The organism is Nonomuraea sp. NPDC050310 (assembly GCF_040655795.1).
Lineage (GTDB): Bacteria > Actinomycetota > Actinomycetes > Streptosporangiales > Streptosporangiaceae > Nonomuraea.
In genome coordinates, this window is sequence record NZ_JBFAKP010000017.1 from 1 (window position 1) to 112,177 (window position 112,177).

Annotated in this window: 110 protein-coding genes, 1 tRNA gene and 1 pseudogene (1 of these 112 cut by a window edge); 50 read left to right on the forward strand and 62 right to left on the reverse strand. The window is 71.8% G+C overall.

The genetic code is table 11. From position 1 onward, the window contains the following. Positions 1-371: 371 nt before the first annotated feature. The 5 genes from AB0I67_RS30655 to AB0I67_RS30675 all read left to right on the forward strand — a co-directional run bounded on the left by AB0I67_RS30655 (position 372) and on the right by AB0I67_RS30675 (position 2,744). Positions 372-770 carry a hypothetical protein gene (locus AB0I67_RS30655; RefSeq protein WP_357930413.1) on the forward strand — a complete coding sequence of 133 codons (399 nt, stop codon included), beginning with the start codon at positions 372-374 and terminating at the stop codon, positions 768-770. Positions 771-884: 114 nt separating this feature from the next. After that, complete coding sequence (locus AB0I67_RS30660) at positions 885-1,052, forward strand: hypothetical protein (protein WP_357930416.1); 168 nt, start codon at positions 885-887, stop codon at positions 1,050-1,052. Continuing rightward, entirely contained in the window at positions 1,049-1,291 is a 243-nt protein-coding gene (locus tag AB0I67_RS30665) for a hypothetical protein (protein ID WP_357930419.1), read from the forward strand. Before AB0I67_RS30660 ends, AB0I67_RS30665 begins: the two co-directional genes overlap by 4 nt. A gap of 25 nt (positions 1,292-1,316) precedes the next feature. Continuing rightward, positions 1,317-1,952 (forward strand): phosphotransferase, encoded by a 636-nt coding sequence (locus tag AB0I67_RS30670; protein ID WP_357930421.1) that lies wholly within the window; start codon positions 1,317-1,319, stop codon positions 1,950-1,952. A 12-nt stretch (positions 1,953-1,964) separates the two neighbouring features. Then, entirely contained in the window at positions 1,965-2,744 is a 780-nt protein-coding gene (locus AB0I67_RS30675) for a GNAT family N-acetyltransferase (RefSeq protein ID WP_357930424.1), read from the forward strand. A 9-nt stretch (positions 2,745-2,753) separates the two neighbouring features. Here the strand turns inward: AB0I67_RS30675 and AB0I67_RS30680 are convergent, their stop codons facing one another. Continuing rightward, on the reverse strand, positions 2,754-2,900 hold the full coding sequence (locus AB0I67_RS30680; protein ID WP_357930426.1) for a hypothetical protein: 147 nt from the start codon (positions 2,898-2,900) through the stop codon (positions 2,754-2,756). A 58-nt stretch (positions 2,901-2,958) separates the two neighbouring features. Between AB0I67_RS30680 and AB0I67_RS30685 the strand changes: the two genes are divergently transcribed. Further along, the gene (locus tag AB0I67_RS30685) at positions 2,959-4,842 is read left to right on the forward strand and encodes a serine/threonine-protein kinase (RefSeq protein ID WP_357930429.1); all 1,884 of its coding nucleotides are present in this window, start codon (positions 2,959-2,961) and stop codon (positions 4,840-4,842) included. 75 nt (positions 4,843-4,917) lie between these two features. Here the strand turns inward: AB0I67_RS30685 and AB0I67_RS30690 are convergent. From AB0I67_RS30690 to AB0I67_RS30710, 5 genes are all read right to left on the reverse strand, one after another. Further along, positions 4,918-4,991 (reverse strand) — tRNA-Met (locus AB0I67_RS30690). A 58-nt stretch (positions 4,992-5,049) separates the two neighbouring features. Next, positions 5,050-7,968 carry a UPF0182 family protein gene (locus AB0I67_RS30695; RefSeq protein ID WP_357930432.1) on the reverse strand — a complete coding sequence of 973 codons (2,919 nt, stop codon included), beginning with the start codon at positions 7,966-7,968 and terminating at the stop codon, positions 5,050-5,052. A gap of 129 nt (positions 7,969-8,097) precedes the next feature. Next, the gene (locus AB0I67_RS30700) at positions 8,098-9,147 is read right to left on the reverse strand and encodes a PDZ domain-containing protein (protein ID WP_357930434.1); all 1,050 of its coding nucleotides are present in this window, start codon (positions 9,145-9,147) and stop codon (positions 8,098-8,100) included. A gap of 10 nt (positions 9,148-9,157) precedes the next feature. After that, positions 9,158-9,583: a molybdenum cofactor biosynthesis protein MoaE gene (locus AB0I67_RS30705; RefSeq protein ID WP_357930437.1), complete on the reverse strand. Its 426-nt coding sequence runs from the start codon at positions 9,581-9,583 to the stop codon at positions 9,158-9,160. Positions 9,584-9,646: 63 nt separating this feature from the next. Continuing rightward, positions 9,647-10,720, reverse strand: coding sequence for an NAD-dependent epimerase/dehydratase family protein (locus tag AB0I67_RS30710; RefSeq protein ID WP_357930829.1), 1,074 nt, complete (start codon positions 10,718-10,720; stop codon positions 9,647-9,649). 130 nt (positions 10,721-10,850) lie between these two features. Here AB0I67_RS30710 and AB0I67_RS30715 point away from each other — a divergent pair, with 130 nt between their 5' ends. From AB0I67_RS30715 to AB0I67_RS30725, 3 genes are read left to right on the forward strand one after another with little or no spacing between them, the layout of a single operon-like run. Beyond that, positions 10,851-12,050 carry a zinc-dependent metalloprotease gene (locus AB0I67_RS30715; RefSeq protein WP_357930439.1) on the forward strand — a complete coding sequence of 400 codons (1,200 nt, stop codon included), beginning with the start codon at positions 10,851-10,853 and terminating at the stop codon, positions 12,048-12,050. Beyond that, positions 12,047-12,589 (forward strand): NUDIX domain-containing protein, encoded by a 543-nt coding sequence (locus AB0I67_RS30720; RefSeq protein WP_357930442.1) that lies wholly within the window; start codon positions 12,047-12,049, stop codon positions 12,587-12,589. The genes AB0I67_RS30715 and AB0I67_RS30720 overlap by 4 nt, the downstream gene beginning before the upstream one ends. Further along, positions 12,589-13,563, forward strand: coding sequence for an endonuclease/exonuclease/phosphatase family protein (locus tag AB0I67_RS30725; RefSeq protein WP_357930445.1), 975 nt, complete (start codon positions 12,589-12,591; stop codon positions 13,561-13,563). Before AB0I67_RS30720 ends, AB0I67_RS30725 begins: the two co-directional genes overlap by 1 nt. Here AB0I67_RS30725 and AB0I67_RS30730 read toward each other — a convergent pair. The 3 genes from AB0I67_RS30730 to AB0I67_RS30740 form a co-directional block, all read right to left on the reverse strand. Continuing rightward, positions 13,552-14,112, reverse strand: a complete 561-nt coding sequence (locus tag AB0I67_RS30730) for a DUF2064 domain-containing protein (RefSeq protein WP_357930448.1) — start codon at positions 14,110-14,112, stop codon at positions 13,552-13,554. The two genes, AB0I67_RS30725 and AB0I67_RS30730, sit on opposite strands and share 12 nt — an antisense overlap. Further along, a complete protein-coding gene (locus tag AB0I67_RS30735) occupies positions 14,109-14,534 on the reverse strand; it encodes a M48 family metallopeptidase (RefSeq protein WP_357930449.1) in 426 nt (141 codons plus the stop codon). Before AB0I67_RS30735 ends, AB0I67_RS30730 begins: the two co-directional genes overlap by 4 nt. Before the next feature lie 157 nt (positions 14,535-14,691). Continuing rightward, positions 14,692-15,474 (reverse strand): enoyl-CoA hydratase-related protein, encoded by a 783-nt coding sequence (locus AB0I67_RS30740; RefSeq protein WP_357930451.1) that lies wholly within the window; start codon positions 15,472-15,474, stop codon positions 14,692-14,694. Positions 15,475-15,585: 111 nt separating this feature from the next. Between AB0I67_RS30740 and AB0I67_RS30745 the strand changes: the two genes are divergently transcribed. Together AB0I67_RS30745 and AB0I67_RS30750 are read left to right on the forward strand one after the other, a co-directional pair. Next, a complete protein-coding gene (locus AB0I67_RS30745; protein WP_357930454.1) occupies positions 15,586-16,683 on the forward strand; it encodes a thiamine biosynthesis protein ThiF in 1,098 nt (365 codons plus the stop codon). A 505-nt stretch (positions 16,684-17,188) separates the two neighbouring features. Then, positions 17,189-18,490: an AarF/ABC1/UbiB kinase family protein gene (locus AB0I67_RS30750; RefSeq protein WP_357930456.1), complete on the forward strand. Its 1,302-nt coding sequence runs from the start codon at positions 17,189-17,191 to the stop codon at positions 18,488-18,490. Positions 18,491-19,453: 963 nt separating this feature from the next. Here the strand turns inward: AB0I67_RS30750 and AB0I67_RS30755 are convergent. The 6 genes from AB0I67_RS30755 to AB0I67_RS30780 all read right to left on the reverse strand — a co-directional run bounded on the left by AB0I67_RS30755 (position 19,454) and on the right by AB0I67_RS30780 (position 25,293). Beyond that, positions 19,454-20,164, reverse strand: a complete 711-nt coding sequence (locus tag AB0I67_RS30755; RefSeq protein ID WP_357930459.1) for a phosphotransferase — start codon at positions 20,162-20,164, stop codon at positions 19,454-19,456. A gap of 584 nt (positions 20,165-20,748) precedes the next feature. Then, on the reverse strand, positions 20,749-20,913 hold the full coding sequence (locus AB0I67_RS30760; RefSeq protein ID WP_357930461.1) for a hypothetical protein: 165 nt from the start codon (positions 20,911-20,913) through the stop codon (positions 20,749-20,751). 282 nt (positions 20,914-21,195) lie between these two features. Continuing rightward, positions 21,196-21,384 (reverse strand): hypothetical protein, encoded by a 189-nt coding sequence (locus tag AB0I67_RS30765; protein WP_357930464.1) that lies wholly within the window; start codon positions 21,382-21,384, stop codon positions 21,196-21,198. 61 nt (positions 21,385-21,445) lie between these two features. Beyond that, positions 21,446-21,715 carry a WhiB family transcriptional regulator gene (locus AB0I67_RS30770; RefSeq protein ID WP_357930467.1) on the reverse strand — a complete coding sequence of 90 codons (270 nt, stop codon included), beginning with the start codon at positions 21,713-21,715 and terminating at the stop codon, positions 21,446-21,448. Between the two features lie 482 nt (positions 21,716-22,197). After that, positions 22,198-23,070, reverse strand: coding sequence for an acyl-CoA thioesterase II (locus AB0I67_RS30775; RefSeq protein WP_357930469.1), 873 nt, complete (start codon positions 23,068-23,070; stop codon positions 22,198-22,200). Between the two features lie 105 nt (positions 23,071-23,175). Beyond that, a complete protein-coding gene (locus AB0I67_RS30780) occupies positions 23,176-25,293 on the reverse strand; it encodes an ATP-dependent DNA helicase UvrD2 (RefSeq protein WP_357930472.1) in 2,118 nt (705 codons plus the stop codon). Positions 25,294-25,504: 211 nt separating this feature from the next. Between AB0I67_RS30780 and AB0I67_RS30785 the strand changes: the two genes are divergently transcribed. Both AB0I67_RS30785 and AB0I67_RS30790 read left to right on the forward strand, forming a co-directional pair. Next, positions 25,505-26,365, forward strand: coding sequence for an alpha/beta hydrolase (locus AB0I67_RS30785; RefSeq protein ID WP_357930475.1), 861 nt, complete (start codon positions 25,505-25,507; stop codon positions 26,363-26,365). A gap of 70 nt (positions 26,366-26,435) precedes the next feature. Further along, positions 26,436-26,684, forward strand: coding sequence for a glutaredoxin domain-containing protein (locus tag AB0I67_RS30790; RefSeq protein ID WP_357930478.1), 249 nt, complete (start codon positions 26,436-26,438; stop codon positions 26,682-26,684). A gap of 21 nt (positions 26,685-26,705) precedes the next feature. Here AB0I67_RS30790 and nudC read toward each other — a convergent pair whose 3' ends face one another. After that, entirely contained in the window at positions 26,706-27,659 is a 954-nt protein-coding gene (gene nudC, locus AB0I67_RS30795) for an NAD(+) diphosphatase (protein WP_357930481.1), read from the reverse strand. Between the two features lie 113 nt (positions 27,660-27,772). Between nudC and AB0I67_RS30800 the strand changes: the two genes are divergently transcribed. The 5 genes from AB0I67_RS30800 to AB0I67_RS30820 are packed head-to-tail and all read left to right on the forward strand — an operon-like array spanning position 27,773 to position 33,400. Continuing rightward, positions 27,773-28,897, forward strand: coding sequence for a siderophore biosynthesis protein (locus AB0I67_RS30800; protein ID WP_357930483.1), 1,125 nt, complete (start codon positions 27,773-27,775; stop codon positions 28,895-28,897). Continuing rightward, the gene (locus AB0I67_RS30805; protein WP_357930486.1) at positions 28,894-30,375 is read left to right on the forward strand and encodes an IucA/IucC family protein; all 1,482 of its coding nucleotides are present in this window, start codon (positions 28,894-28,896) and stop codon (positions 30,373-30,375) included. The genes AB0I67_RS30800 and AB0I67_RS30805 overlap by 4 nt, the downstream gene beginning before the upstream one ends. Continuing rightward, positions 30,350-31,882, forward strand: coding sequence for an IucA/IucC family protein (locus AB0I67_RS30810; protein ID WP_357930489.1), 1,533 nt, complete (start codon positions 30,350-30,352; stop codon positions 31,880-31,882). The genes AB0I67_RS30805 and AB0I67_RS30810 overlap by 26 nt, the downstream gene beginning before the upstream one ends. Continuing rightward, complete coding sequence (locus AB0I67_RS30815; protein WP_357930492.1) at positions 31,879-32,964, forward strand: alanine racemase; 1,086 nt, start codon at positions 31,879-31,881, stop codon at positions 32,962-32,964. Before AB0I67_RS30810 ends, AB0I67_RS30815 begins: the two co-directional genes overlap by 4 nt. A 22-nt stretch (positions 32,965-32,986) precedes the next feature. Further along, complete coding sequence (locus AB0I67_RS30820) at positions 32,987-33,400, forward strand: hypothetical protein (RefSeq protein ID WP_357930494.1); 414 nt, start codon at positions 32,987-32,989, stop codon at positions 33,398-33,400. Positions 33,401-33,408: 8 nt separating this feature from the next. On the opposite strand, the gene AB0I67_RS30825 is transcribed toward AB0I67_RS30820, so the two are convergent. From AB0I67_RS30825 to AB0I67_RS30870, 10 genes are all read right to left on the reverse strand, one after another. After that, positions 33,409-36,684: an ATP-dependent DNA helicase gene (locus AB0I67_RS30825; protein WP_357930497.1), complete on the reverse strand. Its 3,276-nt coding sequence runs from the start codon at positions 36,682-36,684 to the stop codon at positions 33,409-33,411. Continuing rightward, positions 36,678-39,899, reverse strand: a complete 3,222-nt coding sequence (locus AB0I67_RS30830) for an ATP-dependent DNA helicase (protein WP_357930499.1) — start codon at positions 39,897-39,899, stop codon at positions 36,678-36,680. The genes AB0I67_RS30825 and AB0I67_RS30830 overlap by 7 nt, the downstream gene beginning before the upstream one ends. Before the next feature lie 262 nt (positions 39,900-40,161). Further along, positions 40,162-42,939 carry a CDP-glycerol glycerophosphotransferase family protein gene (locus tag AB0I67_RS30835; protein WP_357930502.1) on the reverse strand — a complete coding sequence of 926 codons (2,778 nt, stop codon included), beginning with the start codon at positions 42,937-42,939 and terminating at the stop codon, positions 40,162-40,164. Positions 42,940-43,126: 187 nt separating this feature from the next. Next, entirely contained in the window at positions 43,127-43,456 is a 330-nt protein-coding gene (locus AB0I67_RS30840; RefSeq protein ID WP_357930505.1) for an MGMT family protein, read from the reverse strand. Between the two features lie 43 nt (positions 43,457-43,499). Further along, the gene (locus AB0I67_RS30845; RefSeq protein ID WP_357930507.1) at positions 43,500-44,654 is read right to left on the reverse strand and encodes a S8 family serine peptidase; all 1,155 of its coding nucleotides are present in this window, start codon (positions 44,652-44,654) and stop codon (positions 43,500-43,502) included. Further along, entirely contained in the window at positions 44,648-45,514 is an 867-nt protein-coding gene (locus AB0I67_RS30850) for a hypothetical protein (protein ID WP_357930510.1), read from the reverse strand. Before AB0I67_RS30850 ends, AB0I67_RS30845 begins: the two co-directional genes overlap by 7 nt. A gap of 73 nt (positions 45,515-45,587) precedes the next feature. Continuing rightward, positions 45,588-46,808: a S8 family serine peptidase gene (locus AB0I67_RS30855; RefSeq protein WP_357930511.1), complete on the reverse strand. Its 1,221-nt coding sequence runs from the start codon at positions 46,806-46,808 to the stop codon at positions 45,588-45,590. After that, positions 46,802-47,518 carry a hypothetical protein gene (locus tag AB0I67_RS30860; RefSeq protein ID WP_357930514.1) on the reverse strand — a complete coding sequence of 239 codons (717 nt, stop codon included), beginning with the start codon at positions 47,516-47,518 and terminating at the stop codon, positions 46,802-46,804. Before AB0I67_RS30860 ends, AB0I67_RS30855 begins: the two co-directional genes overlap by 7 nt. 66 nt (positions 47,519-47,584) lie before the next feature. Then, positions 47,585-48,766 (reverse strand): adenylyltransferase/sulfurtransferase MoeZ, encoded by a 1,182-nt coding sequence (gene moeZ / locus AB0I67_RS30865; RefSeq protein WP_357930516.1) that lies wholly within the window; start codon positions 48,764-48,766, stop codon positions 47,585-47,587. 41 nt (positions 48,767-48,807) lie between these two features. Then, on the reverse strand, positions 48,808-49,695 hold the full coding sequence (locus tag AB0I67_RS30870) for an alpha/beta hydrolase (protein ID WP_357930517.1): 888 nt from the start codon (positions 49,693-49,695) through the stop codon (positions 48,808-48,810). Between the two features lie 120 nt (positions 49,696-49,815). Here AB0I67_RS30870 and AB0I67_RS30875 point away from each other — a divergent pair, with 120 nt between their 5' ends. Both AB0I67_RS30875 and AB0I67_RS30880 read left to right on the forward strand, forming a co-directional pair. Continuing rightward, the gene (locus AB0I67_RS30875) at positions 49,816-50,100 is read left to right on the forward strand and encodes a hypothetical protein (protein WP_357930520.1); all 285 of its coding nucleotides are present in this window, start codon (positions 49,816-49,818) and stop codon (positions 50,098-50,100) included. A 351-nt stretch (positions 50,101-50,451) separates the two neighbouring features. Beyond that, positions 50,452-50,679: a hypothetical protein gene (locus AB0I67_RS30880; RefSeq protein ID WP_357930523.1), complete on the forward strand. Its 228-nt coding sequence runs from the start codon at positions 50,452-50,454 to the stop codon at positions 50,677-50,679. A gap of 181 nt (positions 50,680-50,860) precedes the next feature. Here AB0I67_RS30880 and AB0I67_RS30885 read toward each other — a convergent pair whose 3' ends face one another. After that, complete coding sequence (locus AB0I67_RS30885; protein WP_357930525.1) at positions 50,861-51,733, reverse strand: Ku protein; 873 nt, start codon at positions 51,731-51,733, stop codon at positions 50,861-50,863. A gap of 61 nt (positions 51,734-51,794) precedes the next feature. Between AB0I67_RS30885 and ligD (AB0I67_RS30890) the strand changes: the two genes are divergently transcribed. The 5 genes from ligD (AB0I67_RS30890) (at position 51,795) to AB0I67_RS30910 (ending at position 54,819) form a co-directional block, all read left to right on the forward strand. After that, positions 51,795-52,703 carry a non-homologous end-joining DNA ligase gene (ligD, locus tag AB0I67_RS30890; RefSeq protein ID WP_357930527.1) on the forward strand — a complete coding sequence of 303 codons (909 nt, stop codon included), beginning with the start codon at positions 51,795-51,797 and terminating at the stop codon, positions 52,701-52,703. Continuing rightward, positions 52,700-53,575, forward strand: coding sequence for a non-homologous end-joining DNA ligase (gene ligD / locus AB0I67_RS30895; RefSeq protein ID WP_357930529.1), 876 nt, complete (start codon positions 52,700-52,702; stop codon positions 53,573-53,575). Before ligD (AB0I67_RS30890) ends, ligD (AB0I67_RS30895) begins: the two co-directional genes overlap by 4 nt. A gap of 41 nt (positions 53,576-53,616) precedes the next feature. After that, complete coding sequence (locus AB0I67_RS30900; protein WP_357930532.1) at positions 53,617-53,820, forward strand: hypothetical protein; 204 nt, start codon at positions 53,617-53,619, stop codon at positions 53,818-53,820. 62 nt (positions 53,821-53,882) lie between these two features. Further along, positions 53,883-54,503 carry a helix-turn-helix domain-containing protein gene (locus AB0I67_RS30905; RefSeq protein ID WP_357930535.1) on the forward strand — a complete coding sequence of 207 codons (621 nt, stop codon included), beginning with the start codon at positions 53,883-53,885 and terminating at the stop codon, positions 54,501-54,503. Positions 54,504-54,588: 85 nt separating this feature from the next. Beyond that, the gene (locus AB0I67_RS30910) at positions 54,589-54,819 is read left to right on the forward strand and encodes a DUF3107 domain-containing protein (RefSeq protein WP_357930538.1); all 231 of its coding nucleotides are present in this window, start codon (positions 54,589-54,591) and stop codon (positions 54,817-54,819) included. Positions 54,820-55,191: 372 nt separating this feature from the next. On the opposite strand, the gene AB0I67_RS30915 is transcribed toward AB0I67_RS30910, so the two are convergent. Further along, positions 55,192-55,824: a ferritin-like fold-containing protein gene (locus tag AB0I67_RS30915; RefSeq protein ID WP_357930541.1), complete on the reverse strand. Its 633-nt coding sequence runs from the start codon at positions 55,822-55,824 to the stop codon at positions 55,192-55,194. Between the two features lie 212 nt (positions 55,825-56,036). Between AB0I67_RS30915 and AB0I67_RS30920 the strand changes: the two genes are divergently transcribed. The 3 genes from AB0I67_RS30920 (at position 56,037) to AB0I67_RS30930 (ending at position 60,050) form a co-directional block, all read left to right on the forward strand. Continuing rightward, positions 56,037-57,932, forward strand: a complete 1,896-nt coding sequence (locus AB0I67_RS30920; RefSeq protein ID WP_357930832.1) for a DEAD/DEAH box helicase — start codon at positions 56,037-56,039, stop codon at positions 57,930-57,932. A gap of 346 nt (positions 57,933-58,278) precedes the next feature. Further along, positions 58,279-59,154, forward strand: coding sequence for an alpha/beta hydrolase (locus AB0I67_RS30925; protein WP_357930544.1), 876 nt, complete (start codon positions 58,279-58,281; stop codon positions 59,152-59,154). Continuing rightward, entirely contained in the window at positions 59,151-60,050 is a 900-nt protein-coding gene (locus AB0I67_RS30930; RefSeq protein WP_357930547.1) for an oxygenase MpaB family protein, read from the forward strand. The genes AB0I67_RS30925 and AB0I67_RS30930 overlap by 4 nt, the downstream gene beginning before the upstream one ends. 13 nt (positions 60,051-60,063) lie before the next feature. On the opposite strand, the gene AB0I67_RS30935 is transcribed toward AB0I67_RS30930, so the two are convergent. From AB0I67_RS30935 to AB0I67_RS30950, 4 genes are all read right to left on the reverse strand, one after another. Further along, entirely contained in the window at positions 60,064-60,891 is an 828-nt protein-coding gene (locus AB0I67_RS30935; protein ID WP_357930550.1) for a PD-(D/E)XK nuclease family protein, read from the reverse strand. A 1-nt stretch (position 60,892) separates the two neighbouring features. Beyond that, positions 60,893-61,600 (reverse strand): MBL fold metallo-hydrolase, encoded by a 708-nt coding sequence (locus tag AB0I67_RS30940; protein WP_357930552.1) that lies wholly within the window; start codon positions 61,598-61,600, stop codon positions 60,893-60,895. A gap of 28 nt (positions 61,601-61,628) precedes the next feature. Beyond that, positions 61,629-62,237 carry a MarC family protein gene (locus tag AB0I67_RS30945; protein ID WP_357930555.1) on the reverse strand — a complete coding sequence of 203 codons (609 nt, stop codon included), beginning with the start codon at positions 62,235-62,237 and terminating at the stop codon, positions 61,629-61,631. Positions 62,238-62,305: 68 nt separating this feature from the next. Then, on the reverse strand, positions 62,306-62,935 hold the full coding sequence (locus AB0I67_RS30950; RefSeq protein WP_357930558.1) for a DUF6758 family protein: 630 nt from the start codon (positions 62,933-62,935) through the stop codon (positions 62,306-62,308). A gap of 63 nt (positions 62,936-62,998) precedes the next feature. Here AB0I67_RS30950 and AB0I67_RS30955 point away from each other — a divergent pair, with 63 nt between their 5' ends. Continuing rightward, complete coding sequence (locus AB0I67_RS30955; RefSeq protein WP_357930560.1) at positions 62,999-63,412, forward strand: NUDIX hydrolase; 414 nt, start codon at positions 62,999-63,001, stop codon at positions 63,410-63,412. On the opposite strand, the gene AB0I67_RS30960 is transcribed toward AB0I67_RS30955, so the two are convergent. Further along, positions 63,378-66,533, reverse strand: coding sequence for a hypothetical protein (locus tag AB0I67_RS30960; RefSeq protein WP_357930562.1), 3,156 nt, complete (start codon positions 66,531-66,533; stop codon positions 63,378-63,380). The two genes, AB0I67_RS30955 and AB0I67_RS30960, sit on opposite strands and share 35 nt — an antisense overlap. A 550-nt stretch (positions 66,534-67,083) precedes the next feature. Further along, positions 67,084-68,190, reverse strand: coding sequence for a CPBP family glutamic-type intramembrane protease (locus tag AB0I67_RS30965; protein ID WP_357930565.1), 1,107 nt, complete (start codon positions 68,188-68,190; stop codon positions 67,084-67,086). A gap of 98 nt (positions 68,191-68,288) precedes the next feature. Here AB0I67_RS30965 and AB0I67_RS30970 point away from each other — a divergent pair, with 98 nt between their 5' ends. Beyond that, complete coding sequence (locus AB0I67_RS30970; RefSeq protein WP_357930567.1) at positions 68,289-68,984, forward strand: hypothetical protein; 696 nt, start codon at positions 68,289-68,291, stop codon at positions 68,982-68,984. Then, complete coding sequence (locus AB0I67_RS30975) at positions 68,981-69,526, forward strand: DUF6529 family protein (protein ID WP_357930570.1); 546 nt, start codon at positions 68,981-68,983, stop codon at positions 69,524-69,526. Before AB0I67_RS30970 ends, AB0I67_RS30975 begins: the two co-directional genes overlap by 4 nt. On the opposite strand, the gene AB0I67_RS30980 is transcribed toward AB0I67_RS30975, so the two are convergent. After that, positions 69,507-70,448 (reverse strand): CoA ester lyase, encoded by a 942-nt coding sequence (locus AB0I67_RS30980; RefSeq protein WP_357930573.1) that lies wholly within the window; start codon positions 70,446-70,448, stop codon positions 69,507-69,509. The genes AB0I67_RS30975 and AB0I67_RS30980 overlap by 20 nt on opposite strands. Before the next feature lie 80 nt (positions 70,449-70,528). Here AB0I67_RS30980 and AB0I67_RS30985 point away from each other — a divergent pair, with 80 nt between their 5' ends. Next, entirely contained in the window at positions 70,529-70,936 is a 408-nt protein-coding gene (locus AB0I67_RS30985; protein WP_357930576.1) for a PPOX class F420-dependent oxidoreductase, read from the forward strand. On the opposite strand, the gene AB0I67_RS30990 is transcribed toward AB0I67_RS30985, so the two are convergent. Continuing rightward, the gene (locus AB0I67_RS30990) at positions 70,933-71,817 is read right to left on the reverse strand and encodes a helix-turn-helix domain-containing GNAT family N-acetyltransferase (RefSeq protein WP_357930578.1); all 885 of its coding nucleotides are present in this window, start codon (positions 71,815-71,817) and stop codon (positions 70,933-70,935) included. The genes AB0I67_RS30985 and AB0I67_RS30990 overlap by 4 nt on opposite strands. A 48-nt stretch (positions 71,818-71,865) precedes the next feature. Here AB0I67_RS30990 and AB0I67_RS30995 point away from each other — a divergent pair, with 48 nt between their 5' ends. Both AB0I67_RS30995 and AB0I67_RS31000 read left to right on the forward strand, forming a co-directional pair. Next, positions 71,866-72,345, forward strand: a complete 480-nt coding sequence (locus AB0I67_RS30995; RefSeq protein WP_357930581.1) for a GNAT family N-acetyltransferase — start codon at positions 71,866-71,868, stop codon at positions 72,343-72,345. Next, positions 72,342-72,701, forward strand: coding sequence for a hypothetical protein (locus AB0I67_RS31000; RefSeq protein WP_357930584.1), 360 nt, complete (start codon positions 72,342-72,344; stop codon positions 72,699-72,701). The genes AB0I67_RS30995 and AB0I67_RS31000 overlap by 4 nt, the downstream gene beginning before the upstream one ends. Here AB0I67_RS31000 and AB0I67_RS31005 read toward each other — a convergent pair. Together AB0I67_RS31005 and AB0I67_RS31010 are read right to left on the reverse strand one after the other, a co-directional pair. Then, positions 72,691-73,632, reverse strand: a complete 942-nt coding sequence (locus AB0I67_RS31005; RefSeq protein WP_357930587.1) for an EamA family transporter — start codon at positions 73,630-73,632, stop codon at positions 72,691-72,693. The two genes, AB0I67_RS31000 and AB0I67_RS31005, sit on opposite strands and share 11 nt — an antisense overlap. A gap of 63 nt (positions 73,633-73,695) precedes the next feature. Next, on the reverse strand, positions 73,696-74,130 hold the full coding sequence (locus AB0I67_RS31010) for a MarR family transcriptional regulator (RefSeq protein ID WP_357930590.1): 435 nt from the start codon (positions 74,128-74,130) through the stop codon (positions 73,696-73,698). A gap of 76 nt (positions 74,131-74,206) precedes the next feature. Between AB0I67_RS31010 and AB0I67_RS31015 the strand changes: the two genes are divergently transcribed. Further along, a complete protein-coding gene (locus AB0I67_RS31015) occupies positions 74,207-75,346 on the forward strand; it encodes an Mrp/NBP35 family ATP-binding protein (protein ID WP_357930593.1) in 1,140 nt (379 codons plus the stop codon). Positions 75,347-75,405: 59 nt separating this feature from the next. Here the strand turns inward: AB0I67_RS31015 and AB0I67_RS31020 are convergent, their stop codons facing one another. From AB0I67_RS31020 to sigE, 6 genes and pseudogenes are all read right to left on the reverse strand, one after another. Beyond that, a complete protein-coding gene (locus AB0I67_RS31020; protein ID WP_357930596.1) occupies positions 75,406-76,020 on the reverse strand; it encodes a maleylpyruvate isomerase N-terminal domain-containing protein in 615 nt (204 codons plus the stop codon). 73 nt (positions 76,021-76,093) lie between these two features. Continuing rightward, on the reverse strand, positions 76,094-76,450 hold the full coding sequence (locus AB0I67_RS31025) for a sec-independent translocase (RefSeq protein ID WP_357930598.1): 357 nt from the start codon (positions 76,448-76,450) through the stop codon (positions 76,094-76,096). A gap of 41 nt (positions 76,451-76,491) precedes the next feature. Beyond that, positions 76,492-78,267 (reverse strand): trypsin-like peptidase domain-containing protein, encoded by a 1,776-nt coding sequence (locus AB0I67_RS31030; RefSeq protein ID WP_357930601.1) that lies wholly within the window; start codon positions 78,265-78,267, stop codon positions 76,492-76,494. Between the two features lie 120 nt (positions 78,268-78,387). Then, positions 78,388-78,744 carry a hypothetical protein gene (locus tag AB0I67_RS31035; RefSeq protein WP_357930841.1) on the reverse strand — a complete coding sequence of 119 codons (357 nt, stop codon included), beginning with the start codon at positions 78,742-78,744 and terminating at the stop codon, positions 78,388-78,390. A gap of 27 nt (positions 78,745-78,771) precedes the next feature. Next, positions 78,772-78,864: pseudogene (locus AB0I67_RS31040) on the reverse strand (zf-HC2 domain-containing protein); the annotation flags it as partial. Position 78,865: 1 nt separating this feature from the next. Next, positions 78,866-79,492, reverse strand: coding sequence for an RNA polymerase sigma factor SigE (gene sigE, locus AB0I67_RS31045; protein ID WP_357930604.1), 627 nt, complete (start codon positions 79,490-79,492; stop codon positions 78,866-78,868). A gap of 160 nt (positions 79,493-79,652) precedes the next feature. Between sigE and AB0I67_RS31050 the strand changes: the two genes are divergently transcribed. Next, positions 79,653-80,291 (forward strand): O-methyltransferase, encoded by a 639-nt coding sequence (locus tag AB0I67_RS31050; protein ID WP_357930607.1) that lies wholly within the window; start codon positions 79,653-79,655, stop codon positions 80,289-80,291. Between the two features lie 107 nt (positions 80,292-80,398). Here AB0I67_RS31050 and AB0I67_RS31055 read toward each other — a convergent pair whose 3' ends face one another. Next, complete coding sequence (locus AB0I67_RS31055; protein ID WP_357930610.1) at positions 80,399-81,796, reverse strand: leucyl aminopeptidase; 1,398 nt, start codon at positions 81,794-81,796, stop codon at positions 80,399-80,401. A 13-nt stretch (positions 81,797-81,809) separates the two neighbouring features. Then, positions 81,810-81,977, reverse strand: coding sequence for a DUF3117 domain-containing protein (locus AB0I67_RS31060; RefSeq protein ID WP_101788278.1), 168 nt, complete (start codon positions 81,975-81,977; stop codon positions 81,810-81,812). Positions 81,978-82,093: 116 nt separating this feature from the next. On the opposite strand from AB0I67_RS31060, the gene AB0I67_RS31065 reads away from it, so the two are divergent. Together AB0I67_RS31065 and AB0I67_RS31070 are read left to right on the forward strand one after the other, a co-directional pair. Beyond that, positions 82,094-82,927, forward strand: coding sequence for a PaaX family transcriptional regulator C-terminal domain-containing protein (locus AB0I67_RS31065; protein ID WP_357930613.1), 834 nt, complete (start codon positions 82,094-82,096; stop codon positions 82,925-82,927). Next, the gene (locus tag AB0I67_RS31070; RefSeq protein ID WP_357930616.1) at positions 82,924-83,700 is read left to right on the forward strand and encodes an enoyl-CoA hydratase-related protein; all 777 of its coding nucleotides are present in this window, start codon (positions 82,924-82,926) and stop codon (positions 83,698-83,700) included. The genes AB0I67_RS31065 and AB0I67_RS31070 overlap by 4 nt, the downstream gene beginning before the upstream one ends. On the opposite strand, the gene AB0I67_RS31075 is transcribed toward AB0I67_RS31070, so the two are convergent. Genes AB0I67_RS31075 through AB0I67_RS31100 form a run of 6 tightly spaced genes read right to left on the reverse strand, consistent with a single transcriptional unit; the run spans position 83,687 to position 91,076 of the window. Continuing rightward, positions 83,687-84,859, reverse strand: coding sequence for a Gfo/Idh/MocA family oxidoreductase (locus AB0I67_RS31075; protein ID WP_357930619.1), 1,173 nt, complete (start codon positions 84,857-84,859; stop codon positions 83,687-83,689). The genes AB0I67_RS31070 and AB0I67_RS31075 overlap by 14 nt on opposite strands. Continuing rightward, positions 84,856-86,082, reverse strand: coding sequence for an alpha-L-fucosidase (locus tag AB0I67_RS31080; protein WP_357930835.1), 1,227 nt, complete (start codon positions 86,080-86,082; stop codon positions 84,856-84,858). Before AB0I67_RS31080 ends, AB0I67_RS31075 begins: the two co-directional genes overlap by 4 nt. A gap of 7 nt (positions 86,083-86,089) precedes the next feature. Next, positions 86,090-87,502 carry a M1 family metallopeptidase gene (locus AB0I67_RS31085; protein ID WP_357930622.1) on the reverse strand — a complete coding sequence of 471 codons (1,413 nt, stop codon included), beginning with the start codon at positions 87,500-87,502 and terminating at the stop codon, positions 86,090-86,092. Between the two features lie 34 nt (positions 87,503-87,536). Beyond that, a complete protein-coding gene (locus tag AB0I67_RS31090; protein WP_357930625.1) occupies positions 87,537-89,198 on the reverse strand; it encodes an extracellular solute-binding protein in 1,662 nt (553 codons plus the stop codon). A gap of 14 nt (positions 89,199-89,212) precedes the next feature. After that, positions 89,213-90,100 (reverse strand): carbohydrate ABC transporter permease, encoded by an 888-nt coding sequence (locus AB0I67_RS31095; RefSeq protein WP_357930628.1) that lies wholly within the window; start codon positions 90,098-90,100, stop codon positions 89,213-89,215. Continuing rightward, positions 90,087-91,076 (reverse strand): ABC transporter permease subunit, encoded by a 990-nt coding sequence (locus AB0I67_RS31100; protein WP_357930630.1) that lies wholly within the window; start codon positions 91,074-91,076, stop codon positions 90,087-90,089. The genes AB0I67_RS31095 and AB0I67_RS31100 overlap by 14 nt, the downstream gene beginning before the upstream one ends. Before the next feature lie 168 nt (positions 91,077-91,244). Here AB0I67_RS31100 and AB0I67_RS31105 point away from each other — a divergent pair, with 168 nt between their 5' ends. From AB0I67_RS31105 to AB0I67_RS31130, 6 genes are all read left to right on the forward strand, one after another. Continuing rightward, positions 91,245-92,285 carry a hydroxyacid dehydrogenase gene (locus AB0I67_RS31105; RefSeq protein ID WP_357930633.1) on the forward strand — a complete coding sequence of 347 codons (1,041 nt, stop codon included), beginning with the start codon at positions 91,245-91,247 and terminating at the stop codon, positions 92,283-92,285. Positions 92,286-92,314: 29 nt separating this feature from the next. Continuing rightward, positions 92,315-93,394: a LacI family DNA-binding transcriptional regulator gene (locus tag AB0I67_RS31110; protein ID WP_357930636.1), complete on the forward strand. Its 1,080-nt coding sequence runs from the start codon at positions 92,315-92,317 to the stop codon at positions 93,392-93,394. Positions 93,395-93,528: 134 nt separating this feature from the next. After that, positions 93,529-94,845: a M60 family metallopeptidase gene (locus AB0I67_RS31115; RefSeq protein ID WP_357930638.1), complete on the forward strand. Its 1,317-nt coding sequence runs from the start codon at positions 93,529-93,531 to the stop codon at positions 94,843-94,845. A 9-nt stretch (positions 94,846-94,854) separates the two neighbouring features. Continuing rightward, positions 94,855-96,216, forward strand: coding sequence for a M60 family metallopeptidase (locus tag AB0I67_RS31120; RefSeq protein ID WP_357930640.1), 1,362 nt, complete (start codon positions 94,855-94,857; stop codon positions 96,214-96,216). Continuing rightward, positions 96,213-98,549 carry a polysaccharide lyase 8 family protein gene (locus tag AB0I67_RS31125; protein ID WP_357930643.1) on the forward strand — a complete coding sequence of 779 codons (2,337 nt, stop codon included), beginning with the start codon at positions 96,213-96,215 and terminating at the stop codon, positions 98,547-98,549. The genes AB0I67_RS31120 and AB0I67_RS31125 overlap by 4 nt, the downstream gene beginning before the upstream one ends. Beyond that, positions 98,546-100,405, forward strand: coding sequence for a DUF2264 domain-containing protein (locus AB0I67_RS31130; RefSeq protein ID WP_357930646.1), 1,860 nt, complete (start codon positions 98,546-98,548; stop codon positions 100,403-100,405). The genes AB0I67_RS31125 and AB0I67_RS31130 overlap by 4 nt, the downstream gene beginning before the upstream one ends. On the opposite strand, the gene AB0I67_RS31135 is transcribed toward AB0I67_RS31130, so the two are convergent. After that, a complete protein-coding gene (locus tag AB0I67_RS31135) occupies positions 100,371-100,880 on the reverse strand; it encodes a DNA-3-methyladenine glycosylase I (RefSeq protein WP_357930837.1) in 510 nt (169 codons plus the stop codon). The genes AB0I67_RS31130 and AB0I67_RS31135 overlap by 35 nt on opposite strands. Before the next feature lie 29 nt (positions 100,881-100,909). Continuing rightward, on the reverse strand, positions 100,910-101,476 hold the full coding sequence (locus tag AB0I67_RS31140) for a hypothetical protein (RefSeq protein ID WP_357930649.1): 567 nt from the start codon (positions 101,474-101,476) through the stop codon (positions 100,910-100,912). Positions 101,477-101,504: 28 nt separating this feature from the next. Here AB0I67_RS31140 and AB0I67_RS31145 point away from each other — a divergent pair, with 28 nt between their 5' ends. Continuing rightward, the gene (locus AB0I67_RS31145; RefSeq protein WP_357930651.1) at positions 101,505-101,795 is read left to right on the forward strand and encodes a hypothetical protein; all 291 of its coding nucleotides are present in this window, start codon (positions 101,505-101,507) and stop codon (positions 101,793-101,795) included. A 13-nt stretch (positions 101,796-101,808) separates the two neighbouring features. Further along, entirely contained in the window at positions 101,809-102,567 is a 759-nt protein-coding gene (locus AB0I67_RS31150; protein ID WP_357930653.1) for an arylamine N-acetyltransferase, read from the forward strand. Here AB0I67_RS31150 and AB0I67_RS31155 read toward each other — a convergent pair. The 5 genes from AB0I67_RS31155 to AB0I67_RS31175 all read right to left on the reverse strand — a co-directional run bounded on the left by AB0I67_RS31155 (position 102,564) and on the right by AB0I67_RS31175 (position 107,246). After that, positions 102,564-103,154, reverse strand: a complete 591-nt coding sequence (locus AB0I67_RS31155; RefSeq protein ID WP_357930656.1) for a TIGR00730 family Rossman fold protein — start codon at positions 103,152-103,154, stop codon at positions 102,564-102,566. The two genes, AB0I67_RS31150 and AB0I67_RS31155, sit on opposite strands and share 4 nt — an antisense overlap. An 11-nt stretch (positions 103,155-103,165) precedes the next feature. Then, positions 103,166-103,948, reverse strand: coding sequence for a TIGR00730 family Rossman fold protein (locus AB0I67_RS31160; RefSeq protein WP_357930658.1), 783 nt, complete (start codon positions 103,946-103,948; stop codon positions 103,166-103,168). A 19-nt stretch (positions 103,949-103,967) separates the two neighbouring features. After that, positions 103,968-105,167, reverse strand: a complete 1,200-nt coding sequence (locus AB0I67_RS31165) for an MFS transporter (RefSeq protein ID WP_357930661.1) — start codon at positions 105,165-105,167, stop codon at positions 103,968-103,970. A gap of 193 nt (positions 105,168-105,360) precedes the next feature. Then, positions 105,361-106,416 carry a succinyl-diaminopimelate desuccinylase gene (gene dapE, locus AB0I67_RS31170; RefSeq protein ID WP_357930663.1) on the reverse strand — a complete coding sequence of 352 codons (1,056 nt, stop codon included), beginning with the start codon at positions 106,414-106,416 and terminating at the stop codon, positions 105,361-105,363. Next, positions 106,413-107,246: a 2,3,4,5-tetrahydropyridine-2,6-dicarboxylate N-succinyltransferase gene (locus AB0I67_RS31175; protein ID WP_357930665.1), complete on the reverse strand. Its 834-nt coding sequence runs from the start codon at positions 107,244-107,246 to the stop codon at positions 106,413-106,415. Before AB0I67_RS31175 ends, dapE begins: the two co-directional genes overlap by 4 nt. 53 nt (positions 107,247-107,299) lie before the next feature. On the opposite strand from AB0I67_RS31175, the gene AB0I67_RS31180 reads away from it, so the two are divergent. Further along, on the forward strand, positions 107,300-108,115 hold the full coding sequence (locus AB0I67_RS31180; RefSeq protein ID WP_357930668.1) for a hypothetical protein: 816 nt from the start codon (positions 107,300-107,302) through the stop codon (positions 108,113-108,115). Here AB0I67_RS31180 and AB0I67_RS31185 read toward each other — a convergent pair. From AB0I67_RS31185 to fdxA, 3 genes are all read right to left on the reverse strand, one after another. Further along, positions 108,112-108,759, reverse strand: coding sequence for a DUF4178 domain-containing protein (locus tag AB0I67_RS31185; protein WP_357930671.1), 648 nt, complete (start codon positions 108,757-108,759; stop codon positions 108,112-108,114). The two genes, AB0I67_RS31180 and AB0I67_RS31185, sit on opposite strands and share 4 nt — an antisense overlap. A gap of 11 nt (positions 108,760-108,770) precedes the next feature. After that, the gene (gene dapC / locus AB0I67_RS31190; protein ID WP_357930673.1) at positions 108,771-109,841 is read right to left on the reverse strand and encodes a succinyldiaminopimelate transaminase; all 1,071 of its coding nucleotides are present in this window, start codon (positions 109,839-109,841) and stop codon (positions 108,771-108,773) included. Between the two features lie 172 nt (positions 109,842-110,013). Next, on the reverse strand, positions 110,014-110,340 hold the full coding sequence (gene fdxA / locus AB0I67_RS31195) for a ferredoxin (protein ID WP_357930676.1): 327 nt from the start codon (positions 110,338-110,340) through the stop codon (positions 110,014-110,016). Positions 110,341-110,433: 93 nt separating this feature from the next. Between fdxA and AB0I67_RS31200 the strand changes: the two genes are divergently transcribed. The 3 genes from AB0I67_RS31200 to AB0I67_RS31210 form a co-directional block, all read left to right on the forward strand. Then, the gene (locus AB0I67_RS31200; protein ID WP_357930679.1) at positions 110,434-110,661 is read left to right on the forward strand and encodes a hypothetical protein; all 228 of its coding nucleotides are present in this window, start codon (positions 110,434-110,436) and stop codon (positions 110,659-110,661) included. Positions 110,662-110,672: 11 nt separating this feature from the next. After that, the gene (locus AB0I67_RS31205; protein ID WP_357930681.1) at positions 110,673-111,743 is read left to right on the forward strand and encodes an ABC transporter substrate-binding protein; all 1,071 of its coding nucleotides are present in this window, start codon (positions 110,673-110,675) and stop codon (positions 111,741-111,743) included. A gap of 112 nt (positions 111,744-111,855) precedes the next feature. After that, on the forward strand, positions 111,856-112,177 hold the 5' end (the start) of the coding sequence (locus AB0I67_RS31210; protein ID WP_357930684.1) for a methyltransferase domain-containing protein. 431 nt of this gene lie beyond the right edge of the window; the window shows 322 of its 753 coding nt (coding positions 1-322); the start codon lies at positions 111,856-111,858; its stop codon lies beyond the right edge, outside the window.

The following is a 112,177-nucleotide window of genomic DNA, read 5'->3' on the forward strand; positions in this document are numbered from 1 at the left end:
TTATTCTTTCAGACCGTCCGTTCCGAGTCAAATTGACCGGCCCGGCGAAATCTGCGGGAATTCAGACCGCCCCGTCTCCGGGGCAACCCCTCTAACTTACCAGGCGATCCGGACAGATGCAAACCAACCGGACAAACCTGCAGGAAGTGGGATCTGCGCAGAGCTCGTCTGCGCTCTGCAACTGTAGCAGCTCTCCACACCACCGGAGGCATTCACGAGATCTTTCCCTCCACCGGGAGGGCCTAAACCACCGGGGAGCCACGAACCTGCCCGAAGCGGCGTCCCCGATGGCAAGCGGACAGCAAGTCATCCGCAATCGCCCCGGGATACGAAGTAGACGCGAGCAGTCTGCTCCCCCGGAGGTGTCCGCCATGTCCCGCTCGGAGTTCGATGACATCCGCGCCTACGTCGCCGATGAGACCACCCACGCCGGCGACCTGCTGAGCGTCGCCCGCGATCTCATCGACGACCTGGAGCGCGCCCGCCTGCGCGAGGCCGCGCTGCGCTCCTATTACCTCCGCCTGCTCACCGCCGCGCGGGCGACGGTGGCCGCGGAGATGGTCGGCGCCCCGGACCCCCTCGCCTTCCTCAAGCACGAACTGGCCGAGCGCGGCCAGCTCCCGCTCGACGGCGACGCCGTACACCGGATCCTGTCCGACGCGCGGGCGGCGGAGGCTCTGCTGGCGTGCCTGGAGCAGAACCCGCCGGGGCGGCCCCGCAGCTCGCGCACCCGGACCTGCGTCGGCACCAGCCGCTCGTTGCCCCGCTAGCCGGCCGCCCGGTGAGGGGCCGGCGCGGGCGGACAACCAAGACCTGGGCAACACCTCGCCATCACCCGGGCTTGGCGAACCGGCTGTAACACTGCGCTTATGTGGCATCGGGGGTTGAACTGGGCGGCTATCGCCCTGGTCGGCGGCTTCGGGCTGATCTGGCTCGGGGTCGTCCTCTTCGCGACCGACACCGCGGGTATGTGGGTACGGCTCGCGCAGGCCGCTTTCGGCCTGTTCCTCGCCGGGTGGGCGGTGCAGAAGACGATGGTCATGATCAGATGACCGACCAGCCGTACAACGTCAACAGCGACCTCGGCGACGACGAGCAGGTCTCCGAGGCGGCGCTCTATCGCGACACCTACCCGGAGCGGCACCGCATCCAGGAGATAGACGACGAAGCCAGCCGGGGCATCTTCCACTGGGTGAACGAGGAGGATCCTCGCGAGAACGACACCCGTCCCGATCCGCTTAAGGAGCCGGAAACCCTCAGCGAGATCCTCGAGGACGACGAGGACCGCTGAGTCGACGCGCGGTTACGCTCCCCCCGTGGAACTGATCGGCGCCGGTCGCACCGCGGACGTCTACGCCCTGGACGAGTGTCGCGTGCTGCGCCGCTACCGCGCCAACACCACCGCCCGCGCCGAAGCGCGCATCATGGAGCACGTCCGCGCGCACGGCTTCCCGGTCCCGGCCGTCCACGACTGCACCGACACCGACCTGGTCCTTGACCGCCTGCCCGGCCCGACGATGCTCGACGCGCTCACGCGCCGCCCGTGGCTCCTCTTCCGGTACGGCAGGCAGTTGGCCGAGCTGCACGACCGCCTGCACACCGTCCCCGCGCCCGGCTGGTTGCCGCGTTTCGACGGCGGCGACCGCGTGCTCCACCTGGACCTGCATCCCGGCAACGTCATCCTCACCCCCGGCGGCCCGATGGTGATCGACTGGTGCAACGCCCGCGCCGGCTCCCCCGCCGTCGATCTGGCCACCACGGTCGTCCTGCTGTCCACCGGTGACGTGCCCGCGCTGGCCGCCCGCCTCGGCCGTCGCCTGTTCGTCCGCGTACTGGTCGGCGCCAGCCGTACCGACCCGGGACCCAGGATCGCCGACGCCGCGGCGGCACGGATGCGGGACCCGATGCTGAGCGCGGCGGAAAAGGAGAGGCTCGCGCGGTTCGTCCGGTGACATCCTGGCCGGATGATGAACACCGCGGCCGTCCTGAGCGCCTTCGACCAGCAGCTACGCCGTAACGCCCCGCCGGATGACAGCCAGAGCACCGTCGAGTTCACCGGCGACGTGGTCCGCCAGACCAGCACGGCCAGCGGGTGGAACGGGGTGCTCTGGTCGGATCTGCGGGAGGAGACCGCCGACGCGGTCATCGCCCAGCAGATCGCGCATTTCACCGCGCATGGCCTCGGCTTCGAGTGGAAGCACTACGCCCACGACCAGCCCGCCGACCTGCCGCAGCGGCTGCTGGCCGCCGGCTTCGTGGCCGAGCCGCGGGAGACCCTCGTGATCGGCGAGAGCGCCGCCCAGGCCGTGGAGGTCCCGGTGCCGGCGGGCATCACGCTGCGGCCGGTGCTCGACGCCGACGGGGTGGATCTGATGATGCGGGTCCACGAGCAGGCCTTCGGCACCGACAGCGGCCGGCTCCGGCACTGGGTGCTGAACCAGATGGCCGAGCTGGGCGACCGCTTCGCCGCGGTCGTCGCGATGCACGGCGACCTGCCGGTGAGCGCCGGGCGGGTGCTGCTGCACGAGGGCACCGATTTCGCCAGCTTGTGGAGCGGCGGCACCGTGCCCGAGTGGCGTGGCCGCGGCATCTACCGCTCGCTCGTGGCCCACCGCGCGCGCTACGCCGCCGAGCGCGGATACCGCTACCTCCAGGTGGACGCCTCCGACGACAGCCGGCCCATCCTCGAACGGCTCGGTTTCGCCGCGCTGACGGTCACCACGCCGTTCCAGTACACGCCCTGAGCCACCTGCCTATCGGCGCTCGCTGGTCGCCGCCGGGGTGGGGAGCGGCGGGCGGTCCGGTGACGGCAACGCCGTGAGCACGAGCGTGACGATCGCCCCGGCGAACAGCAGGACAGCCAGTCCAAGCCCGACCACCGGCCCCCGTGAGCCCGCCACCGACACTCCTTTTCGTCACCGCTGAGGCCTTTGACAGCGAACGCTAAGGTGAGATCTTGTGCAACCCCTCAAGCCAGACGATTTACGTCAGATCGGCCCCTACCGCCTCACTGGTGTGCTCGGACAGGGCGGCCAGGGGACGGTCTACCTGGGCGAGGGGCCGTCCAGCGAGCAGGTGGCGGTCAAGGTGCTCCACAGCGAGGCCGCCGCCGACGAGAACGCACGCCGCCGCTTCCTGCGCGAAGCCGAGGCGGCCCGCCAGGTGGCCCCTTTCTGTACGGCACGCGTCCTGGACACCGGTCTGGTGAACGACCGGCCGTACATCGTCAGCGAGCACATCGCCGGACCGTCGCTGGACCAACTGGTCACCGCCTCGGGGCCGCGGACGGGCAGCGGGCTGGAACGGCTGGCGGTGGCCACGCTCACCGCGCTGGCGGCCATCCACCGGGCCGGCATCGTGCACCGCGACTTCAAGCCCAACAACGTGATCATGGGTCCGGAAGGGCCGGTGGTGATCGACTTCGGGATCGCCCGGGTCACCGCCAACACCGCGACGCACACCATCATGGGCACGCCCGCGTTCATGGCGCCGGAGCAGTTCGAGGGCGGCGTGATCACCCCGGCGGCCGACCTGTTCAGCTGGGCGTCGTCGATGATCTTCGCGGCGACGGGGCGGTCGGCGTTCTCCGGGGAGACGTTTCCGGCGCTCATGCACGCCATCCTGACGCAGGAGCCGGATCTGTCGGCGGTGCCGGCGGAGTTGCGGCCGGCGTTGGCGGCGAGCCTGTCGAAGAACCCGGCGGATCGGCCCACCGCGGCCGGTCTGCTGCGCCGGCTCACCGGAGACGACCCGCCCCCGCCGCTGGCCACCCTGGTGGCGGAACCGCCGCCGGCCACGAAGGTCATGCCGGAGGCCGAGCAGTACGGTCCCCAGCAGCCGCACTGGACCGGCCCGCCCCCTGGCTGGTCGGGACCGCAACCCCACGGCCACCCCCAGCCTCAGCCCTACGGCCAACCGCAGCCCTACGGTCAGGGGCCGCCCCAGCCGATGGGTCCGCCCCACCCCATGGGCCCGCTCCACCAGGGCCCGCCGAATCAGGGACCGGGTGGATGGTCGGGGCCCAACCCGGCGCACCAGACCCTAGCCCCCAAGAGCAACCGCCCCGTGAAGTTCGGCCTGGCGGCCGGGATCAGCGCGATCGTCCTGGTCCTCCTGGTGGTGGGCGTGCGAGCCGTGGTCAAGAACACCGTGCGCGACGCCCTGACCACCAGCCCCGAGACCAGCTCGTACCCGGTCGTCACCGTGACCCCCGACCCGACCCCCTCCGACACCCCGTCGGACACCTCCACGGAGACCCCGTCCGAGGAACCCACCGAGAAGCCGTTCGACTACGCCGACCTCGACAAGGAGAGCACCGACCCGACCCCCGTCACGGCCGAGGCCCTGCTCCCCCAGTCCTTCACCACCTCCAAGGGCGTCCTCTACAACTACAAGGCAGGCGCGATGGAGGGCTGCCCCGGCCCGTGGCCGGACACCAACGTCAAGTCCGCCCTCCGCAACGCCCGCTGCGACGAGATGGCCGTGGGCGTCTACCTCAGCACGGGCGGCAAGAACGAGCGGATCATGGTGTCGGTCTGGGTCATCCCGCTGAAGAGCGCCGACCGGGCCAGCACCGCCTACTCCAAGCTCAAGAACGTGTACGTGGAGGACTGGGGCATCCGCTGCCCGCGGACCGGTCCTGGCTCATCGGGCATCTGCCACACGACGAACTGGCTCAACGCCCGGCTGTACTCGTGGACCGGCCAGTCCGGCCGCTACGTGATCCGCACCCTGGCCGTCTACACCAACCTCACCAGCTCGCCCAGCGCGGACAAGTGGCTGAAGGACGCGGCGAACGCCGCCTACAAGGCGTCCGGCCCGATGGTCTACCACGGGGGGTGAACGACCCCGGCGGCCTGCTGCGGGAAACGAGAAAGCCCTCCCGGGAGAATCTCCCGGGAGGGCTTTCCACTTGAGTAGCGGGGACAGGATTTGAACCTGCGACCTCTGGGTTATGAGCCCAGCGAGCTACCGAACTGCTCCACCCCGCGTCGGTGTGTATGGCTAAACACTATCGGCAGCGCGGGGTGGGCGCAAATCAGCGAACCGCTACCCGGTAGGAGTAGGTGACGGTGTCGCCGCAGGTGTCCCTGTCGGAGTGGCACTCGGGGTCGGCGTCGCCGCCGGCGTGGACTGCGCGGGTGCGGCGCCCAACCCTTCGAGGCGGCGCAGTGCGGCCTCGAGGCGGGTCTGGGCCTCGCCGTACTTCACCCAGTCCGGCGGGGTGGCCTGGAGCGCCTTCTGCCCCTCGTTGTAGGCGGTCTGGACCTCCTGGATGGCCTTGGACAACTCGGTGTTGGCCGCCGGCTGCTCGGTGCCCGGCTGGTTGGTGCCCGGGTTGGTGATCTGGGGCGCGTCCCCGAAGACCTCCTTGAGCGCCGCCTCCAGGGTGTCGCCGAAGCCGACCTTGGCCCCGTAGAGCACCATCACCTTGTTGAGCGTCGGGTAGCGGCCCGAGGACTCCGCCTTCGGCTGCACGTAGACCGGCTCGATGTAGAGCAGGCCGCCGCCGAAGGGCAGGGTCAGCAGGTTGCCGTAGATCACGTCCAGGTTGCCGCCGGTGGCCAGCAGGTTGAGCGCATTGGACACCCGTGGCGTGGACAGGAAGGTGTTCTGGGCCTGTGGTGGACCTTGGATGGTCGTCGCACTGGGCAACTGGAGGATCTCCAGCTTGGCGTCCGCGACGTCCGCCGAGGCGTCCACCGCCATGTACGCGGCCATGTTCTGCCGGCTGACCGGCACGAAGGCGGTGGTGAGGGAGAAGGTCTCCTTGCCACCGGGCATCTTCATGGTCACGTAGTACGGGGGCTGCTTGTCCTTCTTGGAGGCCGGGTCGACCGGGACCTTCCAGAAGTCCTGGCCGCCGAAGAAGGCGCCGGCGTTGGTCACGTGGTACTGGGCCAGGATCTCGCGCTGGGCCTTGAACATGTCGGCCGGGTAGCGCAGGTGACTGCGGAGCGCCGACGGGATCTCGGCCTTGGGCTTGACGATCGTGCCGAAGGCCTTCTGCCAGGTCTTCAGCAGCGGGTCGGCGTCGTCCCAGGCGTAGAGGGTGACGGTGCCGTCGTAGGCGTCGACCGTGGCCTTGACCGAGTTGCGCAGGTAGTTGATCTCGTCGCGCGGCTGCACGGCCTGGGCGCCGGGAAGGCGGGCCGTACGGACGTCGGTGGTGAGGTCTTCCCAGCTCTTGCGCTCGGAGTAGGGGTAGCTGTCGGTCGTGGTGTAGCCGTCGACGATCCAGACGATCCGGCCGTCGATCACCGCGGGGTAGGGGTCCTTGTCCAGGGTGAGGAAGGGAGCCACCTTCTGCACGCGCTCCAGCGGGCGGCGCGTGTACATGATCCGCGAGTGGTCGTTGACGTAGGACGACAGCAGCAGGTTGGTCTCGCCGTACTTGGCGGCGTAGGCGAGCTTCGTGAAGAAGTTGCCGATGGGCACGCCGCCCTTGCCGCCGTAGGTGTTGTTCTGCTGGCCGTTGCCGCCCTCGATCGGGTAGTCGAGCTCGTTGCCCTGGCCGGAGCCGGGGTTGGGGCCGCCGACGATCGAGTAGTCGGGCGAGTTCTCGCCGAAGTAGACGCGCGGCTCGTACTTGCCGAGCTCGCCGGTCGGCGGGATGTCCTTCTCGCTGAAGCTGGGCAGACCGCCGGGGGCGACCCGGTTGCCGGGAGCCGCGACCGCGCCGAAGCCGTGGGTGTAGACCACGTGGCTGTTGATCCAGTTGCGCTGGCTCTGCTCCGGCTCGCCGATGTCCCGGACGGAGATCACGGTGTCACGGAGCTTGCCGGAGGCGTCCGGGTAGCGGTCGATGTCGAGCTGCTCGGGGAACTGGTAGTAGCCCTTGATCTGCTGGAGCTGCTGGAAGGTCGGCGACAGGATGCTCGGGTCGAGCAGGCGCAGGCCGGGGATGGCGCTGGCCTCCTGCTGGAGCACCGTCGCGTCCGCGTCGGTCTTGGGCGCGTACGGGGTGACCTTGACGTGCTGGTCGCTGACCTTGTACGCGTCACGGGTCGCCTGGATGTTGCGCTGGATGGAGACCTGCTCCTTGGCCTGCTGGTTGGGCTTGACCTGGAACTGCTCGACCAGCGCCGGGTAGACGCCGCCGATCAGCACGGCCGAGAGCACCAGGAGGCCGAAGGAGACGCCCGGCAGCATGCCGCCGGGGCGGAAGATGCCCGCGAAGAACAGCACGGCGCAGATCAGCGCGATGATCGCCAGGATCGTCTTGGCCGGCAACACCGCGTTGAGGTCGGTGTAGGAGGCGCCGAAGACCTTGCCCCGCTCGGAGAAGACGAGTCCGAAGCGGTCGATCCAGTAGGCGATCGCCTTGAGCAGCACGAAGACGCCCAGCAGCACCGACAGGTGCACCCGGGCGGCGCGCGAGGCGTGGACGCCCGGCGACTGCAGGCGGAATCCGCCGTAGAGGTAGTGCGTGATCGCCGCGAGGATGATCGAGATGACCACCGCGGTGAACAGGAAGTTGAGGACCATCCGGATGAACGGGTAGTCGAAGACGAAGAACGAGATGTCGTACCCGAACTCTTCGTCGCGCTTCCCGAAGTCGGTCCCGTTCACGAACTGCATCCACGTCTTCCACTGCCCCGCGATCTGCGAGCCGGAGAAGAGCGCGAGCACGGCCATGCCGACAATGAAGATCAGTTTGCGGTGCGGGTCGAGCGCCATGCGGTAGCGGTCGGCTCCGCTGGCTCCGCCGAACATCGCGGGCCCGAACATGGGCCGCGTGCGGAAGGCCAGCAACATGTTGCCGCCGACGATGCCCACCATGAGCAGCGCCCCGACCAGGAACAAGATGATCTGGGTCAGCAACATTCCGGAGAAGACCGACGTGTAGTCGACGTTGTCGAACCACAGGTAGTCGGTATAGAAGCCGGAGAAAAGGAAGAAAAGGGCCACGATCGCGACAACCGCGATCGCGACAGGGAGCAGCAGTCGGGGGCGGCGCAAACGCATCGCCCGTCCGCCTCCTGGGGTCCGGAAGCTCAAGGCCAACCCCTCGTCGTGATGAACTATCGGTCCGTGTCTGGCAACCTACACCGATGTGCCAGCCGTACGGCTAACGCACGACGCCCCGGAGAAGTTTCACCCAGCAGCGCAACTGGGCACGTCGCCCTTTCCGGTGCGAAGGGCATCAATCGCCTTTACCGCTTCATGCAGGGTGGTCGCCTTGACCAGCCGCAGCCCCTCGGGGGCGGCTTTCACGGCCTCCGCGCAGTTGTCCTCGGGCGTGAGGAAGATCGTCGCGCCCGCGTTCTTGGCGCCGACCATCTTCTGCGCGATGCCGCCGATCGGGCCGACGTCGCCCTCCGCGGTGATGGTGCCGGTGCCGGCGATGGAGTGGCCGCCGGTCAGCTCGCCGGGGGTGAGCTTGTCGAGGATGCCGAGCGAGAACATCAGGCCCGCGCTAGGGCCGCCGACCTCGCCGACGCTGATCGAGACGGTGAACGGGAAGTAGTACTTCTTGACGCCGAGCTGCACGCCGACCATGGCCTTGCCGGCCGGCGAGGCGACCGTCTGGATCGGCACCTCGACCTGCTTGCCGTCGCGCAGCACCACGAAGGTGACCGTCTCGCCCGGCTTGTGCGCCTGGACGGTGCCGGTGACCACCTCGGTGCTGGTCGCCTTCTTGCCGTCCACGCTGACGAACTGGTCGCCGGCCTTGATCTTGCCGGCGGCCGGCAGGTCCTTCTCGACGGCCGCGGCGACCACGTCGGCGGTGAACGGGATGCCGAGCTCGGTCAGCGCGGCCGCGGTGGCGCTGTCCTGGGAGCCGGTCATCTCGGCGGCGTTCTGCTCCTCGACCTGCTTGGCGGTCTGGTCGGGCGGGAAGATCGTCGCCTCGGGGACCACCGCGACGGTGGGATCGATCCAGCCGCGCAGCGCGGTGAGCAGGTCGATGCGGTTGTGCGGGCCGCCCTTGTACTCCACGGTGACCAGGCGCAACGCGCCGCTGGTGGTGTACGTCTGGCGGCCGGTGATGGTGATCACCGGCTTGTCGTTGACCTCGCCGAGGGTGTTCTCGGTCGGGCCGGGACTCAACACGACGTAAGGGACGTTGAGGAACGCTCCGACGACACCGAGCGCGAGCACCAGAAAGCTCGACACCAGCAGGGTCAACGCACGTCGCGACATGGGAACGAGCTTATTCGCAGGCGCCGACCCATTCCGCCGACCCGTCGGCGAAGAGCTGATGTTTCCAGATCGGGACCTCGGACTTGAGATCGTCGATCAACCGGCGGGAGGCGGCGAAGGCCTCGCCCCGGTGCGGGCAGGCCACCGCGACGATCACCGCGATGTCGCCGAGCTCCAGGTCGCCCACGCGGTGGACGGCCGCCAGGGCGTTCACCGGGTAGTCGGCCGCGACCTTCTCCGCGACCCGGCGCAGTTCCTCGACGGCCGAGGGGTGCGCGGAGTACGACAGCCGGGTCACCGCCTTGCCGTGGTCCTGCTCCCGCACCGTGCCGACGAACAGCGTCGTCCCGCCGGCGGCGTGCGAGCCCATCGAGGCGAACACCTCGTCCACCGAGAGCGGGGTGTCGCGAATGTCGAGCAAGCGGATGACGTCCACAAACCAGAGCGTACGGCACGCCGTGCCGTGCGCGCCGACCTCCGGGTGGGCTTCGCCGTACGGTCAGATGCGGCGCTTCTTGCGCACCTGGCGGACGATGGCAGCGGTGCCGATGACCGCGACGGTCGCGCCGGCGGCGGTGAGGGTCGCCTCCTTGACCGGCAGCCGCCGGCCGACCACGGTGGTGCGCTTCTCCCGCAGCTCCAGGAGCTGGGTCAACGCCGCCTCGTTGGTCCAGACGGGCTTCCAGCCGGCCTCGCGCAGCGCCGTGCAGTCGACGACCCACGGGTAGACGACGTAGTGCAGGTCGGTCGCCGGCGCCGGGGTGATGCCGAGCCGGTGCAGCCGTTGCGCGGTGCCGAAGGTGAGCCCGGCGGGCAGCTCGAAGCCGCGGATGCCGGACAGCTCCTCGACCTGCTCCTGCTCCAGCCAGCCGTCGGAGCCGACCGCGACCACGCCGGTGACCGCGCCGCGGGCGGCGAGTTCGAGGGCCGAGACGAGATCGTCCACATGGCAGAACTGCCAGCGCGGCAGGCTGCCCTTGACGGTGAGCAGCCGTGGCGCCTCGAAGTGCCGGGTGATCACGGTGTCCACGCCGGGGCCGACGACCGCGGCCGGCCGTAGCACGGTCAGCTCCAGGCCGGGGTGGCTGCGCGTGGCCTGCCGCGCCACGCCCTCGATCTCCAGGTAGTCGCCCACCACGCCGGTGTCCGGCTCGGCGGCGACCGCGGAGTTCTCCGGCAGCGGCACCGGGTTGTCGGGCGCCGCGCCGTACACCATGGCACTGGTCACCAGGACGACGCGGCGCACGCGCGCGGCCGCGGAGGCGGTGAGCACGGTCTGGGCGGCGCGCAGGTTGTAGGCCCGGCGCTCGGCGGGGTCGGAGTCGACGGCGAAGTCACCGGCCAGGTGGACCAGGACATCGATGTCGGAGATGCGGTTCGCCAAGAGCGGATCGCGGACGTCGATCACCCGCCACGTGACGTCCTGGACGTCGCCTCGCTGCTCGTCGATGGCCACGACTCTGCGGAAATCCCCGGAGGTGGCGAGCCTGGAGAGCAGTTCGCGGCCTATTCCCGAGGCGGCGCCGGTCACGGCGACGACGGGTTGGCGCGGTCGTTTCGAGGTAGGCACCAGGTCCTCACTTTGCACTGATCCGCCGTGGGACGACTAACGTGGCGGATGTGGACTCCTCCATCCTGCACGAGGTAGAGCGGTGACTGACCTGCCAGGTCGCGAAAACGACCCAAACGAGAACCCGTTCGCCATGTTCGGCAACCCTGAGCAGATGGCTCAGGCGATGCGCCAGTTCGCCGACATGCTGTCGGCCCCGGCCGGCTCCGGCCCGGTCAACTGGGACATGGCCAAGAACATCGCCCGCCACGCGGTCGTGGCCGAAGGCGACCCGAGCGTCGCGGAGGGAGAACGCCGCCAGATCGTCGAAGCGCTGCGGCTCGCCGACCTCTGGCTGAACGAGGCGACGGCGCTGCCCAGCGGCGTCTCCAAACCCGAGGCGTGGTCGAGATCGGAGTGGATCGAGAACACCGTCCCGGTCTGGCGCCAGCTCGCCGAGCCGGTCGCGGCCAAGATGGTCGAGACGATGAGCGGCACGCTCGGCGGCTCCGGCCTCCCCCCCGAGGCCCAGCAGATGGCCGGGCCGCTGATGGGCATGCTGAAGCAGATGGGCGGCATGATGGTCGGCCAGCAGATCGGCCAGGCCCTCGGCTCGCTGGCCCGCGAGGTGGTCGGCACGACCGACATCGGCCTGCCGCTCTCCGACACCGCGGCGCTGCTGCCCGGCGGCATCGCCACCTTCAGCAACGGCCTGGAGACCCCCGCCGACGAGATCCGGCTCTACCTCGCGCTGCGCGAGGCGGCCCATCACCGGCTCTTCCAGCACGTGCCGTGGCTTCGCTCGCACCTGCTCGGCGCGATCGAGGAGTACGCCCGTGGCATCACGGTCGACACCTCCGCGCTGGAGGAGCAGATCCGGAGCCTCGACATCAACAACCCCGAAGCCATCCAGGAGGCGCTGAGCGGCGGAAACCTGCTCAAGCCCGAGGAGACCGAGCGGCAGAAGGCCGCCCTGGCCCGCCTGGAGACCTCGCTGGCGCTGGTCGAGGGCTGGGTCGGCACCGTGGTCGACGCCGCGGCCGAGGGCAAGCTGCCGTCCGCGGCCGCGCTCTCGGAGACGGTACGGCGGCGCCGCGCGACCGGCGGTCCCGCCGAGCAGACCTTCGGCACCCTCGTCGGCCTGGAGCTGCGGCCCCGGCGGATGCGCGAGGCGGCGGCGCTGTGGACGGCGCTGGCCGAGGCGCGCGGCATCGAGGGACGCGACGACGTCTGGGCGCACCCCGACCTGATGCCGACCGCGGACGACCTCGACGCCCCGGAACGCTTCGTCAGCGGCGAGTCCTCCGCGTGGGACATCTCCAAGCTCGATCTTCCGGACGAGGACGGCGAGTGACGCTGCGCCTGGACGCGGTCGAGGTCCTGTCCGCCTGGACCGCGCCCACTCCGGAGGAGGAGGTGTCGCGCAAGGAGTTCCTGGAGCACCTGCACGCGCACGAGGACGCGATGTTCCGGGAGTGCGTGCCGGGGCACCTGACGGCGACGACCGCGGTGCTCTCGCACGACGGGTCGCAGGTGCTGCTGACGCTGCACCCCAAGGCGGGCATGTGGCTGCCGATGGGCGGGCACTGCGAGAGCACCGACCGGACCCTGGCGGAGGTGGCGCTGCGGGAGGCGACCGAGGAGTCCGGGATTCCCGGCCTGGTGCTGCTGCCCGGACCGCTGGCGCTCGACCGGCACCAGGTGTGGTGCCATCCGCCCTTCAGCTGGCACCTCGACGTCGAGTACGCCGCCGTGGCGCCGGCCGGGGCCGAGGCGGTGATCAGCGACGAGTCGCTCGACCTGCGCTGGTTCCCCGTCGAGGAGATCCCGGAGTTGTCGGACGAGGCCACCCGCCGGCTGGCCCGCCGCGGCCGGGACCTCCTGAGGTCCTGATGGTCGGCGGCACGATCGTCGTCCCGTCTCGCAGGCGGCGCGCGATCACCGGCGCCGGGGTGGCCTGGGTGGCCGTCACACCCTTCGCCGCCTGGGCCGTCGCCCGGCTGGCCGGGCTGGAACGCGGGCCGGTCGCCACGCAGCTCATGACCGCTACGCCGTACGCGGCGGCGGGCTCGCTCCTGCCGCTCCTGCTGGCGGCCATGACCCGCCGCCGCGGGGTCACCGCCGTCGCCGCGCTCACCACCGCCGCCCTCGGGCTGGCCGTCCTCCCCCGCGCGATCGGCTGGGCCGACAGCGTGCCCGGCACGCCGGTGCGCGTGCTGACCATCAACCTGCTGTACGGCAAGGCGGACCCGGCCGAGGTGCTGGCCCTGGTCAGGCGCCTGGAGCCGGACGTGCTGAGCACGCAGGAACTCACTCCGGGGGCGGTCGAGGCGCTCGACGCGGCCGGGCTGAAGGCGCTGATGCCGCACCGGGTGCTCCAGGAGGAGTGGAGCGCGGGCGGCAGCGGCCTGTACTCCAAGCACCCGCTGACCCCGCTCTGGGACGTGATGCCGCCGGTCGGGCACAAGATGCCCGCGGCCGTGGTGCGGCTGCCCGACGGCAAGCGGATCGAGGTGATCGCCGTGCATCCCTTCGCGCCGATCGGCGAGTCCTACGAGGGCTGGCGTACGGCGCTGGAGGCGTTGCCCTCCGCCTCACCGGACATCGTGCGCGTGCTGGCCGGCGACTTCAACGCGAGCCTCGACCACACGCCGATGCGGCGGCTGGTCGGGCGGGGGTACAAGGACGCGGCCGACTCGGCGGGGGCGGGGCTGGTGCCCACCTGGCCGGCGAACCGGCGGCTGGCGCCGGTGATCACGATCGACCACGTGCTGGTGGACGCGAAGGTGGGAGTGCGGGAGGTCAGCGTGCACACCGTGCGCGGGACCGACCACCGGGCGGTCCTCGCGGCGTTGTCAGTGCCCTAGCAGCATCCGGGTGTTGTCCCAGCCCTCCAGGCCGGGGTCGAGCCGGGCGAGGTCGGCGGCCGAGCGCACGCGATGCCAGCCGGGGCCGGTGGCGACCTGGCGGGGGCCGGGGGCCTGGGCGCGCAACGCCTTGACCGGGTCGTGGTCGTCGAGGTCGGGGTCGGCCCAGGCGGGCAGCGGGAGGTGCGCGGCCAGTGCGACGGCTCCGCCGTCCTGGCTGGGGCAGACCGACAGCGGCGCGCGGCCGAGCTCACGGAACAGCTTGCCGATCAGCAGCGGGGGCAGATCGGGCGCGTCGGCGCCGACGATCACGGCCTGCTCTCCGCGCAGCAGCGCGAAGATCTCGCGGAGCGGGGTGTCGTCGGCGATGTGCAGCACCTCTGTGCCGGGCCAGACGATCTCCTCCAGCTCGGGGACGCTGGTGATCAGCACGGGGGTCACGAGGTCGAGGCCGGCGACCATCTCGTAGACGTCCTCGGCCATGGCGGCGACGAGATCGTCAGCGAGGGCGGGGCGGCGTTTCGCCAGGACTGCGGCGATCCGCGTCAAAACTCCTCCGGCTGGTTGTGCGTACCGACGGAGAAGCCTTCGAGAAAGCCGCGCGCCCGCTCCGCTCTGGGGTACTGTTTCACCAGCTTCCAGAACTTGGGGCCGTGGCCGGGCACCAGCAGATGCACGAGCTCATGGATGATCACATAGTTGATGACCCACTCCGGCAGGCCGCGGATCCGGGTCGAGATCCTGATGGTGCCGTTCTCCGGAGTGCAGGAGCCCCATCGGTGTTGCTGGTTGTCGACCCAGCGCACGCTTTCCGGCCGAGCCTTCCCGCCTAGGTACTTCGTGGACAGTTCGACGGCCCGGTCGAATAGCTCCTGATCATTCGGATGGCGGCGCTTCTCCTTGGCCTCCAGCCGTTCGAGCATCCGGCTCACCCATTCATCAGCGACTTCACCGCTCAACGAGGCGGGCATGAGCACGATCGTCTTGTCCCCGTCACGGTAGGCGGAAACCGTCCGCTCGCGACGAGAACTCCGTCGGACCTCGACTGTCTCGGGGGGCACATATGCACGGTAGCCGACACACGTGGATTTCCACAGGGGGTGCATCTTGTTTTCCCTGGTCAGATGATTAAGTCCCGGTGAATTTGGGCCGCCGCCTTTCCCGATTCGCGGCCAGTCCCTCGCGCATGTCGGCGGAAGCCATGGTCACGGGCTGTGCGAGCGACTCCCAGCGGAGTGCGGCTTCGAGGTCGTGATGTTCCTGGTTCAGCGCGACTTTCGTGAGCTTGGTGGCGATCGGCGCGTTTCCCGCGATCATTGCGGCGATGTTCAGAACCTCGGAAATAAGATCAGAGTGCGGGAATGCCTGATTGACGAGCCCGCGCTGCGCGGCTTCGGCGCCGAGGATCGTGCGGCCGGTGAGAAGGAGTTCCCGCGCCAGCCGGAGTCCGCCCGACTTCGGCAGCAGATAGGTGGCGGCCATACCGGGATGAAGGCCGAGACCGGTGAACGGCGCCAGGAGCTTGGCCTCGTCGGCGGCGTAGACGAGATCGCAGGCCAGGGCCACGCACAGCCCCGCGCCGACCGCGGCGCCGTTGACGGCGGCGATCGTCGGCACCTCCAGCTCCGTGATCGACAGCCAGGTGCGGTAGAAGGCGAGCATGCGGTCGCGCAGGTCGGGGACGCTTTCCGTGCCTCGGTCCGCGAGCCAGGACATGTCGCCGCCGGAGGAGAAGGCGCTGCCCGCTCCGGTCACCACGACACAGCGCACCGCGCGGTCGGCGTTGAGCTCGGCGACGGTCTCGCGCCACTGCTCGGTCATGCCCTCGGTCATCGAGTTGCGGCGGTCCGGGCGGTTGAGGGTGAGGATCACGACGCCGTCGTCCCGCCGGTCGACCAGGAGCTCGCTCATGATCCGAGATCGTAGAGGTTGTCCACAGGCGGCGGGAGGGGGCGCGCGGTTATCCACAGGATGGCCTTTCCGCGTCCGGCGGGCTCGTCGCGCCTGGCACCCTCATCGGCCATGAGGCCACGTGTGAAACCGGCGCTGCGGCGCATCCTCCGTGACGACCGCACCCTGCAGTACGGCGTGCATCCCCGGCGGGCGGTCGTGCTCAGCGAACTCGCGCCCGAGGTGCGGCGCTGGATCGACGGGCTCGACGGCACTCGCGACCTGCGCCAGGTCGTGCGGGCGGCGGCCCGGGCCGGGCTCGACGAGTCCGGTGCGCATTCGCTGATCGACCAGCTCCTGGAGCGGGGGGTGGTCGACGATGCGACGGCCTGTCCCCGGGTGCTGTCTGGGCTGCGGCTGGGCGAGCGCGATCGGCTGCGGCCCGAGCTCGACGCCCTCGCGGTGGCCTCCAGGGGCGCCGACGGCGGCCGTGACCGCTTCGCCCGGCGGCGGCGGGCGCAGGTGCGCGTCTACGGCGCCGGGCGGGTGGGTGCGCAGGTCGTGGCGTTGCTGGCCGCCTCCGGTGTGGGCAGTCTCTCCGTCGCCGACCCCGGCCTGGCCACTCCCGCCGACCTCGTGCCGGGCGGGCTCGGCTGGAGCGAGGAGGGCGCTTCCCGGGCCGAGGGCGCCGTCGCGGTCGCCCGGCGGGCCGGGCCGGTCCACGCCTGGGTCGCCGGATCCCACCTCAGCGACGGCTCCCCGCTGCCCGACCTCGTCGTCCTGGCTCCCGTCGGGCCGCTCGACCTGCTCCTGGTGCGCGAGCTGGCCGGTGTCGGGGTTCCGCACCTGCTGGCCGCCGCCTTCGAGGGGTACGGCACGGCCGGTCCCCTAGTGATTCCGGGCGAGACGGCCTGCCTGAGCTGTCTCGATCTCTTCCGGCGTGACCACGATCCGGGGTGGCCTCTGCTGACCGCCCGGCTCGGCGGATACCCTCCGGGTGAGGTGGCCTGCTCGGCCGCCTTGGCCACGATGGTGGCGGCGTCCGCGGCCGGACATGCGCTTGCTTTCCTCGACGGGGACGCTTCACTTGTGACCAACGGCACAATGGACGTAATGCCTGATTGGCGGTGTATGCGCAGATCGGTGGGGGTTCACGAGCAATGTCGTTGCTTCCGAAACGATCGGGCTTCGCTGACAATGGTCGGGTCGGCCCGGGAGGGCCTGACCTGACGGGGCCGATCACGGGAAGGGGGAAGCGGTATCTCCAGGAGATTCCGCGCAACACGGTGAGCGAGCTTGTCGAGCGACCATGTCGGACCCACGACCGGCTCACGCGCCAGATGGAGGGGGACCTGTGACCGAGCCTGACCGACGAGACCACGCCACCACGGACGGGGACCCCGTGGCCGACCCTGCCCTTCCCGGCCGCTCAGAGCACGAGGGGTCGTTCGAGGGTGGGGAATCCCGTGGGCGGGGGTCGTCCGAGGGTGGGGAAACCCGTGGATCGGGCCTGTCCGAGGGCGAGGAGACCCATGGACGGGGACCGTCCGGGGGTGGTGAGTCCCGTGGGCGGGGATCGTCTGAGGGTGGTGAGTCCCGTGGGCGGGGATCGTCTGAGGGTGGGGAGTCCCGTGGGCGGGGATCGTCTGAGGGTGGGGAGTCCCGTGGGCGAGGGTCGTCTGAGGGTGGGGAGTCCCGTGGGCGAGGGTCGACGAGCGATCTGCCGCGGCGGGCGTTGACCCGCTCGGCCAAGCTGGCCGCCCTGCCCCTGAGCTTCGCCGGTCGCACCGCCGTCGGCCTCGGCAAGCGCATCGGCGGCAAGCCCGCCGAGCTCGTCGCCCAGGAGATCCAGCAGCGTACGGCCGACCAGATCTTCAAGGTCCTGGGCGAGCTCAAGGGCGGAGCGATGAAGCTCGGCCAGGCGCTGTCCATCTTCGAGGCCGCCCTCCCCCAGGAGATCGTCGCCCCCTACCGCGCCACGCTCACCAAGCTTCAGGAGTCCGCCCCGCCCCTGCCCGTCGCGACCGTCCACCGCGTCCTGTCCGAGGAACTCGGTGACGACTGGCGGGAGAACTTCCGCTCCTTCGACGACCAGCCCGCCGCCGCGGCCTCCATCGGCCAGGTCCACCGCGCCGTCTGGCACGACGGCCGCGCCGTGGCCGTCAAGATCCAGTACCCGGGCGCCGGCAAGGCCCTGCTCGGCGACTTCAAGCAGCTCGCCCGGCTGGGCAAGCTCTTCGGCGTCCTCCTGCCCGGCCTCGACATCAAGGCCGTCCTCACCGAGCTTCAGGAGCGGATCGCCGAGGAGCTCGACTACCTGCGTGAGGCCGAGGCGCAGCATGCCTTCGCGCTGGAGTTCAAGGGCGACCCCGACTTCTGCGTGCCCGACGTCATCGCGGCCAACGAGCACATCCTGGTCACCGAGTGGATGGAAGGCACTCCCCTGTCCCGGGTCATCGCCTCCGGCACCCAGGAGGAGCGGGACCGGGCCGGGCTGCTGTTCGTGCGGTTCCTCTTCTGCTCGCCGGCCCGGGTCGCCATGCTCCACGCCGACCCGCACCCCGGCAACTTCCGCCTCCTGCCCGACGGGCGGCTTGGCGTGCTGGACTTCGGCGCGGTCAACCGGCTGCCCTCCGGGTACCCCAAGGTCTTCGGGCAGCTCACCCGGATCTTCAACCAGGGCGACATGGCCACGGTCATCGAGGGCCTCCGGGCCGAGGGCTTCATCCGCCCGCACATCGACGTCGACCCCGACGCCCTGCGTGCCTTCCTTGCCCCGTACGTCGAACCCACTGCCGTGGAGGAGTTCACCTTCAGCCGGGAATGGCTCCAGGCGCAGGCCGCCAGCGTCACCGACCTCCGGCCCACCAACGTCGTCCGCCAGCTCAACCTTCCGGTGTCCTACGTCCTCATCCACCGGGTGCATGCGGCTGGGGTGGGCGTCTTGTGCCAGCTCGGCACCACGGCCCGCTTCCGCGACGAGGTCATCCGCTGGGTCCCCGGCTTCACCGACGACGAACCCGCCCCCGCCCACTAACCCCCGCCTTCCCGCCTACCCCTCCCCGCGCCCCCGCCTTCCTGCTACCCGCCCCTCACCTTTCTGCTACCCGCCCCTCACCTTCCCGCCCGCTCTACCGGCTGGCCCCACCTTCTTGCTTTCTGCCCGCCGACCCCGCCCTTCTTGCCCCCGTCTCGCCCGCTAGCGCCGCCCCATCACGCCCGCTCCGCCCGGTGACTCCCCACGATCGCGCCCGGTCCGCTCGCTGACCTACGCCTCCCATTCATCCCCGACTCGCTCCTGGCTGGCCCTTCGCCAGCGCACCCGCTCGTGCCGCCAACCTGGTGACCGCCCGCACACGGCTCGTCCGTACACCACTTGCCCTTGGCCCGGCTCGTCCTGGCCCAGCACGCCCCAGCCTGGCTTACCCCTGGCCTGGCTGGCCCTGCGTTAAGCCTGCTCGCACACGGCTCGCCCGCACACGACTCGTCCACGGCCGGATCGCCCAGCCCTGCACGCCACCAGCCCTGCACGCCCGCAGCCTGGCTCGCCCCGCGCTAGGCCCGCCCGGTGGGCTCCGCCCGCGCTCGCCGTCCACCTCGGCCCCCGGCTGGCCCACTGGCCGTCCATTGAACCCTCGCTGGTCTGGCCTCGTCACCGACCTGGCTCTTGGCCACCGGTGTGGCCTGGCCTCGCGGTTGGCCTCCGCGATGGCCTTGGGGTTGGCTCATCAGCACGGCCCGATCAGGGGTCGATCCGTGCGGAGGCAGTGCGGTTCTGGGAGGGGGCTGTCAGCGCGGCTCGGCAGGGAGCCTCTGCTGGATGAGGCACTGCTAGCCGCACTGGGTGAGGGAGGGCTGGCACCGCGGCTCGGCGGGGAGCCCCTGCTGGATGAGGCCCGCTGCTAGCTGCACTGGCTGAGGGGCGGGTGCCCGCCGTACTGGTGAGGGGCGGACGCCCGCCGCCTCGGAGTGACAAGGTTTCCGGTTCGGGCGGGGGTGGTTAGAGGGGGAGGTTGGCGTGGGTGAGCTCCTGGCGGAGTTGGGTGAGCCAGGTGGTGCGTAGGTGGGTGCCGTTGGGGAGGTGGTCGTCTCGGTCCCAGCGCCAGGTGGTGATCATGGCGAGGACGAGGAGCCGGCAGTACTGCAGCAGGACTGGGTCGATGTCCGGGTAGTAAGGGGCGACCTGCTCGGGGGTGTGGGCGAGGTCGAATTCGATGGGGCCGCGGCAGCAGGTCTCGAAGTCGATGAAGAGCAATCCCCCGCTGGTGGAGAGGAGGTTGCCGGGGTGGGGTTCGCCGTGGAGCAGTTGTTCGGGGGCGCCGCGGGAGACGATCAGGTCGGACAGGGTGCGCAGGGTGTCAAGGAGGAGGGTGCGGTCGGCGGTGGGGAGGGCTGGCGTGTGGGTGGGGTTTGAGAGGAGGTCTTGGGCCGTGGCGACTCGGTCCAGGAAGTGGGGGGTGGGGAGGGTGATTTGGCGCATGCCGGTGTGCAGGTGCTTGAGGGCTCTGGCGTAGGCCGATGGGGAGGGGGCTGGGGGTGGGGTCGGTGGGTGGTAGGTCCAGAGGGTGATCAGGAAGTCGTCGTGTTCGTAGGTCTGGGGGGTGACTCGGGGGTCGGGGGCGGCGGCTGGGGAGCCGGCCTTGGCCAGTTCTAGGGCGAGGTCGAGTTCGTAGGGGGTGGGTGGGTGTGATGCGGGGGTTACGCGGGCCACGGTGTCGCAGGGGAGCAGGCGGAGGGTGAGTCTGTTCGAGGCTTGGAGGAGGACGGCCTCTTCGGCTTGTAGGCCCAGGGAGGTGGCGGTTGCCAGGGCTGCGGTGGTTGCGCGGGTGTGGGGTGTGGTCGTGGCTTGGGGGTGGTCGGGTGGCTGCATTGGGGCTCCAGCGGGCTGCGTATGGGAAGGGTTATGGGCGGGGCGGGTTGTGGGGCGCCTTGGGCCGGGTTTGGCCTACACGTCCCCGCATTCGGGCAGGTGGGGAGATGCTCAAGGTGGCAGGTGTCGCGGGGACACGCTTAGCGTTCGGGCGTCTTGGGGGCCACTCAAGGGCGGGAGTGGCAGGTGCGGCGGGACACGCTCAGCGCTCGGGCGTCTTGGGGGCCGCTTAAGGGCGGGAGTGGCAGGTGTGGCGGGACATGTTCAGCGTTCGGGTGCCTTGGGGGCCGCTCAGGGGCGGGAGTGGGAAGTGGGCAGGGGTCGGCGCTCGGGCGGGTGGATGAGACGCCGAAGGCCGGAGGTGTCTTGGGGACACGTCCGGCCTTCGGCGTATTGGTTCGACCTGCCGCGGGAGGCGGGGGAGGTCAGAGCTGGTGGGTGAGGGCGCGGTGGAGGCGGTCTGCGGCGCGGCGTAGGTCGCGGCGGGCACGCTCCACACGGCGTACTCGGTTGAGCAGGCGTTGCTCGGCGGCCTCACGGTGCATGGTGTGCATTCGTTCGGAGACGAGCTCGGGATACGGGAAAGACATGGTGGAAATCTCCAGAAAAAGGCAGCGTTAAGGGGGCCAGGGGCGGACGAGCCCCTGGCCAAGGGGCGGGGTGAGCCTTGGGAGAGGGCTCGCCCATCCTGAGCCTGGGGAGGCTCAGGGTGGGTCAGCCCAGCCAAGCGGCTCAGGGTGGGTGAGCCACGCAAGGCGGCTCGAGGTGGGCGAGCCCCCTAGGCGGCTCAGGGTGGGTGAGCCCCGCTAGGGCGGCTCAGGGTGGGTGAGCCGGGGAAAGCGGCTCGGGGTGGGTGAGCCCGGGAAAGCGGCTCAGAAGGTGAGGGCGCGGTGCAGCCGTTCGGTTGCCCGGCGCAGGTCGCGACGGGCGCGCCGGACGCGCTCCAGGCGGGCGATCAGCCGCTGCTCCTCCGCCTCCCGGTGGAGGTTCTGTATTCGGTCTCTGACCAGCTCTTGGGACAGATGCGGCAGTTCGAGACCGTGGGCGGTGTGAAGGGTCATCGGATGGCTTCTCTCTTGCTCGAAGTTCTCGGTGGTACAGCAGGCTCGCGGGGTGCGAGGGTCAGGCAGCGACCGGGTGCTTCCGCGGACGTCCGCGGGGCCGCTTACGCGGAACGACGGTTCCGCGGAGGATGAGCTCGCCGCCCCAGACGCCCCACGGCTCCTCGCGCTCCAGCGCGCGGGCCAGGCAGGCCTCCCGGATCGGGCAGCTACCGCACAGGGCCTTGGCGAACTCGACGTCGTCCGGCGACTCGGCGAACCAGAGGTCGGGGTCGGTACGGCACGGGATCTTGGCTTCGTCGATCAGGTCCATGATCGGCTGCGCCCCCATGGTTTCTCCTTGGGTCGTACTGATGGTTTTGGTTGGGCTACCTCGTGGGCGGTGGGGGTCTGCGGAAAAACAAAGAGGCCGCGGATCCTGTCTGCGGATCCGCGGCCTGGAGGCTGGTTGATAGCCGGTCAGGTTATGACCGGTCTATCCCTCCAGGGATGCGGACCACGCAGTCCACCCTTGTTGGCGATCTGCTGGGTCGGCTCGTACACCGGAGCGCCGGCGGCGGCCGGGACTCCGAAGCTGGCGGGCAGGGAGAAGACAGACTTCTCCCGCTGCAGGCGTGCCGGGCCATCGGCGAGAACCGGGCCCGAGTGACGGCATGCGGAAGCGAGCCACTGTGTGGCCATCACGTGCTTCATGCTGATCATCACCAGGACTCACCTCCACTCATGGATCGTCGGACAGGAGTGTCCGACTCGCTTGACCATGACCCTAAACCGGGAAGCCGGGAAGGGGCAACATATTTTCTACCTGCGATTTTACGACTTCGTCGTGCGGATCATCGCTTCCTGAACCACGGACACCACCAGGTCTCCGGCTTCAGTGAACATCTGCCCGCGCGCCAAGCCGCGTGCGCCCCCCGACCAGGGGGACTCCTGAGCATAGAGCAACCACTCGTCGGCCCTGAACGGGCGGTGGAACCACATCGCGTGGTCCAGGGAGGCGCCCATCACGTTGGACGCGCCCCAGGCCAGCCCGTTGGCCAGCAGGACGGTGTCGACGAGGGTGAAGTCGGAGGCGTAGGCGGCCAGCACCACGTGCAGCAGCGGGTCGTCGGGCAGTTCGGCGTCGAAGCGGAACCACACGTTCGTCTCGGCGCTGCGCAGGGACGGGTCCTTGTGCGCCTCCCAGGTGAGCGGCGAGGCGTAGCGGGTGTCCACCGGGCGGGGACGCTCCAGCCAGCTCTGCCACGTCGGGTCGTCGCCCACGACCTCGCGCATGCGCTCCTGGAAGGTGGGCAGCTCCTCCGGGCTCGGCACTCCCGGGGCGACGGCGGCGTGGTGCTCGATGCCTTCCTCCGCGATGTGGAAGGAGGCGGACATGGTGAAGATCGCCTTGCCGTGCTGGATCGCGACCACGCGGCGCGTGGTGAACGACCGGCCGTCACGGACCCGTTCGACGTTGTAGACGATCGGGATCGACGGGTCTCCGGGCCGGATGAAGTAGGCGTGCAGCGAGTGCACGAACCGGTCCGCCGGGACCGTCCTGCCCGCGGCCACGAGCGCCTGCGCCGCCACCTGACCGCCGAACACGCGCTGGATCCGCTCCTCCGGGCTCCTGCCACGGAAGATGTCCAGCTCGATCTGCTCCAGGTCGAGCAGGTCCAGCAGCTCCTTGAGCGCCTCGTTCACGCCGCCCCCAAACTCTGATGTATCACCACGAACAGTGTGCCGCCTCGGAAGGCTCGCTTGGACGTGGGGTCCGGTATTTCCCCGCCCAGGACCGCCGGCCGGCGGTCAGAGGTCGAAGTGGTCGGGGGGCGCCTGCGAAAACTCGCCGCGGCACAGGGACAGGACGGCTTCGCCGTACTTGTCGAGTTTGACGCGGCCGATGCCGGCGATGGAGAGCAGTTCCTGCTCCGTCGTGGGCACCCGTTCGGCGATGGCCTGGAGGGTGACGTCGGTGAAGACGACGTACGACGGGATCTTGGCTTCCTTGGCGGCGGCGGCCCGCCAGGACTTGAGCGCGGCCAGCAGGGCCTCGTCGTAGTCGGACGGGCAGGTGGCGCACCGCCCCAGCTTCTGCTCGGCCGCCCCGGACAGGGTCTTGGCGCAGACCCGGCAGGTGATGGGCCCGGCAGGCGCCCGGCGCTCGCGAGAGGAGGAGGACGCCGAGCCGCCCGAGGACGAGGCCCGGGAGCCGGACGGGCGCGACGACGACCCGGTCGAGGGCCGCCCGGTGAGGCCGTCGAGGAAGCGGGAGGGCTTGCGGCTGCGCCGTCCGCCGGGAGCGCGGGCGAGGGACCAGGACAGGTGGAGGTGCGCCCGGGCGCGGGTGACGCCGACGTAGAGCAGCCGCCGCTCCTCCTCGATCTGCTCGGGGGACTCGGCGTAGATGATGGGCATCATCCCGTCGGTGAGCCCGACGAGGAAGACGGCGTCCCATTCCAGGCCCTTGGCGGCGTGGAGGGAGGCCAGGGTGACGCCCTCGACGGGCGGGGCGTGCTGCTCGGCGGCCCGGCGTTCGAGTTCGGCGACGAAGGCGGGCAGGTCGCCGCCCTCGGCCGCGAGGTCCTCGGCGAGGTCGGCCAGGGCCTTGAGCGACTCCCACTTCTCCCGCGCCTTGCCGCCGCCGCTGGGCGGCTCGGCGGTGAGGCCGATGCCGGACAGGATGGAGTGCACCTCGGCGGCCAGCGACTGGCCGGGGTCGGCGGAGCGGGCGGCGCCGCGGAGCAGGACGACGGCCTGGCGCACCTCGGGCCGCTCGAAGAACCGCTCGGCGCCGCGCAGCACGTAGGGAAGGTCGGCCTTGGCGAGGGCTTCCTCGTAGTTCTCCGACTGGGCGTTGACGCGGAAGAGCACGGCGATCTCGCGGGCGGGCACGCCGCGCTCGATGAGGCGGCGGATCGCCTGGGCGACGGCCATGGCCTCGGCGGGCTCGTCGTCATACTCGGCGAAGACCGGCTTGGGCCCGTCGGGGCGCTGGGCGAGGAGTTCGAGCTTGTGCGGGCTGCGGCTCTTGGCCAGGACCAGGTTGGCCAGCCCGACGACCTGCGGGGTGGAGCGGTAGTCGCGCACGAGCTTGATGACCGCGGCCCGCGGGTGCTCGACGGCGAAGTTGGTGAGGTAGCGCGGGCTCGCCCCGGTGAAGGAGTAGATCGTCTGGTTGGGGTCGCCGACGACGCAGAGGTCGTCGCGCCCGCCGAGCCAGGTGTCGAGCAGGAGCTTCTGCAGCGGGTTGACGTCTTGGTACTCGTCCACGACGAAGTAGCGGTACTGCTGCCGGATCTGGGTGGCGACCTCCTGGTGCTCGGTCATCACCGCGGCGGTGAGCTCCAGGATGGTCTCGAAGTCGACCAGGTGCCGCTCGCGGCGGATCTGCTCGTAGGCCTCGTAGAGGCGGGCGACCTGCTCGGCCTCGATCGGCGGGCTGCGGTGGTGCTTGCCCGCGGCGGCGACGTAGTCCTCCGGGCCGACCTGGCAGACCTTGGCCCACTCGATCTCGGAGGCCAGGTCGCGCAGCTCGGCGCGGTCGGGGGTGCGCCGGACCAGCCGGGCGGCCTCGACCAGCAGCGGCAGCTTGGACTCGATGACCGAGGGCGCCGAGCCGCCGATGACGCGGGGCCAGAAGTAGGTGAGCTGGCGCAGGGCCGCGGCGTGGAAGGTGCGGGCCTGGACACCGGGCGCGCCGAGGGCGCGAAGGCGCTGCCGGAGCTCGCCGGCGGCCCGAGTGGTGAAAGTCACAGCCAGCACACCGGAGGCCTCGACGACCCCGCTGCGCACGGCGTGGGCGATGCGGTGGGTGATGGCCCGCGTCTTTCCCGTGCCTGCTCCGGCGAGCACGCAGACCGGGCCGCGCACGGCTTCGGCCACGGCGCGCTGTTCCGGGTCGAGCCCGGCCAGAACGTCATCCACTCGTCCATCCTCCCAGCAGGTGGCGAAGGACTCTGCCAACCTGGCAATATTCCAGGCGCCAAGGGAGAGTCACGCCGACTCCAAAAAGCTAGGCCATCGCCCCGACAGAATCGGGCGCGGAAGGACCTCAGCAAGACCATCGCCACGGCGGCGGAGGGAAAGGAAGGCCCGTTTGCGAACCGCGGTTTCCGTAGCTGCGCTCGCTCTCGTCGTGCTCGCACCGACGGCCGCGCAGGCGGCTGTGAAGGATCCGACACCGGAGCCGACCGTCCAGACCACCCCCGACTCGCACGGAGTCGGCGGCACCGCCAAAGAGACCCTCTCGTACGGCAAGCAGTACCACCAATCCATGGACGTCTGGTGGACCCCCGACGGCGTCAAGCGCCCCGGCATCTTCGTCATCCACGGCGGCTGGTGGTCCTCCGGCGACAAGACGATGACCAACTCGATCGTGCGGAGCTACGCCGAGCTGGGCTACACCGTCTTCAACGTCAACTACCGCCTGTCCGGCGAGGCCCCCTGGCCCGCGCAGCGCTCCGACGTGCTGGACGCGATCGAGACCGCGGTCAAGCACGCCGACCGCTGGGCCTTCGACGCCAAGAACTACGTGGTGATGGGTTTCTCCGCGGGCGGCCATCTGGCGGCGAGCGTCGGCACCTTCGGCGACGGGCTGCTGCCGGGGCTCAAGGGCGTCGTCGGCGTCTCCCCGGTGATCTCGCCGTTGCTGGCCTACAACGACGGCGAGAACGCGGCCGAGGTCAACGCGCGCAAGCTGGGGCTGGCCGCGATCCAGCTGGCCGGCGGCTGCGTGCCCAAGGAGTGCGCGCGGGTGTGGGCCAGCATGGAGACGCAGTGGCACGCCTCGCGGGGTGACGCGCCGATGCTGACCGTCCACGGCGAGCAGGAGTTCGTGCCGCCGCGGCACAGCCTGCTGCTGAAGAACATGCTCGGGCAGGTCGGGGTGCCGATGACGGTGTTCACCACGCCGGGCGCCGATCACAGCGCGCCGGTGTACCGGGCGCCCGGGGTGGCCGAGCGCATCCAGAAGTGGATCTTCGAGCGCATCGGTTAGGGTCCCCGGGATTACGCACGACCCCCCGGTTGTTGCAGTGAGCGCCTTTGACAAGGAAGGAACCCCTGAAATGGCGCTCACGGTCTACAGCACGACCTGGTGTGGTCCCTGCAAGCGGCTGAAGTCGCAGCTCAGCCGGGAGGGCATCCACTATCGGGAGATCGACATCGAGGCCAACCCCGGCGCGGCCGAGTTCGTGATGAGCGTCAACAACGGCAACCAGGTCGTTCCGACCGTCGTGATCGAGACGCCCAAGGGCAAGATCGTCCGGACCAACCCGAGCGTGATCGAGGTCAAGGCGCTGCTGCAGCAGGCCTGAGCCTGCGGACCGGCCGGCCGGTCACCAGTCGCCGGCCAGATGCTCGCCGTACCAGGTCTCGATCAGCCGTCGCGCGATCGAGACCGGCGGCGGCAGCCGTACCTCGCCCTCCTTGAGGGCTTCGGCCAGCTCGTCGCGGGTGAACCAGCGGGCCTCGGCGATCTCCTCCTGGTCGAGCAGCAGGTCGGTGGAGACGGCGTCGGCGAAGAAGCCGAGCATGAGGCTGCGCGGGAAGGGCCAGGGCTGGCTGCCGAGGTAGCGCGGGTTGATCACCGGCACGCCGACCTCCTCGGCGACCTCGCGGATCACCGCGTTCTCCAGCGACTCCCCCGGTTCCACGAAGCCGGCCAGGACCGAGAGCCGGCCGGCGGGCCACTGCGGGCCGCGGGCGAGCAGACAGCGGTCGTCGGCGTCGCGGATCAGCATGATGACCGCGGGGTCGACCCGCGGGAAGTTGAGGCTCTCGTCGACCGGGCAGCGCCGCACGTGCCCACCGTGCTCGATCTCGGTGCGGGCGCCGCAGCGCGGGCAGTGCTGGTGGGTGGCGTGCCAGGCCTCCAGGGCCACCGCGTAGACCAGGAGTCCGGCGTCGCGGTCGCCGAGCAGGCCGCCGACCTGGCGGAGCCCGGCCGGGATGATCTCGCCCTCGGGGGCGTCGGCCAGGCTCAGTGGCACGGTCACCCGGCGCGAGGCCTCCACGTCGTGGGTGAGCGCGGCGGCCACCGCGAAGTAGACCGTCTCCCCCTCGACGCCGAGCAGGTAGCGATCGCCGGGCGGCGCCTCCGCGGTGGTGTAGAGGACGGCCTGGACCTCCTCGCCCTGCCGGCGCACCAGCGTGTGGCCGTCGTCGATGAGCAGGACCCGGGTGTCGGGGTTGTTCCAGGCCCGTTCGAGCCAGGCCGCGTCCGTGCGCAGGGCCGAAGATCTGTCGACAGTGCCGCGAGCCAGCAAGAGCGGCCCGATCAATTGCTCCACTCATGAAATCCTATGACCTCCGGGTTACCGGAACAGGCCGCGAGTTGATCTCCAGAAGGCTAGGATCAAGAAGTTAGGTTAGCCTTACCTGATCTTCCCGGGGGTGCCCTGCGTTGCGGCTTTACCTGACCGCGCTCAAACCGACCGACTCGGTGACCGACGGTTTCCTGCCCGCGGCCCGCGCGCTGGGTTGCGAGGTCACGATCCTCACCGACCGGCCGGAGCAGCACCCTGACGCCGTCCTCTGCGACGTCAAGGACCCGCGGGCGCTGATCGACACCGTGGCGGAGCTCGGGCGGCCCGACGCGATCTTCTCCAACTCCGACCACCTCCAGGCCGAGACCGCGCTGGCCGCCGACTACTTCGGGCTGCCCGGCAAGGACTGGCGGGCCTGCCTGGCGGCCAAGAACAAGCACCTCATGCGCCGCGGGCTCGCCCCGCTGGAACAGGTCTTCGCGCTGCGGCTCCCGCCCGGGCGGCCGGTGCCCGCTGGCCTGCCGTACCCGCTGGTGGTCAAGCCCCGCGAGGGCGTGGCCAGCGAGGACGTGGTGCTGGCCGGGGGCGAGGCGGACGTCGAGGCGGTCAGGGCCAGGCGGCCGGGTGAGGCCGTCGTGCTGGAGGAGTTCCTGGAGGGCCCGCTGTACACGCTGGAGACGCTGGGGGACGCCACCGGGATCCAGGTGCTCGGCGGCTTCCGCACCACGCTGGGGGCCTTGCCGTACTTCGTCGAGGAGCGCCTGGACTGGGCGGACCCGCCGGAGCGGGAGCACGTGCTGGGGGCGCTGCGGATGCTCGGCGTGGGCTTCGGCGCCTGCCACACCGAGTACGTGCTGACGGCGGACGGGCCGCGGATCATCGAGGTCAACTACCGCGCCATCGGCGACCACTGCGACTTCCTGCTGGCCGAGATCCTGGGCGTGCCGCTGTTCGAGCAGATCCTGCGGGTGCACCTGGGCGAGCCCGCGCCCGTCCCGCCGGCCGCCCGGGGGTACGGCACGGCGGTCAGCGTGGTCGCCGAGCGCTCCGGCACGATCACCTCGGCGCCCGGCGAGCTGGAGCTGGTGGACGGCGAGGTCCGGCTCTGGCATCGTCCGATCCGGGGTGTCGGTGAGATGGTGCGCCAAACGCATACGAACCGTGACTACCTCGGCGTCATCCGGGCGGTCGGCCCCTCGCGGGAGGCGGTGGAGCGCGCGGTGACCGCCTTCCGCGCGGCGCGGCCCTGGGTGCTGTCGTGATCGCCACGCGGGTGCTCAACGCCCTCCTGCGCGAGAACTACGGCGGCCTGGGCGGCCGGGTGTCGCGGACGAAGGCTGGCGTGACGCTCGCGCTGCCCGGCGGCCGGACGGTACGGCTGGCGCCGGGCCGGGTGTTCCAGGACTTCGTGGTCGCCCCCGGCGAGCAGGTCGGCCTGGAGGAGGTGCTGGCCACGCTGGAGTCGGTGGCCGATCCGGCCGACGCCGCCGGGGTGGCCGCCTTCCGGCGCGAGTGCGCGGAGGCGGCGATGGCCCAGGCCCTGGTGGACGAACGCCGTGAGGAGATCCTCGGCCGGGTGCGCGGCCGCTCGCTGATCGAGTACGAGACCCTCGCCGCCTTGGCCGACCACCCGATCTACCCCACCTCGCGGGCCCGCAGCGGGCTGAGCGCGGCCGACCTGCTGGCCTACGCGCCCGAGTTCGCCCCGTCCTTCGAGCTGCGCTGGGCGGCGGTGCCCGGCGAGCACCCGCGCCCGGCGTTCTTCCCCGGTTTCGCCCGGGTCGGCCTGCCGGAGCTGGCCGGGCACAGCCTCTTCCCGGTGCATCCGCTCTCGGTGGACCAGGTGCGGCGGATCGAGGGCGTCGTCCTGGCCCCCGAGCCGTTCCTGACCGTGCGGCCGACGCTGTCGATGCGCACGGTCGAGGTGGACGCCCGCACGCACCTGAAGCTCCCCCTGGCCACCAGCACGCTCGGCCTGCGCAACCGCCGCTCGATCAAGCCCGGCACGCTGCACGACGGCGCGCTGGCCCAGCGGCTGCTGGAGGAGCTGGCCGAGCCGGGCGTGCACGTGGCCGACGAGCAGACCTACGCGCACGCCGGGCACGAGTACCTCGCCTGGCTGGTGCGGCGGCTGCCCGAGGGGGAGATCGTCCCGGTGGCCGCCTTCCCGCACGCCGGGCTCACCGAGGACGAGCTGGCCGGCTACCTGGATCTTTTGCTGCGCTGGAACGTCCGGCTCTTCGTGCGCTACGGCGTCGCGCTGGAGGCCCACCAGCAGAACCTCGCCCTGATCCGGGGCCGCGGGCTGCTGATCAAGGACAACGACGGCCTCCTGGTCAGCCCCGCGCGGCTCAAGGCCGCCGGGCTCACCCCGCCGGACTTCCTCGACGAGCGGCTCAGCACCGACGACCCGCACGCCCTGGCCGACGTCTTCGTCACCATCACCCTGCACCTGGCCGCCGCCGCGGTGGCCTTCGCCGCCCTCCCCCACGAGCGGGCCGCCGGCCTGCTGCGCGACACCCTCGCCGCCGCGCTCGCCGAGCACGGCGACGACCCCATGGCGAGGATCCTGCGCGCCCGCACCCTGGAGGCCGACCGGCTCACCGGCAAGTCCATGGTCATCGCCGGGACCCTCGTCGCCAAGGAACGCACCGGCGCGCGCGACGTGAACAAGTTCTACGGCACCAGCGGTCCCAACTACCTCCGAGGAGTACGTGAACGTGGAAAGCCTGGTCCTTGACCCGACGGCGGCCCTCGCCGAGGAGGCGAGCCTCGCCGCGCTGCTGAGGTGCTGCGTGCGCGAGGTCGCCGGGGTGCGCGGGCTGGTCTGGCCCGCTCCGCCGTACCTGCTGCTGCGGGTGGGCGGGACGCTGCTGCGCGCACGGGCGTACGGCGGGGCGGCGCTGCGCTTCGAGGGCGCGCCCGAGCGCCTGGAGAGCGGGACCTGGCGGCCCCTGACCTCCGACGAGCTGGTGCGGCTGGTGGAGGCGGAACTGCCGGGCGGCAACCCGGAGTTCGCCCGGCAGGTGGCCGCCAGCCGGGAGGCGATGGCGGAGATCCTGCGCTCGCGGGCGACGGCGGCGGCTCCCGCCGACCCGTGGCTGGCCTCGGAGCAGGCGCTGGTCTACGGCCACCCCTTCCACCCGAGCCCCAAGGCCCGCGGCGGCGACGGCTGGCTGCGTTACGCGCCGGAGGCGCACGCGGAGTTCCCGCTGCGGCTGCTGGGCGTGCGGCGCGACGTGCTGGTCGAGGAGGGCGACGCGAGCGCCCTGGACGTGCTGGGACGGGCGCCGGAGGGCTACGCGCTGCTGCCCGCGCACCCGTGGCAGCTCGACCTGCTCGGCGTGGGCTTCGACGAGCGCCTGGTCGACCTGGGCGAGAGCTCGTGGCCGGTCAGCCCCACCTCCTCGGTGCGCACGGTCTACGACCCGGTGGGCGAGGTCTGCCTGAAGTTCAGCCTGGACGTGCGGATCACCAACTGCGTGCGGAAGAACGCCTGGTACGAGCTGGCCGGGGCGGTCGAGCTGACCTCCCGGCTGCGGCCGGTCTTCGCCGCGCTGGCCGAGACCTTCCCCGGCACGCGCTGGCTGGCCGAGCCCGGCTACCGCTCGGCGGCGCTCGGGACGCGGCTGCTCGAAGGGCTCGGCGTGATCGTGCGGCAGAGCCCGTGGGCGGTCAGCGACGCCACGCCGGTGCTCGCCGGGGCGCTGGCCGCCGGGCCGATCCGCACCGCCGACCCGGCCGGCTGGTGGTCGGCCTACGTCAGCGCGGTCGCCCTGCCCGTCCTCGACGCCTACTTCCGGCACGGGGTCGTGCTGGAGGCCCACCTGCAGAACGTGCTGGTCGGGATCGGGCCCGGCGGGCCGCGCGAGGCGATCTTCCGCGACCTGGAGGGCACCAAGCTGGTGGGCGGCCGGCACGACCTGACCGGGCTCGACCCCAGGGTGGCCGCCGCGCTCAGCTACGACGCCGAGCGCGGATGGGCGCGGGTGGTGTACTGCCTGGTGGTCAACCACCTGACCGAGATCGCCGCCGCCCTCGCCGCCGACGAGGCGGCGCTGCGCGGGCTGTGGCGGGTGGCGCGGGACGTGCTCGCCGGGTACGCCGACCGGGTCGGCCGGCCGCTGCCGCTGTCGGACCTGCTGGCCGGGTCGCCGCTGCCGGCCAAGGCCAACCTGTCCGTCCGCTGGGCCCGCGACGCCGACCGGCACGCCGGGTACGTCCCGATCGCGAACCCGTTCGCATGAGCCTGATCCCCGGCCGCGTGCGGGAGGCGGCCGAGCGGCTGACCGCCTTCCCGGCCTACCTCTACGACCTGGCCGCGCTCGACGAGCACGCGGCAGCCGTACGGCAGGCGATGGGCGAGACCGAGCTGTACTACGCGGTCAAGGCCAACCCCGACCCCGAGCTGCTGCGGGTGCTGCGCCCGCACGTGGACGGGTTCGAGGTCTCCTCCGGCGGCGAGTTCGCCCACGTGCGCGGGTTGTTCCCCGACGCCCGGCTGGCCCTGGGCGGGCCGGGCAAGACCGACGAGGAGCTGCGCCTGGCCGCCGGCGCGCACCGGGTGCACGTGGAGTCGCCCGCTGAGCTGCGCCGGCTGCTGGGGCTCGGCCGGCCCGCCGAGGTGCTGCTGCGGCTCAACCTCGACCTGGAGGTGGCCGGCGCGGCGCTGGCCATGAGCGGCCCGTTCGGCATGGACGCCGACGCGGTGGCCGAGTGCCGGCCGCTCTTCGCCGGCCAGGTCCGGTTCCGCGGCGTCCACGCGCACCTGGCCAGCGGGCTGGAGGCTCCCCAGTTGCTCGGCCTGGCCGCGGAGCTGGCCGGGCAGCATCCGAAGGAGGTCAACCTGGGCGGCGGCATGGCGGTCGACTACGCCGCGCCGGACAGCCGCTTCGACTGGGCGGCCTACGGCGCCGGGCTGGCGGCCCTGCGGCGGCCAGGCCAGACCCTGCGCGTGGAGCCGGGCCGGGCGCTGACCGCCTACTGCGGCTACTACGTGACCCGCGTGCTCGACGTGAAGCGCACCCGCGGCGAGCTGTACGCCATCCTCCAGGGCGGAACCCACCACCTGCGCACGCCGGTGACCAAGGGTCACGACCAGCCCTTCACCGTGCTTCCCGGCCGCGACCGCCCGGACGGGCCGGAGGAGCCGGTGACGCTGGTCGGGCAGCTCTGCACGCCCAAGGACGTCTTCGCCCGGCGCGTCCCGGCCTCGGTGCGCACCGGGGACGTGGTGGTCTTCGCGATGGCCGGGGCCTACGCCTGGAACATCAGCCATCACGACTTCCTCATGCACCCCTGGCCCGCGTTCCACCACCTGTTTGGCTAGGGTGGTCGCCGGGGGGTAATTCATGATCGAACAACGACTGCGGCTCGGCACCGGCTTCAAGGACGCCGAGCGCGAGAAGATCGTCGGCCTGCTCCAGCCGATGGAGGCGCACCTGCGGCGCTTCGCCGAGGAGAAGGTGGTCCTCGACCTGAGCGTCAAGGACCGCGACAGCGCCGACCAGCAGGTCACGCTGGAGCTGGAGATCGCCGGCTGGCCCAAGCTGGTCGCCACCTCGCGCGACCGCGACCTGCACGACGGGCTGATGGACGTACGGCACGACATCATCCGGCAACTGCGCGACTCCAAGGAGAAGCGGGAGCCGCAGAAGAACCGCAACCTGCGCGAGCCGCTCAGCGGGCGGCCGCTGCAGGAGCCGCAGGCCGAGGCGGACGAGGACCCGGACCTCACCGATCCGGGCCTGATCAGGGAAGCCTGAGGGCTTGGTCAGGGAGCCTTGACGCCCGAGGCGGGCGCGGTCGGCACCGCCTCGATCAGCGCCACCAGGCCGGCCTCGTCCAGCAGGTCCACGGGACGGACGGTCTGGTTGAGCCGGACGTAGTGGAAGGCCGCGCGGACCCGCTCGACGGGCACGCCCGCCAGGTGCGACCAGGCCAGCCGGTAGGCGGCCAGCTGCACCGAGGCGGCCCGCGCGGCCTTGCCGGCCGGCTTGCGCCCGGTCTTCCAGTCGACCACCTCGTAGCTGCCGTCGGGCGCCTGGAAGACGGCGTCCATCCGGCCGCGCACCAGCCGGTCGGCGATCATCGTCTCGAACGGCACCTCCAGGTCGAGCGGGCGCCGCCCGGCCCACTCCGACTCCTCGAAGCGGAGCTGCAGCTCGGCCAGCCGGACATCGGCCTCCTCCAGCTCCGTCTCCAGCAGGTCGAGGTCGTCGATGAGGCGCTGCTGGTCCCAGCGCGACTCCAGCCAGCGGTGGAAGGACGTGCCGCGGCGGGCCAGCGGGGCCGGCTTGCGCGGGACCGGCCGGCGGATGCGGCGGGCCAGCTCGCCCGGGTCGCCGGCCAGCGTGACCAGCGAGGAGACGGTCAGCTTGGAGGGCAGCTCCACGGCCAGCCCGGCCCGCTCGCGGTAGGCGGCGCGCTCGCGCAGCAGCAGGTCGGTGTCGCGCTGCCAGGCCTTGACCCGCTCCTCCTCGAAGGGGCGCAGGCCGGTGTCCTCGGCCGCCTCCATGATCCCGGCCAGCGCGTCCTCGACCAGGCGGGCCCCGTCGAGCACCGATTCGTACCGCAGGCCCTCGGGCGTCACCGGCCACGTGGCCTCGGCCGGCTCGGCCAGCAGCGGGTTGCTCGCCCCGTCCTCCAGCTCGGGCGCCCAGAAGGCCACCCGGTCGGCGGTGTCACGCACCTCCAGCAGGAACTGCGAGGGCTCCAGCGGCTTGGTCGCGCTCCCCCAGCGGTAACCGGAGGCGATCAGGTGGTAGTGGGCGCGGGTGACCGCCACGTAGGCCAGGCGGCGCTCCTCGGTCAGGTCGCGCTCGCGGCACTGCTCCTCGAAGTCGGCCAGGTCCTCCTTGCCCAGCCCGGCCAGGCGCGGCAGGTCCCCGGCGTCGCCGCGCAGCGGGTAGGGCAGCTTGCGCGGGTTGTCGGTCCAGCGGGAGTTGGTGACGGGCGTGGCCGGGAAGATGCTGCCGGTGGTCACCGCGCCCTTGGAGCTGAGCAGTTGCGACAGCCCCGGCACGACCACGACCGGCCACTCCAGGCCCTTGGAGGCGTGCACGGTCATCAGCTTCACGCTGTTGCTCTCGCCGACCCGGCCGCCCTCCAGCCCGAACTCCTCGCTCTCGGCCGCCTGCAGGTAGGCCAGGAAGGCGCCGAGCGTCGGGTCCTCGGAGTCACCGGCGAAGCGGGAGGCGGCGTCCTGGAAGGCGTCGAGGTCGGCCCGCGCGGCGAACGCGCCGCCCCGCGCGCCCACCTCGATGTCGAGGCCCATCCGGCGTTCGACCTCGGTGATCAGGTCGGGCAGCGGCTGGCCGGCATGCGCGCGCAACGTGCGCAGCTCCTGGGCGTAGGCCACCAGCCGGGTCGCGGCCAGCGGCGAGAACAGCTCCAGCCACGCCTCGCGGTCGGGCAGCTCGTCCAGCGCGTCGACCAGGCTGCCGCGTTCCTCGGCCAGGTCGGCGACCACCTGGTTGAGCGGGTCGCTCTCCCGTTTGCCGCCCTCGCGCAGCTCGCGGTTGAGCTCGCGGGCGCACTCGCCGAGCTGCTTGAGGTCGGCCGGCCCGATCCGCCAGCGCGGCCCGGCCAGCAGCCGCACCAGCGCGTCGCCCGCGGTGGGGTCGTAGAGCACGCGCAACGTCGCCACGATGTCGTTGACCTCGGGCACGGTCAGCAGGCCGCCCAGGCCGACCACCTCGACCGGGATGCCGCGCTCCTCCAGCGCCCGGCGCAGCGCCGGGAACTGCGAGCGCTTGCGGGCCAGGATCGCCACGTCGGACGGCTGGAGCTGCGGCGTCTTCTGCTTCCTGCGCTCGCCGTCGCCCCACGGCAGGCCATCGGGGGCGACCTCCATCCGCAGCAGCTTGTCGATACCGTCGGCGATCCACCTCGCCTCGTCCTCGGCCGTCTCGTGGAAGGCGCAGGTCACCCGGCCGCGCTCGACCCGATTGGGACCGGGCACCAGCACGGGCACCTCGCGCGCCTCCATGCGGAGCGGGAGCTGCACCCGCGCGGCCACATCGAGCACGCGGTCGCCGTTGCGGAAGCTGACGCTGAGCTGGCGCACCGGCGCGGGCTCGCCGCCGGCTGCCGGGAAGTCGCTCGGGAAGCGCCGCAGGTTGCCCGCCGAGGCGCCACGCCAGCCGTAGATGGACTGGCACGGGTCGCCGACCGCGGTGACCGGGTGGCCGCCGCCGAACAGGCTGCGCAGCAGCACGAGCTGGGCGTGGCTGGTGTCCTGGTACTCGTCCAGCAGGACCACCGAGTAGCGGTCGCGCTCGATCTCGCCCACCTCGCGGTGGTTGGCGGCGATCCGCGCGGCCAGCGACATCTGGTCGCCGTAGTCGATGACCTCCCGCTTGCGCTTGACCCGCTGGTAGGCCTCCACCAGGGGGAGCAACTGCTCCCTGGCCGCCTGTACGGCAAGCGGCTTGGCCTGCGCCTGGACGATCCGGCCGGGGAGCTTGCCGTACTGGGTCTGGAGCCACTCCCCCACCTCCCGCACGTCGGCGGCGCCGCGCAGGTGCTCCGACAGCTCCCCGGCCAGCTCCAGCACGGCGGCGGTCACGCTGGAGGGGCCGAGCTCGACCTTGTCCATCGGCCCGTCGTACATGGCGACCACGCGGGAGGCGAGCTGCCAGGAGATCGCCGGGGTGACCAGCCGCAGCGTGGGTTCGAGCGCCTCGCGCAGCGCGTGGTCGGTCACCAGGCGGGCGGCGTAGGCGTGGTAGGTCGAGACGGTCGGCTCGTTGTCGAGCACCTCCGGGGCGACCAGCCCGGCCTCGGCCAGCCCGTTGAGCCGCTCCCGCACCCGGTGGGCGAGCTCGGCGGCGGCCTTGCGGGTGAAGGTGAGGCCCAGCACCCGCTCGGGACGCACCAGGCCGTTGGCGACCAGCCAGACCACGCGCCCGGCCATCGTCTCGCTCTTGCCGGAGCCCGCGCCGGCCATGACGACCATGGGCTCCAGCGGGGCGTCGATGACCTTGGCCTGTTCGGGGGTCGGGGGAAGGATGCCGAGCTTCTCGGCGAGTTCGACCGGGTTCAGCACACCTGGCCCCCGTTGTCGTTGACCGGGCAGGAGTTCTTGGCGGCGCAGGTGCGGCAGCCGTCGTTGACCTTGGCCTGGAAGAAGGGGCCGGACATGCCGAGCGCCACCGTGTCGACCAGTTCCCTGGCCCACTCGGGGTTGCCGTCGTCGGCGAGGGCCTGCTGGCGCTGCTCCACGGCGTTCTTGCCGGCCGCCTTGCCCACCTGCACCAGCGCCGCGCCGCCGGGCTTGGTCAGGCCGTGCTTGGCGAAGGCCTCCAGGAGTACGGCGAGCTGATAGACCCCGAGTTGGGGGTGGCGGTCGAGCTCGTCGGCCTTGGGCTTGCTCGCGCCGGTCTTGAGGTCGATGATCACGGCCCGGCCCTCGGAGTCGCGCTCCACCCGGTCCACCCGGCCGCGGATCTCGACGCCCTCGGAGACGATCGCGGTGAACGACTCCTCCAGGGCGACCAGGTCGCGCTCGTTGTTCTTGTGCCACTGCACGAACTTGTTGATCATCTGCTCGGCGACCTGGCGCTGCTTGCGGTTGAACCAGACGCCGCCGAAGTCGAGCTCGTTCCAGATCTCGTCCAGGCGGGCGCCGAGCAGGTCCTCGCTGGGCAGGTCGGTGGCGGCGAGCACGGCCAGGGCGTGGATCACGTTGCCCAGGCCCTGGGCGGTGCTGGTGCCGGCGGCGCCGACCGCGGTCTCCAGCAGCCAGCGCAGGCCGCACTTGGTGAAGTTCTCGACCGCGGACGGGGAGATGCGCACGATGTTGTCGGGCCAGCCGAGCGGCCGGTCGTCGGTCATCGTGGTGAGGGCGTACCAGTCGTTGGGGTGGGCGCCCTGGACGCCCGCGGCGGCGAGCCGGGCGAGCTGCCTGGCCGCCTCCTGCCGGACCTTCGCCGGCTTCGTGGGGTCCACCACCGCGCTGCGCAGGTCGGCCACCAGCGCGGACATGGTCAGCCAGCGCGCCCGGTCGTCCACGCCGGCCGCCTCGACCGCGCCCGGCATCAGCTCGGTCAGGAAGCGCGACGGCCGCTCCTCGGTGTCCTCGCCGCCCACCGCGGTGACCACCAGGCGCTTGCGGGCCCGGGTCGCGGCCACGTAGAACAGCCTGCGCTCCTCGGCCAGGAGCTTGGACGCGAGCTGGGCCGAGGCGACCTGCGCCGAGTCCATCGCGCTGCCCTCGGCCAGCTCCACCAGCGTCTCGGCGCCCAGCATGGAGCCGCGCAGCCGCAGGTCCGGCCAGACGCCCTCCTGCACGCCCGCGACCACCACCACGTCCCACTCCAGGCCCTTGGACCGGTGCGCGGTCAGCACCCGTACGGCGTCGCCGTCGGGGGCGCGTTCTGCCAGGGTGTCGCCGGGGATCTCCTGGCTGGCCAGGTCGTCGATGAAGACCTCGGGGCCGGCCTTGGGCATGCGGTCCACGAACCTGGCGGCGTAGTCGAACAGCGCCACGACCGCGTCGAGGTCGCGGTCGGCCTGGGCGCCGCGGGAGCCGCCGGCGATGCTCTGCTCGGTCCAGCGCTCGGCCAGGCCGCTGGCGCTCCAGACCTCCCACAGGGCGTCCTCGGCCGTTCCGCCGTGCCGTACGGACTGTTTGGCGACGGCCAGGAGCTTGGCGACGCGTTCGGCGGGGAGGGCGACGTGCGGCTCGACCGGGGTCAGCTCGCGGGCGTCGCGCAGCGCGGCCACCAGCAGCTCGCCCGAGGTGCGGGGCTCGGTGGGCAGCGTGCTGGGCTCGGCCTCCTCGGCGGCCAGGGCCTCGTTCTCGGCGATCTTGAGCGCGCGGCGCAGGCGGCGGACACCGATCATGTCGGTGCCGCCGAACGGGCCGGTCAGCAGTTCCTCGGCCACGCTCTCGTCGAGCATGGCGGGGTTGAGGGCGATGCGCAGCAGGGTGAGCAGCGGGCGGACCCCTGGCTCCTGGGCCAGCGGCACCTCGTCGCCGGCCACCAGGGTGGGCACCCCGGCCGCCACCAGCGCGCGGCGCAACAGCGGGACCTGGCGGGTCGCCGAGCGCACCAGCACGGCCATGCGATGCCACGGGACGCCCTCGATCAGGTGGGCCCGGCGCAGCGTGTCGGCCACCACGGCGGCCTCCTGGTTCGTGCTGTCGGCCAGGAGCACCTTCACCTCGCCCGGCTCCGCCTCGGGCAGCGGGGCCAGCTCGCGGTGGCCTCGCGTGCGGGACGGCGCCGCCCACGCCGGGGGCCGCACCGGGCCGGTGTCGTGCGCAGCGGGGTCGGGCTCGGCGAGGTCCGGCTCGGTGGGGGTGGGCGGGACCGGGAGGCGGGCGGCGACCCGGCGGGAGGCCTCCAGCAGGGCCGGGCCGCTCCTGCGGCACACGCGCAGCGCCACGACCGGCGCCTCGCGGCCCTCCCGGTCGCGGAAGCGCTCCGGGAAGCGCAGGATGCCCTGCACGTCCGCGCCGCGGAAGCCGTAGATCGACTGGTCGGGGTCGCCCACGCAGATCAGCGTGCGGCCGTTCCCGGCCAGTTGCTGCAGCAGGTACTCCTGGGCCGGGTCGGTGTCCTGGTACTCGTCCACGAACACCACGTCGTAGGCGGCCTGCTCGCGCCGCCTGATCTCCGGATCCGACAGCAGCCCGCCCGCCTCGCGGATCAGCTCGGCGTAGTCGAGGGCCGGCTCCGGGTCGAGGTCGAAGCGCGACTCGTACCGCAGGGAGAAGCGGCCGGCGGCCACCCAGTCGCCCCGGCCGTACTGGCGGCCCAGCGCGACGAGTTGCTCGCCGTCCAGCCCGCGTTCGGCCGCCCGCGACAGGAAGTCGCGCAGCTCCTCGGCGAAGCCGCGGGTCTTCAGCGCCTCGCGCAGGGACTCCGGCCAGCCGCGCGCGCCGTCCTCCAGCTCGCCGTGGAGCAGCCTGCGGACCTCCAGCAGTTGCTCGGGCCCGCTCAGCAGCCGCGGCATCGGGGCGCCGGACAGCACCGCCTCGCGCCGGATCAGCGCGTAGGCGTAGCTGTGGAAGGTCAGCGCCAGCGGGGTCCTGGTGGTTCGCCGCATCCGGCCGGTGATGCGCTCCCGGAGCTCTCCGGCCGCCTTGCGGCTGAAGGTGAGGATGAGCACGCGCTCGGGGTCCATCCCGCGCCGCTCGACCCGGTCGACCACCGCCTCGACGATCGTGGTCGTCTTGCCGGTGCCCGGACCTGCGAGGACCAGCAGGGGGCCGCTCCGGTGGTCCACCACGGCACGCTGATGCTCGTCGAGCACAGGAGCCGCAACAGGACCCCTGCCCCCACGTCGCACCAACCGCCAGGTCTGACCACTCACAGCACTCAATTCCACCAGACCACGGGGGTAGATCGTGCCGCATTGACCGTTCTCGGCAAGCGATTCGGCCACCGTATCGGGGATCCCGCGTTTTCCACCCCTCGACACGCCGCCCAAACCCACCCATCCCAGGCGATGGGTGCGGGGCCTCCGGCCGGGTCAGCAGGGGCGGCGGGCCCCGGGCGCACCAGGGATCAGACGGTCAGGTGAACAGGTGGTCGACGACGCGGGCGGTCGCCTTGCCGTCGTCGCGGGGCGCGAAGGTGGCACGGAAGGATTCGTACCGGTCGGCGTAGGACGCGGCCACCGAGGGCAGGTCGCGCAGCGCCTCGGCGACCTCGGCCGCGGTGGTGAACAGCGGGCCGGGGGCCTGCTCGCGAAGGTCGAGGTAGAGGCCGCGCTTGGCCGCGTACTTGTCGAGGTCGTAGGCGAACAGCAGCACCGGCTTGCCGGTGGCCACGAAGTCGAACATCGACGAGGAGTAGTCGGTCACCAGCACGTCGGCCACCAGGAACAGGTCGGTGATGTCCGGGTAGGTGGTGACGTCGACGGCCCCCTGCGGGACGTTGGGCACGGCCTGCATGGGGTGCGCCCGGACGAGCAGGTCGTAGGAGCCGTCGGGGACGAGCTTGACCGAGCCGTTCTTCCGGTCGTAGTCGCGCCAGGTGGGCGCGTAGAGCACGACCTTGCGCCCGGGGGCGAGGCCCAGGCGGGCGCGGATCTCGGCGGCGCGGGCCTCCCGCTCGGGCGAGGGCGCGCTGAGGACGTCGTTGCGCGGCAGGCCGCTCTCCAGCACCTCGCCCTGGTAGCCGAAGGCCTTGCGCAGCACCGGGGTGGCCCACGGCGACTGGGACAGCAGCACGTCCCAGCCGCGGACCTCGGCGGCCTGGCGGTACCACACCGGGGGCCGGGGCTCGCGGGTCATGTGCGGCTGGTCGTTGCCGATGTGCTTGACCGGGGTGCCGTGCCAGGTCTGGACGATCGTCTGCTCGTCACGGGCCCGGAACCAGGTGGGCAGGAAGGCGTTGGTGACGACGTAACGGGAGCGGGCCAGAGCCGCGTGGTGCTCGCGGCTGCCCGCCCGCACCAGGCGGACGCCGGCGTCGGCCAGGGCCTGGCCGGGGACCGCGTCGCCGAGCATGCCGGTCAGCGAGAACGCGCCGTCCTTGACGATCCAGACGTGCTCCCGGTCGTCGCCCCGGCGCAGCCGCTCCTCGAAGATGGCGCGGACGCTGTCGGCGTAGAGGCGGCCGTCGTTGACGACGTAGACGGTGGCGTCGGTGAGCGGCTCGCCGCGCTGGGCCGGGTAGAAGACGCGGCGGAGCTGGTGGGTGCCGGCGACGCCCTTCTCGTCGGCGGGCCGGACCTCCTCCACCATGAGCACGGGCACGTCGAACCGGGTGGACACGAGCCGGTAGGAGCGGTTGTCGACGGCGCGGGGCGCCTCGTCGAGGGTGGGCAGCGCGGCGTGGTCGACGCGGGCCGGGACGATCTCGCCCGACGGGTGCCGGACCGAGAGGTTCCAGGTGCCGGAGGAGAGCGGGACGGACTCGCCGAAACGCTCCATCGCGCCCGGCGCCAGCCGGACGGTGAACTCCTCGCCGTCACGCTCCAACGGGACGGTGTACATCAGGCCGGAGCGGTGCCGCAGCGAGAGCCGGTCGGCGCCGGAGGCGTCGGGGTAGTGGCCGCGCAGGATCAGCGTCGAGCCGTCCTCCCAGGCCACACCGGTGATCACCGGCCGGATGCGGTGCGCGGAGACCACGACGCGGTCGCGCCGGTCGCCCAGGACGGTGATCTCGCGATCCCCCACGACCGCGCGCGTCTCGCCGGCCTCGGAGAGCATCACGGAGGCCGCCGGGTCGCCCTTGGGCTCGACCCACAGGCGGCGGCCGTCCTTCTCGTTGACCAGCGAGGTGACGGCGAGCGCGACGGTCACCAGGGTGCCGCCGGTGACCGGGGTGAAGTCGGCGGCGATGCGGTGCCCGCCGAGGCGGGCGTGGCCCTTGGTGACGCTGCGGCCGGGCAGCATGATCTTGAGCTCCAGGCGCTCGCCGTCGAGGTCGGCGCCGGTCAGCTCGGCCCGGTTGGGCTGCAGGACGACCTGGAGGGCCCGGTCGGAGGTCCAGACCGGGCGGATCCACCAGCCGTCGCGCACGCGCAGCCCGGCGGGGCGCTCGGTGCGGCCGACGGCGGCGCCGCGCAGCAGGCCGGTGGCGCGGGCGCCGCGGCTCCAGAAGACGATCTCGGCCCGCCACGTGGTGGTCTCGGGCACCGCCAGGCGGCGGCGGAGCATCCTGCGCACGCCGCTGACCACCGCCCGCGCCGAGGCGCGCCAGCGCAGCGCCCAGGGGGTGAGCTCGGCGGTGAAGCCCGACCAGTCGTAGTTGCAGCCGGCCTCGCGGGCGGCGTGGGTGGCCTCGGGCGCGTAGATGCGGCGGGTGCGCAGGCGCACCGGCGGCAGCCAGCGCGGGCCGCGCAGCACGACGGTGGCCCGGTTGAACCGGCGGCTCCGCACCGACAGGCCCGCCAGGTAGGCGTGCCCGTGGACGTGGAGCTTGCCGCCCTTCCAGTGGATGTCGTCGATCTGGGTGACCGGCACGAGGTCGGACTTGCGCAGCCGGAACAGGTCGGCCGGCAGCTCCTCGCGATAGGGCAGGTCGGCATACCAGCGCAGGCCCTTGCGGATGCGCTTGGACGGCTCGGCCGCGGCGGTGACCACCTTGACCAGCGCGTCGCCGTCGACGAGCTCCTCGTCGGGACGCTTCTCGATCAGGTGCACCAGCAGGCGGCGCGCGACCGGCAGGTCGTGCTTGACCGCCGGGGAGACCTTGGCGAGGTAGGGGCGGAGCTGGTCGACCAGCTCGCGCCGGCGGGCCGCGCCGCGCTTGATCGCCAGATCCATCCGGGCGCCCAGCGGGCCGCTCAGGACCTCGGCGTCGAAGGTGGAGTCGAGGCCGCCCTCGCCCACGGCTCGCATGATCGCGGGCAGTGGCTCGCCCCGATCGCAGAGCTCTTGGACAGCCCTCAGGCGCTCGCCGCCCTGGCTCGGGGCTGAAGCGCCGGTGGCCATCGGGGGGACCGCCTTTCGCAAACCCATCCGGTTGTTCTGGCTATGGTAGTGGGCGCCCGGCCTCTGCCGTCCGGGTCCTGTGGATAACGGCTGCTCAGTGATTTTCCTGAAATTCCGCTGAATCCAGCGATCCGTCCCACCGGGCACGCCGCATATCAACCTTCACACCCGGCGTCACACCCCGGGTCGGGGTACCCTCCTCGCGCCACCGCTGCCGGCACTCCACCTCGTGCCCGGGCACGGGGGTGCCGTCGGCGTGCACGACGCGCCACCACGGCACGCCTCCGCCCCAGGTCGACATGACCCTGCCGACCTGACGCGGGCCGCCTTCGCCCAGGTATTCGGCGATGTCGCCGTAGGCCATCACCCGCCCGGGCGGGATGTGCTCGACCACGTCGAGCACGCGCTCCGCGAACTGATCCACGCGCCCAGGGTAGGAGGCGGCCCCGACATTCCGCGACCCGGATCTACCGGCGCTGGCTGAGGGTGGCCACCGCCCAGCCGAAGGCGGCCAGGCCGAGCACGGCGCCGAGACCGAAGATCCACATCCGCAGCGGGTCGGGGCCGGGCCGGGAGGGCGCCGGGGAGTTCTCGCCCTCGCCGAAGTGCGCGCCGGCCGGGACGGTGGCCGAGCGCTGCTGCCCGGCCAGGCGATCCGCGGCGGCCAGGGCCGCGGCGGCGTCCACGACGCCGAAGCCGATCTTGTCGTCGTAGCCGGTGAGCGGCCGGCCCTTGGTGCTGGCGACGAGCGCCTGGGCGACGATCTCCGGCCGCATCTCGGGATGGCGCGACTTGATCAGCGCGGCCACCCCGGCGACCAGCGCGGCCGAGGGGCTGGTGCCGTCGGCGGTGGTGTAGCCGCCCGAGCGCTTGGCGACCGGGACGCCCATGCCGGGCGCGGCGACGGTGACCGAGAGGTTGTCGCTGCTGAACGGCGCGCCGCGGCCCATCCGGTCCACCGCGGAGACGCCGATCACGCCGGAGTAACCGGCCGGGAAGGTCCAGTACGAGGTGCGGTTCTGCTTGGCGTAGGCGCTCGTGCCGTCGTTGCCGACCGCCGCGACGAGCACCACGCCGCGGCGCAGCGCGTAGGAGACCGCCTCGCGTTCCGAGCGGTCGGTGCCGTAGGTGCCGATGGACATGCTGACGACCTTGGCCCCGTGGTCGGCGGCGTAGCGGATGGCGCGCGCGACGGGGCTCATCCGCGAGGTGAGCTGGTCGGCGTCCGGGGCGATCAGGCCGCCGCCGGCCTCCTCCTCCAGGGCGATCGGCAGCGACAGGATGCGGGACTCGGGAGCCGCGCCGATCATGCCCTTGCCCTCGCCCGAGCCGGCGATGAGCGCGGCCATCGCGGTGCCGTGCTGGCCCGGCTCGCCCGGCACGGCGTCGGCGGTGGTCATGTCGCCGGCCAGCTCGACGCGGCCGCGCAGTTCCTTGAGCGCCGGGTCGACGCCGCTGTCGATCACCGCGACGGTGACGCCGCGGCCCTTGGTGATCGTCCAGGCCCGTTCCAGGTTGAGCGTGTCGAGCACCCATTCCTGCTGCTCGCGCACCGGGGGCGGGGCTGCTGCGCCGTACAGCAGGAAGGTGGCGGTGAGGGCGGCGGCGGTGGCGGTCAGCACACGTTCCCCTGGGTGCACGGCGGGACTCTGGGCGGGTCGGCCAGGAAGTAGGCGATCTGGTTGCCGATGGAGCGGGCGGTGGTCCACAGCTCGCTGTGCAGAATCTCCTCCGGCGGCACCGCCGCGCGGGTGCGGCCGTCCACGTAGCCGCCCGTGGCGAAGACGAGGTACGGCCCGGCCCCCACCCAGGCGTTGCGCTGGCGCTGGTCCACGCCGAAGCGCTCGGTCACGGTGCCGGGGAAGGCGACCGGCAGCACGCCCACGCGGTCGTCCCCGGACAGCTCCTCGGCGGCCGAGACGCGGGACTCCTCGCTCTCCAGGACGGCGACGCCGACGGTGAAGACGAAGGTGGCGGTCTCGTCGATGTAGGTGGCGCGCAGCGTGGTGAGGCAGCCGTGCCGGTCGAGCACGTCGGCGACCGCGGCGTCCACGGCCCGGCCGCAGCTCACCTCGGGCGCGATGCCGACCCGGCGGGCGTACTGCGGCAGGCGCTGGAGGCCGAGGTACTTGACCTCTTCGGGGAAGACGCCGGTGGCCGGCCAGGCCTGCCAGCGGCGGGCGATCTCCTCCTGCTGGTAGCGCATCTGCTCGGCCGGGGTCAGGGGCCGCGAGCGGGTCTCGGCGACCAGGCCGACGGTGCCGAGCAGGACCAGCACGGCGGAGGTGGCGACGACGGCGGCCAGCAGCGCCAGGAAGATGCCGCGGTAGCGGATGCCCTGCTGGAGCGCGGCGGTCTCGGCCTGGCGGCGGGCGGCCTCGGCGTGCCCCCGGCCGGCGGCGGGCCAGGTGCGGACGCGGGTGCGCCGGGCGGTGGCCGCGCCGAAGGGGCCGTTGCGCCGGGTGCGGGGCACCGGGGTCATCGGCCTTCTACCGGGCTTGATCGGCTGATCGCTCACTCGCACGCTCCGCGGAGGTTATGCCTAGTTCGTCCCCCTAAGGAGGCGGATCATGCGCGATGAGCCCGGTGAGTACAGGGGCCGGCCGGCCGGAGCGCCTGACCAGCCAGATGGCGGCGCCCGCGCAGCCGGCCACGCCGATCAGGGCGCCCACGCCGAACGCGCCGTGCACCAGGATGTGCCGCTCGTCGCGGTGGATCACCTGGACCGGGTCCGCGACGCCGGGTCCCAGCGGGCGGGCGGCGTCGTGGGCGGCGGCCTTGGCGGTCGTGGTGTGCCTGGACAGCTTGCCCGCCTCGGCGAGGGAGCGGGCGGCGTTGACGACGCCGAAGCCGGTCTTGGTGGTGTAGCCGTCGCCGGTGGCCCCGGCGGTGAGCGCCTGGGCGACCAGCGCGGGCGACATCTTCGGATGTTCGGCCTTGATGAGCGCCGCGACGCCCGAGACCAGCGCGGTGGCCTGCGAGGTGCCCTGCCCGACCCAGTACTGGTCGCCGGGCCCGGCGCCCAGGATGTCCACGCCCGGCGCGGCGATCAGCACCGACGGGTTGGCGTTGGAGAAGGAGGCCCGGCGCAGTCCCCGGTCGGTCGCGGCCACCGACACGACGCCGGGGAAGGCCGCCGGGTAGGAGTAGGGGGCGACCTTCTTGCCCTCGCCGTCGTTGCCCGCCGCCGCCACCAGCACGACGCCCTTGGCCAGCGCGTACCGCACCGCGGCGCGCTCCTCCTTGGTCGCCAGCTCCTTGGAGATGGACATGTTGATCACGTCGGCGCCCTGGTCGACCGCGTAGCGGATGCCCTTGGCCACCACGTTCTCGAAGCGCTCCTCGGAGTTGAAGGTGGTGAAGCCCGGCTCCTCGTCCTCCAGGATCACCCGGACCGACAGCAACCGGGCCTCGGGCGCGACGCCGATCACCCCGTCGCCGCCGCCCGGCCCGTGGCCGTGCCCGGCGATCAGCGAGGCCATGTAGGTGCCGTGCAGGCGGCTGGGCGCCACGCCGGGCGGGTTGGCGCCCACGGTGAAGTCCTTGCCTACGGTCACCGAACCGGCCAGGTCGCGGTGGCGGGGGTCGACGCCGGAGTCGAGCACGGCCACCAGCACGCCCGCGCCCTTGGTGATCTGCCAGGCCCTCGGCAGCGCCAGGGTGTCGATCACCACCTGCTGGCTGCCGCGCACGTCGTCGGCGGAGGCGGGGGCCGCCGACCAGACGGGGAGGGCCAGCACGCCCAGGGCGAGCAGCAGCCGCCGGGCCCTCAGCATCGCCACTCCTTCGTGCCGCAGACCGGCCGTTTGGGCTCGGTCAGCACGCCCAGAATGCGGTCGCTCAGCTCGCGGGCGAAGGCGAAGACGCCCGGCCGCTGGCCGCCGACCGCCTTCGCGGGCCGGCCGTCCACCTGGCCCGCCGTGGTCAGCACCACGTACGGCCCGGCATAGCGGGCCGAGGACGCCTGCCGTACCGCGTCGGTGAAGCGGTCGGAGACCGTGCCCTTGAAGGCGAGCGCGCGCACGCCGGGCGCGGGCCGGCCGTCCTGCGGGAAGGCGGATCGGACGCGGGCGGCGTGCAGGTCGTCGGGCAGCACCACGACGCCGACGGTGACCAGGACGCCGCCGAGCGCGTCGAGGTAGGTGGCGCGCAGCACGGCCCGGCACTGGGCGGCGGTGAGGATCTTCTCGGCCTGCTCGTCCGCGGCCGCCTGGCACGAGGTGTCCGGCGAGATGCCGATCCGCCGGGCCCGCTCGCGCCCGCCCTGCTCGGCGGTGTACTCGATGCTCTCGGGGAAGACCTGCCCGGCCGGCAGGCTGCGCCAGCGTTCGGCGACCTCGGCGCGGGCGGCGGTGACCAGCTCGCCCTCGGTCGGGCCACGGGTGAGCTCCGCGCCGACCGCGGTGGCCGCGAACCCGCCCCCGGCCAGGCTCGCCAGCGCGAGCAGGCAGGCCAGCACGATCAGCGGCCACGGGCGAGGGTTCACGGCCCTGACACTAATAGGGGCGAACGCGTGCCATGACCCGTTCGCCCCAGTCAGTCCCTCAGCCGGTCAGTACGTCGGCAGGCTCGGGTCGACGGTCTTGACCCAGCTCAGCACCCCGCCGCCCACGTGCACCGCGTCGGCGAAGCCGGCGCTCTTGACGACGGCCAGCGCCTCGGCGCTGCGCGCGCCCGACTTGCAGTGCAGGACGATCCGCTTGTCCTGCGGCAGCTTCTCCAGGGCCGAGCCGTTGAGGAACTCGCCCTTGGGGATCAGCGTGGCGCCGGGGATCGAGACGATCTCGTACTCGTTCGGCTCGCGCACGTCGATGAGGAAGATGTCCTCGCCGGCGTCCTGCATGGCCTTGAGCTCGGCGGCGGTGATCGTCGAGCCGGAGGCGGCCTGGGCGGCCTCGTCGGAGATCGTGCCGCAGAAGGCCTCGTAGTCGTCGAGGAGCTGCGTGACGGTCGGGTTCTTGCCGCACAGCACGCACTCGGGGTCCTTGCGGACCTTGACGTCGCGGTACTTCATCTCCAGGGCGTCGTAGATCATCAGGCGGCCGACCAGCGGGTCGCCGATGCCGGTGAGCAGCTTGATGGCCTCGTTGACCTGGATCGAGCCGATGGAGGCGCACAGCACGCCGAGCACGCCGCCCTCGGCGCAGGAGGGCACCATGCCGGGGGGCGGGGGCTCGGGGTAGAGGCAGCGGTAGCAGGGGCCGTGCTCGGCCCAGAAGACGCTGGCCTGGCCGTCGAACCGGTAGATCGACCCCCACACGTACGGCTTGCCGAGCAGCACCGCCGCGTCGTTCACCATGTACCGGGTGGCGAAGTTGTCGGTGCCGTCCACGATCAGGTCGTAGCCGGAGAAGATGTCCATCACGTTCTCGGTGGACAGGGCCACGTTGTGCACGATGACGTCGACCAGCGGGTTGATCTCCCGCACCGTCGCCGCCGCGCTCTCGGCCTTGAGCCGGCCCACGTCGGACTGGCCGTGGATGATCTGACGCTGCAGGTTGGACTCGTCGACGACGTCGAAGTCGATGATGCCGAGCGTGCCGACACCCGCCGCGGCCAGGTACATCAGCGCGGGCGAGCCCAGACCGCCGGCGCCCACGCACAGCACCTTGGCGTTCTTGAGCCGCTTCTGCCCCGCCATGCCCACGTCGGGGATGATCAGATGGCGCGAGTAACGGCGGACTTCGTCGACGGTCAGCTCGGCGGCCGGCTCGACCAGCGGAGGCAAGGACACGGTTCTACGCTCCCATGGACAGGGGTCTTTCCTGGAGAAACCTAGCTGGCCAGTGGGGCATTCCCCAACCGCGTCTCAAGGATCAGACGCCGGGCCTCCGCGGCCACCACCTTGGGGGCCTCCATCTGCGCGCAGTGCCCGCAGTGCGGCAGCAGCACCAGGCGGGCGTTCGGGAACGACCGGGCGGCCTTGCGGGCCATCGCCGCGCGCACCAGGCGGTCGTGCCTGCCGTACAGGAGCAAGGTGGGGGCGGTGATGGTGGCGGCCTCGCGCCAGAGGGTGTTCTTGAGGTACTCCCGCACGATCCCCCGGGTCGAGCCGATCATGGCCGCCGCCGAGTACGGCAGGCCGTCCCGGCGGCGCAGCTCCTCCACGGCGGCACGCACCCGCTCGGGGTGCACGACGGCGGGATCGGCGTAGACCATCGCGAGCGAGGCGGCGATCCGGCGTTCGGCCGGCAGCCGGCCCAGCAGGGCGGCGCCGAGCTCGCCCAGGCGGGGCGCGGCGGCGGCGAAGACCCGGACCGGGCCGTAGCGGGGGTACCAGTCGGGCAGCGCCGGGCTGACCAGGGTCAGCGAGCGCACGAGGTCCGGGCGGAGCGCGGCGGCCCGCACCGAGACCGCGCCGCCCAGCGAGTTGCCGAACAGGTGGGCGGGCCCGGTCTGCTCCATCAGGCCGATCACCGCGCGGGCGTGGGCGGTGATGGAGTAGTCGCCGTCGGGCGGCGCCGGTGAGTAGCCGTTGCCCGGCAGGTCGATGGCGTGCCCGGTGACGAGGTCGGCCAGCTCCCCCATCAGGTCGGTCCAGTTGGTGGCCGACCCGGCCAGGCCGTGGACGAAGACCGCCTGCTCCGCGGGGCCTTCGGGGGTTGAGCGGACATAGACGGGACCGGCCTCGCGGCCCGGCCACAGAGGAATCGGCTGCTCCACGTCCGCAGGATATCTCAGCCCAATTTGCATAAGTTATGCATAAATGTAGGTGTTTGTGATGATATGTCCGGTTATTGTCGCTGGAGTAGATGAGCCGACAGCAGTCAAGGGGGAGACGCCATGTCGAAGCTCAGAACCACCCTCGCCGGCGCCGCGATGGCCACCGCCCTGGCGGGGAGCCTGGCCGGCTTCGGCGCCACCGGCGCCAACGCGTCCACGGAAGTCGCCACCCAGGCTCCGGTGGTCCAGCATCAGACCCACAAGGGCAAGTGCATCTGGATCAGCCGCACAGGCAAGGTGCACAAGGGTTGGAAACACCGCAAGACCACCGTCGTCTGGAAGAACGGGCACTTCTACGTCAAGCGCTACTGGGGCTGCAACATCAAGCGCAAGTGGTGGTGGTAAGCCGCTGAACCCCGCGCGTTACTGAGGTTGTACGCGCTTCACACCCGCGATCCGAGGGGGTCGCGGGTGCTTTTATTTGGACATTTCACCATATTTCATGGCGTGCAATTAAATGGGCAGCCAATGACGCCCTTCGACGTGGCCAGTGATAGGCAAAAGCCTCTTATCCGCCGTTTATGATCATGAATGCTCGGAGATCCTCACAACCAGGAAGACTCTAGACGAGCGAGTCATCCCAGACCTAAGACGGAGAAATCCGACTTAGCGTCTGAAATGCAAGAGACCGTCAAGGGGAAGCACATCATGTTCAACATCAAGCGAGCAGTCGCGGCGACCGCCCTTTCTGTCGCCATGGCTGGCGGTACCCTGGCTCTGAGCACGACCGCCGCCAGCGCCGCGACGGCCACCACGACCGCATCCTCGTTCACCGCGGGGCCCCGGTGCGTGTGGATCCAGAAGAACGGCCGGGTCTACCTGGGTCACCGCAAGAACAAGGTCACCGTCACCAAGTACAAGCACAGCCCGTTCCACATCAAGCGCGAGCGCGGCTGCGTGAAGAACCGCCACTGGGTGTACTAAAGCCCACGCGGACCAACTCACACCGGGGATTTCGCTGGTGAAATCCCGGGAGCGATTCCCATAGCAAGACTGGCCGGGCGGGTTCATCCCGCCCGGCCTTCGCTGCGTTTCCCTTTCGCCGCGAAATTGTTCCGCCGGGCTTTTCTATTTGCCCGGCGGAACAGTGCCGCAAACTTGTGGATCAGGCCGACTTGCGCGCCCGCTTCTTCGGGGCCGCCTTTTCTTCCTTCTCGGCCTTCTCGGTCTTCTCCGTCTTCTTCGTCCGGGGAGTGGAGGTGCCCCGCTCCTTCTTGGCCGCCTCGACCGAGGCCCGCAGCGCGGCCATCAGGTCCACCGCCGGTCCGGCCTCCTCGGTCTCGGGCGCGGCGACGACCTCCCGGCCGGCGACCTTCGCCTCGATGACCTCCTGGAGCGCCTCGCGGTAGGTGTCGTGGTACTCCCGGGGGTCGAAGTCGGCCTCCATCGTGGTGATCAGCGACTCGGCCATCTTCAGCTCCTGCGGCCGCACCTCGATGTCCTCGTCCAGGAACTCGAACTCGGGCGCCCGGATCTCGTCCGGCCAGAGCATCGTCTCCAGGACGAACACCCCGTCACGCACCCGCAAGGTGGCCAGCGACTCCCGCTGCCTGAGCGCGACCTTCACCACCGCCACCTGCCCCGACGACTCCAGCGCGTTGCGCAGCAGCACGTACGGCTTCGCCCCCTGGGCGTCCGGTTCGAGGTAGTACGACTTGGCGAAGTAGATCGGATCGATCTGGTCGGCCGGGCTGAACTGCAGCACGTCGATTCGCCGCGAGGTGCTGAGGGGCAGGCCCTCGAAGTCCTCGTCGGTCAGCACGACCATCTCGCCGGTCGCCAGCTCGTACCCCTTGGCGATGTCCGCGTAGGCGACCTCCTCCCCGTCCTTGGTGCACACGCGCTTGTAGCGGATCCGCCCGCCGTCCTCACGGTGCACCTGGTGGAAGGAGACGTCTTTCTGCTCGGTCGCCGAGTACAGCTTCACCGGGATGGTGACCAGGCCGAACGAGATAGCGCCCTTCCAAATGCTGCGCATGGCCCACCTCATCCACTATCAGGGCTCATCTTTGGGCACATACCCGGACATGGGCGATCCAATGCCGTTCCCCGTCGAACCCATGCTGGCCATGCCAGGGGAGCTTCCCGCCGACCGCGAGCAGTACGGGCTGGAGGTCAAGTGGGACGGCATCCGCGCCCTCCTGCACCTGGAGGACGGGGTCATGCGGATGACCGGGCGGCACGGCGCCGACTACAGCCGCCGCTACCCCGAGATCTCCGACTTCGGCCTGGACAACGTGCTCCTCGACGGGGAGATCGTCGCCCTCGACGCCAAGGGGCGGCCCAGCTTCGAGCGGCTGCAGCACCGCATGCACCTGACCGACCCGGATCCGGCGATGATGCGGCTCTACCCGGTCACCTATCTCCCCTTCGACCTGCTGGGCGTGGCCGGCACCCCGCTGTTCGACCTGCCGTACGCCGCCCGGCGGGCGCTGCTCGACGAGCTGGACGTGGGGGCACCGCCGTACTTCCTGGGCACCTCCGACCTGCTGGCCGCCACGAGCGCGCAGGGACTGGAGGGCGTGGTGGCCAAGCGGCTCGACTCGCCGTACCGGCCGGGTATCAGGGCGGCCTGGTGGATCAAGGTCAAGAACCTCACCGCGCGCGAGGTGGTGATCGGCGGCTGGAAACCCGGCAAGGGCCGGCGCGCGGGCGGCATCGGCTCGCTGGTCATGGGCGCCTTCGCCGAGCGCGGGCTGGTCTACGTGGGCCACGTGGGCACCGGATTCACCGACGCCGACCTGGAACGACTGCACGAGCTGCTGGCCCCGCTGGAGATCCCGCGCAGCCCGTTCGCCAACGCCGTGCCCTGGCGGAACCGGTGGGTTAGACCCGATCTGGTCGGGGAGGTTGCCTACACGATGTGGACCGACGACCAGAAACTGCGCCATCCGGTCTGGCGCGGCCTGCGTCCCGACAAGTTCCCGGCCGAGGTGAGCCTCCCATGAGCAAGACACCGGTGAAGGTGGACGGCAGGCAGCTCGTCCTGACCAACCTGGACAAGGTCCTGTACCCCGAGTCGGGCTTCACCAAGGCCGAGGTCATCGACTACTACAGCCGCATCGCCCCGGTGCTCCTGCCCCACCTGGCCGGCCGGCCGCTCACCGTCAAGCGCTACCCCAACGGCGTCGAGGGCCAGTTCTTCTTCGAGAAGAACGCCCCCAAGCACACCCCCGACTGGGTGCGCCGGGTGAACCTGCCGGTGCCTGGCAGCACCAAGGACCGCGAGAGCATCGACTTCGCCCTGGTGGAGGACCTGCCCACGCTGGTCTACTACGCCAACCTGGCCGCGCTGGAGCTGCACGTGCCGCAGTGGCGGGTCAACGAGGAGGGCAAGGCGGAGGAACCGGACACCCTCGTCTTCGACCTCGACCCGGGCGCCCCCGCCACCATCGTGGAGTGCTGCGAGGTGGCGCTCCTGCTGCGCGAGGCCCTGGCCGAGGACGGGCTGACCGCCAGCCCCAAGACCAGCGGCAACAAGGGCATGCAGCTCTACGCCGACTGGGACGGCCGCGCCGAGCCCTCCGCCTACGCCAAGGCGCTGGCCCAGCGGCTGGAGAAGGAGCACCGCGCCCTGGTGATCAGCGTCATGACCCGCAGCGCCCGCACCGGCAAGGTCTTCATCGACTGGAGCCAGAACAATCCCGCCAAGACCACCGTCGCCCCCTACTCGCTGCGCGCGCGGGCGCAGCCCACCGTCTCCACCCCGCTCACCTGGGCCGAGGTGGAGACCTGCCAGAGCCCGGAAGAACTCGTCTTCACCACCGCCGACGTGCTGGAACGGGTGGCAGACCAGGGGGAGCTGTTCCGCCGGGCGTAGTGTGGAGAGGCCACGACCAGAGGGGACACACGATGTCGGAGATGGACGTACGCGGGGACGATCGTCCGGTCGAGGACGACGAGCTGCCGATCGAGGCGCCCGAGGCCGACGCGGCCGAACAGCACCGCCGGCTGCGCGACGAGGACGACACCTACCGCCGGGAACTCCCGATGGACGTCGATCCCGCCGACGCCGCCGAGCAGGACCGGGTGGTGGAGGTCGACGATGACGAAGACTACCGATGAGGTCTTTACCGGCACGTAGGATGTCCGAACGAAACTGCCCCTCGGCCTAGGAGAAGTCGCTCATGACCGCAACCCCGGACGCCAAGCCCCGGGGCACCCGGCTGCCCCGGCTCGCCCGTCGCAGGCAGTTGCTGAGCGCGGCCCAGGAGGTCTTCGTCGAGAACGGCTACCACGCCGCCGCCATGGACGAGATCGCCGACCGGGCAGGGGTCAGCAAGCCGGTCCTCTACCAGCACTTCCCGGGCAAGCTGGAGCTCTACCTCGCCCTGCTCGACCTGCACGTGGACGACATGGTCAACCGGCAGCGCGAGGCCCTGGCCTCCACCCGGGAGAACAAGCTGCGGGTGCAGGCCACCTTCGCCGCCTTCTTCGACTTCGTCTCCAGCCAGGGCGAGGCCTTCCGCCTGGTCTTCGAGTCCGACCTGCGCAACCTCGCGCCGGTACGGCAGCGCGTGGAGCGGTCCCTTCGCGAGTGCGCCGAGATGATCAGCGTGGTCATCCAGGAGGACACCGGCTGCTCCAGCGAGGAGGCGCACCTGCTGAGCGTCGGCCTGGTCGGCATGGCCGAGGTCAGCGCCCGCTACTGGGTCACCACCCACGGCTCCATCCCCAAGGAGGCCGCCGAGCAGCTCATGGCCCGGCTGGCCTGGCGGGGCATCAGCGGTTTTCCGCGTACGGCGTAAGCCGTTCGCTGGCCGCGATCCCCGGCGCCGTTTCGCCCGCGCGGGCGTCACGATGGGATGGGCAACCGTCTCATGAGGGAGCGCAATGGAAATCAAGATCGGCGTGCTGTCCGTACCCCGGGAGATCGTCGTGGAGGTGGACCTCTCGGCCGACCAGGTCGAGGAGGAGCTCAGGATGGCCCTGGCCACGGATCGCGGCGTCTTCGCCCTCACCGACGTCAAGGGCCGGCGCGTGATCGTGCCGGTCGCCTCGCTCGGCTACATCGAGATCGGCGAGGACGAGCCGCGCCCCGTCGGCTTCGGCGGCACGCTCTAGGTTTTTCCGGGGTACGGCAGGCGGTCAGGAACCGCGCCTGCCGTACCCCGCCCGCGCAGTCGGACCACGGGTGGTGCGGCCGCGAGCATGGGGCCGCGGCCATTCGGGGCGTGGTCGCGAACCGGGTGGCCGGAGCTAAGGGGTGGCGCAGAACGGGCAGGCCCGGCGGGCGGGACGGCAGCGGCCGCGGCGCAGCCCCGTCGTCGGGCAGCCTGCGCTCCCCCGTCTCAGCACCGCCCGCGTGGTCCAGCGATTCGGCGCGCATCTGGTCGGCGAAGTGCCATAGCGGCGCGAGGCCCTCATCTCTGGCACGCTACACCCTCCCGCGCCGCCGGTGTCCCGCCATCCCTCCCGCCTCTCGATCGCGAGCCCCTAGATCCCGAGTGCCGCCATCCGCTTGCCGTGCTCCTCCTGAAGCTGGGCGAACAGCCGGGAGATGTCGCTCTGCTCCGCCCCGGCGAGTTGCAACGCCAGCTCGGGCCGCGCCGCGACGACCTGCTGCGCCTGGCTGAGCGCCTCACCCACCAGCCGCCTGGCCCACAGCGCCAGCCGTCCGGCCTGCACCGGGTCGGCCTCCAGCGCCGCCCTGACCCGGTCGACCACGAACTCCGAGCGTCCCTGGTCGGCCAGTACCTCCTCGACCAGCGGACCGACCGACGGATCGACGTGCCTGGCGGCCTCCCGGTAGAAGTCGAGCGCGATGCCGAGCCCGACGTACGCCTTCACCAGCGCCTGCAGCCAGTCGGCCGGCTTGGTCTGGTCGTGCCAGGCGTCGAAGGCGGGCGCGAACGGCTCCATCGCCGCCCCCGCGTCGGCCCCGAGCGCCTCCAGCCGCTCGCTCAGAAGGCGGAAGTGCCCGTACTCGGCCACGGCCAGTTCCGCGAGCCGCGCCCGATCGTCGAGGGAGGGGGCGAGGGTGGCGGCGTCCTCCGCCATCCGCAGGAACGCCGTCAGCTCGGCACAGGCCAGAGCGCCCAGCAGATCGACAACACCGGTATCCGTCATGAAGGCAGAGTACTTCGGGAACAACACGCATCTCGGCCAGCGTTGTGCTATCGAGTACACTGCTGTGTGAAAGTGCGACCGCACAGTGTTAAACGGGGGGTTCTCCCCCGCTAACCCCCGATCTGGGTTCCCGGCGGTCGCTGACGAATTGAGAGGACTGGCTTCTCCGCGCGGACCACATGATCCCGGAGGCCCAGTCTTCACTGGTGAGACTGAGGCAGGCCAACCTGACTACCTTCCGTGCACTCGGCGTCATCCCTGAGATCGCCGACGCTCTCGAGACAGAGGGCATCACGACGCCCTTCCCCATCCAGGAAATGGCGCTCCCGCTCGCCCTAGGCGGGCAGGACCTGATCGGCCAGGCCCGTACGGGCACTGGCAAGACCCTCGCGTTCGGCATCGCGATGCTCCAGAGCATCGGCAAGCCGCGCAAGACCCGCAAGAAGCCGCGCGGCCTGGTCGTCGTGCCCACCCGCGAGCTGGCCATCCAGGTCTCCGAGGACCTGACCACCGCGGCCGGCAAGCTCGGCTCCCGCGTCCTGACCGTGTACGGCGGGCGTGCCTACGAGCCGCAGGTCGAGGCGCTCAAGGCGGGCGTCGACGTCGTCGTCGGCACCCCCGGCCGGCTGCTCGACCTGGTCAAGCAGAAGCACCTCGACCTGTCGCAGGTCACCGCGCTCGTCCTCGACGAGGCCGACCGCATGATGGACCTCGGCTTCCTGCCCGACATCGAGCGCATCTTCAAGCTCGTGCCGGCCGAACGGCAGACGATGCTCTTCTCGGCGACCATGCCGGGCGAGATCGTCGGCCTGTCGCGCCGCTACCTCAACCGCCCCACGCACGTCCGCGCCGAGCACGAGTCCGGCGAGGGCGAGGCCACCCCGCAGGTGGAGCAGTTCGTCTGGCGGGTGCACCGCATGGACAAGATCGAAATGCTCGGGCGCATGCTCCAGGCCCGCGAGCGCGGCCTGACCATGGTGTTCTGCGAGACCAAGCGCGCCTGCGACATGGTCTCCGAGCAGCTCCAGACGCGGGGCTTCGCCGCCGCCGCCGTCCACGGCGACCTCGGCCAGGGCCAGCGCGAGCAGGCGCTGCGCGCCTTCCGCAACGGCAAGATCGACGTGCTCGTCGCCACCGACGTGGCGGCGCGCGGCATCGACATCGACGACGTCACCCACGTGGTCAACTACGACTGCCCCAACGACGAGAAGGCCTACGTCCACCGCATCGGCCGCACCGGCCGCGCGGGCCGGACGGGCATCTCGGTCACCTTCGTCGAGTGGGAAGAGCTGACCCGCTGGAAGATGATCAACCAGATGCTCGGCCTCGACTTCGCCGACCCCGTGGAGACCTACTCCACCTCGCCGCACGTCTACGCCTCCCTCAACATTCCCGAGGGGACCAAGGGCGTGCTCCCGCGCGAGGCCCGCAACCGGGCCGGGCTCGACGCCGAGACCCTTGAGGACCTCGGCGAGACCGGGCGCTCCCGCACCCGTGTCAAGGAGCGCGACCGGGACCGTGACCGTGATCGCGAACGTCCCGCCCGCACCCCACGTCAGCGCCGCCGTACCCGCGGGGGCGAGTCGGTGGGGGTTGAGTCTGTTGAGTCCGTCGAGCAGTCCCAGCCGGAGGTCGAGCCCATGGACAAGCGTCGCGGGCGCAAGATCGAGCAGACTCCTGCTCTGATCGGCGCGGACGAGCTGCCGCCGCAGCGGAAGCAGTCCCGCGAATCCGCCTCGGACCCCACCGCCCGCGAGACCGCTGTTCGCGAGCCGGCCCGTGAGGCTGTCCGTGACACGGCTCGCGAATCGGTTCGTGAGCCGGTCCGTGAGGCGGTTGCCGAGCGGGCGCCCGAGCCGGTGCGTGCCGCGCCCGCGTTCGAGCCGCGGGAGGAGGCGCCCAGTTTCCTGGCCGCGCCGCCCGCCCCGGTTCGCCGCGAGCCGGAGCGGATCGTCCCGGCCAGCCCGTTCCAGGTCATCTTCCAGTCGCCCGACCTGGCGACCGACGACGACGAGATCGCCCCGTCCGCGGCCAGCGAGCGCCAGCAGCAGCGCCGCCGCCCCCGCGGCAACGGTGGCGGCAACAGCGGCGGCCCTCGCCGCCGCTGACCCCTCCCGGCCCCGCCCAACCCGCGGGGCCGACCCACCACCCTCGGCCCGTCCTGTGTACGGACCGCACCACCACGGCCCCGGACCCCCGTCCGGGGCCGCACTGGTTTCCGGGGCCAGGTACGGCGGGCCCGAGACGGCGGGCTTCCAAGCTGGCCGCAACCGGTGTCAGTTAGAGGCCGGCGCGGGAAGCCGGGATCGCGGGAAGCCCCCTCCCAAAAGAGCGTCCGAATCAGGGGACCGGAGGATCGGGCAGGGGGATCTTTGGGGCATTCGGTCAGGACTCGGGCGGCGGTGCGGCTGTTGCCGGTGTCCCCTGACCTGGTCGTGGGTATTGTTGCCCCACGTGAGTACGCCGCGTTTCCTGACCCTCCCCCCTGGAGTGCAGCCCAGGCGGATCGAGACTCCTGTGGGCGCGTTCGCGGCCCTGGAGGCGATCCCCGGCAGCGGCGTGCTCGAACGCCATCCGGCCTTGCTGGTCCCGGGTCTGACGGGCAGCAAGGAGGACTTCATCGCGGTCCTGCAGACGCTGGCCCAGTCGGGCCGCCGCATCGTCGCCATCGACCTGCGCGGGCAGTACGAGACGGGTGGCCCCGACGACCCGGAGGCCTACACGTGCGCCGCCCTGGGAGCGGACATCGACGCGGTGGCCCAGGCGATCGGCGGCGGGGAGCCGGTGCACCTGGTGGGGCACTCGTTCGGCGGCCTGGTGAGCCGGGTGGCCGTGATCGACGGCCGGACGAAGTTCGCGTCGTACACGATGATGAGCACCGGCCCCGCGGCCATCACCGGCCGCCGCGCCGAGGGCGGGCAGAAGATCATCGACGAGATCGCCACCCACGGCCTGGAACAGCTCTGGCATTCGCGCTTCGAGCCAGAGGCCCTGGCCAACGGGGTGGACGAGGACATCCTGGCCTTCCTGCGCAAGCGGCTGCTGGCCAACTCGCCGGTCGCGCTGGCCCGGATGGCCGCGCAGTGCCTGGACATCGAGGACCGCACCGAGGAACTGGCCCAGGTGGGCACGCCGCTGCTGGTGCTGTTCGGCGAGCACGACGACGGCTGGCCGCCGGAGCAGCAGGTCGAGACGGCCGAGCGGCTGGGCGCGGAGTGCGTGGTCGTCCCCGGGGCGGTGCACTCCCCCGCTGTGGAGGCCCCGGAGACCACCGCCGCCGCGCTGGTGCGGTTCTGGAACGCGGCCGAGACCCGGTCCACGCAGGGATGAGCCAGGAGACGGTCCAGCCGCCGCAGTCGGTGACCTGGCTGGTCCATCTCGACCGGACCATGTGGGTGGGCGGCGTGCGGGGGCTCATGCTGCAGGCGCTGCATCCGGTCGCGATGCGGGGCGTGTGGCAGAACTCCACCTTCCAGGAGGACCCGTTCGGGCGGCTCCGCCGTACCGCGGACTTCGTGGGGCGGGTCACCTTCGCCGCCCCGCAGGAGGCGGCGGCGGCCGGTCGGCGGGTGCGTGACCTGCACCGCAGCCTGCGCGTCCGTCACGAGGGGCGGACGCACCGGGTGGACGATCCGGAGCTGCTGCTGTGGGTGCACTGCGCGGAGGTGTCGTCGTACCTGGCGGCGGCGCGGCGGGGCGGGCTGGCCCTGACCGGCCGGATGGCCGACCGCTACCTCGCCGAACAGCGGCGGAGCGCGGCGTACGTGGGGTTACATCCGGAGGACGTGCCGGGCTCCCGGGCGGGGCTGGCCGGATATTTCACCGACATGCGGGCCAAGCTGGCGCGCACCCCGGAGGCCGCCGAGACGGTGCGCTTCCTGCTGTGGCCGCGGCTGCCGGAGGAGTTGCGGATGCTGGCGGCCGGGAAGCCGCTCTGGTTCCCGTTCGGGGCGCTCTGCTACCTGACGCTGCCGGCCTGGGCCAGGCGGATGTACGGCACGCTGCCCGAGGTGCCCCAGGCGGCGGTGACGGCGGCGCTGCGGGCCTTCCGGCTGGCCGCCAACTCGGTGCCCGAGCCGGTGCACGATCGGGCCTTCCTGCCGTACACCAGGGAGATGCTCGACGGAGCGCGCGAGCGGCTGGGCGCCTCGGGCTACGACGTCAGCCACGGGCTGCGCGGCCTCATCGACCCGCGCCGCTGGCCACCGCACCTGCGAGCCGCTTGAAAATTGCAGGCCGTCAGGTGCTGAGGGCGTCCCAGGGGCGGCGTTCGGGGGCGGCGGCCTGGCCCTCGGGGCAGTGCCGGCGGAAGTCGCACCACGAGCACAGCGGCCCCGGACTGGGCTCGAACCCGCCGGTGTCGCCGTCACGGAAGCGCTCGTCGGCCTCGGCCGCCTCCACCGCGACCTCCTCGGCCCGGCGCAGGTGCCGGCCCAGGGACTCGTCGGTGTGCTCCCACTCGACGATCTCGCCGGTCGGCAGGTGGTGCAGCTCGACCTTGTGGCACGGGGTGCGCAGCATGCGCGAGGCGGCGATGGCGTAGATCGCCAGTGCCAGCGAGGAGCGCGCGTCGTCAGGGGTCAGCGGCCGGCGGCCGGTCTTGTAGTCGACCACCACCAGCTCGTCGCCGCGCCGGTCGAGGCGGTCGATCCGGCCCGAGACCGCGATCACCTTGGTGCGGGTGCCGACGGTGCGCTCCACCCCGACCGGCTCGTCCGAGGGGTCGAGGGTCGCGGTGTAGCCGCTCACCATCTCGCGCGCCCGGGCGAGCTGCTCGCCGGACTGCTGGGCGTCGCGGTAGCCCTCGGTGATCCAACCGTTGGTGAGCAGGATGCCGGCCAGCACCGGGGTCCGGCGCTCGTACGGCTCACGCCACCACGCCGCGAGGGCGTTGTGCACGCTGGCGCCCAGGCTGTTGTGCGCCCACGGCGGGCCCTTCTGCGGCGCCGGCCGGTCGAGGTAGGTGAACCGGTAGCGCCTGCGGCAGTCGAGCCACGTGTTCAGCCGCGACGGCGTGCAGGCGTAGAGCCGCCGCGGCATCCCTTCCAGCGGTAGCTGGTCGTACACCTCAGTCGTCGTTCAGCTTGATGGAGATCCCCGCGGTGCGGGTGCCGTCCACGAGCGGTCCCTCCGGCTGCTCGGCGCGGGTCAGCGAACCCGAGACCCAGTCGTCGAAGAGCGGCTCCAGGTCGCCCACCGTGCTCTCCTCGCCGTGCGCCGGGAGCACCCGGGTGGCGTGGGGCAGCGTGAACAGCCGCCCGCCGATGGAGGTGAGCTGGTCGGGCAGCGCCGGGTACTCCCCGCCGATCTTGCCCGGGCCGTCGGCCTGCAGCGACTTGCCGGTGAAGACGACCTCGAGGTCCTCGCTGTAGAGGGAGATGCCGCCTGGGGTGACGCCCGGGGTCTCCATGACGTCGAGGACGGAGCCGGCCACCTCGAAGCGGCCGTCGTCCTCGAGGTCGATGTCGGGCCAGGTCTCCGCCCAGGTCTCGCGCCAGATCGGCTTGTCCTTGGGGTGGAGGGCGATGATCGCCTCGTCCCTGCTGGCCACCTCGATCGCGGCGCCGACGTGGTCGGCCAGGCCGTGGGTGCAGATGACGGCGAGCACCTCGCGCTCACCGACCTGCTCCATGATCTTGTCGGCATCGCGGGCCGGGTCGATGACGATGACCTCGTCGTCGTCACCCACGATCCACGTGTTGTTCTCGACCTTGTGCTCGACGCCGTCGACATCGACGACGCCCTCGGTCACCACTCGCTCGATACGCGCTGTCACGCTTCCGCACTCTAGCGGGTTTGCCCGGTCAGGCGACCAGTGCGCGGATCGCGTTGATGATGAGCTGGACCGCCAGCGCGGCCAGGAGCAGGCCCGCGATGCGGGTCACCAGCTCGACGCCGTTCTCCTTGATGACCCGGATGATCGAGACCGAGAAGCGCATGAAGAGCCAGAGCACGATGTGCACCGCGGCGATGGCCAGGCCCAGTGCGAGGATGTCGGCCAGCTTGCCCTCGGCCTGCTGGGCGAAGACGATGGTCGCCACGATCGCGCCCGGCCCGGCCAGCAGCGGGGTGCCCAGCGGCACGAGCGCCACGTTGACGCTGGACATGACCTCGTCGCTCTTGGGGGCGGTCTGGCCGCGCAGCAGTTCGAGGGCGACCAGCAGCAGGAGCAGCCCGCCGGAGATCTGCATGGCCGCGACCTCGACGTGCAGGTAGCCCAGGATGGCCTGGCCGAAGACGGCGAAGGCGACGATCAGGCAGAAGGCGGTGACCGCGGCCTGCCAGGCGACCCGCTTGCGTTCCTGGAGCGTGCGGCCGCCGGTGTAGGCCAGGAAGAGCGGGATGACCCCCGGCGGATCCATGATCACGAACATCGTCACGAAGGCGCCGACGAAGAACTGCAGGTCGAACACTGCCCACTCCCCCCTTCCAGCAGGGGGAGCCGAATTCCGATCCTAACCGGCGGGCCGCGGCGCGGGTCTCAGGTGTCCAGCCGCGGCGAGAACGCGCCGAAGGGGATGTCGAGCGGGGCGAGGTCACGCAGGTCCACCAGGCTGAGCTGGGCCAGCGCGATCACGCAGCCGGCTTCGGCGGGCCAGCCGATGGTCCAGAGCCAGTTGCCCATGGCCTCGCCCGCGTAGACCGCGCGGTCCGCCGGCCCGTGCACGCACCACAGCGCGGTCGGGTGGCCGAGCACGTCGATCTTGGCGTTGGGCGGACCCTCGTCGAAGCCCACGCCCGGGTCTGGCCCGTCCAGGCCGGCGAAGGCCGCGCCCAGGCCGATGCCCGGCTCCTCGGCGATGATCACCAGGTCGGCCGGGCCGTGCGTGACGGACGGGCCGGACAGCGCGACCACGCTGGCGCGCCCGCCGGTGCGTTCGTCGCCGACCTCCCCGAAACCGGTCACCAGCCAACCGGCCGGCAGCGGCCAGGGCAGCCAGACCGGGACGACGGAGTTGTTCCGTACGAGGTCGACGGAGGTGCTGGACGGGTGTCTGGGCGGCTGGAACGGGAGCACGTCGCCATGCGCGTCACAGCGCCAGGCACTGTGCCAGGCGCTCGGCGGATGAAGCAGCCCGAAACACCGCGGACAGGTTGGTGCCGCTCTCACAGCTACTCACGGTGCTCCGACCCGCACCGATCCGTCAAGAGGGCGCCGTTATATAACCGCAATGTGCGCGTAAAGTGTGTGGGCGCGATCGTGCTCGACGGGGACCTGATCCTGCTGGTCAAGCGGGGCAGGCCGCCCGGCCTGGGGCTGTGGTCGCTGCCCGGCGGCCGGGTCGAGGCCGGGGAGAGCGACGCCGAGGCGTTGCGCCGTGAGCTCGCCGAGGAGACCGGCCTCAGCGTCGAGGTCGGTCCCCTCGCGGGCGTCGTGGAGCGGCCGGGGCCGGGCGGCGTGGTCTACGAGATCCACGACTACCTGGCCGTCGCCCGCTCCGGCACGCTCGCCGCCGGTGACGACGCCGCGGACGTGCGCTGGTGCCCGCTGGCGGAGCTCGGCCGGTGGCCGCTCACCGAGGGCCTGCTGGAGGCGCTGACCGCCTGGTCGGTCATTCCGCGGCCAGGGTCGTCGTCCACAGGATGAGGTGGTCGGCGTTGTAGGTCGCCGAGCGGCCCAGCCCCAGCACGCGCGTCCCGGACAGCGCCACCGCGGCCAGCCACTGGCGGCCCTCCCCGGTGAGCTGGTCGGCGCTCGGGTCGTGCCGGGTCCAGCTCTGGCCGTCCTCGGAGATCCACGCCGCGCCGTCGCCGTTGTGCGTGCCGACCGCGACCACGCCCGACTCGGTGGCGGCCAGGTCGTGCACCTCGGCCGGGTGCTCGGCGCGCAGCCAGGTGTAGTCGCCCCAGGTCTTGCCGCCGTCGGTGGAGTAGCCGGAGAAGACCTTGCGCACGCCGTCGTGCACCGCGGTCCCGATGACCACCACGCGGTCGCCGACGGCCACCACCTGGCGCAGTCCGGCGCTGGTCGCGTCCTTGGGCAGGATGCGGGGCCTGGCCTTCCACGTCTGGCCGTCGTCGGACCACCACAGCACGCCGCTCTCGCGGTCGGCCCGGCCGGCGCCGCCGACGGCGAAGTAGCGCTCGCCCGCCGCGGCCAGGTCGTGGATCCGGACGTCGGCGCCGCCCTGCGGGAGCTGCTTGGCCTTGGCGAACTTCTGGCCGTCCCGGGTGTGCCACAGGGCGGCGGCAGCCGTACCGGCCGGGTTGCGTTCCTCGCCGCCGAGCACGTAGCCGTTGTGGCCGGCGGTGATGCGGTGGAGGGTCACGGAGTTCTGGCCGCGGGCGGGGGCCGCGGTCTTCTTCCAGACCCGGGCGTCGGTGGAGGAGATCACCAGCGGTTCGGAGACGCTGGCGGCCACCTCGTTGCCGCCGACGGCGATCCAGCCCTTGGGGCCGTGGGCGACGTCGCGCAGCGCCTGCAGGCGGGGGCCGCCGAGGCTGTGCGCGTCCCAGAACTCTCCGTCGAGGCTGCTCCAGATGCCCGCCTCACCCGAGGCCGAGCCGACCGCCACGTACCAGCCGTCGCCGGTCGCCACCCGCGCCACCTCGCGGGCGACCCGGGTCAGGCCCTGCACCCGGCCGAGCTCGACGCGTGCGGGCTCGCCGCCCGGCGGCACCGTCATCAGCACGGGCTGGTTGTCGATGTCGGAGGCGGCCCGGTCGCCGCCGCCGAACACGGTCCCGTCCGGGGTGAGCGCGAAGCCGCGCAGCGTCGCGTCACCCAGGTCGCCGATCGTCGCGCGCTTGGTCCAGGTCTTGGCGTCGTCGCTGGTCAGCACGGAGTAGCCGGCCAGGCCGACCAGGCTGATCGCGGCCACGCCGCCGCCGTAGGTCACCACCCGGTCGACGCCGGCGCTCTGCCGGTCGAGGCCGTTGATCGTGCCGCACTGCCCCCACTGCTCGCCGGTGGCCGAGCAGTACACCCTGACCTGCCCCTCCGGCGTCGGCGGCGCGGTGGAGACCAGCACGAACTGCTTCGGGAGTACGGCAAGCGCCCCGGCCTTCGGTTGCGCCTCGGGCAGCAGGAAGCCGGTCGCGCGCCAGGTCCGGCCGCCGTCGGTCGAGCGGATCGCCCGCGAGCCGTCGCCCTGGCCCGGGCGGCCGAGCGCGACGACGGTGTCGCCTCGCGCCTCGACCGCCTCCAGCGTCCGCACGTCCAGGTCGCCCAGCTCCACGCGCTGCCACGTCCGGCCGTCCGGCGAGCTCCACGCCGCGGGCTCGGCCGGGGAGCCGCCCACGGCGACGAAGCCCTCGGCGGTCCTGGCCAGGTCGCGCACGCTCTCGCCGCGCCGGAACGCGCTCAGGCCCGCGGCCTCCACGCTCTCCCAGGAGAAGCCGTCGGTGCTCGTCCACAGGCCGACGCCCGACTCCTCGTCGCCGCCCGCGGCCAGCCAGTGGCCCTCGGCGCCGACCACCTTCAGCACGGTCGCGGTGGGCGAGTCGGACACCTTGCCGAGCTGCCACGTACGGCCGGCGTCCGGGGAGAAGAGGAAGAGCGGGCGCGGGGTGGGGCTCGTGGTGTCGCTGCCGACGGCGACGACCACCTGGCCGGCGGTGGCCACGTCGTTGAGCTTCTGGTTGGAGCCGCTCACCGCCGAGCTCAGCTCGAACAGGGTGTCGGCGGGCAGGAACCGGCCGGTGGCCAGGCTCAGCCCGTCGGGGGTGCGGTTCGCGAGCTGGCGCCAGGCCAGGATGCCGCCGGCGACGGTGAGCGCGATGGCGACCAGGATCGCCACGGGGGCGGCCAGCCTGCGCCGCCGTACCGGGCTGGACCTCCTGGTGGCGGCCGGGGCGGGACCGCGCTGGTGGCGGCCCGCGCCCGCCGGGCCGGAGGCGACCAGCAGGTCCGGCCGGGTCGGGCGACCGCCCGGCGGGCGGCCCACGCGGCGGACGGCGGGCTGGTCGTCGTCGCCGTGTACGTGCTCGGGCTCGGCGTCGATGGCGGGCTCCACCGGGATGGGGACCGCGGGGGGCGGCTCCTCACGGTCGTCCCGGCGCTCCCAGTCCCGGTGCTCCCAGTCGTCGCCGTCCCAGTCGTGACGCTCCCGGTCGTGACGCTCCCGGTCGTGACGTTCCCGGTCGTGGCGTTCCCGCTCCTCGCGGTTGCGGTCCTCGCGTGCCCGCTCCTCGGGGTCGTCGTGCTCGTGGCGCTCCCGCTCCTCGCGGTTGAGCTGTTCCCGGCGGTCGCGTTCCTCGCGGTCCTCGTGGGGGTCGCGGCGGGCGTACGGCTGGGCGCGCTCGGCTGGGCGGGCGGGTGGGGGTTCCTCCGCCACCGGTTCGTCCCGGGCCGGCTCGTCCCTTGGGGGCTCGTCGGGGGATGGGTCCTGGGCGGGGGGTGGTTGGTCGCGGCGCAGGGGGATGCCCTGGCGCGGGTAGGGCTTGGTGTCGGCGGTGCGCTGCCTGCGCTCGGTCTCCTCGGGCGACTCGGGGGCCTCCTGGGGGTAGGGGCGGGCCTGGCCGGTGGCGACCAGCTTGTCCGGCCGGCTGACCAGGCGGCGGCGCCGCTCGTCGGTCTCCGGCTCGGCGGTCGGCGAGCTGTACGGCCGGCGTCCCCGGGGCGCCTCGGGCGGCTCCTCCTCAGGCGTGGGCGAGGCGAACGGCGGCAACCCCCAGGGCGAGGCGAGCGGTAACCCCCGCGCCCGGTCGTCGGTGGGCCCGGGCGGCGCATGCTCGATCCGCGGCTCCCGCGGCCGCGCAGGCCCCACACCCGGCGGCTGCTCCAGGCCTGACGCCCGCGCCTCCCCTGGGCCATCCGCAGGCGGCTGCTCCGTACCCGGCGCGCGCGCCTCCCCCGGGCCCGCCGCAGACGGCTGATCCGGGCCTGACGCCCGGATCTCCTCCACGCCCGCCGCAGGGGACTGCTCCGGGCCTGGCGCCCGTGTCTCCTCCGCGCCCGGCGCAGGTGGCTGCTGCGGGCCCGCAGGGGGCGGTGGGGCCTCCGGGTGGATGGAGGGGCCGGTGGGGGCGGCGGGGGGCTCGTCGTCCTGCCGCCGGGGCGGATCGCTGGGGCCGGAGGCCACGCGCCGCACCTCCTCGTGAGGTTTGGGACCGTTCCAGGGGTCTTTGCCTGCCTAACCGCCGTCCTGGGCGAAATTCTGGGAAAAATCACCCAGGCTGCGGCGCACGGGACTACTTCTACCCTCCCGAGCCACGATGATCACCTCGAATCCCCGATGTGTCACAGGATCCAGACCAGCACGCCCGCGACGGAAGCGCGAGACCTCTCTAGCGAGATTCCACAAACCCCCGGGCTATTTATCCGGAAATAGTAGGAACTGCCCGCTTCTTTGCCAGCACGAAAACCCCTACCCCGAAGACGCCGAGCTGCACCACGGTCCCCACGAGCGACTGCCACGGCACCGCCCCTTGCTGCATCGCGTCGGACAGCTCCCCCGACGCCGCGCTCGTCCCGAAGGCGAAGACGTTGTTGATCACGTGCATCGCGATCGCCGCCTCCAGCCCGCCGGTCCGGACGGTGAGCAGCCCCATGACCACCCCGAAGCTGAACACGTCGATCATGCCCGCCCCGGTGTAGCCGTGCAGCGACATGAAGGCCAGCGACCCGAGCAGGATCCCGTAGATCGGGTTGCGCAGGTAGGAGCCGAAGGCCTGCACCAGCCAGCCGCGGAAGATGTACTCCTCGGTCGCCGCCTGAAACGGCACCAGCAGGACGATCACCAGCAGAGCCGGCAGGAACGTCGCCCAGCCCGCCCAGCCGAACATCCCGGACAGGTCCTCCCCGGTGGCCGCGAAGGCCGAGACCATCGCGATCTGCCCCAGGAGCAGCGCCACCACCGCGATCCCGGCGCACTGCGCCATCCATCCCCAGCGCAGCCGCCCGGCCACCGAGGAGAGCGTGCCGGGCCGCCGCCGCTGGATGAGCGCGGCGGTGCCGTACACGACGGGCAGCACCGCCGCGATCGGCAGCAGCAGGAAGACCAGCGCGTAGAGCGGGTCGCTGAAGAGCTGGATGGTGGTGAGCACCTTGATGCCCAGGAAGGGCGCGGCCAGCATGCCGGCGAACAGCACCACGAAGCCGACGACGAAGAAGGCGGCGCCCACGATCAGCGTGCCGACCAGGGGCCGCCACCACTCGGTGGCCCGGTTGCGGGCGAGGTGGTCGTAGCGCAGGCCGGGCTGGGTGGGGAGCAGGAACGGCTCGGGCGCCGGCGGCTGGTAGCCCGTCGGAGGATACGGCCGGCCGTAGGGAACCGGTCCCTCCCCGTACGGACCCCGCCCCTGGCCGTACGGCACCGGTCCGTCCCCGTACGGACCCGGCCCCTGGCCGTACGGCACCGGTCCCGGTGCGTGCGGACCCGGTCCCTGGCCGTGGGGCGCCTGCGGCTCTGGAGTCTCCTGCATGCTGCCATTCTTCCTGCCGGGCGCGCATTTCTTCACAGACTGGCCGGGCGATCGCGTGGATTCTCCAGGAGTAAGCAGTCCAACCCTGGGAGTCAGTCATGTCCAAGCTGGGGCCGTTCGTCACGCTCGCGGTGGGTGTCGTGCTCGCCGGCGGGCTGGGCGTGGCCAGCGTCGCCGCCAATCCCGGTGCCCGGGAGGCCGCGGGCACCGCCGAGGTGGTGCAACCGCCCGCCGAGGCCACCTCCTCCGCCACACCGGCCGAGAACCCGGCCGGAAACACCTCGCCGCCGAGCACGAAGCCCGCGCCGGTCCGCGCCGACTACGCCGGCCGGGTCGAGGGCACCCGGGCCCTGATCGCGGTCTCGATCCGCGGGGCCAAGGCCATCGGCTACTTCTGCGACGGCCGTACCGAGGCCTGGTTCCTCGGCAAGGTCGCCGGCGGCCAGGTCGAGCTGGAGGGCTTCGGCGGGGCCAAGCTCACCGCCGCGCTCGGCGGCGGCCGGGCGGCGGGCGAGGTCGCCGTGGGTGGCAAGAAGTGGGACTTCACCGCCCCGACCGTCAAGAAGCCCTCGGGCCTCTACCGCGCCACCGCCATCGTGCGCGGCGCCAAGATCAAGGCGAGCTGGATCTACCTCCGCAACCCGAACGGCGACGGCTTCACCCAGGTCGGCACCGCCTTCGTCGGCGAGCAGAAGGTCGAGCCGCCCGCGCTCACGCCGGGCAGCCCGGTCACCATCAACGGCGGCCAGGTCGAGGCCGAGGACGTCGACGGCTTCATCGAGGAGATGTCATGACCGCAGTGCTTCCGCCCCGCCGTACCGGCCTCGCGCCGCTGCTGCTCCCGCTCCTGGCCGGTGGCCTGGTCATGGTCGCCCTCGGCGTGTACGGCAGAGCCCACACCCCGACCGGTTTCGCGATCGGCCCGGCGGGCTTCTCCGGCGCGCAGCCGATGAAGGCCTGGCTGACCACGGGCGCCTTCCTGCTCGCCTTCGTCCAGGTCGTCTCGGCGCTGTCGATGTGGGGCAAGATCGGCGTCCGCATCCCCGGCGCGGTGCACCGCTGGTCGGGACGGCTGGCCTTCCTGCTCACCGTCCCGGTGGCCTTCCACTGCCTGTACGCGCTGGGCTTCCAGTACGACGTGCCGCGCGTGCTGATCCACTCGCTGCTCGGCTGCTTCTTCTACGGCGTCTTCACCGCGAAGATGCTCGCGCTGCCGCGCAAGGGCCTGCCCGGCTGGACCCTGCCGGTGCTGGGCTCGCTGGTCTTCACCGCGCTGGTGGGGCTCTGGCTGACCTCGTCGTTCTGGTTCTTCACCGTCATCGGGGTTCAGGTGTGAAGGTGCTGGTCCTGGTGAGGCCGGCGGCGCGGCCCTTGGCGGCGACGACGAGGGCCATCTTGCGGGAGGCCTCGTCGATCATCTCGTCGCCGAGCATGGCCGCGCCGCGCTTCTCCACGGTGGTGTAGTACTCGTACGCCTCCAGGATCAGCTCGGCGCGGTCGTAGTCCTCCTGCGCGGGCGAGAAGACCTCGTTGGCCGCGTCCACCTGCAGCGGGTGCAGCACCCACTTGCCGTCGAAGCCGAGCGCCGCGGCCCGGCGGGCGACCTGCCGGTAGCCCTCGACGTCCTTGATCTGCAGGTAGGGGCCGTCGATGACCTGGAGGTCGTGGGTGCGGGCGGCCATCAGCAGCCGCATCAGGATGTAGTGGTAGGCGTCGCCTTCGGTGTAGCCGGGCGGCTGCTGGCCGACGACGAGGGTGCGCATGTTGATCGAGGCCATGAAGTCGGCCGGGCCGAAGACCAGGGCCTCCAGCCGCTTCGAGCTGCCCGCGATGGCGTCCACGTTGACCAGGCCGCGGGCGTTCTCGATCTGCGCCTCGATGCCGATCCGGCCGACCTCGTAGCCCATCGTGCGCTCGATCTGGGTGAGCAGGGTGTCGAGCCAGACCACCTCGGTCGGGTCCTGCACCTTGGGCAGGATCAGGCAGTCGAGCTGCTCGCCCGCGCCTTCCACGACCTCGATGACGTCGCGGTAGGTCCACTGCGTCTCCAGGCCGTTGACCCGCACCGCGCGGGTCTTGCCGCTCCAGTCGCCGGTGCGCAGCGCGTCCACGATGTTCTTGCGCGCCTCGGCCTTGGCCAGGGGCGCGACCGCGTCCTCCAGGTCGAGGAAGACCTCGTCGGCGGGGAGCGTCTGGGCCTTCTCCAGGAAGCGCAGGCTGCTGCCGGGCACCGCGAGGATCGAACGTCGTGAGCGCATGGCCACACGCTAGCGGGCGGCTTCGGCGAGCTGCCAGATCGGGGCTTCTATGGCGGCCATTCGCGGGCAGGATGGCAGGCATGGCATTCACTTCCGAAGAGCTCGAGTACCTCAAGTCCCGTCCGCTCGCCCGGCTGGCGACGCTCGGTCCGGACGAGCAGCCCGATGTCGTGCCTCTGGCCGCCGAGTTCGACGGCGCCTGCTTCTGGGTGGGCGGCGGGCCGACCGTGCTCAAGACCCGCAAGGTGCGCAACGTCGCGGCCGGCCGTACCAAAGTGGCGCTGGTCTTCGACGACCTGGTGAGCATGGAGCCGTTCGTCGCCCGCGGCATCCGCGTGTACGGCGTGGCCGACGGCCCGGTGGAGCGCGTGGGCATGGTCGGGCCCGGCCACTACCTGCGCATCACCCCGACCGAGTCGTGGAGCTGGAACATGGCCGGGGAGCCGGTGGGCGAGGAGTGGTACCCCGCCCGCCACGCCGTGCACTAGCCGAGCGGCTTCTCGAACCAGTGGTGGGCGTAGGGCTCGTCGTTGAAGGCGGGCACCTCGTGGTAGCCGGTCCGGTGGTAGAGGCTGATCGCCTCGGTCAGGCTCCGGTTGGTGTCGAGCCGCACGGCTTTGGCCCCGGCCGCCGCCGCGCGGTCCTCCAGCTCGGCCAGGAAGCGCCGGCCCAGCCCCAGCCCGCGCACGGCCGGGGAGACCCACATGCGCTTGATCTCCGCGTACGGCAGGCCGGAGAGCTTGAGCGCGCCGCAGCCGACCGGTTCGCCGTGCACCATCGCGACGAGCAGGAGCCCGGCGGGCGGGGTGACGTCCTCGTCCCGCACCTGCCGGGCCCTGGCGAGCTCGAAGCCGTGCTCGAAGCGGTCGCCGATCTCGGCGTAGTAGGCCGCCAGGCAGCGCCGGGCGTCGGGGTGGGCCGGGTCGAGCACCTCGAAGCGCACCGTCGAGGCGGTCAGCAGCCGTTCGACCTCGGCCATGGCGCTGACCAGGCGCTCGCGTTGCCGCTCGTCGAGCGGGAGCAGGATGGACGCGGCCAGGTCGTCGGAGCGGCGGTCGAGCTCGTCGCGGGCGGCGAGGCCGGCTTCGGTGAGCCGGGCGGTGCGCACCCGGCCGTCGCCGGCGCGGGCGTCGACGGTGACCAGCCCTTCGGCCTCCAGCGCGCGCAGCAGCCGGGAGAGGTATCCGGAGTCGAGTTCGAGGCGGGCGCGCAGCTCGCGCAGGTCGGCTCCGCCCGGGCCGATCTCCCACAGCAGCCTGGCCTGCCCGAGCGGGCGGCCCAGGGAGAGGAAGGCGTCTTCGAGCGCGCCGGCCCGCTGTGTCACCGTGCGGTTGAAGCGGCGTACCCGGTCCACCAGTGTCGCGTCCACTTATCTGACCTTAGTCAGAGATCGGCCGGATGGCTAGGCTGTCGCGGTGTGACCGAAGTCCTGCGCACCCCCCGGCTGACCCTCCGCCCCGTCGGGGCCGGCGACCTCGCCTGGCTGGCGGCCCACTGGACCGCACCCGACGTGCGGCGCTTCCTCTTCGACGGCGAGGCGCCCGACACGGCGGAGATCGAGGAGGTCATCGCCGACGGGCACAGCCCGCTGTGGGTGATCGTCGCCGGCGGCACGGCGATCGGCGTGGCCGGGCTGCGGCCGCTGGAGGAACTCGGCCCGGAGGTCTACTACAGCCTCGCCCCCGAGGTCTGGGGCCGCGGCTACGCCACCGAGGCGGCCCGCGCGGTCATCGAGCACGCCCTCGGGCCGATGGGCCTGCCGGAGGTGCTGGCCGAGGTGGACGAGGGCAACACCGCCTCGCTCGCGGTGGTCGAACGGCTCGGCATGGCCCCCTTCGAGAAGGTGGCCGGACTGCTCGGGCCGATGATCCGCTACCGGGTTACAGTGCAGACGTGACGGTCATCGAGGAAGGCGCCAAGAAGTCGGGCGTGCTCTGGCTCGGGCTCGACCGGCCCCGGCTGGCCTGGCACACCTGGCACGACGGCGCGGTCTACGTGGTCACCGGCGAGGGCGAGCAGGACCTGCCCGGCCTGGCGGGGCTCGACCGGGTCGAGATCACGCTGCGCAGCAAGGACAACGGGGCCCGGCTGGTGGCCTTCGAGGCGTCGGTCGAGGTGGTCGACCAGGCCGCCGAGCCGGAGGCGGTCGCCGCGCTGGCCAAGGACCGGCTCAACGCCCCAGACGGCGCCGCGATCACCGAGCGCTGGGCCCGGACCGCGACGGTCGTGAAGCTCCGCCCGCTCACCGGGTGAGGACGGGCTCCCGCACCTCCGCCTTCGGCGCGGCCGGTCGCGCCGAGGCCAACTGGGCCAGCAGCGCGCCGCTCAGCACGATGAGCCCACCGATCACCTGGAACCTGGTGAGCTGCTGGCCGAGCAGGAACCACGCGACGATCGCCCCGAAGATCACCTCCAGGGTGGCCACCGTGGCGCCCACCGCGGCCGACAGCCGCCGCACCGCGTTGACCCCCAGGCAGTAGGCGACGGCCGTGGCCACGACGATCATCCAGGCGTACGCGCCCCAGGCCGGCAGCGTGTTGCCGCCGAGCGTGACCTGCTCGCCGAGCGCCGTCCACGGCAGGCTCCAGGGCTGCGCGAACGGCACCAGCAGGAGCGAGGCGCCGAGCATGCCCCAGGCGACCAGGCCCAGCGGGTCCACGTCCTCGCCGAAGCTGTCGCTGAGCAGGAAGTAGGCCGCGCAGCACGCTCCGGCGGCCAGGCCGAGCAGCACGCCGATCAGGTCGAGGCGCATGCCGGCCCAGAACTCGGTCACGATCGCGAGGCCGACGAAGGCGACCAGCGCCCCGGCGTAGGCCACCCGCGGCAGCCGTACCCGCCGGACGAAGCGCACCCAGAGCACGACCATCACCGGCGCGGTGAACTCCAGCAGCAGAGCCACGCCCACCGGCAGCCTGGTGATCGCCACGAAGTACAGAGCCTGCACGCCGGCGACCGCGACCAGCGCGTAGGCGGCGAAGAACCCCAGCTTGTCCCGCGGGATGCGCAACGCGGCGGGCCGGAAGAGGGCCAGGAGGGCGACCATCAGCACCCCCGCGCCCGCCATGCGCAGCCAGACCGATTCGAGCGGCGCCAGTCCGGCGGCGTTCAGGAACTTCGCCATCGGCCCGGAGAAGGCGAAACACCATGAGGAGATCAGGGCCAGCAAGAGTCCGGCGTACCGCATCGAACACCACCAAGGGGGGTAATCACCATTCAGTACTTTTGATACTGACATGAGACTTCCCGGTCACACAACCCCCAGCTTGGCCAGCAGCCGCCGGCAGGACTGCACGTCCTCCTCGCCCAGCGGCCCCAGGAAGTGCTCGCGGATCGCGCCCTGGTAGGTCGGCCTGGCCTGCTCCAGCCGGGCCTGCCCGGCGTCGGTGAGCACGGCGAACAGGCCACGGGCGTCGCTCTCGCACGCCTCCCGCGACACCAGCCCGTCCCGCTGCAGCCGGTCGATCAGCCGGGTGAGCCCGCTCCGCGACAGCAACACCTGGTGCGCCAGGTCGTTCATCCGCAGCCGCCGGCCGGGCGCCTCGGCGAGTCTGGCCAGCACCTCGTAGCAGGGCAACGCCAGGTCGTGCGCCCGGAGCAGGTCCGCCTCCAGCCTGGTGGCGATCCGTACCTGGGCCCGCTGCAACATCCGCCAGACGGCGAGTTCCTCGGAGGTCAGGAGCACGCAGTAACCTTAGAACGTTGCGTGTGCATCTAGTGCGCCGCCCATCCATATCAGCGACAAGGAGTGCCGAGCTTCCATGGCACCTACCCCAGAGCAGGTGACGGCCGCCCTCGCGACCGTGAACGACCCCGAGATCCGTCGGCCCATCACCGACCTCGACATGGTCAAGAGCATCGACATCTCCCCCACGGGCGAGGTCGTCGTGGGCATCTTCCTGACCGTGTCGGGCTGCCCGCTGAAGGACACCATCACCCGCGACGTGACCAACGCCGTCTCCAAGATCGACGGCGTCACCAGCGTGCGCGTGGCCATGGACGTGATGAGCCAGGAGCAGCGCAAGGCGCTCCAGACCAAGCTGCGCGGCGACCGCGCACCCGAGAAGGAGATCCCCTTCAACCAGCCCGGCTCGCTGACCCGCGTCTTCGCGGTCGCCAGCGGCAAGGGCGGCGTCGGCAAGTCCTCCGTGACGGTCAACCTCGCCGCGGCGATGGCGGCCCAGGGCATGAAGGTCGGCATCGTCGACGCCGACATCTACGGCCACAGCATCCCGCGCATGCTCGGCGCGAGCGAGCGGCCGACCAAGGTCGAGGACATGATCATGCCGCCGGTGGCGCATGACATCAAGGTCATCTCGGTCGGCATGTTCAAGCCCGACGGCAACACCCCCGTCGTCTGGCGCGGCCCCATGCTCGACCGGGCGCTGCACCAGTTCCTCGCCGACGTCTACTGGGGCGACCTCGACGTCCTGCTCCTCGACCTGCCGCCCGGCACCGGCGACATCGCCATCTCCGTGGCCCAGCGGCTGCCCGGCGCCGAGATCCTCGTCGTCACCACCCCGCAGATGGCCGCCGCCGAGGTCGCCGAGCGGGCCGGCTCCATCGCCGCGCAGACCCACCAGCAGATCGCCGGTGTCATCGAGAACATGTCGTGGCTGCCCTGCCCGCACTGCGACGAGCGGGTGCACGTCTTCGGCGAGGGCGGCGGCCAGACCGTGGCCGACGCCCTGACCCGCATCCTCGGCTCCCGGGTGCCCCTGCTCGGCCAGGTGCCCATCGACCTGCGCCTGCGCGAGGGCGGCGACGAGGGCAAGCCGCTCGTCCTCACCGACCCCGACTCGCCCGGCGCGGCCGAACTGCGGAAGATCGCGGCCACGCTGTCCAAGCGGTCGAGCAGCCTGAAGGGCATGCAGCTCGGGCTCGCGCCCAACCGCGGCTGACCTGCTCTCTTCTCGTACGGCCACGCCTCCCTAGGGGCGTGGCCGTACGGCGTTGCGGGTCAGGGGAAGGCGGGATTGGTCCCGTCCCATTCGGCCAGCGGGGCGCAGTGCCACTGCCAGCCCACCTGGCGCTCCTGACCGGGCAGGTCCGCCCGGCCGTTGGCCCACAGCAGCGTCGTCCAGGGATCGGTGTCCTCGGGCGCCCACGGGAACATCCGGCGCAACACCGCCGTGGCCACCTCCGCCGACGGCACGAACGGCACGCCCAGCGCGCCCCCGGCGTCCGCGGTGTGCACGAGCAACTCGTCGCAGGCCATGCCCGCGAACCCGGACACGTCCGCCCGGCCCCACGGATGCCAGCCACGCGCCTCAGCGGGCGACCCCTCCACCACGTACGCCAGGACGGTCGCCAGGGCCCGCACCGAGGCCACCAGGTCCTCCGGCTCGGACTCCGGGCGTACGCGCACCTCCAGCGTGCTCAGCTCCTTGTCGCCCGCCACGAGGTCGGTGGAGTACCACATCAGGCAGTCGCCCATGTGGGCCACGACCCCGGACACCGTCCAGTCCATCCCGGGGACCTGCGTCCCGGCCCATTTCGGGCCCTGCCCGGCGGCCAGGAGGTCGAGGTGCTGGAGGCATTCGGCGGCGACGGCTCGGAGGGTGTTCGCGTCCATGGCCGAATCTTTGCACAACAAGTTCGGAGATCGCTGGCAACTCTCGATCTTCTGTTCGATCCCGGAGCCTCGGTCAGGTGGACTCGGGGTCGTACGGGGGGATCTCGCCGGCGCGGAGTTCGTGGGTGAGGGCGGCGACGGGCGCGGGGACGTACTCCGGCTCGGCGGCCGGGGAGGTCTGCCAGTCGTCGGCGTCGTCCATGAGGTGCTTGCGGACGAAGTTCTTCGGGTTGAGGTCGGTGGGGTCGAAGTTGGAGAACTCCGGCCCCAGCCCGGCCTTCAGGTCGTCACGGGCGTTGTTCGCCATGCGGCGGAGATTGCGCAGGGTCTTGCCCGCCTGAGCGGCCGCCTGCGGCAGCTTCTCCGGGCCGAAGACCAGCAGCGCGATGACGATCAGCGCCGCGATCTCGAACCAGCCAAGATTGAACACCCTGAGCTCCTCACATTCCAGCCACTCCAGAGTAAGGCAGGTTATGAGGGGCTTGGGGTGGCCACCGGCTCCTCTTCGGCCATGACGGTCAGGGTGGCCGTGGCTTCCTGGCCGTCACGCTGGTACTTGACGGTCACCTTGGAACCGGGCGCCTTGGCGCGGATGAGGGCGATGAGCTCGTTGCCGTTCTCCAGGCGGAGGCCGTCGATCTCCAGGATGACGTCCCCGGCCTTGAGCCCGGCCTTGCCTGCGGGGCCGGCGGCGTCGACCGGCTGGCGACCCTCCTGCGGCGCGCTGGCGATCTTGACGCCCTGGCCGCGGTAGTCGTTGTCCAGGACGATGCCGATGCGGGGGCGCTTCGCCTTGCCGTACTTGATGATGTCCTCGGCGACGCGCCGCGCCTGGTTGCTGGGGATGGCGAAGCCCAGGCCGATGTTGCCGCTCTCGCCGCCGAGCGAGCGGCCCAGCGTGGCGATGGCGGAGTTGACGCCGACGACCTCGCCGTTGACGTTGACCAGGGGCCCGCCGGAGTTGCCGGGGTTGATCGCGGCGTCGGTCTGGATGGCGCTGATGTAGGCGACGTCCTCGGGACGCTGGGCGGTCTCCTGACCGGCGACGACCGGGCGGTTGAGCGAGCTGACGATGCCGGTGGTGACCGTGCCGCTCAGGCCGAGCGGCGAGCCGACGGCGATGACGGGGTCGCCCACGACGACCTGGTCGGAGTTGCCGAGGACGATCTCGGGGGTGCCGAAGGTCTCGTCGGGCTTGACCACCGCGAGGTCGGAACCGGCGTCGCGGCCGATGATGCGGGCCGAGGTGCTCTTGCGGTTGTTGAAGTTGATCCGGATCTCGCCGCCCTTGGCGGCCATGGCGACGACGTGGTTGTTGGTGACCACGTAGCCGCCCTTGATCAGGAAGCCGGAGCCCGAGGCGGCCTCGGTGCCCGTGCCGTTGCCGACGTCGAGCGAGACGACGCTGGGTAGCACCCGTGAGGCCACGCCGGCGACCGAGTCCGGCGGGCGGGCGGTGCTGCCGCTGGGGACGGGGCCGAGGCTGTAGGACGGGTTGTTGCCCGAGTCGTTCCGGGTCAGCAGGTAGGTGCCGACGCTGCCGAGGGTGGCGGCGAGCATGGCGGCCACGACGGCGATCACCACGACGACGCCCAGGCTGGTGCCGGGGCGGGGGGCGGTGGCCGTGCCGCCCGGGTGAGCGCCGCTCGGGGGCGGGGCCCAGCCCGGGCCCATGCCGGACGCTTGGAACGGCGGGGGCGGGGGCGAACCCGGGCCGCCGGGGCTGCCGAAGCCGCCGGGGCCGCTGGTGCTGTGGCCGGAGGTCGAGGCGCCCGGGCCGTAGCCGGGGGCGGCGGGGCCGTAGCCGGGCGCGCCGCCGCCGTTGGCGTAGCCGTTGGGGTGGCCGCCGGCCGGGTGGGTCCCCGTCGGCTGGCCGCCGGTGGGGTGCGTCCCGGTCGGCTGGCCGCCGGGCGTGGGGCCGGCGGTCGGATGGGTTCCCGTCGGGTGGGTGCCGGGCGGGGGCATGAAGGTGGCGGTGCCGTTGGGGGCGCCGCCGTCCGGGCGCGCGTAGCCGCCGGTGCCGGGCTGCGGGCCGTACCCGTCCGTGAGGGAGGAGCCACCGGTGGAGGTGGCGGTGGAGGAAGTAGGGCCGCCGGACTGCTCGCCGAAGACCACCGTGTCCGTGGGAGGACGCCCGGAGGGGTCCCCCCAGCTCTCGGCGGGCCGGAAGTCGGGCCGGTCGAGCCGCTCAGTGGTGTCCGACGGCGTGCGTCCGTCCTCGGAGGGGGGGCGCGTCTCGTCGGTCATCTAGTTCCTCACTACTCCTTGTCCGGCCGCACGCCATCCTGGCGTGGGCGGCATACGAGAGATGTAAAGCACCGAATCACGATCGTATGCCCCTGAGGCCGTTGCCTAAGCCAGGGCCCCCTAAGGAACGCTGGTCTTGTGCACGGTGGTCGGAGGAGGACCCGAGGTCTGGTTGGCCGTGGACACGAACAGGGTGCCGAGGGCCACCGCGGCGGAGACGACGCCGACCGCGACGTAGGTGCTCCGGCGCTTACGCCCAGGGCCGGAGGAACCGGACGGGTCGCGGCGGGGACGGTTGTCCAAGGGCGCGATGCTGCGCGGCCCAGGGAGCGGAACCCCGCCGAAGGTCCGGGGGAAAGGGCGCTCCCTCGGCGGCACGGGCCCACCGGGTTCGCCCATGAGCAGCAGGGACATGGTCAGGTCGGCCGGCATGGCAGGCCCGTCGAGCGAACGCAGGCGCGACTTCAGCGCCCGCATCGATTCCACCTCCCGGCGGCATTCCGCACAGAAGGTCAGGTGTGCCAGGGCGCGCTCACGTTCCATGTGATTGAGCTCGCCGTCGACCAGAGCGGATACGTTCTCTCCAAGATGCGACATATCAGACTTCCTCCCCACGAGTACCAGGCGGCGGGGGGAACTGAGATGAGAGTTGCCGAGGCGCACGATGCTCCAACGCCTCCCGCAACTGTGCCCTGCCACGGTGAATCCGGCTGCGGACCGTGCCCAGCTTCACGCCGAGCGTGGCCGCGATCTCTTCATACGACAGGCCCTCGATGTCACACAGCACGACCGCGGCCCGGAACTCCGGGGCGAGGCCGTCGAGCGCCGCCTGGATGTCGGGCTCGAGATGCGCGTCGTCGAAGGCCTGGGCAGGCGAAGGCTCACGTCCGCGAAGCCGCTCGGCGGCGTCGTCGGCCAGCCCCTCGAACCGGATGCGCTGCTTGCGCCGCGCCTGGTCCAGGAAGAGGTTGGTGGTGATCCTGTGCAGCCAGCCCTCGAAAGTGCCCGGCGTGTAACTCGACAGGGACCTGAAGACACGGACGAAGACCTCCTGAGTGAGGTCCTCGGCGTCGTGGATGTTGCCGGTCAGCCGGTAGGCCAGCCGATACACCCGCGCCGAGTGTGTCCGCACTACCTCCTCCCAGGTCGGAGGAGTCCACTCAGACACCTGGTGGTCGCTCGCGTCCACCAGTACTCCTCTCTCTGGGACCACCGCTACCGCCATAGTGCCTGGTTTTGTCCCTTCGTGCGCACTGCCGCCGTTGTGGACCGGCAAAGCCCGTTTAAACCTGCAACGCGTTGGGTGGCGCGTGAGTTCCCGAGCAGGCCCGTCTCCCCTAGGCTGCGATCAGTGACTAATTGCACGAAAGGGAGGGAGGAGGCAGATGACCAGTCCCACGGCGGCAAGTTGGGCCTACGCAGAGCAGTTCAGTCCTGAAGACGAGATTTTGCTCGCGGCCCGGCAGCGCGGCGCGGAAATGGGCGCGGTGCCCATTCTCCCCGGCGGCGGCGCGGCGCTGAGCTTCCTCGCCGCCGCGGTGAACGCCCGGTCGGTCGTCGAGATCGGCACCGGCTGCGGCGTGTCGGGCCTCTGGCTCCTGCGCGGCATGCGCAACGACGGCACGCTGACCAGCGTCGACCTGGAGCTGGAGCACCAGCGCCTGGCCAAGCAGGCCTTCGCCGAGGCGGGGTTCTCCGGCAGCCGCATCCGGCTGATCACCGGCCGGGCCCTCGACGTGCTGCCCCGCCTGTCCGACGGTGGGTACGACCTGGTCTTCGCCGACGCGGCCAAGCACGAGTATCCCGACTACCTCGCCGAGTCCGTGCGGCTGCTGCGGGTGGGCGGGATCGTCGCCTTCGACAACGCGCTCTGGCACGACCGCGTGGCCGATCCGGCGCAGCGGGATCCCGACACCGTGGCGGTCCGCGAGCTGGGCAAGCTGGTGCAGGCGGACGAGCGGCTGCGGGCCGTGATGTTGCCGGTGGGCGACGGGTTGCTCGCCGCGCTCAAGATCTCCGACTGACCACCCGTTCCAGTACGGCAAGCCGCCCGAACTGGGCAGGCTGCCCGAGGCCCGGGAAACGGCAGGGCCGCCCGGATGAACCGAGCGGCCCGAACGCTTGGCGCGGTCTAGCGCGTGGTCAGCCAGTCGAGCAGCACCCGCACGCCGAACCCGGTCGCCCCCTTGGCGAAGATCCCGTCGTCCACGGTGCTGCGCCCGACCCCGGCGATGTCCAGGTGCGCCCAGGGCAGCCCCCCGGTGAACTCCCGCAGGAACAGCGCGGCCGTGATCGACCCGGCGCTGAAGGCCGAACCCGCCTCCACGTTGGCCAGGTCCGCGATCGGCGACTCCAGCGCGGGCCGGTAGTCGTCGATCAGCGGCATCCGCCACAGCCGGTCGCCGCTCTCCTCGCCCGCGGCGACGAGTTCCTTGGCCAGGACGTCGTCGGAGGCGAAGACCGCGCCGACGTTGCGGCCGAGCGCGACGCTGATGGCCCCGGTGAGGGTGGCGATGTCCACGATCACGTCGGGGTCGAGCTCGGCGACCGCGTAGGCCAGCGCGTCGGCCATGACCAGGCGGCCCTCGGCGTCGGTGTTGAGCACCTCGACCGTCTTGCCGCCGTAGATGGTGATCACGTCGGAGGGCCGCTGGGCGGTGCCCGACGGCATGTTCTCGGCCGCGGCGATCAGTCCCGTGACCCGGACCGGCGCCCCCACCTGGGCGAGCGCGCTCATGACCGCGATGACGACGGCGCCGCCGGCCATGTCGGTCTTCTGGGTCTTCATGTTCTCGGTCGGCTTGATGGACAGGCCGCCGGAGTCGAAGGTGATGCCCTTGCCGACCAGCACGACGTGCCGCTCGGCGCCTTCGGGCGCGTAGGAGAGCTGGATCAGCCGGGGCGGGCTGGCCGAGCCCTGGCCTACCGCGGCGATGCCGCCGAAACCGCCGGACTGGAGGGCTTCCTCGTCCCACACCCGGGCCGGGAGGCCGAGTTCGGTGGCCCGTTCGGCCAGCCACTGCGGGTTCTTCACCGAGGCGGGCGTGTTGGACAGGTCACGGGCGAGGGCGACCGCCTGGGCCACGATCTCGCCCCGCCGTACCGCCTGCTCGTCCCCGCCGACGATGGTCAGGGCGGCGACCGGCGGCTTGCCGGGCGCGCCGATGCGGAAGGAGTAGGCGGCCAGCAGTGCGGCCTCGGTGAACGCGGCCAGGTCGCCGGCCGGGGCCACCACGGCGAGCGCCGGGCGGCCCTTCGCCTTTCTGACCAGTGCCGCAGCCGCTCTGCGCAGGTCCTTCGGTGAGGCGTCGCCCACCCCGTACAGGAGCAGCCGGCCGAGGCCGGACGCTCGTGCGACGGGGATCTCGATCACCTCGCCGGCCTCGCCCTTCGCCTCGTAGAGCGCGAACAGCTCGGCCGGTGGAAGGGGCAGGTCGGGGACGTCGAACTCGGCGGTGTACGGCACCGCGAACAACTCGACGCCGGCGGGCGGCTCGGCGGCGACGGAAACACTGGTCTCGATTGGCATAACTGGGTGTTTCTCAGCCGACGACGCTCTTCAGCGCCTCACCGAGCGCTTTGGCCTCGTCTGCCGAGATCTCCACGACAAGCCGGCCACCACCCTCGAGTGGAACGCGCATGACGATGCCGCGACCTTCCTTGGTGACCTCGAGCGGACCATCGCCGGTCCGCGGCTTCATCGCCGCCATGCGCGCATCCCTTCCTGCCTGGGGCAACCGCGGACCGGCCGTACCGGCCACCCGGGTCGGTGCCCGACGCATTCACGTCTTCTGTGATGTCCTATTCTCCCGCATCGAGAGCCGTGGTGGGTAACGATCTCATCGCCGATGCGTTGTCGCCGGTGGCCAGGGCGGCCAAACTGGTCCTCGTGAACGCTCGCGCCGCGCTGTTCGACCTCTACGGGGACCACCTGCGTCCACGGGGCGGGCGGGCCACGGTGGCGGCGCTCGTCCGGCTCCTGGCACCGCTCGAGATCGCCGCTCCAGCCGTGCGAACCGCGGTTTCGCGGATGGTCAGGCAGGGCTGGCTGGTGCCGGTCCGGCTGCCTCAGGGGCCGGGCTACGGGATCACCCGCAAGTGCGCGACGCGTCTCGACGAGGCCGCGCTGAGAATTTACCGAGCTGGAACTCTCGCCTGGTCGGGGCGCTGGCACCTGATCGTCTTCGAGCCGGTGCGCGACCGGGCCCGCCGCGAGCGGCTCCGCGCCGACCTGGCCTTCCTGGGCTACGCGCCGATCTCGGAGACCACCTGGGTGGGGCCGCGGGCCTCCGGCGAGCTCGACGGGCTGCTGGCCGGGGTGCGCAACGACCGGTTCGAGGCGGTGCTGGAGGGCGATCCGCGCGAGCTGGTCGCGCGGGCCTGGGATCTGGCCGGGATCGGGCAGGCGTACGAGACCTGGCTGGCCGACGCGGTCACGATGGTCGGCTCCTTACCCTTCGACGCCACCCGTGACGAGGTCTTCGCCACGCGCAGCCGGCTGGTGCACGGGTGGCGCAACTTTCTCTTCCGGGACCCCGGCCTGCCCGCGGAGCTGCTGCCCGCCGGCTGGCCCGGGGAGAAGGCCCGGGCGTACTTCGAGTACGAGGCGGCCCGCCTGATGCCGGCCGCAGCCGCGTTCGTCGATGAGGAGCTGCAGTGATTTCCTACGAGGTGTCCGAGCACGTGGCGACGATCACCCTCGATCGTCCCGAGGCCATGAACTCGCTGACCGCCGAGGTGAAGACCGCCCTGCTGGAGGCGCTGGGCCGGGCCGCCGCCGATCCGGAGGTCAGGGCGGTGCTCCTGACCGGGTCGGGCCGCGCCTTCTGCGCCGGCCAGGACCTGCGCGAGCACGCCGCGAACCTGGAGGCCGGGCGCGGCCTGGCCGGGACGGTCCAGGAGCACTACAACCCGATCATCACGCTGATCACCACCATGGACAAGCCGGTGATCGCCGCGGTCAACGGCGTGGCCGCGGGCGCGGGCGCCTCGCTCGCCTTCGCCTGCGACCTGCGGGTGGCGGCCGACAAGGCCAAGTTCGCCATGGCCTTCGCCGGGATCGGCCTGGCCCCCGACTCCGGCGCCTCCTGGACGCTCCAGCGCCTGGTCGGCCCGGCGCGAGCGGCCGAGCTGCTGATCCTGGGCGAGCCGCTGGACGCGGCCCGCGCGCTGGAGCTGGGCCTGGTCACCCGGGTGGTGCCCGCCGACGAGCTGGCCAAGACCGCCCGCGAGCTGGCGGTACGGCTGGCGCAGGGCCCGACCAAGGCCTACGCGGCCACCCGCCGGGCCCTGGCCTACGCCGCCACGCACACCCTTGAGGAGTCGCTCGCCCTGGAGGCCGAGCTCCAGGACGCGTGCGCGGCGACGGAGGACCACCGCAACGCCACCCGCGCCTTCCTGGCCAAGGAGCAGCCGACGTTCATCGGGCGCTGACCTGGCCGGCCTCGAACCAGCCGGTGAGGTCAGGATCGAGGGGCGGCACGTCGAGGGGCGTGCCGCCGGCGCGGAGCGACTCGGTGGCCCGGATGCCGGCGGCCACGGCCATGCGGGCGGCGACCGGCGAGGTGTCGGTGCGGCCGCCTTGCCGTACGAACCGGAAGAACTCGGCGAGCAGCTTGGGGTCGGCGCCGCCGTGCCCGCCCTCGGCGGCGGGGATCTCGTGGACGGCGTCGGCCTCGGGGCGGTAGCCGGAGCGGCGGGCGTTCCAGACCTTGACCACGCCGCCGGGCCCGTCGCCGAAGTTCTCCAGGCGGCCGGCGTCGCCGATGACGGTGTAGTTGCGCCAGTAGTCCGGGGTGAAGTGGCACTGCTGGTAGGCGGCGATGACGCCGTTGTCCAGGACCATGTTCATGACCGAGACGTCCTCGACGTCGACCACCGGGTTGAGCCCGCGCTGGGCCAGGGGCGGCCAGTTGGCGGCCGGCGCGTACCAGTCGCCTTCCTTGCGGGTGCCGGGCTCGCGGCGCGGCAGGTCCCCGTAGACCATCAGGTCACCGAAGGCCTGCACGCGGGTGGTGTAGCCGCCGGCCAGCCAGTGCACGACGTCCAGGTCGTGCGCGGCCTTCTGCAGGAGCAGGCCGCCGACCTGGGTGCGGTCGGCGTGCCAGTCCTTGAAGTAGAAGTCGCCGCCGTGCCCGACGAAGTGGCGCACCCAGATCGTCCGCACCTGCCCGATGGCGCCTTGCCCGATGAGCTCGCGCATCAGCCGGACGGCCGGCATGTGCCGCATGTTGTGCCCCACGTAGAGCCGGGTGCCGCTCTCCCGGGCGGTGCGCAGCAGCTCGTCGCACCGCTCCAGGCTGATGTCGAGCGGCTTCTCCACGAAGGCGGGCACGCCGGCGCGCAGCAGCTCGCCGGCGATGTCGGCGTGGGTGCCGTCCGGCGTGAGGACGAGGGCGGCGTCGACCTCGCCGATCAGGTGCCGCCAGTCCTCGTACGGCTTCGCGCCGAACGCGGCCGCCGCGGCCGCCCGCAGGTCCGGGTCGAGCTCGGCGACGCCGACCACGCGGGAGCCCTCGCCGGGCCGGTGCGCGAGCTTGGCCAGCGTGCCGCGCAGGCCGTAGCCGATCACGCCGATTCTCAGGTCGCTCATGTCAGGAACATCTCGATCACGGGGACGGTCACCTCGGGCCGGACGGCGGGCAGCTCCAGGACGAGCGTGTCCTCCGGCACTCCCTTCAGATAGTGGTGGAAAGGCTCCTTCGGGTCGATCGTCACGATCGGCACTTCGGAGGCGTCGTTCAGCAACTGGGCGTAGCGCACCTTGCCCGCCAGGCCGGGCAGGAACAGGTGCTTCAGCGGCCAGGCCAGCAGGTGCAGGTAGAGCCGGTCGCCCCGCTGCGTGTAACGGCAGTCCTGCGGCGGCGTGTACGGCGAGGCCCCGGCCCCGTGGATGGCGCGGCCGTGCAGCCGCATCCACTCGGCGATCCCATCGAGGCGCTCGACCGCGCGCGGCTCGAACTCGCCGCGGGCGTTGGGCCCGACGTTGAGCAGCATGTTGCCGCCCTTGGACACGGTGTCCACCAGCATGCCGATCAGCAGCTCGACCGGCTTCCACGCCAGGTTGTCGCGGTGGTAGCCCCAGCTCCCGTTGAGCGTCTGGCACGCCTCCCACAGCCCGGCGCCGGGCAGGCCGCCCGGCGGGATGACCTGCTCGGGGGTGCTGAAGTCGCCCCGGCCCAGGCCCAGCCGGTTGTTGAGCAGGATGTCCGGCTGCAGTTCCCTGACCAGCTTCTCCAGCTCTTCCGAGCGCCATTCCTGCGGCCCCTTGGCACCGAAGCCGCGCCCGGCGTAGGAGAAGTCAAACCACATGGTGTCGATCCGGCCGTAGCCGGTCAGCAGCTCGCGGACCTGACCGTGCAGGTAGTCGGCGTATTTCTGGACGTCGCGCTCGCCGAGGTCCTCCTCCCGCTGCGGGTGGTAGAGGTCGTTGGGGAAGTCGGGGTGGTGCCAGTCGAGCAGCGAGTAGTACAGCCCCACCCGCAGGCCCCGCGCCCGGAAGGCGTCCAGCATGGGGGCCAGCAGGTCGGTCCTGGCCTTGTAGTCGGTGAGCGCGCTGTCCCACAGGCAGAAGCCGTCGTGGTGCTTGGTCGTCACGACCATGTACTTCATGCCCGCTCTGACGGCCTGGTCGGCCCAGCGTTCCGGGTCGTACAGGTCGGGGTCGAAGTGGTCGAAGTAGCGCTGGTAGTGCTCGTCGCTGAGGCGCTCGTAGGACTTGACCCACTCGTGCCGGGCCGCGGCGGCGTAGATGCCCCAGTGGACGAAGAGCCCGAACCGGGCGTCGGTGAACCAACTCACGATGTTTGTCTCCAGTACGTCGTCACGGGGCGGCGTCCCAGTTCAGCGGCGGGTTCTCGGTGCCGAAGAGCCAGCCGCGCAGGAAGCCGTCGAGCTCCGGCCGGTGGGTGGTCTTGACGGCGTGGGCGATGAAGTCCTCGGTGCTCGCGACGCCGTTCTTGTGCCGCTGCACCCAGCGGCGCATGATCCGGTCGAAGCCGGCGTCGCCCACCTCGGTGCGCAGCGCGTAGAGCACCAGCGCGCCGCCGTCGTAGATGTTGAAGCCGCCCAGCGCCTTGGGCCTGCCGGGCGGGCCGTCCTTGAGCCTGACCGGGTTCAGCCGGTCGTAGACGATCCTCATCCGGTCCTTGAGCGGCTGGCGGCCCTGCTCCTGGTTCCAGAGCGCCGCGTAGTAGACGGCCGGGCCCTCGTTCAGCCACGCCTCCTGCCAGGTGGCCGGGCTGACCGAGTTGCCGAACCACTGGTGGACCAGCTCGTGGATCATCGTGTTGGCGTAGGTGGGGCTGTTGAACCAGCCGGTGCCGAACAGCGAGAGCGTCTGGTTCTCCAGGGCGGCGCCGTACCCGGGGTAGACGTGGATCCCGTAGGTGGAGAAGGGGTAGCGGCCGAACTTGGCCTCCGTCCACTCCAGGTGGGCGGCGGTCTCGGCGACGATCGGCCCGTACTTGGCCTCCTGGCCCTGCGGGACGATGTGCCGCAGGGGCAGGGCGTGCGGGCCGGTGCCGTACAGGTAGACGCCCTTGGCGATGGAGAGGCCGAGCAGCTCGGTGGCCATCGGCTCCTTGACCCGGAAGTGCCAGACGTCGCCGGTCCGGGAGACCAGCTCGCCGTTGCCGGTGGCGACGTAGCCTTCGGGCGCGGAGACGTGCAGGTCCCAGGTGGCCTTGTCGCTGGGGTGGTCGTTGACCGGGAAGAAGGTGTCGGCGCGGCTGGACTGGGTGGCGGAGGCGAAGCCGCCGTCGGGGCCGAAGACCCAGCCGGTCACGCTGGCTCGGGGGTTCTTGCCGTTGCCGTGCGAGGCGATCTCGACCTCGAACGGCTTGTTGACGTGCAGCGGCTCGGCCGGGGTGACGGTCAGTTCCTGGCCGGTGTGGCCGGGGGTGAGCGCCCACTGGGCGGGCGTGCCGTTCACGGTCACCGAGTCGATGGAGTTGCCGTCGGTGTCCAGGTTGAAGCTGGACAGCGCCTGCGTGGCGGTCGCGGTGATCTTCACGCGGGCGGCGAAGTCGTAGGTGACCGGGGTGAAGTCGAAGCGGACGTCGTAGTGGCGGACGTCGTAGCCGCCGTTGCCGAGCGTGGGGTAGAGCGGATCGCCGACGCCGGGCGCGCCGGGCGAGGGGCCGGACGGGGTGGGGGACGGGGTGGCGGCCTGCGCGGGCAGTGCGAGCGTGCCCGCGCAGAGCGCGGCCACCGCCAGGAGGGCGGTCTTGCGCATGATGGCCTCTCTCGGGGGGTACGGCAGGCGGTCCTCAGCCCTTGGCGATGACTTCCTCGAACTCCTTGCGCGCCTGGTCGCCACCGGCCGCCCGCCAGTCCTTGACCACCTGGTCGTAGTGGCTCATCGGCCGCCGGCCGGCGATGATCGAGGTCAGGCCGTCCACCCGCAGGGTGTTGAGCGACTCGAACTTGCCCTCGTGGGCGGGCGAGTACAGGCCGGCGGTCGGGTCCTCGACGCCGACGGCGATGAGCTTGCTGATCGCCGCGTGCTGGATCCTCACCGCCTCGGCCGAGCTGGCGTCGAAGATCGGCTGGGTGGGGGCGCCGAGGTACTTCCACGGCACCGTGGTGTTCTTGGCGCCGGCCTCGGTGAGCACCGGGTTGCCCTTGGCGTCACGAGTGTGGTCGGTGCCTTCGACGCCGTAGTTGACCAGCGTGTACTCCTCGCTGCCGAACGGCGAGGAGAAGAAGTCGGCGACCTTCAGCACGTCCTTGACGTGCGCCTCGTCGCCCTTCTTCACCAGGTTCACGGCGTAGACGATGTTGTTGAGGAAGGCCTTGGCCGAGGGCAGGAAGGGCGTGATCGGCCGCGGGTCGGCCTTGGGGTCGATCTTCTTCTGCGTCTGCAGGTAGCCGGTCGGGCCCAGGTAGGCGGGCAGGCCGTCGTAGGTCATCGCGGCCTTGCCGGAGTTGAACTCGTTCTTGCGCTTGAGCGAGTCGAAGCCCTCGGAGCCGGGGTAGATGACGCCTGCCTCCCGCAGCTTGATCACGAACTCGACGGCGGCCTTGTACTCCTCGGTCTCGAAACCGGCGGTGAGCTTGCCGGTCGCCTTGTCCAGCCGCCAGCCGTTGGGCGCGCCGAAGAGCTGGGCGAAGATCGACAGGCCGAAGAGGCCGCCGGTCGCGGTGATCACGCCCCAGCGGCCGCGGTCCGGGTCGGTCACGGCCTTCAGCGCCTCCAGCAGGCGGTCGGCGTCGGTGATCTGGGCCAGGTCGGTGATGCCCGCCTCGGCGAACATCTCGGCCCGGTAGAAGCCCATGCCGCCGACCAGGTTGCGCGGGATCGGCAGGCCGTACAGCCTGCCTCCGACGATGCACTGCTTCCAGAAGATCTCCGGGATCGCGGCGAGGTTCGGGTAGGCCTTGATCGCGTCGCCGGAGAGCAGGGCGGTCAGGTCGGCGCACTGGCTGGCGGCGAAGGCGGGCAGGTTGTTGACGCCCTGGCCGGCGGTGTACTGGAACAGGTCGGGCAGCGTGTTGCCGGCGACCATGGTGTTGAACTTGGTCTGCCAGTCGTCGGCGGCGACGATGGTCAGCTCCACCTTGCCGCCGAGCCGCTTCTCGATCTCCTGCCAGGCGGGGTTCTGCGCGCGCGGCGGGGGCGGCGGGAGGAAGGTCGAGGTGGCCGCGGTGATCGTGGCGCCGGACAGCGGCGGCGTGGGGACCGCCCTGATGAGCTGCTTGGGGTAGGTGAAGAAGCCGTCGGGCACCCCGGCGGCGGTGCCGGGCAGGTCGGCCTTGAGCGCGTTGGCCAGCGGGGTGTAGGTGGGCAGCTTCACGGTCAGGCCCTGCGCCTTGGCGGCGGGGGCGCCACCGGCGTTGCCGCAGGCGGCCAGCAGCGGGGAGGCGGCGATTCCGGCGGCGGTGAGCGCACCGAGACGCAGCAGGCCCCGGCGGGAGAGCTTGTCGTTCATCGGGGGGTGACCTCTTATCCCTTGATGGCGCCGCTGAGGACGCCCTTGGTGAAGTAGCGCTGGAGGAAGGGGTAGACGAGCAGGATCGGGACGACGGCGACGACCAGCACGGCCATCTGGATCGCCTGCACCGGCGCGGGGGCCTCGGCGGCGCCGACGCTTTCGAGCGTCCGGCCCTGCAGCACGAAGCTGCGCAGGATCAGCGGCAGCGGGAACTTCTCGCTGTCGTCGAGGTAGAGCAGGGCGTTGAAGAAGGCGTTCCAGTAGGAGACCGCGTAGAACAGGGCGATCACCGCGAGCACCGCCTTCGACAGCGGGAGCACGATCCGGACCAGGATCCTCAGGTCGCCCGCGCCGTCCATGCGGGCGCTCTCCATGAGCTCGCCGGGCAGCCCCATGAAGAACGAGCGCAGCACCACCATGTTGAAGGCGCTCACCAGGCTGGGCAGGATCAGCGCGCCGAAGCTGTTGAGCAGGCCCACCTCCTTGACCAGCAGGAAGTTGGCGATGATGCCGGGGTTGAAGAGCATGGTGAACAGCGCGATCATCAAGATCGCCTTGGCTCCGGTGACCTCGCGGCGGCTCGTGCCGTACGCCAGGCCGATGGTGGCCAGGAGGCTGGCCACCGTCCCGACGAGGGTCACCAGCACGCTCACCGCGAGCGCCCGGGTGACCGTGCCGCCGTCGAAGATCGAGTCGTAGGCGGCGAAGCTGAGGTCGGTGGGGAAGAGCACGAAGCCGCCGCTCCTGGCGATCTCCGTCTCGGTCGACAGGCTGGTGCCGATCACGCCGACGAAGGGGTAGATCACCAGCAGCGTGACCGTGACCAGGATCGCCGCCTTGGCCGCCAGGCCGATCCGGCTCGGCCGCTCCATCCAGGCGGGACGCTCATTTGCCGGCACCGCGGTACACCCCCTCGTGGCCGAACAGGTGGGCCACCTTGTTGGCGCCGATCACCAGGGCCGCGCCGACGATCGCCTTGAACAGGCCGACCGCCGCCGCCGGGCCCCACTGGCCGTCGCGCACGCCGTTGAAGTAGATGAAGGTGTCGAGGACCTCGCCCGCCTCCGCGCCCACCGCGTCGCGCTGGAGCAGGATCTGCTCGAAGCCGACCGACAGGATGCTGCCGAGGTTGAGGATGAGCAGCAGGATGACGATCGGCATGATCCCCGGCAGGGTGACGTGCCACAGCCGGCGCCAGCGGCCCGCGCCGTCCATCGCCGCCGCTTCGTAGAGCTCGGGGCTGATCGACAGCAGCGCGGCGAGGAAGATGATCGTGCCCCAGCCGGCGTCCTTCCACATCAGTTGCAGGGTCACCAGCAGCGGGAAGGCGTCGGGGTCGGTCATGATGTCGTAGCGCGGCAGGCCCAGGTCCTCCAGGACGCCGGGCACCACCCCCGCGCCGCCGAGGATCTGCTGGAAGATCGAGACGATGATCACCCAGCCGATGAAGTGCGGCAGGTAGACCACGCTCTGCACGAAGCGCCGGACCTTCTCGCTGACCACGCTGTTGAGCAGCAGCGCGAGCGCGATCGGGGCGGGGAAGAAGAGCAGCAACTGGGTGACGGTGATCTGCAGGGTGTTGACCACCGAGTCCCAGAACCGGGCGTCGCCGAAGACGGTGGCGAAGTTCTGCAGGCCCACCCAGGGGCTGTCCAGGAAGCCGAGGTAGGGCTGGTAGTCCTGGAACGCCACCACGTAGCCGAACAGCGGCCCGTAGTGGAAGACCAGGAAGTACAGCAGGCCCGGCAGGGCGAGCAGGAGCATCACCCGGTCCCGCCTGATCCGCTGCAGGAGGGTGAGCTTCCTCGGCACGGCAGGCCGTACCGGTTCCTCTGACGCGACCTCCCGCACCGCGGGAAGGGGTGTGGTCGTCATGCATGGTCCTTCCAGTTGGCGAGGAAATTAGTAAGCGGTTTCCACTCCCGTCAAGCCCCTGTCCATCAGATTCCGCCAGGTCCCCCAGCTCACTTGACGAGAAATTCCCAGCTCTCTAGCCTCTCGTCATCGCTAGATAGAATGCGCTTACTATCGGGGAGCCTAGCTGTGAGCAACGAAAGGGCGCCGGTCCGGCGTCCGGTGACGGAGACGAAACCGCACGCCGTCCTGGTCATGGGACCGGGGGTGCGCGAGCAGGTCTTCGGCGCCGCCGCGCTCGAGCGCCTCGACGAGCTCGCGACCGTCCACGACGAGGTGTTGCACGAGCTCACCGGGCCGGCCGCCGACCGCGCGCTGGCCGGGGCCGAGGTGCTGGTCACCGGCTGGAGCTGCCCGGCGATCGGCGCGGACCTGCTGGAGCGGGCGCCGCGGCTGAGGCTGATCGCGCATGCCGCCGGGACGGTGAAGACCTTCCTCGATCCCGAGGTGTTGCGCCGGGGCGTGCGGGTGACCAGCGCGGCCGACGCCAACGCGGTGCCGGTGGCCGAGTTCACCTTCGCCGCGATCGTCTTCGGGGCCAAGCGGGTCTTCAGCCTGGCCCATCGCTACCGGACCGAGGGCACGAAGCGTGATTTCTCCGGCATGCCGTGGCTGGGCACGCACCGCATCACGGTCGGGCTCGTCGGCCTGTCCAGGATCGGCCGCCGGGTCGCCGACCTGCTCCGCCTCCTCGAGGCCGAGGTGCTGGTCTACGACCCCTACGCCGACCCGGCCGAGGCCGCCGCGCTCGGCGTGGCGATGGTGGACCTCGACACCCTGGTGCGCCGCTCGCACGTGGTCTCCCTGCACGCGCCCGACACCCCGGAGACGCGGCGCATGCTCGACCGCCGCCGGCTGGCCCTCATGATGGACGGGGCGGTGCTGGTCAACACCGCGCGCGGCGCGCTGGTCGACCACGACGCGCTGCTCGCCGAGCTGACCCGCGGCCGGATCGACGCCATACTCGACGTCAGCGATCCCGAGCCGCTGCCGCCCGGGCACCCGCTCTTCGGCCTGCCCAACGTCCTGCTCACGCCGCACCTGGCCGGCGCGCAGGGCAACGAGCTGGCCCGGCTCGCCGAGTGCGCGCTGGACGAGGTGGCGCGATATCGCGCGGGCAGGCCGCTGCGGCACGAAGTGACCGCCGACGAACTGGACCGGATGGCATGATCACTGAAACGGACGGGAGGGGGACCGGGATGACCGAGACGAACGCCGCGACGAACGCCGCGACGAACGCAGCCACGATCGCCGACGTGGCGCGCCGGGCGGGCGTCTCCAGCGCGACCGTCTCCCGCGTGATCAACCGCAACTACCCGGTCGCCGAGTCCACCCGCGAGCGCGTCGAGGCGGCCATCGCCGAGCTGGGCTACGTGGCCAACGCGCACGCCCGCGCCCTGGCCGGGGCCACCAACCGCACCGTCGGCATCATCATCAACGACCTCGTGGACCCGTTCTTCGCCTACATCGCGCGCGGCGTGGAACGCGAGGCCACCCGGCAGGGCCGGCTCTGCCTGGTCTCGTGCACGCACGGCAGCCACCAGCAGGAGCTGGCCCTCATCGACCTGCTGCACGAGCAGCGCGCCGACGCGGTCATCCTGGTCGGCGGCAGCTACGAGGACCGTGCCTACGCGGCCGAGGTGACCCGCCGGGCGCGAGCCCTGCACGCCGGCGGCTCCACGCTGGTGCTGTGCGGGCGGCCCTCGCTCGGCACGGACGTGCCCACCAAGGTCGTCGAGTACGACAACGAGGGCGGCGCGTTCGCGATCACCGACTACCTGATCACCCAGGGGCACCGCCGCATCCTGTTCCTCGGCGGCCCGCCCGCGCTGTCCACCACGATCGCCCGGCTGAACGGCCACCGCCGGGCGCTCGACCTGCGCGGGCTGCGCGAGGATCCGGCGCTGATCCGGACCGGCTCGCTGAACCGCCGCTTCGGCTACGACGGCATCCGGACCGCGCTCGCCGAGAAGCTGGAGTTCAGCGCGGTCTTCGGGGCCAACGACAACGTCGCGGCCGGCGCGATGCAGGCGCTGGAGGCCGCGGGCGTGCCGGTGCCGGGGCAGGTCTCCGTGGTCGGCTACGACGACGTGCCCGTCGCCCAGGAGCTGCGCCCGCAGCTCACCACCGTGCGGATCCCGTTGGAGGAGATGGGCACCCAGGCGGTACGGCTGGCCCTCGGCGACCCCGACGGCGCCGACTACCTCACCCCGGTGCAGACGTCCGCGACGGTCGGCACGACGCTGGTCGTCCGCCAGTCCGTCGGCCCCCGGCGGTAGCAAGCGCTTACCTGCGTCTTCGCGAAATGCGGCAGAAAGTGGCCTAGTAAGCCGTAGAAAGACCAGGAAAGCTCTTGACGCTCTATAGAAAGCGTTTACATCCTCTACCCAACCCCTTCACCCAAGGAGTTGGCATGTCCCGCACCCCCCTGTCCCGGCGAGGCTTCCTCGGAGCCACCGCGCTCGGCGCCGCCGTCCTGCTGACCCCCTCCCCCGCCGCCGCCGACGCCCGGCACACCGTCGTGCTGCGCGCCCGGCCGTCCGCCGAGAGCGAGCGGCTGCGCCTCCAGCAGGCGCTCGGCACCACGAACTTCACCTCGACCGGCGTCCACCTCCCGGCCGGCACCGCCCTCACCGTCCGGGTCGACGCCGAGGACGGCGTCCTGCCCACGCTGCACGTCGGCGCCCCCGACACCCACGCCGACGTCGTCCACAAGAACCCGCGCGCCTATCCGCTCGTCGCCGGCGAGAACACCGTCACCGACCCGGGCGGCGGCCTGGTCTACCTCTCGCTCGTCGGCGACGGGCAGAAGGCCAAGGTCAAGTTCCTGGCCGGCGGCCGGCCCGTGCCGGTCTTCCGGCTCGGCGAGAGCACGGAGGCGCAGTTCCAGGCCCAGCTCGACAGCCTGACCGACGCCCCGCAGGTCGAGCTGGTCTCGCCTCGCGCGATCATGACCCTGTCCCGCGAGGGCGCCCTGCTGTGGCGCGAACACGACCACGCGGCCCTGCTGACCGTGCTGGAGCAGATCATCGGCTCGCACGCGGCCATCTCGGGCCTGGACGGCTCCGGCCCGCTGCACCGGCCCCACCCGCTCGCCTTCCACCTGGTCGAGGCGCCCCGGATGCCGCCCGGCGCGGGCGCCTACGCCACGCACGGCTGGACCGCCTACCCGCGCGGTTACCTCGACCGGCTCGCCACGCCGGAGGGGCTGACCACGCGCGGCTGGGGCGTCTACCACGAGCTCGGCCACCAGCACCAGCAGATGGCCTACAAGCCGGGCGACCTCACCGAGGTCACGGTCAACATCTACTCCCTGGCCGCCCAGCGCACCCTCGGGCAGCAGTCCAACCTGGTCAAGCCGGACGCCAAGACCGGGCTCACGCCCTTCCAGAGCGCGCTGGCCAAGCTGCCCCGGCCGGCGCAGGACTACGTGAAGGCGTTCGGCTCGATGGAGAAGCTCGTCCCGCTGCGCCAGCTCGAACTAGCCTTCGGCGCCGACTTCTGGCCCCGGCTGCACCGGCTGGTCCGCGAGGAGAACCCGCCCTCGGACTGGACCGAGAGCGCCAAGCGCTGGGGTTACCTCGCCCTGTACACCTCACGGATCGCCGGGGCCGACCTGAGCGGCTTCTGGGCCCGCTGGGGCGCGCCGATCACCGCCGAGCACGCCGCCCGGGTGGCCGCGCTCGGCCTGCCCGCGCCCGCCACCGACCCCTCGACGCTCAGCGAGTAGGAGACTCCCGTGTCACTCAGCCGCAGGACCGTCCTCGGCGGCCTGGCCGCCACCGGCGCGCTCGCCCTCTCCCCCGTCGCCGCACACGCCGCCACCACCCGGGCCACGGTCGCCGCCTCCGTCGAGGCGCGGCGGACCATCGCCCTGCGCGGCCGCCCCGCCGCCGAGGCCGAGCGCCTCCGCATGCAGACCGTCTACCGCACCACCGACTTCGTGCCCACCGGCTTCTACCTGGCGCCGGGCACCCCGCTCACCCTGGAGGTGCGCGGCACGGCCCGGCCCACCCTGTACGTCGGCGCGGCCGACACCAACCCGGACCGCACCTACCGCTACCCGCGCGCCTACCCGCTCACGGCCGGCCGCAGCACCGTGACCGACCCCGGCGGCGGCCCGGTCTACCTCGCCCTCACCGGCGGTGTCGCCGACCGCGCCGTGGTGCGGATCGGCGACTCGGCCGTGCCGAGCCCGACCTTCGTCGCCGGCCTGCCCGGCTGGGAGCGCTCCGCGCCGAGCTGGGGCGAGCGCGCCACCACAGAGGCGGCCTTCCAGCAGCAGGTGGACACGCTCACCGGTTCGCCGTTCGTCGAGCTGATCTCGCCGCAGATGATCCTCACCATCCGCCGCGAGACCTTCCTCCAGGTGCGTGACCAGGACCACCACCTGCTCATGGACCTGCTGGAGCAGGTCGAGGACCAGGAGGCGGCGATCTCCGGCCTCGACGGCTCCAGCCCGCTGCACGCGCCGACGCCGCTGGGGCGGCACCTGATCAACGTCCTGCCGGGCTACGGGCCGGTGTCCACCGCCTACGCCACCCACGCCTACACCGCCTACTACGACCCGTACACCACGACCCGGCTGCTCGTCCCGGAGAAGATCCGGACCTCCGGCTGGGGCGTCTACCACGAGTTCGGCCACCAGCACCAGCAGATGGCCTGGCGGCCGGGCGAGCTCACCGAGGTGACGGTCAACATCTACTCGCTGGCCGCGCAGCGCTACTTCGGGATGCCGTCGAACCTGGTGGTCAACAACGCCTACCAGACCGCCTTCGCCAAGTTCCCGATCACTTCCTACGCGGGGCTGACGGCCTTCGAGAAGCTTGTGCCCTTCCGGCAGTTGGAGCTGGCCTACGGGGACGACTTCTACCCGCGCGTGCACCGGCTGGTGCGGGAGGAGCAGACTCCGCCCGGCGCCTCCGGCGACTCCGGGCGCCGCTTCAGCAACCTCGCGGTGTTGTTCAGCCGGGTGGCCGGGCACGACCTGACCGGCTTCCTGCGGGCCTGGGCGATGCCGGTCCCGGAGAGCGGGTACGCCGAAGTGGCCGCGCTCGGCCTGCCGCAGCCCGCCGTGGACCTGGCGAGGCTGAGCGAATGATCACTCGCAGAAGCCTGCTGGGCGGCCTGGCGGCGGCCCCGGTCCTGCTGCACACCGGTACGGCCGGCGCCGCAGGGCTCGCCGCCGGGACGGAGTTCGCGGCGTTGCGGGCCAAGGCCTTCGGTCTGCTCACCGGGGTGCCCTTCGACCCGGCCGACCCCGCCTTCGCCGCGCCGCTGGCCCGGCTGGACGCCTCGGCCTCGGCCCTGCACGCGGCCCTGGACCGGACTGCGGGCCGTACCGTGCTGTGGGCCGACCAGCCGCTGACCGGCATCGCCGGGACGGCGGGCAGCTACCAGCGGCTCCGCACGCTGGCCCTGGCCCGGGCCACCCCGGGCACCTCCTGGTACGGCAGGCCGGACCTGGCCACGGACGTGCTCGCCGGGCTCGACCTGCTCTACGACCGCGCCTACAACGAGACCAAGCGCGAGACCGGCAACTGGTGGTTCTGGGAGATCGGCGCCCCCCGAGCCCTGCTGGACACCTGCGTCCTGCTCCACGACCTCCTCAGCCCCGAGCAGCGGGCGGCCTGGCTGCGCGCGGTCGACCGCTTCTGCCCGAACCCGGACCGCCGCACCAACCTGCCCACCCTCGCCGAGACCGGCGCCAACCGGGCGGACAAGGCGCTGATCGTCGCGCTGCGCGGCGTGGTCGGCGAGAGCGCCGAGAAGCTGGCGCTCGCCCGCGACGGCCTGTCCGACGTGCGGGACGCCGGGCGCAACTCGCTGTTCCGGCTGGTCGGCTCGGGCGACGGCTTCTACGCCGACGGCTCGTTCGTGCAGCACGGCGTGGTCGCCTACACCGGCTCCTACGGCGTGGTGCTGCTGCAGTCGCTCAGCAGCACGCTCGGCCTGCTCGGCGGCTCGTCGTGGGAGGTGCGGGACCCGGCGGTCGCGGTCGTGCTGGACGCGGTCGAGCGCACCTACGCGCCGTGGCTGCACGACGGCCTGATGATGGACGCCGTCCGGGGCCGCGCGGTGTCGCGGCAGGCCGGGCGCGACCACCACGCGGGCCGCGACGCGGTGGACGCGATCCTGCAACTGGCCGCCGGGGCGCCGGCCGCCTACGCCGGCCGCTTCCGCGAACTGGCCAAGGGCTGGGTGAGCCGGGGCCGCTTCGTGGAGCTGGCCGGGATCCCGGCCATCGCCCGCGCCCGGGCCGTGCTGGCCGACCCGACCGTGGCCACCGCGCCCAGGCCGAGCGGGCACCACGTCTTCGCCGCGATGGACCGCGTCGTCCACCGGCGGCCGGAGTGGTCGTTCGCGCTCAGCCTGTCCTCCACCCGGATCGCCATGTACGAGTGCGGGAACGGGGAGAACTACCGGGCCTGGTACCAGGGGGACGGCGCCACCTACCTCTACACCGACCTCGACCACTACAGCGCCGACTACTGGCCGACCGTGGACTCCTACCGGCTGGCGGGGACGACGGTCGACACCCGCCGCCGCGATCCGGCGGTCTCGGTGAGCGGCACGGGCGCCTTCCGGGCGAGGAACGCCTGGGCCGGTGGGACGACCGTGGACGGGTACGGGGTGGCCTCGCTCGACCTGATGGCCGCGGGGTCCACGCTGGTCGCGCGCAAGAGCTGGGTGTGCCTGGACGACGCCGTGGTCTGCCTCGGGGCGGGGATCAGCAGCACGGATGGCCGGCCGGTCGAGACGGTGGTGGACAACCGGGGCGGCGCGGGCGCGCTCACCCGGGGGACCGGCTGGGCGCACCTGGCCGGGGTCGGCGGCTACGCCTTCCCGGCCGGTGAGGGCGGTGGGCTGCGGACGTTGCGGGAGGTGCGGACCGACTCCTGGCGGGCGATCAACGACGGCGCCGACACCGGCGGGAGCGCCGACCCGGTCTCCCGCGAGTACGTGACCCTCTGGTTCGACCACGGGCCCGACCCGGCCGACGCCTCCTACGCCTACATCCTGCTCCCGGGGGCGACGCCCGAGCAGACCGCGGCCTACGACCGGGCGGAGATCCTCGCCAACACCGCCTCCGTCCAGGCCGTCACCGCCCATGGCCGGTCCGTCGGCGGCGGGAAGCTGTTCGCCGCCGTCTTCTGGGCCGCGGGCGAGGCGGGCGGCGTCACCGCCGACGCCCCCTGCACCGTCCTCGTCCGGCAGGCCGCGGGCCGGATCCGGGTGGCGGTCGCCGACCCGGGCCGCTCGACGGCCACCGTGACCGTCCGGCTGGGCCGCCCGGCCCACCGGGTGGTCACCGCCGACCCGGCAGTCTCGGTGGACCTGGGCGAGAATGCGGCGATCACCGTCACCCTGTCCGGCTCCCGCGGCCGGACCCACACCGCCGACCTGGCGATCGGCGGGAAAGGCCAGGCATGACCCCTCCCTTCCTGTCCCTGCCGCCCACCGACCGGCTGCTCTCGCCGCGCACGGGCTGGACCCGCGCGCACTGGGAGGCGCTGGCCGACCACCTGCTCGACTCGCTGACGCCGTACGCCTCACCGGGGTTCGCGCAGTACCGCCTGCCCGGCCGGGCGAGCTGGTCGGGGGTGGCGCTGGACGGGCTGGAGGGGTTCGCCCGCCCGTTCCTGCTGGCCGCCTTCCGCATCGCCGGCGCGCGCGGCCAGGTGCCGGCCTCGCTGATCGAGCGCTACGCCGCAGGGCTGGCCGCCGGGACCGACCCGGCCTCGCCCGAGGCGTGGCCGGCGCTCACCGACTGCTCCCAGCAGATGGTGGAGGCCGCCTCGATCGCCGTGGGCCTGCACGAGTCGCGCGAGTGGCTGTGGGACCGGCTCGATCCGGGCGTGCAGGAACGGGTGCTGGCCTGGCTGGGCGGCTTCGTGGGCAAGCGGACCTGGGACAACAACTGGATGCTGTTCCAGACGGTGACCGAGGAGTTCGTGAAGTCGGCCGGCGGGCCGTACGCGCAGGAGGAGATCGACCGGGGGCTGGCCCGGATCGAGGACTGGTACGCCGGCGACGGCTGGTACACCGACGGCGGCTCGCGCAACTTCGACTACTACAACGCGTTCGCGCTGCACTTCTACCCGATCATGTGGACGCGGATGTCGGGTGCTCCGGCGGAGGTGTACCGGAGCCGGCTCGCCGAGTTCCTGACGAGCTTCCAGCACTTCTTCGGGTCGGACGGCGCTCCGGTGCACCACGGGCGCTCGCTCTGCTACCGGTTCGGGGCGCTGGCCCCGGTGTGGCTGGGCGCGCTGGCCGAGGCCACGCCGCTGGAGCCGGGGCAGACGCGCAAGCTGGCCTCCTCGGTGGTGCGGCACTTCGTCGAACGCGGGGTGCCCGACGAGCGGGGGCTGCTGTCGCTCGGCTGGTACGACCCGTTCCTGCCGGCGACGCAGAGCTACTCGGGGCCGGCTTCGCCGTACTGGGCCTCGAAGGGGTTCCTGGGGTTGCTGCTGCCGCCGGACGACCCGGTGTGGACCGCCGCGGAGCGTCCGCTCCCGCTCGACGAGGGCGATGTGGTCGCGGCGATACCGGCGGCCGGGCTGCTGCTGCACGGGACCCGGCACGACGGCGTGGTCCGCCTGGTCAACCACGGCAGCGACCACGGCGCCCCGCCGGACGACCCGCACTACGCCAAGCTGGCCTACTCCAGCCGCACCGCGCCCGAGGCCGGGGCGCAGGCGTGGGCTCGCAACGTGGACAACCACCTGGCGCTGACCGGGCCCGAGGTCTCCGCCCGAGGCGAGATCCACCCGCTGGCGTGCGCGGGGCGGACCGCCTCCTCGTGGCACTCGCCGGCCGAGGGCGTCACCGTCACCAGCGCCTCGGTCGTCAGAGGGGCGTGGGAGATCCGGGTCCACGAGGTGGCCGGCGAGACCGGCCCGGCCGGGGTCCGGGAAGGGGGCTACGCGGTGGCCTGCGCCTCAGCGCCGGCCACGGCCACCGGTCGCGGATGGGCGCTGGCCCGGCGGGCCGACGGGCTCACCTCCGCGATCATCGCCCTGTACGGCTGGCAGCACGCCGGGGTGGCGTCCGACGTGGCCGCGAACGCCTTCGGGCCGAGGTCCGCCACGCCGTACCTGACCGCTGACGAGCCGGGCGTGCACGTCAGCCTGGTGGTGCTCTCCGGGGACGCCGTGCACCCGGCGGCCCTGCGGGACGCCATCGAGGTGGAGGTCAGCGACGACCTGGTGGTGGTGGCCTTCCCGGACGGCGACCGCGCGGAGGTGGCGCTCAGCGGGCGATACAACCCTCGATGTGGTCGTTGACCAGGCCGATGGCCTGCATCAGCGCGTAGGCGGTGGTCGGGCCGACGAAGGCGAAGCCGTGCTTCTTCAGCTCCTTGGCCAGCGCCTTGGAGCCGGGGGTGATCGCCGGGACGTCGGCCATCGACTTCGGGACCGGATTCTCCGGGTCGGCGTACTTCCAGACCAGGTCGGACAGCCCGCCCGGCACCTCCAGCGCCGCCTTCGCGTTGCGCACCACGGCCTCGATCTTGGCGCGGTTGCGGACGATGCCCTCGTCGCCCAGCAGGCGCTCGACGTCGGCCGGGGTGTAGGCGGCGACCTTGGCGATCTCGAAGCCGTCGAAGGCGCGGCGGAAGTTCTCCCGCTTGCGCAGGATGGTCAGCCAGGACAGGCCGGACTGGAAGGCCTCCAGGGAGACGCGCTCGAAGACCTTGTCGTCGCCGCGGACCGGGCGGCCCCACTCGGTGTCGTGGTACTCGATGTACAGGGGCGTCATCGTGCCCCAGGTGCAGCGGACGACCTCGGTCAACGCCGGTCCTCCGCGGTGACCCGATCGGGCTCGCCGGCTTCCACTGTTTCCTCGGTGGTTTCCTCGGTGGTTTCCTCGGTCTCCGCGGCGTCCTCGGCCTGGCCGGTTTCGGCGGGCTCGGCGGCCTCTTCCGGCTCGGCGGGAGTGTCCTCGGGCTCGTCCGCGTGCTGGCCGTACGGGGACAGGCCGGGGGCGGGCGGGCCGGGTTCGTGCTGGGTGCGGACGCCCTCGCCGGGCGGCGCGTAGAGCTCCTGCCGCGCCTGCAGCCGGCTGGCCAGCAGCTCGGAGACGCGTTGCTCCAGCACGGCGATCCGGGTGTCGCGCACGCTGATCGCGTTGGACGCGCGACGCAACGTCTCGTCCACTGAGGCCGTGTGGTAGCCCACGAGGCTCACCGGGATGCGCAACGCCATGAAGTCGACAGCCGAAAGCTGACCCGCCTCGGGCAGCTCGACAGGCGGGACGTCCGGCGGGAACTCGGTCAGCTCCCCGCCTCTACCGAGGGAGACCAGCACCACGCAGGCCAGGACGGCTACCGCGGCGATGGCGAGTACGACCAGCACATTGGCATCGTACTCGTACGATCGAGACATGAGGCCCGCAGTTGTGACTCCCGGCGTGCCCCCCGAACCGGGCTGGGCCGAGGCCCGCACCCTGTCCGAGGCGGCCGCCCTGTCCGCGTCCGGCGTGACCGTGCTGGTCAGGCTGCCCCCCGAGCTCGACGCCGCCCTCGCCGCGGCCAGCGCGTTCCGCTGGCACGGCGCGCAGGTTTTCGTCACCGAGCACGACGAGCACGTCGGCCAGGTCACCCTGGCCCTGGACATGACCGATTCGCTCGCCGGCCGCCGCCCGCCCGCGGTGACCCGCCGCGGACTGGCCTGAGGAGGCTCCCCCCATGGACGAGCGGTCCGTCTCCCGCTACCTCGACCGGATCGGCGCCGCCCGGCCGGCCGCGCCGGACGCCGAGGGCCTGCGGGCCCTGCAGCTCGCGCACCTGCGCACGGTGCCCTTCGAGAACCTCAGCATCCACCTGGGCGAGCCGATCGTCCTGGAGCCGGGCGCGCTGTACGCCAAGGTGGTCGAGCGGCGGCGCGGCGGCTTCTGTTACGAGCTGAACGGGCTGTTCGCCGAGCTGCTGACCGCGCTCGGCTACCGGGTGACGCCGCTGGCGGCCCGCGTCTTCGCCGGGCCGGGCCTCACCCCGCCGCTCGACCACCTGGCGTTGCGCGTCGACCTCGACGAGCCGTGGCTGGTGGACGTGGGCTTCGGCGAGTTCGTCGACGCGCCGCTGCGGCTGGACGAGCGCGGGGAGCAGGAGGACGCCAACGGGCTGTGCCGGATCGTCCCTGACGGCTTCGGCGATCTCGACGTGCACCGCAACGGCCGGCCCGAGTACCGGCTGGACTGCCGGCCGTACACGCTGGAGGACTTCGTGCCCGCCGCCTGGTGGCACTCGACCTCGCCCGGTTCGCACTTCGCCAGGTCCCCGGTCTGCTCGCTGCGCACCCCCGAGGGCCGGCTCACCCTCAGCGGCGACAAACTGATCACCACGGCGTACGGCAAGCGCACCGAGACCGTGCTCGCCGCCGACGAGGTGCTCCCGGCCTACCGGGAGCACTTCGGCCTCACCCTCGACCGCGCACCCCTCGGCTAGGGGTTGGGGAGCGACTCCCCGATCTCCTCGGCGGTGGGCGTGACGCGCACGGTGCTGCCCTCCAGCGCGGCGAAGGCCTCGTCGAGCGTGCTGGTCCACGCGATGGCGTCGAAGACGTCGGGCCGGGTGAAGCCGGCCTCGTACATGTCCTCGATGAGCCGGCGCAGCGGCCGGTAGAGCCCCCACGGGTCGAGGATGACCAGCGGCCGGTCGTGCAGGCCGAGCACCCGGGCGGTCCAGATCTCGAAGAGCTCTTCGAGGGTGCCGATGCCGCCCGGGAGGACGAGGAAGGCGTCGGAACGGGCGTCCATGACGCCCTTGCGCTCCCGCATGTCCGCCGTGACGATCAGCTCGTCGGAGTCGCGGTCGGCGATCTCGATGTCCACCAGCGCCTGCGGGATCACCCCGACGGTCCGCCCGCCGGCGGCGCGGGCCGCCCGGGTGACCGCGCCCATGCACGAGACCGTCGCGCCGCCGCTGACCAGGGTGTGGCCGCGCTCGGCGAGGCGGGTGCCGACCGACGCCGCCAGCTCGACGTACTTCTGATCGATCTTCTGACTGGACGCGCAGTAGACGCAGATGTTCACAACGGGGCAGTTTATTGCGGCTCGGCCTCGTGCTCGTCGACGGCCTCCTTCTCCCGCTTCCTGGCCTCCTCGGAGTCGTGGATGATGCGCACCGCGGTGTCCACGTCGTCGGTCAGGTGGATCAGGTCGAGGTCCTCGGGCGAGATCTTCCCGGTCTCCAGCAGCGCGCTCTTGATCCAGTCGACCATGCCGCCCCAGAACGAGGTGCCCATCAGCACGACCGGGAAGGAGGTGACCTTCTTGGTCTGGACCAGGGTCAGCGCCTCGAACAGCTCGTCGAGCGTGCCGAAGCCGCCGGGCAGGGCGATGAAGCCGCAGGAGTACTTCACGAACATGGTCTTGCGCACGAAGAAGTAGCGGAACTCGATGCCGAGGTCCACCCAGTCGTTCATGCGCTGCTCAAAGGGGAGCTCGATGCCGAGCCCGACGGACAGGCCGTTGGCCTCCGCCGCGCCGCGGTTGCCCGCCTCCATGATGCCGGGGCCGCCGCCGGTGATCACCGGGTAGCCGGCCTTGGCCAGCGCCGCGCCCAGCTCGCGGGCGAGCTGGTACTCGGGCGAGTCCTCCTTGGTGCGCGCGGAGCCGAAGACGGTGACGGCCGGGGGCAGTTCGGCGAGCTGGCCGAAACCCTCCACGAACTCCGCCTGGATCCGCAGGACCCGCCACGGGTCCATGTGCACCCAGTCCGCCGGGCCCTGGCGGTCGAGCAGGCGCTGGTCGTGGGTGGAGTCGGGGACGAGATTGCCGCGGACCACGGCCTGGCCCTGGCGGCGTTCCGGACGCGTTCTCTTCATGGGGATCACGCTAGTTGACTCAGGCCCCTTCCGATCCGCCCTGCCGGGATCGCCGCCAGGCCCGGGCCAGCGGCAGAGCCACCAGGGTGCCGGCCACGCCGTACGTCGCGACCGCGGCGGCGGGCCCGAAGCGGTCCGCCAGCGGGCCGCTGACCAGCACCCCGAGGCCCTGGGCGGCGATCAGCGCGGACTGCGCGACGCCGATCACCTGCCCGCGCCGCTCGTCCGGCGCGATCCTGACGTACTCGGCGTTGGCCAGCACCTGGTAGGAGGCGAGCAGGCCGGTCAGGAACCAGGCGGCGACCGGCAGCACCGCGCCGGAGGCGAAGGCGCACACGGTCAGCGGCAAGCAGGAGCACAACGCCAGCGGTCCCAGCGCGTCCAGCCCGACGCGCAGCCGGTTGACCAGGAACATGCCCAGCACGCTGCCCGCCGGGATGGCGCAGAGCAGGAGCGCGAGCTGCGGCCCGCCGCCGCCGAGCTGGGCGTTGTACGGCACGGCGAGCCCCTCGGGCGCGATGTAGAAGGCGGCCAGCAGCGCCAGCCCGAGCAGGCTGCGCAGCCGGGCGTCCCCGAGCACGAGGCGCACGCCGATCAGCAGCTCGCCCGGCGAGACCGCGCGGCCGGTCCGCGCGGCCGGGCGGTCCTTGACCGAGCGCGCGACCAGCAGCGCGGCGAGCACGAAGGAGGCCGCGTTGGCCAGCAGGCCCGCCCGGGGCGGCACGACGGCCAGGATGAGCCCGCCGGCCCCGAGCCCGGCCAGCACCATCACCTGGGAGGTGAGGCCGAGCAGGGTGACGCCGGTCTGGTAGAGGTCCTTGCCCAGGACGTCCGGGGTGGTGGCGATGCGGGCGGTGCGTTCCGGCGAGTCGAGGAGCGTGGCGCAGAACACCAGCGCGCACAGCAGCGGGAAGGGCACGCCGGGCACGGCCATGAGCCCGACGAGCGCGGCTCTGGCCAGATCGCAGACGATCATCAACCGGCGGCGCGGGAAGCGGTCGGCCAGCCCGCCCAGCAGGGGTCCGCCGAGCAGGTTCGGGACGAGCGTCAGGGCGTAGGTGAGGGTGGTGATCGCGGCGGAGCCGGTGAGGTCGTAGGCCAGCACGGCGAGCGCGACCCGGGCGAACTGATCGCCCAGCCGGGAGATGAGGCCGGACAACCACAGGGCGCGAAACTCCCGGACCCGGAGCGCGTCGGTCAGACGGGGGGCGTCGGTCACCGGGCCAGGATCACCCGAGCCGCTATGGATTCCCTATCCGCCCAGGTCAGGCCGTAGATCGACCCCGCTAAAAAATCTTGAAAAATCTGTGGAACCGAATTTCGAGGACCCCGCGTCTAAGGACCGAGGGTGCTGCTCGGGACTGAAAGTGGCTTTCCCCGCCAAATGGCCGGCGAGGAAAGCCACTTTCGCTTTATGCCAGCCACTCCAGCATCGCCCGCTCCGCTTCCACGATCTTGGAAAGCGTGACGAACTCCCCCTTCTGATGGGCCAGATTGGGATCGCCGGGACCGTAGTTCACCGCCGGGACCCCCAGCTCCGAGAAGCGCGCCACGTCCGTCCACCCCAGCTTGGCCCGCGGCTCCCCGCCCACGGCCGCGGCGAAGGCGGCGGCCACCGGATGCGTGAGCCCCGGCCGGGCGGCCGGCGCGAGGTCGGTGAAGACCACCTCGAACCCCTCGAACACCTCGGCCACGTGCGACTGCGCCTGCTCCAGCGTCAGGTCCGGGGCGAACCGGTAGTTGACCGTCACCACACACTCGTCGGGGATCACGTTCCCGGCCACCCCGCCGCGGATCGCCACCGCGTTGAGCCCCTCGTGGTACTCCAGCCCGTCCACGATGGGCCGCCGCGCCAGGTAGTCGTTCAGCCGGGCCAGGACCGCCTCGGCCCCGTGGATGGCGTTGACCCCGAGCCACGAGCGCGCGCTGTGCGCCCGCTCCCCCGGCACGGTGATCTCCGCGCGCAGCGTGCCCTGGCAGCCGCCCTCGATCACCCCGTCGGTCGGCTCCATCAGCACCGCGAAGTCGGCCACCAGCCACTCGGGGTGCTCCCGGGCGATGCGGGTCAGGCCGTTGCGCTCGGCCTCGACCTCCTCGCAGTCGTAGAAGACGAAGGTGAGGTCCTTGGCCGGGTCCGTGAGCTCCTGCGCCAGCCGGAGCGCGACGGCGACGCCCGCCTTCATGTCGGAGGTGCCGCAGCCGTACAGCAGGCCGCCCTCGACCCGGCTGGGCAGGTTGCCCGCGACCGGGACGGTGTCGAGGTGCCCGGCGATCAGCACCCGCTCGGCGCGGCCGAGCTCGGTGCGGGCCAGCACGGTCTCGCCGGAACGGTCCACCGTCAGGTGCGGCAGCCGGCGCAGCGCCTCCTCGACCGCGTCGGCCAGCGCCTTCTCGGCCCCGCTCACCGACTCGATGTCCACGATCGCCGCGGTCAGCTCCCGCACGTCCTGGGTCAGGTCGAGCTTCACGCGTTCACCCCGTGTTCCCGCAGCACCTCGTTGAGCGCCGCCTTGTCATGTCTCTGTCCCGGCTCCAGCCGCTTCAGCACGAGGACGGCGGGCAGGCCGAACGTCCCGCCGGCGAACTCCTTCTGCCGGGTGCCGCCGACCGCCACGCACCAGTCGGGGATGCGTCCCCGGCCCAGTTCCTCGCCGGTCTGCACGTCGATCACCGGCATGGAGGCGGACAGGATCGTGCCCGCGCCGACCACCGCGCCGCGGCCGACCCGCGCGCCCTCGACGATCATCGCGCGGCTGCCGATGAGGGCGTCGTCCTCGATCACCACCGGCACCGCGTTCGGCGGCTCCAGCACGCCGCCCAGGCCGACGCCGCCGGACAGGTGCACGTTCTGGCCCACCTGGGCGCAGGAGCCGACGGTGGCCCACGTGTCGACCATCGTGCCCTCGCCGACGTACGCGCCGATGTTGGTGAACGACGGCATCAGGACCACGCCGGGCGCCAGGTGGGAGCCCCAGCGGGCGATCGCCCCCGGCACGACCCGGACGCCGTCGAACCGGGTCTTCAGCGGGATCCGGTCGTGGTGCTGGAAGTCGCCCACCTGCGAGCGCGCCATCCCGAGGATCTTGAAGCTGAGCAGGATCGCCCGTTTCGCCCGCTCGTCCACGACCACCTCGCCGGTGTCGTCGACGAACGCCACCCTGGCCCGTCCGGAGTCGAGCAGATCGACCGCTCCGACCACCACGGCCCGCGCCTCGGCCTCACCCGGGGTGAGTTCGGCGCGCCGTTCCCAAAGCCGGTCGATCTCCGCCGGCAGCGGGCTGGAGTAGCTGTGACTCATGGGCACGGAGCTTATCCGGCTCACGGTCGGCCGGACGGCGGTAGGTTCTGGGAGTGCGCGTGCACTTCTCCCGCTCCGTCATCGTCATCGTGGTCATCGTGGTCGTGCTCGCGGTGGCCATCAGCCTGCTCGTCGTCAAACTCCTGGAGCAGGTCGAGCCCTTCTCCGCGCCGCGCGCCGGCTGCACGGTCAAGACCCCGGACGGCGAGCTCGACCTCGACGTCGAGCAGGCCCAGATCGCGGCGACCATCGCGGCCGTGGCCGCCCGCCGCAGGCTGCCCGAGCGCGCGGCGATCATCGCCTACGCGACCGCCATCCAGGAGTCGAAGCTCTACAACCTGACCTACGGCGACCGTGACTCGGTCGGCGTCTTCCAGCAGCGGCCCTCGCAGGGCTGGGGCTCGGTCAAGCAGATCATGGACCCGGTCTACTCGACCAACCGCTTCTTCGCCGCGCTGGTCAAGGTGAAGAACTACCGCAAGCTGCCGATCGCCGACGCCGCCCAGGCCGTGCAGCGCTCGGCCGGCGGCTACGCCTACGCCGACCACGAGCCCAACGCGCGCATCCTGGCCGCCGCCTTCACCGGCCGCGTCCCGAAGGCGGTCCACTGCGTCTTCCCGTCGCCCGCCAGCCCGTCGCCGAGCCGCCGTGCCGACGTCTCCGAGGCCCGCCGCGCGCTGGCCAAGGCCCTGGGCGGTACGGCGGTGCCGTCGGTCAAGCGGGGCTGGCTGATCGCCACCTGGGCGGTCGCCCACGCCGACAAGTACGGCCTTCGCCGGGTGGGATTCGACGGGGCGGCCTGGTCGCCGGCCTCCGACGACTGGCGGCCCGACACCACGTTCACCGCCCGCGAGGTCAGCTTCGCCTAGGAAGCGCTGTCGATGAGGGAGACCGAGCCCGGCGGCAGCGGGTGGGCGTAGCTGGCCGTCCAGGGCCCGCCCTGGACGCGCACGAAGGACAGCAGCCGCCCGTCGGCGGCGCGGTAGTCGGCGAAGTCCATCAGCCCGCGGTCGGGCCGCCCGGTCTCGCCTTCGGAACGGAACGCGGCGGTGCCGCGCTCGATCGGGAAGAACTCGACGCCTTCCATGATCAGCATGCTCTTGGCCGGGACCATGCCCTGGGTGGGCACCTCGGTCCAGATGAGCACCTCCAGGTGCGGCGGATCACCCGAGGCCAGGCCGTGGCGGACCTTCACCGACAACCACTGCCGGCGGCGGAGCGTGTCCTCGATGAGGTACTCCGTCCACTGCTGGCCCTGCCAGGAGACGTGCATCGCGCCCAGCAGCCGCCAGGGGGCGCCGTGCACCTCGATGCGGTCGCCGACGCGGAAGGTGCGGGGATCGACGAAGCTGGCCACCGGGGCCGGGACGGGTGCGGGCGCGGCTGGAGCGCTTTCCTCGGGTGCGCCGGCGCGTCCCCGGCGGTCCTGGCGCATGGTCGCGACGAAGGCGCCGAGCAGCAGGACCACCGTGGCGATGCTGAGCCCGAGAACGACCATGGAGGGCGCGCTCATGCAGGTGGATATTACTGGAGTCGGGAGACCGCCGCACTGATCCGTTCGTCAGTCGCCGTTACGGCAATTCGGATATGCGACCTGCCGGCTACACCGTAAAAATCCCCGGGGGCGGCCAAAATACCGAGATCGGCGAGTTGTCCGACCTGCTGCCAGCAGTCCTCGCCGTTCGACGCCCAGAGGTAGAGCCCGGCGGTCGAGTGGTCCACCCGCCAGCCTGCCTTCTCCAGGGCCGGGCGCAGGATCGCGCGCCGGGCGGCGTAGCGCTCGCGCTGCTCGTCGGCGTGGGCGTCGTCGGCCAGCGCCGCGGTCATGGCCGCCTGCACCGGCGCGGGCATCAGCATGCCGGCGTGCTTGCGGATCTCCAGCAGCCGCTTGACCAGCACCGGGTCGCCGGTGACGAACCCGGCGCGGTAGCCGGCCAGGTTGGAGCGCTTGGAGAGCGAGTGCACCGCGAGCAGGCCCTCGTGGGAGCCGTCGCAGACGTCGGGGTGCAGGACCGAGATCGGCTGCTCCTCCCAGCCGAGCTCCAGGTAGCACTCGTCGGAGGCGACGACCGCGCCGCGCTCGCGGGCCCAGGCGACGACCTTGCGCAGGTGCTCGGCGGGCAGCACGCGGCCGGTCGGGTTGGACGGCGAGTTCACCCAGACCAGGTCCACCCGCTCGGGGCCGAGGGCCAGCAGGCCGTCGGTGGCGCTCGCGCGGGCCCCGGCCAGGCGGGCGCCGACGTCGTAGGTCGGGTAGGCCAGCTCGGGCAGCACCACGTGGGCCGAGCGCAGGTAGGTCGGCAGCCAGGCCACGAACTCCTTGGAGCCGATCAGCGGCAGCACCGCGGCCGGGTCGACCGTGACGCCGTGCCGGCGGGCCAGCCAGCCGGCCGCCGCCTCGCGCAGCGCGGGCGTGCCGTGGGTCAGCGGGTAGCCGGGGCTGTCGGCCGCCGCGACCAGCGCCTCCTGGACCACGGCGGGCACCGGGTCGACGGGCGTGCCGACCGACAGGTCGACGATCCCGCCCGGGTGCGCCAGGGCTCGGGCCTTGTACGGCTCCAGCCGGTCCCACGGGAAGTCGGGCAGGTTGTTCACGACGCTCTCCAGGTACGGGCTTCCGGCCGGACGGCGGCCGGTTCGGGCGGCTCCCGGCGCGGCGCGGGCCGGGATCGGGGGTCGCCGGACTGCCGGGGCCTCGGCGGGGAGGAACCGGCACGGTCACGCCTCAGCGCCGAGCCTTCCGGCCCGGCGTCGCGGCGTGCTGGGGTCAGTGCTCCTCGGCCTGCGGCGGCAGCGCGGACACCACGGCGTGGTCCTTGTCGATCTTTCCGACCTTGGACGCGCCACCGGGCGAGCCCAGGTCGTCGAAGAACTCCACGTTCGCCTTGTAGAAGTCCTTCCACTGCTCCGGCAGGTCGTCTTCATAGAAGATGGCCTCGACCGGGCAGACCGGTTCGCACGCGCCGCAGTCCACACACTCGTCGGGGTGGATGTAAAGCATGCGCTCGCCCTCGTAGATGCAATCAACGGGGCATTCCTCGATGCACGCCTTGTCCAGCACGTCCACGCAAGGCTGCGCGATGACGTAGGTCACCTCGAGCTCCTTCACGACTTCGACCGCGGTTTGCTACACGCCTAGTATTGCCGTGCGCGCCAGGTGTCGGGAACGGAGGGTGGTCAAAACTCCATGGCTGCTCGGCTTGTCGTCGCCATCACGCCCGCTGATGTGGGCGCCCGGGTGACCACCAGAAGAAGAGTGCCAGAAGGCCTCACCGACGCGGTAGGCGTGCTCGAATCCTGGGACGACGGGGTGCTCGCCGTACGGAAAAGGGACGGCACGCTGGTGCTCATCGCGGAGGAAACGCTGGTGGCGGCCAAGGTCGTGCCTCCTCGACCTGTGCGAAGTGAACGGTAAGTATTCGATGTGTGACTGAACGAAGTGAAGGAGCCATACGGCACGTTCTGGCGTGCGCGTTCCTGGTCGCGGCCGCGGGCTGCGGAACGGCGAGCGCGCCCCAGCAGGCGCTGACTCCGGTCAACGTGCGCGCCGCCTCGATGAAGGACGGCTTCGCCTCGATGGAGCGGCTGGCCGAGGCGGCCAAGAAGGAGGGGCAGCTCAACCTGATCGCCCTCCCCCGCGACTGGGTGAACTACGGCGAGGTCATCGACACCTTCGCGGACCGGTACGGGATCAAGGTCAACGAGCTCGAGCCGACCGCCAGCAGCAAGCGGCAGATCGAGGCCCTCGACCAGCTCAAACCGGACGCGGTGGAGCTCAGCCTGGACGTGGCGGTGGCCAACGCCGCCCGCTTCGCGCCCTACAAGGTCCAGGGCTGGCACGACCTGCCGGACGAGGTGAAGCAGCCCGACGGCGCCTGGTACGCCAGCTACGGCGGGTACATGTCCATCGGCTACAACCCGCGCAAGGTGACCACGCCGCCGGTCTCCTTCGCCGATCTGGCCAAGCCCGGCTACACCGTGGCGCTCGCCGGGAACCCGCTGCAGGAGGCGGCCGGGTTCTACGGCGTGATGGCCGCCTCGCTGCGCAGCGGCGTGCCGCGGCCCAGCGAGGGGGTGGAGCTGTTCGCCCGGATGAAGGGCAAGATGGCCGAGCCGAACAAGGCGGACGCGGTGGTCGACTGGGACCACGTCAACGCCGCTCGCGCGGCCGCCGACCCCGAGGCCTGGAAGGTGACCATCCCCAAGGACGGGGCCCTCGGCGCCTACTACGTCCAGGCGATCAACAAGAACGCCCCGCACCCGGCGGCGGCCCGGCTCTGGCAGGAGTTCCTGTTCTCCGACGAGGGCCAGAACCTGCTGCAGAAGGGCTTCGCCCGGCCGGCGCGCGCCGAGGCGATGCTCATGAAGGGCACGCTCGACACCGAGCAGGCGGCCAAGCTGCCCGCCGCGCCCGGGCCGCCCGTGCTGCTGTCCGTTCCGCAGACCGACGCCGCGAAAAGCTATCTGAAGGCGGAGTGGGGAAAAGTCACCCGCTGATACAGGAGTGACTGATATGTCGTAGAGACATTCACGCTTTACAGTGAGGCCACAGGGGGTCCACGTCTCAGAATGTGAGCTGATTGTCTTGCGATACGACACACCGAGTTTGATGCGGTGGAACAGTCGCGCCTACGACAGCAGTTTCGGTTACGTCTCGGCCAAGGGTGCGCCCCTGGTCGAGCTGCTCGACCCGCAGCCCGGCGAGCGCGTGCTCGACCTGGGCTGCGGCACGGGGGTGCTGACCGCGGAGATCGCCGGGCGGGGCGCGCAGGTGCTCGGCATCGACGGGTCGGCAGCCATGATCGAGAAAGCGCTGGCGCAGTTCCCGGGGATCGATTTCATCATCGGCGACGGGCACGACTTCTCCGTCGCCCAGCCCTATGACGCCGTTTTCTCCAATGCCGCCCTGCACTGGATGAACCGCGACCCCG

Bases quoted from the DNA above. Each gene is read 5' to 3' on its own strand.
- AB0I67_RS30655 (WP_357930413.1), top strand. From the start codon at position 372: ATGTCCCGCTCGGAGTTCGATGACATCCGCGCCTACGTCGCCGATGAG.
- AB0I67_RS30665 (WP_357930419.1), top strand. From the start codon at position 1,049: ATGACCGACCAGCCGTACAACGTCAACAGCGACCTCGGCGACGACGAG.
- AB0I67_RS30675 (WP_357930424.1), top strand. From the start codon at position 1,965: ATGATGAACACCGCGGCCGTCCTGAGCGCCTTCGACCAGCAGCTACGC.
- AB0I67_RS30695 (WP_357930432.1), bottom strand. From the start codon at position 7,968: ATGCGTTTGCGCCGCCCCCGACTGCTGCTCCCTGTCGCGATCGCGGTT.
- AB0I67_RS30700 (WP_357930434.1), bottom strand. From the start codon at position 9,147: ATGTCGCGACGTGCGTTGACCCTGCTGGTGTCGAGCTTTCTGGTGCTC.
- AB0I67_RS30715 (WP_357930439.1), top strand. From the start codon at position 10,851: ATGTTCGGCAACCCTGAGCAGATGGCTCAGGCGATGCGCCAGTTCGCC.
- AB0I67_RS30725 (WP_357930445.1), top strand. From the start codon at position 12,589: ATGGTCGGCGGCACGATCGTCGTCCCGTCTCGCAGGCGGCGCGCGATC.
- AB0I67_RS30735 (WP_357930449.1), bottom strand. From the start codon at position 14,534: ATGCCCGCCTCGTTGAGCGGTGAAGTCGCTGATGAATGGGTGAGCCGG.
- AB0I67_RS30740 (WP_357930451.1), bottom strand. From the start codon at position 15,474: ATGAGCGAGCTCCTGGTCGACCGGCGGGACGACGGCGTCGTGATCCTC.
- AB0I67_RS30745 (WP_357930454.1), top strand. From the start codon at position 15,586: ATGAGGCCACGTGTGAAACCGGCGCTGCGGCGCATCCTCCGTGACGAC.
- AB0I67_RS30760 (WP_357930461.1), bottom strand. From the start codon at position 20,913: ATGTCTTTCCCGTATCCCGAGCTCGTCTCCGAACGAATGCACACCATG.
- AB0I67_RS30765 (WP_357930464.1), bottom strand. From the start codon at position 21,384: ATGACCCTTCACACCGCCCACGGTCTCGAACTGCCGCATCTGTCCCAA.
- AB0I67_RS30770 (WP_357930467.1), bottom strand. From the start codon at position 21,715: ATGGGGGCGCAGCCGATCATGGACCTGATCGACGAAGCCAAGATCCCG.
- AB0I67_RS30790 (WP_357930478.1), top strand. From the start codon at position 26,436: ATGGCGCTCACGGTCTACAGCACGACCTGGTGTGGTCCCTGCAAGCGG.
- AB0I67_RS30815 (WP_357930492.1), top strand. From the start codon at position 31,879: ATGAGCCTGATCCCCGGCCGCGTGCGGGAGGCGGCCGAGCGGCTGACC.
- AB0I67_RS30820 (WP_357930494.1), top strand. From the start codon at position 32,987: ATGATCGAACAACGACTGCGGCTCGGCACCGGCTTCAAGGACGCCGAG.
- AB0I67_RS30835 (WP_357930502.1), bottom strand. From the start codon at position 42,939: ATGCGAGCCGTGGGCGAGGGCGGCCTCGACTCCACCTTCGACGCCGAG.
- AB0I67_RS30850 (WP_357930510.1), bottom strand. From the start codon at position 45,514: ATGACCCCGGTGCCCCGCACCCGGCGCAACGGCCCCTTCGGCGCGGCC.
- AB0I67_RS30855 (WP_357930511.1), bottom strand. From the start codon at position 46,808: ATGCTGAGGGCCCGGCGGCTGCTGCTCGCCCTGGGCGTGCTGGCCCTC.
- AB0I67_RS30875 (WP_357930520.1), top strand. From the start codon at position 49,816: ATGTCGAAGCTCAGAACCACCCTCGCCGGCGCCGCGATGGCCACCGCC.
- AB0I67_RS30880 (WP_357930523.1), top strand. From the start codon at position 50,452: ATGGCTGGCGGTACCCTGGCTCTGAGCACGACCGCCGCCAGCGCCGCG.
- AB0I67_RS30885 (WP_357930525.1), bottom strand. From the start codon at position 51,733: ATGCGCAGCATTTGGAAGGGCGCTATCTCGTTCGGCCTGGTCACCATC.
- ligD (WP_357930527.1), top strand. From the start codon at position 51,795: ATGCCGTTCCCCGTCGAACCCATGCTGGCCATGCCAGGGGAGCTTCCC.
- ligD (WP_357930529.1), top strand. From the start codon at position 52,700: ATGAGCAAGACACCGGTGAAGGTGGACGGCAGGCAGCTCGTCCTGACC.
- AB0I67_RS30900 (WP_357930532.1), top strand. From the start codon at position 53,617: ATGGACGTACGCGGGGACGATCGTCCGGTCGAGGACGACGAGCTGCCG.
- AB0I67_RS30905 (WP_357930535.1), top strand. From the start codon at position 53,883: ATGACCGCAACCCCGGACGCCAAGCCCCGGGGCACCCGGCTGCCCCGG.
- AB0I67_RS30910 (WP_357930538.1), top strand. From the start codon at position 54,589: ATGGAAATCAAGATCGGCGTGCTGTCCGTACCCCGGGAGATCGTCGTG.
- AB0I67_RS30915 (WP_357930541.1), bottom strand. From the start codon at position 55,824: ATGACGGATACCGGTGTTGTCGATCTGCTGGGCGCTCTGGCCTGTGCC.
- AB0I67_RS30930 (WP_357930547.1), top strand. From the start codon at position 59,151: ATGAGCCAGGAGACGGTCCAGCCGCCGCAGTCGGTGACCTGGCTGGTC.
- AB0I67_RS30965 (WP_357930565.1), bottom strand. From the start codon at position 68,190: ATGCAGGAGACTCCAGAGCCGCAGGCGCCCCACGGCCAGGGACCGGGT.
- AB0I67_RS30970 (WP_357930567.1), top strand. From the start codon at position 68,289: ATGTCCAAGCTGGGGCCGTTCGTCACGCTCGCGGTGGGTGTCGTGCTC.
- AB0I67_RS30975 (WP_357930570.1), top strand. From the start codon at position 68,981: ATGACCGCAGTGCTTCCGCCCCGCCGTACCGGCCTCGCGCCGCTGCTG.
- AB0I67_RS30980 (WP_357930573.1), bottom strand. From the start codon at position 70,448: ATGCGCTCACGACGTTCGATCCTCGCGGTGCCCGGCAGCAGCCTGCGC.
- AB0I67_RS30985 (WP_357930576.1), top strand. From the start codon at position 70,529: ATGGCATTCACTTCCGAAGAGCTCGAGTACCTCAAGTCCCGTCCGCTC.
- AB0I67_RS31005 (WP_357930587.1), bottom strand. From the start codon at position 73,632: ATGCGGTACGCCGGACTCTTGCTGGCCCTGATCTCCTCATGGTGTTTC.
- AB0I67_RS31015 (WP_357930593.1), top strand. From the start codon at position 74,207: ATGGCACCTACCCCAGAGCAGGTGACGGCCGCCCTCGCGACCGTGAAC.
- AB0I67_RS31020 (WP_357930596.1), bottom strand. From the start codon at position 76,020: ATGGACGCGAACACCCTCCGAGCCGTCGCCGCCGAATGCCTCCAGCAC.
- AB0I67_RS31030 (WP_357930601.1), bottom strand. From the start codon at position 78,267: ATGACCGACGAGACGCGCCCCCCCTCCGAGGACGGACGCACGCCGTCG.
- AB0I67_RS31035 (WP_357930841.1), bottom strand. From the start codon at position 78,744: ATGCGGGCGCTGAAGTCGCGCCTGCGTTCGCTCGACGGGCCTGCCATG.
- sigE (WP_357930604.1), bottom strand. From the start codon at position 79,492: ATGGCGGTAGCGGTGGTCCCAGAGAGAGGAGTACTGGTGGACGCGAGC.
- AB0I67_RS31050 (WP_357930607.1), top strand. From the start codon at position 79,653: ATGACCAGTCCCACGGCGGCAAGTTGGGCCTACGCAGAGCAGTTCAGT.
- AB0I67_RS31055 (WP_357930610.1), bottom strand. From the start codon at position 81,796: ATGCCAATCGAGACCAGTGTTTCCGTCGCCGCCGAGCCGCCCGCCGGC.
- AB0I67_RS31060 (WP_101788278.1), bottom strand. From the start codon at position 81,977: ATGGCGGCGATGAAGCCGCGGACCGGCGATGGTCCGCTCGAGGTCACC.
- AB0I67_RS31075 (WP_357930619.1), bottom strand. From the start codon at position 84,859: ATGAGCGACCTGAGAATCGGCGTGATCGGCTACGGCCTGCGCGGCACG.
- AB0I67_RS31085 (WP_357930622.1), bottom strand. From the start codon at position 87,502: ATGCGCAAGACCGCCCTCCTGGCGGTGGCCGCGCTCTGCGCGGGCACG.
- AB0I67_RS31090 (WP_357930625.1), bottom strand. From the start codon at position 89,198: ATGAACGACAAGCTCTCCCGCCGGGGCCTGCTGCGTCTCGGTGCGCTC.
- AB0I67_RS31100 (WP_357930630.1), bottom strand. From the start codon at position 91,076: ATGACGACCACACCCCTTCCCGCGGTGCGGGAGGTCGCGTCAGAGGAA.
- AB0I67_RS31110 (WP_357930636.1), top strand. From the start codon at position 92,315: ATGACCGAGACGAACGCCGCGACGAACGCCGCGACGAACGCAGCCACG.
- AB0I67_RS31115 (WP_357930638.1), top strand. From the start codon at position 93,529: ATGTCCCGCACCCCCCTGTCCCGGCGAGGCTTCCTCGGAGCCACCGCG.
- AB0I67_RS31125 (WP_357930643.1), top strand. From the start codon at position 96,213: ATGATCACTCGCAGAAGCCTGCTGGGCGGCCTGGCGGCGGCCCCGGTC.
- AB0I67_RS31130 (WP_357930646.1), top strand. From the start codon at position 98,546: ATGACCCCTCCCTTCCTGTCCCTGCCGCCCACCGACCGGCTGCTCTCG.
- AB0I67_RS31135 (WP_357930837.1), bottom strand. From the start codon at position 100,880: ATGACGCCCCTGTACATCGAGTACCACGACACCGAGTGGGGCCGCCCG.
- AB0I67_RS31145 (WP_357930651.1), top strand. From the start codon at position 101,505: ATGAGGCCCGCAGTTGTGACTCCCGGCGTGCCCCCCGAACCGGGCTGG.
- AB0I67_RS31150 (WP_357930653.1), top strand. From the start codon at position 101,809: ATGGACGAGCGGTCCGTCTCCCGCTACCTCGACCGGATCGGCGCCGCC.
- AB0I67_RS31160 (WP_357930658.1), bottom strand. From the start codon at position 103,948: ATGAAGAGAACGCGTCCGGAACGCCGCCAGGGCCAGGCCGTGGTCCGC.
- AB0I67_RS31175 (WP_357930665.1), bottom strand. From the start codon at position 107,246: ATGAGTCACAGCTACTCCAGCCCGCTGCCGGCGGAGATCGACCGGCTT.
- AB0I67_RS31185 (WP_357930671.1), bottom strand. From the start codon at position 108,759: ATGAGCGCGCCCTCCATGGTCGTTCTCGGGCTCAGCATCGCCACGGTG.
- AB0I67_RS31200 (WP_357930679.1), top strand. From the start codon at position 110,434: ATGGCTGCTCGGCTTGTCGTCGCCATCACGCCCGCTGATGTGGGCGCC.